We start from the raw sequence: 88,543 nt of genomic DNA, 5'->3' as shown, positions 1-88,543 counted from the left end.
GCCAAGCAGGTTGGACTCTCCCAAGCAGGACTGAGCTGGATTTGCCTCGAACGCAATAGCCCCAGTGAGGAAACCGCTCGCAAGATTGCGCCTATCCTGGGGGTGGATTTAACCAAGATTGCTCGGCTGGTCTATGAAAACAAGCTAGAGAGTTTAGCGCGTCTGAGTGCGCTGAGTTATTCAGTCAAGGTCAAACAAGCTTGGGTGACCCGAAAAGTGCCGATTGAAGATGCGATCGCTGGATTAAATGCGGTTTTTCATGCGTTTCACTATGTGATCAGAAGCATACCTGAAGTAGAGAAGCCAACGGATTTTCAGATTTATAAGCAGGCCTATGAAGTGGTTAAAAGACAGTTTCTGAGAAACAGAATTTTAGCCGAGAAGTCAAACTCCTAAAGCTGTGCGAGCAAGGGACTTTTGTCACAGCCGCTTCTACAGAAACAATCGTCTTCGCGATCGAAGTGTTCTTAAGTAACATCACGATCTTACTTAAGTAGCTTTTATCAGCGAGATGACCGCAGAAAGTTGCTTATTGCCAAGCGGCTTTTATAGCTGCACGCCGAATTAAAGTAAAAGCAGTCAAGTTACTGATGTCTCTTCCCTGAAGTTGGGCGATAGAGAAACGTTTTGTAGGGGCAGTTTACAAGCAGGAAAAGTTCGCAAACGCTCTCACCCACTTTCTCGTAAGAACGTGCAGTACCCCTTTGACACAAAGCCTTTATACAGAAATAGTAGGCTTCCTGAACGCTGAAGCGGTCTACCTGTTTCTTTTTCCTTGCTGAAATATTCCTGAGTTGTTCTTTGAGTTTTTCCCCTAAAGCTCTGTCTAGAGATCCATGCCTCAACAGAATCTGTCCTGCACTATCTAAAGTAGAAAGCAAAACTTACTTAAGTTAAGCTGGGGTTAGAAGCGAATGCCAGATGAAATAGAGTCGAAGGAGTAAGGAGCATCACGGCTTAAAAGAACGTGACCTAGAGCATTAGCCTGGGCTGTCAACGCACCATGTCAGCCACATGAATTGCCGATGATATTAGCAAACTGGCAGCGTCCACGTATTCTCCAGTAATTTTCTACACTAAACCCGCTTGCAGTTTAAGGAGTCGAAAATGGAAATGCAATTTGCAACAAACGAATTGAGCGAGCCAAAAGCAGAAATAGTTACGATTCAGGCCGATAACGATTCTGAAACTTTAGCGATCGAACCTCAAATGTCATCGGCAGCTGAAGCAGGGCGACAGTTTGCTAAAACGGCGGCTGACATTATGGCTAATCTACCGGCTTACACCATCCAGCTTTTTCAGCGATATCGATCGGTGTTTATTGCTTTAGGCTGGCTATTTATCGCTTTGATTGCTCTTAAATTGGTGGGAGCAGTCCTTGGCGCAATCAACGCAATTTTGTTTGGTCAGTCGTTCCTTGAGCTAATCGGTTTAGCTTATTGCGTCTGGTTCATCAATCGCTATTTGCTGACCGGGAGTAAGCGACGTGAACTTTCACAGCAGATCGATCGAATTAAGCAGCAGGTTTTAGGCGAGGCAAATTCCTAGAGGATGGTTGAGAAGTCGTGATTGCAACCTAAATTGCCCTCTAGTCCCTCATTCGGGGAAGAACTGAGCCGATTATCCTGGCTTTTAGAGTTCCCTAAAGTTGAGTCACTCAGGGAGCAATTTAGGACAGTAAACACTTTTCAAACATCGTTTTAAACTGCCCTCAAACTTAAATGTGTTTCCCATACTCAGCCGCTAGGTTAACATCTGGCGGTTTATTGTGCAGACCATTAATTGTGCAGAGAGTGTGCAGATCATTGTATTGCTGGTGAGTGTATTACTGGTAAGCCATAGGAATAGCTCAGTACAGCTAATCACAGCTAATCGCACAACACAAATTAAACCTTAATTAAATCCTGAAATCCTGCCGCGATCGAGTGCGTTCAAACCCCTTGATCGAACAGTAGCATTGCTTTTCAGGGGAGCAACGCGCTTAAAAACAGATCTATCGATCGACAATAAACGGTTCTGCCTTTAGGTCAGCACAATCATTAATTTGAACACGCAATATTAAGTGGAGAATGCAGTTTTACTTAAATTAAGGGGTAGTTAATGCAATCAAACCGAATTCGGCGGGCAGTCGGCACTTTTCCTAATCACGCTGCCGCAGAACGCGCACTGACTGAATTGAGAGACAGCGGCTTTCCGATGGACAAAGTATCTGTCGTTGCCAAGGATACACAGCATCACGATCGCATTGCAGGCGTTGAGACGAGCGATCGGGTGGGTAACAAAGCAGACGATGGAGCGAAAGCAGGCGCAGTCAGTGGCGGTGCATTGGGTGGACTCACGGGACTGCTCGTCGGGCTAGGCGTTCTGGCAATTCCCGGCATTGGACCTGTAATGCTGGCAGGTGCGGGCGCAACGGTATTGGCAACAGCACTGTCGGGAACTGCGATCGGCTCTCTAGCAGGTGGATTGTTGGGCGCACTGGTTGGGCTGGGCATTCCCGAAGAACATGCCAGAGGCTACCACGATCGCGTAACTCGCGGCGAATATTTGGTCATGGTAGAAGGCAACGATACCGACCTCGCTCGCGCCGAAGCCATTCTTTCGCATCGTGGGATTGAGGGCTGGGGGATTTATGATATCCCTGGCGCTGTGGCACAGCCTGTTGAAACGAATGAAGCGTCTGTTGCCGCTGTCCGGCCTGCAACATCGGAAACTATCGATCGCGCGCCGCACCGGGATGTAGCAGACACAGAAGCAATCCGGCTATACGAAGAACGGCTGCGAGTCGATAAAACACGCCGTAAAGCAGGTGAAGTCACGATCAGCAAGCAGGTTGAAACCGAGACGACGAGAGTTACTGTACCGATCGAAAAAGAACGTGTCGTCGTTGAGCGCATTGCTTCTGACGAGATTGGTAAGGCTGTCGCTCCGGGTACGGCAAACTTCCAGGAGGGCGAAGTTTTACGGGTAGAAGTGTACGAAGAAATGCCCGACATTCGCAAAGAAACGATTGTGCGGGAAGAAGTTCATCTGCACAAAGCAGTCGATCACGAAATGGTGAAGGCTGAAGAAACGCTCCGCCGCGAAGAGCTCGATGTGGATGTAAACGGCAATCCGATCATCAAGGGCGATCGCTTCTAATGTCTGAGTTCAAACCTGGAGCGGAAGTGAATCCCTTGCTCTAGTGCGCTTCAGGCTTGAATCTCCCATTCTTTGTCAACCCTTTCAAACTTCAACTTGCAATACCATGAAAAAACTGACTTTAACGCTCTTAGCGAGCTTTCTCATGCTGGGTGCAGTTGCCTGTAGCACAGCCAGAACCACTTCGAGTGCCCCCGATGCTGCTCAGCCTGAAGGCGATCTGACCAAGCAGACTGCGGAAGATAACCAGGGTGATGCAACTTCTGAACTACGCCGCCGACAGCTTAATGCTGACATTCAAGCGCGAGAACAACGCAACAATGTAGATGGCGGTGACGCGGTGAAAGCGGATACTGACCTTGCCAGCCAAGTGCGCTCAAAACTGGAGGCAAATCTGCCTGCGGCTGAAGTGACTGTCGAGGCGAAAGATGGAGTCGTCACCGTGGCGGGAACCGTGGTCGATCAAGAACAGTTCGACAAAATTGAGCCACTGACCAGAGAAATTAAAGGTGTTCAGGCAGTTGTCGTTGATGCAAACTTGAAGTCTGCCGCGGAGCCAGGAGCAGCTGCACCCGATGCAAGCGAGACAATTGATACTCATACCAATACTGATTCAAACTAGCGTTTATCGCGATCGTTGATGAGCATCACTTGATTGATGAAACCCTCTTACTTTCTTGGTAGGAGGGTTTTTTGATTACTAATGAGATGATTACTGATGAGATATTAATTTATCGATCGACATCATCACCCCTATCTGTTAACTAGACCGAATCGGAAATAAGAAGGAGAAGTTGAATAGGAAGAACAGTTCCACATATCGATGAAATCTAATTTATAACTGAAGAGCATAAAACTGAATAATTTCAGAATTAGCGATTCTGCTCTGTGCTAATTTTCTTTTTTTTATAAGCAATGCTAAGTAGTTTTAGGTTCAGAAAACCGATAGAACTCTTCTTGCTAGAAAACATCCTAATTCCAAGCTCAACAAACCTAGCAAAGTACTGCTCACCCAGTAAAGAAAAGCAAACTGCCAGTTTCCTACCGCCACTAGCTTTTCTATATCCAGAATATAAGTTGAGAAAGTGGTATATGACCCCAAAAAACCAACGGCAACAATAAGGCGTACATCCGGCGAAATGATATTTCGTGCGACTGCTATGCTGGTGAAGAAGCCCATAACAAACGCACCGGAAAGATTAATAAAAAGCGTTGCGATCGGAAAATTTATCCCCAACCCTTGATTGATGCCAAGCGAAAGATAGTAGCGACTCAACGCCCCAACAATCGCTCCCAATCCAACTGCAATTGGAATACGCAAGCGACCTTCAGGAGACCGCAAAATCGATCGCCCCGTTTGTTCTCGTCTCCGCAACCAGCCCATTCTAGTGACCTCCCCGATGCAGCGAATGGGCGATCATCATGCCAATTTCCAGACACACTCCCCCCACAATTGAGCTGCCCAGCCAGTAGAACAGAGCTTTCTTACGTTCTTTGTTCTGTAACAGCACAGAAGTATCAAGTGCGTAGGTCGAAAACGTGGTGTAGGAACCCAGAAATCCAGTTATCATTAAAAGCTGTAATTCTGGGGACAAAGTGACTTGATCGATCGCTAGGGTTGCCAAAAACCCCACTAGCAGCGAACCAGAAAGGTTAATAAAGAATGTACCAAATGGAAAGTGCGTTCCCAGACGTTGACTGAATAAAACCGTTAGATAATAGCGGCTTAGCGCACCTGGAACTGCACCCAAACTCACTGCAACAGGTGCACCGAGATTGAAATAATTTTGATTTGCAAGACTAAAATTAGCAGAACTCAATAAATTAAATAATAAAGCGACGGAAAGCTCTCCTGATGAGAGCATCGAGCCAGTGATCATAGGCTACTCCTGATAGCATTACTCCAAACGGAAAGTAGAAGCTATCATCCACTAGATCACCTGAGAATTACAAATCATTAGCGACAAATATAGCTGCTATCTGTTGCTGTCTCCTCATCGAAGGGCAGCTGGCAAGATTTGTGGCTACTGTTCAACGGCTACTGGTCAGCGGCTATTGTTCAACGGCTACTGTTTAGCGGCTACTGCTTCAAGGTGACAGCACGGATTAAAACCAAATAGGATTAAAACCAAGCAATAAAGGGCAGTTGCCCCTGTATCTCTCATCTCAATCATCTGGCAGCAAAGCCTTTTGATGGGTGCCTTAACTCTGTGTCTTAATTCTGTGCCTTAATAGGGTGTTCCGCAAATTTGGCTTAGCTCGGCTTCGGTCGTGCCAAATCGCTGTTGCCGACAGAGAATCACCTGAGCAACTCGTTGGCGATTATAAAATTGGTGAGCAAACCAGCCAATCGGTAGCCATAGAACCGAACCAACCAACACACCAATCGTCAAACTCGATATTAAATCCTTGCGCCGAATCCGGTTCGTCTGGCGATCGGGGGCAACAGGTGCTTCTCTCATTACAGTTAGCCTCATTCATCTGCTTATCTATCAGCAAAGCAAATTTTTTCTCGCCCAACATCTCCCCATCTGCTTATATCCCAAGTTGGACAGGATGACTTGCGCGACGGTTGTTTCAGGCTATTCTGGTCTTGAGAAACGTTGACGGGAAAAAAAGCCATGCAAACTGTGGACGCTAAAAACAGCCCCCTTGCCGGACAGCCAGTTCCTCCCGATAAGGTGATGGATGTTGAGCAATTGCTAAGCCAGTATTACACCGTCCAGCCGGACGCAGGCAATCCGCTTCAGCAGGTCAGCTTCGGAACATCAGGACACCGGGGTACAGCCGCAAACGGCACATTCAACGAAGCCCATATTCTGGCAGTGTCGCAGGCAGTTGTGGAGTATCGGAAGCAGCAGGGCATCGATGGTCCGCTCTATATGGGCATGGATACCCACGCGCTCTCGGCTCCGGCTCAGAAAACTGCGCTCGAAGTGCTGGCAGCTCATGGGGTTGAAGTGCTGATTGCAGCAGGCGAAGGCAATGCTCAGTTTACGCCCACGCCCGTCGTCTCTCACGCCATCCTGAACTATAACAAAGGCAAAAATAGTCAGGGCAAAAACACTGGACTCTCAGACGGCATCATCATTACCCCTTCCCACAACCCGCCCACCGACGGGGGCTTTAAGTACAACCCGCCTACCGGAGGCCCGGCTGAGCCAGAAGCCACAAAATGGATTCAAAATCGGGCAAATGAACTGCTGGCAACCCAGAATCGCGATGTGCAGCGCATGGCATACGAAGCTGCTCTGCAAGCCAGTACGACCCACGCTTTCGACTACATTACGCCCTATGTGACTGACCTGGAAAATATTGTGGATCTGGAAGCGATTCGATCGTCTGGCATTCGCATTGGGGCAGACCCCCTGGGCGGATCAAACATTGCCTACTGGGAGCCGATCGCCGATCGCTATGGCTTAGATATCACGGTCGTTAATCCCAACGTCGATCCCACCTTTCGCTTCATGACGCTCGACTGGGACGGCAAGATCCGCATGGACTGTTCCTCGCCCTATGCAATGGCAAGCCTGGTGAAGCTCAAAGATGACTACGACATCGCCTTTGGCAATGACACCGACTCCGATCGCCACGGCATTGTCACCCGCAGTGTGGGCTTAATGAACCCGAACCATTTCCTCTCTGTTGCTATCTGGTATTTATTCACCCAGCGCAGCAACTGGTCTGCAAATAGTGCGATCGGCAAAACCCTGGTCAGCAGCAGCATGATCGATCGCGTGGCAAAAGAAATTGGGCGGCAGGTCAGCGAAGTGCCTGTTGGCTTTAAGTGGTTTGTGTCTGGCTTGCTCGATGGCTCCTTTGGCTTTGGTGGTGAAGAAAGTGCCGGAGCCTCCTTCTTGCGGAAAGACGGCACAGTGTGGACGACCGACAAAGACGGCATCATTATGGATCTGCTCGCTGCCGAAATTACCGCCAAAACCGGAAGAGATCCCGGACAGCACTATCAAGACCTCACCTCGCGCCTGGGCAACGCCTACTATACCCGCATCGACTCCCCCGCCACCCCAGAGCAAAAAGCCCGCCTCAGCAAACTCTCTCCCAACGACGTCAAAGCAGACACGCTGGCAGGCGAACCGATCGTCGCTAAACTCACCAACGCTCCCGGCAACGGAGCTGCGATCGGCGGTCTCAAAGTCGTTACCGACAATGGCTGGTTTGCTGCCCGCCCCTCTGGAACCGAAAACGTCTACAAGCTCTATGCCGAAAGCTTTAAAAGCCAGGAGCATTTAGGGCAGATTTTGCAGGAAGCCGGAGAAATTGTGGGAGGTTGAAGAGTGGATGGGAGAGGGGTAACGGGGTAAGTGAGTCAGTAGGATTGAGAATGAGAAAGTTTAGGCTCGATCGCCACTAACCAGCAAGTGACTCAAGCCCGACTCATCCACCCAGTCACTTATCCACTCATCCATCCGCTCACCCTTCTACCCAATCTGATGCCCCGCCGCAGTAATAACCTGCTTAATCGTCTCCTCCGAGGCTCCGGTTTCGATCGTCACTATTTTCTGCTCCAGATTCACATCGACTTTGGCATCGGGTTCTGAAGTCAGGATCGTTTCTTTCAGGTCACGAGCAGCATCAGAGCTATCTAGACTGGGAACGCTAAATTGCAAATTCATAAGCTTTATTTAACTGTAAGAGGACTAGTCGTACCTTAAGGAGATCGTGCCCGATCTTCTTCTATTAAAGGAAGGATTTTCCTCCGGCGTCTGCGATCGAGTTAAGCAACTCAGCGGGCGTTTGAAATCCCATTCCTGAGTCATTTTCCTGGAGCATTGAGGGGGCAATGTAGGACATCAGATACTGACCGAACATCCTTCAAATATCCTTGTCAAACATCCTTGAAAGTCTCTCCTCTGAAAGAAGCAGGAATGCGGTTCGCTGCATAGAATACGCTTCATCATTAAATCTAGAAAATTACCGATGAGACAAGTTTTATTGCAACTAAAACAAAAGCGGCAGGCTGCGATCGTTCTTCTCGCAACGGTTTTGATCTGGCTGAGTAGTTTCGCTTTCCTTTCCCCTGCGGCGACTGCGGCTCCTGAGGTTGGTGCCGGACAGCCAGCGGATGAGTCGATCGATCGTGCCTACAGCCAATTCAGCCAGGAAGCAGGTTTACAGGAAGAGATTTTTCAGAAGCGGATGCAGGAGGGCGAGAATCCTGACAAGCTGCCGCAGCCCTATAAGCGGATTGAAAGTTTGGACGACCGAGAAGTGCCAGAAACGAGCCTGGTCGAAACTGCGGTCAGTAAAGCGCGTCAACTGGTGAGCGGATCCAAGGACAAAGCTGAGAAATAACGCTAGTCAGCCCTTCAACGAGTGACCATTGACCGTTTTCCCTACGAAGGGTCGCAGCACAACCAACAGACACAAAAGGCTTCATCCAAAGCTGTATCCATAGTTCACAGAGGCATCACAAGGGAGATGCCTTTTTTATGGTTTAGTTCTGCTTGTTGAGAAAGTCCCTTGCCGGGGACTCTAAGAAAGTTCACAATAGCAACAGCGATCGAGCTGCCCTCTGAGTAGAAACCTGCACGGAAAGCGTTCCTGACTCGTCCCCAATCCTTAGGCGACTTATGCAAAGCTCCCCCTCTCATTCGATCCTCGATATTACTGCACTCGCCGCAATTCGCGAAATCGTGGGTGATGATGAACCCATGCTGTTCGTTCAAATCATCGACTGCTACTTGCAAGAGTCTCCAGCCCTGCTCGCAGTGATGCGAACCGCCCTGGTGCAGGAAAACACAGAAGAATTTACGCGGGCGGCTCATTCCCTCAAGTCGAGCAGCCAGTATTTAGGAGCAGTGGAGCTAGTCGCACTTTGCCGACAATTAGAACAGATTGGGCAATTGAACCGGATTGAAGATAGAGCCGAGGAAATTGCGGTGACTATGGCACAGCTCGAAGCCCAATACCTCCAGGTCGAAGTTGCCCTTCAGCAAGAGCGTGACGCAGCCGAGCTGCTGTGATTCGTCTTGATCAAATCGCGCTGTAAAAGCAGGCAAACCCAGCACACTTGACAGAACATCTGATAGACAGAACACCTGATAGAATCGCCCAGTCAGCTCATCCGGGTGTGGGAGGTCGAGCCATCGCAGGCTTTCTATACTAATAGGTAAGTCAAGCAGAGGTCGTTCTACTTTCCTGTCCTTCAGGAAAGATATTTGTCTTTGCTGCCCCAAAGCAGCTTTTCAATAGGGTGATTTCCATTTGAGATGTAGAGTGCCGATCGCAGAACGTCTGCCCTGCTAGAGTTTCTGAGATGAAATTCTGCCGGACAAGTGCAGTCGATTTGATTCTGCAATTTCAACCGAATACGGCATTCTCTCACGACATCTCGCTGACTCCAGGCTTGAGATCGGTTAAAACAAGCTGGAAACTTAAACAGGGAGCAATGCTCCTTTCGCTCAACTGCATACTTTATGGGATTCATAACAACTGCTCCTCGGCAGTCAAACTGTCGGACTTCGCTGCATGAGCAAACAGCGTCAGAGCAATGTTGTGAGGAGGTACACAAAAATGAGAACGCAAAAACAGTGGTTGGAGTATAAACAACTCGAACAAATTCCTTTAACGATCGCTGAACTTCAGCAGGTATCGCAAGACAACTCCGGTCATACCCATCGACTGAGCGACTGGCTGAGGCAAATTTGGCGACCGATCGCCCGCATGCTGGAATCGACAACAGAACCCCATATCTGGAAAACCTACGACCAGATGGGCAATCCGATTTGGCACGCTCACGATCCGATAACGGGGCAAGAAAGCGAATGGATTTCTGAAGACGATCTGCGGGTCTGGCTGGAAGAGCGATACTATCAGCCTGTACAACAGCCGCTTATCACCTCGCTGGAACAGCGGTAAATCTGAGTCGAGTTACGGCTTGAATTCTAATTTCAGTTCATTTCAGGGTGGGCACTGCCCCCCTTTTTTTTACACTGCTGAATTGATTCTCTAGGCTGAATTGATTCTCTGGAAAAATTACACTTTGCTGAGATAGCGATGGATAAACTGCACACAAACGCTGCCCTCGCCAACGCCCGATGCAACCCGCTTTACCGAGCCATGCCGCACATCTCCCGCCACAAAAATACCGGGCACATTCGTTTCCAGCAGAAACGGATCGCGATCGAGCGTCCAGCCCTTTGGACGGCTCTGGTTTTGCAGCAAATCTGGACCCGCTAGAATAAAGCCGTTTTCATCGCGTTCTACCACCCCTGCCAGCCAATCGGTTGCCGGACGTGCGCCAATAAAGATAAACAGCGATGGTGCTGGAACAGTTTCTTGCGCTCCGGTGCGAGTGTCTTGCAGCACGATTCCCTCTAAATTCTTCTCGCCCTTAACTTCTGCAACCTGGGTGTAGGTGCGAACAGTGATGTTGGGGGTTGATTCGATTTGATCAATCAAATATTGAGACATACTCTTGGTGAGGGAATCGCCGCGCACCAGCATCGTGACCGATCGCGCATATTTCGAGAAGTGCATTGCCGCCTGTCCTGCCGAGTTTGCACCGCCCACGACAAACACATCTTCCCCCTGACAGGAGAGAGCCTCGGTCATTGCTGCCCCGTAATACAAGCCCGCACCCGACAATCGCTCTTCGCCGGGGATGTTGAGCTTGCGGTAAGAAACGCCGCTGGCGATCAAGAGCGCGTGACAGCTTACTTCGCTGCCGTCTGCCAGGGTAAGAATGCGGTAGGAATCTTGAAGCCGAATGCCAGTCACCGTTTGTGGCGTTAAAATCTCTACACCAAACCGCTTTGCCTGGGTTACGGCTCGCCGTGCCAGATCCGCGCCGCTGAGTCCTACCGGGAAACCGAGATAGTTTTCGATTCGCGAACTCGACCCTGCCTGCCCGCCCGGAGCTTCGCGCTCGATCATCACCGTGGTTAGCCCTTCCGATGCCCCATACACCGCCGCCGCCAGTCCCGCCGGACCTCCCCCCACGATCGCCAGATCATAAAAGGGACGTTCTGCCTGGGTTCGCAGCCCAATCCGCGCCGCAATTTCTAAGGTAGAGGGCTGAACCAGGCGCGAACCATCAGTAAACAGCACGAGCGGCAAACGCTGAAGTCCATCGGGTTCGCCATAAGCCAGGAGCTGACAGGCTTCCTGTGCAAGTTCCACATCCAACCACTGATAGGGAATCTGGTTTCGTGCCAGAAAATCCTTCACTTCATGGGATTGCGGCGACCAGCGATTGCCCACCACGCGAATGCCTTCAAATGGCGGACGGAAACCTGCCATCCAGTCATCGAGTAAATCATCCAGCACCGGATACAGCCGCTCCTCGGGCGGGTCCCAGGGCTTCAGCAGGTAGTAGTCAAGCCTGGCACTATTAATGGCGCGAATCGCAGCATCGGTATCAGCGTAGGCGGTCAGCAGTGCCCGCTTTGCTTCTGGAAAGAGCGGAATTGCCTGCTCCAGCAACTCGACCCCGTTCATCTGCGGCATTCGCTGATCGACCAGAAACAGGGCAACCGCTTCATTTCGCAGCTTAATCTGATGCAGCGCGTCGATCGCCACCGCCCCGGAATCTGCCCGCACAATCCGAAATCGATCGCCGTACTGTTTTCGCAAATCTCGTGCGATCGCTTGCAGAACATCTGGATCATCATCTACTGTGAGAATGATTGGTTTCGCCATATCGTTTGCTCCAGAATTATCGGCAACATTCGCTTCGGGCTGCTTTCGGTATTAGTGGTGCATTAATTGTATTGCGACAAAGGCTATGTATTGCGACAAAGGCTATGTATTGCGACAAGGCTGCATTGTGACAAAGTCAATTCTTTGCAGGGTTTCCGGAAAGCAGCAGATTCACACTTTAAAACAATTACTCAAAAACATTCTAAAACAATTACTCAAAATTGGTTAAACCGATCGTTTAGTGCTTTGGTTTGTTGTCTACCTTACAGTTTCCGCTAGAGGTGATTTGAGAAGCTGCAAATGTCCTGCACTGCCCTCTAAATTTCCTAATTCTAAGGGGCTTTGAAACCGAGAGAACAGCGACATTTTTTCCAGAATTGCCATCGTCCAAGTTTTAGTCAACAAGTTTTAGTCAACAAGTTTCAGCTAACAGGTTCTAGCCAACAAGTTTTAGCCAAGTTCTCGATTGAGGCAAAATCATCATGTTATGTGCTGAAGAGTTAGCCAAGCTGGAATTATTTCACCCATTGCCAATCGAGCGGCTGAACTGGATCTGTCACCGCTCGGAATTAGTCGAGCTATCGACAAACCAAATTCTCACCCGTGAGGGAGATGCGCCGATCGGCTTTTTGGTCCTAATGCAAGGACAGATTGGAATGACGCGCAAAAGTGACGGGGTTGAAATGCCGATCGGACATCACGAAGCCCCTGCGTTTTTTGGTGAAATCCCAGTATTAACTGGAGAGGCTTCCCCGGTTACTGTGCGAGGACTAACGGACTGCCGTTTATATCGGCTCTGCAATGATGACTTTTTAGCATTGCTGCACGAATGCCGCGTGTTTGAGCAGCAAATTTTTCAAACCGTTGCCCGTCGATCGCGGGGGCTGGAGTCGTTTATCCGTAATCGAGAAAAGATGGCAGCCCTGGGCACACTGGCAGCCGGACTCGCGCACGAACTCAACAATCCCGCCGCTGCTGTCGTCAGAGCCTTAAAAGATGTCACGCCTGCCCTGATCGAGCTACAGCGAATGAATCTGGTTTACGGACAAACTCAAGTTGAGCCAGAACACACACAGGAATGGCTGGAAACCCGCGACAAGGGCTACGAGGCGATTTTGCACAAGCACACTGACCCGATGGCGCTGAGCGATCGAGAAGAAGAACTGCTCGACTGGCTGGAGGATTACGGCGTTAAGGATGCCTGGAAACTGGCTGAACCGTTAGCACAAGGTGATATTAAAATCAAAACGCTGGAACACTTAATGGAACGCTGGCGTGATGATTCCACCGAAATGAGAGAGATGGGAATTCGCTGGCTAGCATTATCATTTGAGGTGATGTCCATGATTACGAGCGGGCTCCACGGCGCAGAACGGATTGCTGAACTGGTGCGATCGATGAAGTCTTATTCGCATCTTGATCAGGGGGCACAGCAAATCGTGAATGTGCATGATGGCTTAGAAGATACACTGAAGCTATTTAGCTACAAAGTTAAACATGGAATTGAAGTCAAACGCAGCTATGCTCCTGATCTGCCTCAAATCTCCGCGTATGGCAGTGAATTGAATCAGGTCTGGACAAACCTGATTGATAACGCGATCGATGCTATGAATGAAAAAGGAATTCTAGAGTTAACCACGAAAAATCAGGGCGATCGCATTCTGGTACAAATTGCTGATTCTGGTTCAGGAATTCCGCCGGAGATTCGATCGAGAATCTTTGAGCCGTTCTTTACAACCAAAGCGGTGGGAAAAGGATCGGGGTTGGGATTGGAAATGGTGCGCCGAATTGTCGAAAATCGGCATCAGGGATCAGTTACCCTCGAATCGCAGCCCGGAAGAACGCAGTTTACCGTTTGTTTACCAGTTCGCTAACCCAGAGAACCGCAAAAAACATTCGCGAAAAAACGACTGTGGGAAAACCTCTTCTTCCAGCGATTAAAGAAGAGGTAACGGATTGCAATTTGGGATAACTTTGTGATAATTATCTGAATTATTCGATCGCCTTCTGGTAAAACGTTTGCATCTCACCAAACCATTCCTGGCGCGATCGTTCCCAGGTATAAAACATATGTCCGCCCTCATAATGTTTCAGCCTCAAATTAGGGCGAATTTCGGGGTTGAGCTTCATCAAATCTGCGAGATGATTGGAAGCAAAATAAGGCGTAACCAAATCAAAGAGTCCGTGAGTAATATACACCTGCATATAAGGGTTGAGCGTCATTCCAACTCGCAAATCATCGACTGCACCAATAAAGCCCTGCTTGAGTTGCCCGTTCATGTCAAACTTCCAGGCTTTGAAGGTTTCGTAGTTCAGCAGGTTATAAATCAAATCCGTTTCAACGCCGAGCGTATCGCGCAGATGGCTGTTGATTGCACCCGTAAAGAGGCGATCGAGTCCATCCAGCGTGGGGTCAGTGCCTTCAAAGTTTGGGCGATCGGGAAAGGGATCGATCGCCGTAATCGAAGCATCGTATAAGCCCACAATCCGCTGTCGATCGCGCAGCAGTTCTCGCGAAAACACATCGATCCCAATGCGTCCTGCCTGCCGTTCCACAATAGACTGGGGTAAGCCAATCAGCTTTGCCATCTGCTCATAGGCTGCCTGTCGCTCTTCTAACGCCATTGCATCGCCCATCACCAAAAGGGGAATCAGCGTCTTGCGGGCAAATTCTTCGGCTGCGGTCAGGTGTGCCTGCATATTGCCCGGTTGCCCTGCCCACTCAGCGCGATCGTGGTGTGCTGCCGATGCTGCAAACGAAGGCAATACCGTTGTCCAGGAGGTGAGGTTGTAATCGCTGCCGTAGAGCAAACTAAACTCTAGCGCAGGCGAAATTAGAATTGCTCCCGATAGCCCCACCCCAAATTCCTGCTGAAGCATCCGCGCCAGTTTTGCTACCCGAAATCCGCCATAGCTTTCCCCAGCAATGAAAATCGGCGAGAGCCAGCGGTTTTGTCGCGATAGAAATCGTTGAATAAACTCTCCCAGTGCTTTCAGATCACGATCGACCTCCCAAAATTCGGTTTCCTTCGGTTCCTTCGAGGATTCACTGTCTTTGGTAGCTGATTTCTCGTCTGGCTTCGCGTCTGCGTCTGCGTCTGCTTTGTCAGATGAATTTGCCTGAGAGCTGCGGCTGAACCCAGTGCCGATCGGATCAATAAACACCAGATCAGTAAAAGGAAGCCAGCTTTCCTGGTTATCGATCAATCGAACGGGCGGTTTAGGCAGTGCGCCATTTTCGCCAAAATAGATCCGCTTCGGACCGAGTGCGCCCATGTGCAAATAAGCAGATGCCGCTCCGGGTCCCCCATTAAATACAAAAGTGAGTGGTCGCGAGGAAGCAGCTTCTGCTTTCGCCAGATACGCGACGTGAAACATATCGGCGATCGGCTTGTCCTTATCAAACAGCGTTTGCCAGCCCGCAGATGCAGTGTAGGAAATCTGGCGATCAAGCAGAGACAAGGTATGTTCAGTAACGCTAGTTTTGCGGGTCGAATTTGGCGTATCGGACATAAGGCGTAGACAAACGGTAATAGGGAAAGTGATTGAACACACTCTCAAGGATAACCCTATCTATCAGGGGGGCGGTCGCAAACTTTTCATAACAGCGGGAGTTCTAACCATTGATAAAAACCGCTTCTAACTCTATGCAGACTAATTTTCCCTCAGCATCGCGTTAGGGTTAATCCAAGTTCGACCACTGAAGTAATTGTTGGGTTTAAAAGCATGGTTCCTAACTTAATGGAGTCCACAAAAGAGTACTGGCAAAAGCTGGATACCCTGGACGCTGCCTATAAACGAGGTGAGGTCTCGATCGAAGAAGTGGATGTAAAAGTCGCGCAATACATGACAGAACTGGGACAAGAACGACGCTTTTTCTTCCGGTTTGTCCGCGACCGATTCCATCAGCTATGGCAGGAAAAACCGGATTTCCTAGTAGGAATTGGACTTATGTTTGTTCTGACCTGGATGTGGGCTGCAGTCAACTAAAGCAATCTTCAAGACAACAAAAAACCTAGCCCTTGAGCTAGGTCGATCGATTAACCTTAGGAAGCGTTGACTTTAAAGATCGCTTAGAGATGAGGGCTGAGAATTGGAGCAAGCGAGGAGTTAGGCGATCGGTGTACCAATCGCTTCGTCAAACTTAGTTCCGCGATACATTAGGTGTAGAACCTGCTGAATTGCCAGCTTGTGAATCGGCTGATGAAATCTAACTTTCGCACCGCGATATTGTCCGCTCACTGATGCATTCTCAACGGTCATTGAATTGGAATTTAGGCTGTAGCGAACGCCTCGATACTGGAGTTCCATAACTTCTATTCTGGGGGTGAGGGGTGAAACAAAGGAAATTAATTTTTAGCATCAAACCTCAAGCAATGAAGTGGTTTTGAGGAAGATGCTGTCGATTGCTTTCAATACATTTGCTTTCGATATATTTAATGTAACCTGAAGCCTAACTAAAGCAATCACCCGATTGGTTCCTCTGGAAGAGGGATAATTCTTACTTGTGAGACAGACTGCTCCGTATGTCGCTACTTCTTGCGCTGGAAGTGGGGTGACTGGAAGTGTGGTGATAAATGTTGGTAGAACGGCACTGCCCCTCAAATTTCTCAATCCTGGTGGATAACGCTGGTGGATTTTCAATTGCTTGATTCTTGCAGCACTCTTCCACCATTCAAGGGCGAGGCATTCATCCGACATCGAATTTAGTAAGACAAGTAATACAACTGTTTGCTCTCAAAAAGACAAAATTCGATTGCCTCTGAGCGCTAATTTAGAGATGAAGGAGCCCCAAGAACTGGGAAACGGGGGAAATCAATGACTTTAGAACAACCGACTTGCAGCTTACTTGCACTCTAGGTTTCTCATTTTTCCCGAAAAAGGTGAGACAGACGGCTCCGTATCGCATCACTAAAACCGAGTTTCTCTTCTTTTTCTATTTAACCCAGCAAAAGAGGTAGCTCTATATCTAGTGTTGCCTGACCATCTCCCACGGTTTCCTACTCAACCTGTTGATAAGTAGAACCAGCTGAGGAACTTTGCTTTGTCTCAGATCAACTTCTGCTGAAAAAAGACAGCAATCCCTCCGCTCGCCCAGCTTTTGGCGTGAGACAAACGGCTCCCAATCCTAGCACGATCGCCTCTGGATCAAGTCACTTTTTCTCCAGATCTCGTCACCTGTAATATTTAAAGCCTTGATTCCACAAGGGTTGTAGGTCGATGAGACAAGCTTTAAACAGTCTGATCAGACTGATCCGGCCTCCTGTTTGCTTAAGACAAACCTGACACAATAGGCGCGATCGATTTCAATGAGGTGCAGCATCGTCGCGTCTGTTGCCACGGAAGCGTTTCGCTATGTCTTAGAGCAGGGAGATGAGTTTCTTGCTCTATTTCCGCATCGATTTGATTTCATTTACGCGGAGCATCCCGAACCGTCTCAATCCCCTCACTGGCAAACCGAGAGCCGCTATCCTTTATCCGATCGTTTGATTCTTCAGGGAGCTGCGCTGTATGGAGTGCGGTTTAGCTCTCAGACGCGCTATTGCCTGCTGGATATTGACACAGGTAGTGCCTATCATCCCCAGGCTGATTCGTTTGCGATCGGGCGGATGATGGCTGCTCTAGAGCCGCTTGGCTTCACGGCGTACCTTGCCTGTCAGTCGAGCTATCGCGGCGGCATTCACCTGTATTTACCGTTTCAAGATGCTCGCAGCTCCTGGGACTTAGCTGCTTGCGTGGCAGCCTTATTAGAGAACGCAGGATTTAAGCTCAAGCCCGGACAGCTCGAACTCTTTCCCAATCCCAAGCCTTTCAGCACTACGAAAAAGCCGACGCTCTTCAATGCCCACCGCTTGCCAATGCAGGCAGGTTCCTACTTACTGAATCAGAATTTTGAGACCGTTTGGAGCGATCGATCGCGCTTTGTGCAGCAATGGCGGTTTGTTCAGTCGTGCAATTCTGTTGAGACAAAAGTTTTACGCCAGCTTCTTAAGCAAAACAAACACAGACACTATCGAATTTCAGGAAAAGCAGATAAGTTTTTGAACGATCTCGATACTGAAATCGAACAGGGTTGGACCGCACATGGACAAACAAATCGCTTATTAGGACGCATTGCTCTGAGAACGTATGTTTTTCATCATGTTACACAGGGCGGTGAACCCCTTACTGGACAGGCTCTAATCGATCAAATTGTTTCCATTGCTCGATCACTTCCAGGATATCGAGATTGGTGCAGACATCAGCATGAAATCGAACACCGTGCCGCAGAATGGGCGAGCTGCGCCGAGAATAGCCATTACTTTCACTACACTCATCGCAGTACTGCTCAGGCTCCTGAGGCAAAGGCTACACGTGAGCAGCTTCTTTCCTGGAATCAGCAACAGTCAGAATCCGCTAGAGAAAAAATTCGACGGGCGATCGTGGATCTTTTAGAAAGAGACAGCTTGCCTGCAAAAACAACAGCTCGGTTTCAGGCGTTATTGCAATACGGCATTGGTGGAGCTTCGCTTTATCGCCATCGTGACCTGTGGCATCCTGAGCAGGTGGAAAGCTGCCTGGCTGTGGAAAACGATTTAGCTGTGGAAAACCCCCCGCACCCCCCAACTTCACTTTCAGCTAGACCGTCCGATCAATTGGAAACCAGTTCGAACGGTCTGAGCTGTACAAGCTTATTCCCCAGTAATGGTGGTAATGTCTCTTCTGAAGAGGGTTCTAGCGATCGATCGTCTGAGCGAATTCTCCAGGCTTCTCAAATTGCTCGCCGTGAAGAGCAGTATGAATCTAGACTTCAGCAGTATCTTAATTCGGGCGATCCTATCCTGATTGCAGAAGCAAAATCTTGCCAGCACGTTCAGCAAATCAACAGTTGTCCTGTTCACTCAACAGGTTCTCAAGCTGTACATGCCCATGATTTGGCTCAGGTTCTTCCTGACTGCGTTCAACCTTCCTCTGAATCTGAAAATCTCCTGTCTAATTCGATCGCCGTTCATTCACCTTTCGATTTATTTCAGCATTCATTCAGAAACCTAGCTAAAGATTCATTTCAGCATTCATCAGACGATCTATCTGATTTGCTGGTATTTGTCTCTGTAGAGATTAGGCGGCTACGGTGGAAGCACGACCAGATTCGCGATCGGCTTTTGCATCGATATACTAAACCCAGCCGCGCCATGTTAACTAAGGAAGAGTTGCTCGACTGGTTGACTTGGTTAAGCAGCCAGGGCGTCGATCGAACAATGAATCAAACAATGAGTAGTTCTGAAGAACACCAGGTTAAGCAGTGAACCTAAAAACGGCTCAAGAGATGTGTTTAGCGGGATAGGATCGGATTGTACTGTTTCGTTTATAACTTCTCACGCATCCTCATATTCCACGTGTCCTCATACTCACCTATCCCCTAATGGTCTGATGCTGATAAATCTGATGCTGATATAAAGGAGTAGTAAATCCCATGATGAACTGGGAAACATTAGTTGATCTGCTGCTGGGCATTGGTTTGAGCGCGGCAACAGGATTTCGAGTTTTTGTGCCGTTTTTTGTTTTGAGTGTGGCTGCGGTACTGGGACATATTGATCTGCCTACCAACTTCGACTGGATTGAAACTAATCAAGCTCTGATTGTGCTGGCAGCCGCAAGCCTGCTAGAGGTCATCGGCTACTACATTCCCTGGTTAGACCATCTGCTTGATACGATCGCTACGCCTGCCGCCGTGATTGCCGGAACCCTGGTCACTGCGCTGGCAACCTCCGGGCTGAATCCGCTGCTTCAGTGGACGCTAGCCATTATCGCGGGCGGAGGCACAGCAGGCTTAACCAAGGGCATGAACAATATTCTGCGCCTGATTTCCACCTCGATTTCGGTCGGGCTGACCAACCCCATCTTTGCCACGATCGAGCTAGTGCTCGCGATCGGACTGGCGGTTCTGGCGATTACGCTGCCGGTCGCAACCGGAGTGCTGGTAATTGTGCTGGTGCTGACGCTTCTTCGTAGGGCACGGCAGTTTCTTGCAGCGGCTCGATCGAATCTGGCTCAAACCCCAACGCAAACCCCCACTCAGACTCCCACTCAAACCCCGACCTAATCCGCTTTGCAATAGTTCTCTACCGATCGGAGGAATCAATTAACTTACCTCTTGAGCGATATCCAGATCCTGCCTTCTAGTGAAAGAATCAGATAGCGATCTGTTACAAAGTTTGAATGGGGTGTGAGGGAAGAGTTCTGCGGCGAGCGGATTTTCTTTGTCCAGCAAATAGCCATGATGTGGACGCGATAGCGAATAAATGGGCAGGAATCTGAGGATGAATGAAACTCAAAACAAGCGCACCGATGTCGTGAATCTCTGGGATCGGTTCAGTACGAGTTCTCTCGTCCGTTTTCTGTTGCTGTTTGCTTCGGGTTGGGCGTTAGTTCAGCTATTGCAGTATTTTGAATACGTTATTTTTACCTTTACGTTTGCAGCAATTCTTGCGCTTTTGCTCAACTATCCGGTGCGATATCTGGAACGGTTTCTTGGACGCAGTGCCGCACTTGGCGTGGTGATTGTGCTTAGTTTATTGTCGCTCGTCGTGATTGCGGTGAGTGCCGGAATTGCGCTTGCAAGCCAGCTTCAGCAGCTGATTACAACAGTGATTACTGCACTGGGATCTTCTCAAAATCCGCTCACTCGTCTTGAGAACCTGCTGCTAGCTCGTGACATTCCGCTCGATTTGGAACCCCTGGAACAGCAGATTCAAAATTTGTTGGCGTCTGCGCTCAGCTTTGCAGTGAACTCGATTCCTGCGCTGCTCAGCAACTATGTCACCTTTATTATTATTCTGGTCGTTGCGTTTTTCATGCTGATTGATGGCGCAAGGCTCTGGGGGTGGCTACTCAAGACGGTTCCTCATGCCCACCGCAGGCGAGTTGCTCAGGCAATTCAAACCAATTTTCTAGGGTTTATTCGAGGACAGATTATTATTTCTATTCTGCTGACCTGCGCCAGTTTTCTAGTGTTTGAAATCTTCCAGATTCCCTTTGCTCTGGTTCTGGCGGTGATTGTAGGATTGTTTGATCTGATTCCTGGGATCGGAGCAACGCTGGGCGTGAGTATTGCTTGTCTAATTATTCTGGTGCAGAGCGGCTGGCTGACTGCCCTCAAAGTGCTGGTCGTTTCAATTCTGCTGCAACAAGTTCAGGATAATTTAATTTCGCCGCGTGTTATGCAAAGCACAGTGCATCTACATCCAGTCGTAATCTTTTTCGCACTGCTGGTAGGCACTCAGATCGCGGGACTCCTGGGTGTGTTACTAGCCGTGCCGATCGCCGGAGTGATTGTAAGCCTGTTAGAAATTAAAGAAATGCAGGCAAAGTAATCATTGGTTGTAGAGGGGATTTGAGAAGTTCCAGAAATTCCACATTGTCCCCGAAATTCCCTCAGGTTGGGGGCTCTGAAAGCACCCAGAAAAATAGGTTTTGCCCGAACCCCAGAGGCAAAGAGATGGTTCCGGGCAGCAGGTAACTTCCTGTTAGCAGATTAGTTGGGAAATTAGTTCAGGGAATTGTGACCGTTCGTATTTTTGCCGTTTGAGCTTTGCAGCTCCTGACACTTTGCCTCAGCCGCCGCAAACGCTTCCTGATACTCTTTGCCGCCCAGCATCACGTTGCCGTAATATTCGTAGGGCGTTGTGCCGTAGATAGGCAGAGGATCATCTTCGGGATAGTCTTCTTTTGCCTCTTCTACGGCAGCTTTCAAGCTTTCGACCGATAAACGCTGCGCCGTGAAATAGAACAGGGTTTCTGGATTGCCTTGCAGGTGAGGCAGGTTGGGGTCGATCAGGCAATCGTCCAGTTCCAGCCAACCATGCTCGATCGGCTCACTAGATCTCGCTTTGCTCACCAGAAAACCCTGCACGTAAAGCGCGTCTTTGATCGCCAGAGCTGCTTTATAGGCATTCTCAAACGGCTGTTTCGCTTTGCTGCGGATCTCCTGAGCAATTTCTCTCGATCGCGCTTCGTCTAGCAGTTTGTCCATCCCAAAGTTCTCCTGCACTTACACCAGCTCAGACGGCGTTTGCACTACAGGCTGCGGCTGCGGTTGGAATTGGAACAGCGAGTAGACGACGTTGCGGCGAATATTGGTCATCATTTCGAGGAAGAGTTCATAGCCTTCGCTCTTGTATTCGATCAGCGGGTCGCGCTGACCATAGCCTCGCAGACCGATCGCCTCGCGCAGAGCCTCCATTTGCTGAAGGTGTTCGCGCCAGAGGGTATCAATTTGCTGAAGGATAAAGAATCGCTCTGCCTGCCGCATCAGGTTTGGCTCAAGCTGGTTCACCTGGGCTTCTTTGATGTCGTAGGCAATGCGGGCTTGCTCGTGCAGGAAGGTCTTGATTTCGCCCACCGACAGATCGGCAAGCTGGGACGGCTCTAAATCTTCGAGCAGATAGATGAATTCCTTCACCTTGGTCACGACCTTATCGATCTCCCACTCCTCTGAGGGCAATTCAGGGTTGATGTAAGCATCGACGATATCATCCATCGTTTTCTCGATGTACTTGATCACCTGTTCTTTCAGGTCTTGCCCTTCCAGAACGCGCCGCCGCTCGGCGTAGATGGCACGACGCTGATTGTTCATCACTTCGTCGTACTCAAATACCTGCTTACGAATGTCGTAGTAGTAGGTTTCGACTTTCTTTTGCGCCCCTTCGAGCGATCGCGTCAGCATTCCCGATTCGATCGGCATATCTTCTTCGACGCGGAAAGCATTCATCAAGCCTGCAACCCGATCGCCGCCAAAGATTCGCAGCAAGTTGTCTTCCAGGCTGAGGAAAAAGCGAGTCGAGCCAGGGTCGCCCTGTCGTCCCGCCCGTCCACGAAGCTGGTTGTCAATCCGGCGGGATTCGTGTCGCTCTGTCCCGACGACGTGTAGACCACCCAGCTCCACGACTTCTTCGTGTTCGGCTTTGGTAAACGCTTCGTATTCTTTGCGGATCAGGTTATAAACGTCGCGCAGCCGCAGAATCACCGGGTCTTCGGTCGGAGCTTTTTCAGAAGCAACCGCCACAATGTCTTCTGCCTGAAGTTCGGGAAGCGATCGTTCGCCATACTGCTGCACGGCAAAATCAACGGCTTCCTTCAGAGCTTTCTCGACTTCTTTTGAGAGTACCGTGGGATAAATCTGCGGCGATGCCTTCCAGGTTTTTACTTTTTGTCCAGGGGTAGGCGCGGAAAACCCCTTACCGCCCGATCTGGAGTCGCCGTGCATCACGCTGGTGACTGAAAAGCCATCGCCATCTTCTGGCTGCACAATTCGGGGCATAAAGAACTCGCGCAGCTTGAGACGCGCCATGTAGTCTTCGTTTCCACCCAGAATGATGTCTGTGCCGCGTCCTGCCATGTTGGTGGCGATCGTCACGGCTCCTTTGCGTCCGGCTTGGGCGATGATTTCTGACTCGCGCTCTACGTTTTCCGGCTTCGCGTTCAGCAAATTATGGGGCACTTGCAGCTCAGCCAGCAGCCGCGACAGCACTTCGGATTTTTCCACGCTGGTAGTTCCTACGAGAACGGGTCGTCCCTGCTGGTTGAACTCAGCGCAGTCCTGAGCGATCGCCCGCCATTTTGCCGCCTCAGTTTTGTACACCACGTCGGGCTGGTCGCGCCGCTGGGTGATGCGGTTGGTCGGAATAATCGTCACTTCTAGCTTGTAAATCTTCTCAAATTCAGCTTCTTCGGTTTTCGCCGTGCCCGTCATGCCCGCCAGCTTTGGATAAAGCAGGAAGAAGTTCTGATAGGTAATGCTTGCCAGGGTTTGCGTTTCCGGCTGGATTTCGACGTTTTCTTTGGCTTCGATCGCCTGGTGCAGACCATCGCTCCAGCGACGACCGGGCAGCACCCGTCCGGTGAACTCGTCCACAATCACAATTTCGTCATTGCGAACAATGTAGTTCACGTCGCGCATGAACAGCTCTTTTGCCTTGATCGCGTTAAAAATGTAGTGCGCCCAGGGATCCTTCGGGTCGAACAAATCCTCAACGCCCAGCAAATCTTCGCAGGCAACAAAACCCTCGTCAGACAGCAGGACGTTACGCTGCTTCTCATCGACTTCGTAGTGTCCGTTAGGGTCGTCTTCGTTTTCCTTTTTGGTGAGTGCCGCCGCAATCTGAGCCGCTCGGATATACTTTTCGCTCGGACGCTCGACCTGTCCCGAAATAATCAGCGGGGTACGGGCTTCGTCGATCAGCACCGAGTCTACTTCGTCGATCACGCAATAGTTAAATGGACGCTGCACGACTTCCTCGATCGAGGTTGCCATGTTATCCCGCAGATAGTCGAAGCCGAGTTCGCTGTTGGTGCTGTAGGTAATATCGCAGGCGTAGTTTTTGCGGCGTTCGATCGGGGTCATGCTGTTTTGGATCAAACCCACGCTCAGTCCCAGAAAGCGGTGAACCTGTCCCATCCATTCCGCGTCGCGCCGTGCCAGGTAGTCGTTCACTGTGACGACGTGAACCCCTTTTCCGCTTAGAGCGTTGAGGTAGGCGGGCAGCGTCGAAACCAGAGTTTTGCCTTCCCCGGTCTTCATCTCGGCAATTTGCCCATTGTGCAGCACCATGCCACCGATTAACTGCACATCAAAGTGCCGCATTCCCAGGACGCGTCTGGCTGCCTCTCGCACCACGGCAAAGGCTTCGGGCAGCAAATCGTCCAGCGTTTCGCCTTTTTCGAGCCGCTGCTTGAACTCTGCCGTCTTGCCGGTCAACTGCTCGTCGGACAATGCCTGAATTTCTTCTTCAAGCAGATTGACTTCGACAATGTCGTTTTTATACTTCTTTAATTTACGTGCGTTGGGGTCGCCCAGCAGTTTCTTTAACATGGCAAACGAGAGACTCTAATAGGAGGGAGAAATAGGGAAATTTGTATCGGCGCAGGGTGCAGCTATCCGAGGGATCGCTTTTGGAGTTCGGGCTTTTCTAGTCTAGGTAAAGTGTGACGCATTTTCACGGTTCAGCCCAGCAATTTGACTCACTCGATCGCTCAAAATCCCCCAAAGTCTTCACCAGTACGGTTCTAAAGATTGATTGAGTATTGGCAAAGTTACTTTCATCGTACCATCTGGATTCAAACCGGGGGAAAGTCTGGGTTGGGGGATAGCCGAATAGGGATTGGGGAGGGGTAAAGGAAGTGGAGGGATAGGGAGTTGGGCGATACTGTTTTCTCTGAGCGTGTGACTTGTGTGAGTGTATGACTTGTTTGAATGTATGACTTCGGGTTCGATCGAAAGATTTTGTACTGGAAACTTGAAGCGGGTTACTCAGAGCTAAAATTTCCGAGCTTCTGCTGAACCCACGCAAAAATTTGAACCTAGCCTCCACGAAGCCATCCTTCCCCTAGCAAAGCTAAGATTCTGTCAATTTCTGCACCCTCCATCTCCTCATCCTCTCCTACTTACTCCCCTACCCACTCTGGTGCGAGACTCCGATAATTAAACTGAGCAGCAGCAGGATGGCAGGTGGCGCAGGTTCTTACGCTGGGGGGCTGAGGAAACTCGACTTTGGGATGCAGTGCTTTGAAATAGCGCGATTGCTGGATGCGATAGGGAACGATTTCGTTGCGATTGGTCGATCGCGAAAAGGTAGAGAGATATCGCCAGACTATCTCTAGGTCAGGGCTTCGCAGGGGTTCGATCTGTACTCCATAGTGCTGCGAATCTTGAATGAGCGCTTGCCAGGTTTGGGTCGGCATTGCGGCAGGCGGCAGTGCCAGGTGACAGGTAGCGCAGTTTTGCAGATAAAGTTCCTGTCCGACCTGAAACTGCGGGCGAATCACGTCAACTGTGCCAATTGCCTGAGAATCAGGAGCATTGCTTTGGGCGATCGTTTGGGCGATCGAAGGTTTTGCCTGGGCGAGTCCCCAACCTAAGCAAAGACTCCAAACCAGCAGCAGCAGCGTCACCCTGAACCAGCGAAGAGCGGGGCGGCGACGAATCCAGCGGGTAAAGCGCAAAAACGGCATAGATTCAATCAGGCAAACGGGGCAAACAATTCGAGGAGGTATAAAGCGGGGGTGTTTGAGGAAAGAATGACAGGCACAATTGTCAGGATTTCAGAATGGGAAACTTAGAAAAGCGGTAGCCCTTATCACTAATGAAATGAAGCTGGTACCTTCGTTTCCTGCAATTTTCAGCGTCAGCGTCCTCCCGGAGGCGGAGTAAAATTGCGCTGATCCCACCTGCTCAAACCCGAAACTTCAGATTATTCTGATCATCAGTGATGTAACTGGCTGACCTGACTGCTCAGGGTTGCCAAAGTTCCACTAGGGGACTGAAATTGCGTTAAAAGTCATTCGATCGAGTGAAGAATCATTTCTGAGTTTTGCCTTATAAAGCAGAAGACCTGAAGTTATCGTAAGACAGGATAACGCTAAACCTGCAATGCAAACTGCGAGCGAATGCAGCCAACCTAACCATCCAGCACTACTCAAATACCACAACTCAGACGATTTTCGGAGGAAGAGGGAATCCATGCACGATTGCCGTCACGTTCAGTTTAGTATTCACGAAGGCTTTGCAGTGGGAACAGGGTCTCGTCAAATTGATCTTGAAGAACTGCAAGCACTCTTTCAAATTACGGCATTCTGGGCACAGGATCGCAAACTTGAAGACTGGACGATCGCCCTGCAAAATAGTAGACCAATTGTGACTGCTTGGGACGGCGATCGACTGATTGGTTTTGCACGGGCAACTTCGGATGGAATTTATCGCGCCACTATCTGGGATGTGGTTGTTCACCCAGATTATCAGGGATTAGGACTGGGACGGAAACTGGTCGAAACGCTGTTGATGCACCCTCATCTGAATCGCGCTGAGCGGGTGTATCTGATGACCACAAATCAGCAGAAGTTTTACGAGCGCATCGGCTTCGAGGAAAACCAGACCACGACAATGGTGCTGTTTAACCAGCCTGTCTCGCAGCAAGGACTGCCCTTGGTTCAGGAAATGGTGCAGGAAGAGGTGTTGCATCGCGGTTAACCTGGAGTGAAATTGGGCGATCGCTTTGCAGACAGGAAAAAACAGATAAGAAAAAAACAGACAAGAAAAAAGGGAGGTTAACCCTCCCCGTTTGTCTAACCATAAAACTGTCTAGCCATAAAACTGAAATCGCTACAAAAACTCGTTCTTTTCTGAAGATTCGGACGCAAAGAGTTTTCCTCAATGGAGATAAACTCTCGGAACTAATCTGCTGCGGCGACTTGCTCGGCCTGCCGATAACCAAAAAAGTCGATCTTATAGTTCAGAATGCGAACGCCCGTTTGTGCCTCCACCTGGCGCAGCAGCTCTTCGGGTAGCTCGATGTGAACATCCATAATCTGATTGGTATCAATGCAGTTCACATGACTGTGCGGATCGCTAATGTTGCCATAGAGCCGACCATCCGATCGCTCAATGCACTCGATCACGCCCTGCTCTGACAGTGCCTCCAGGTTTTGATAGACCGAGGTATGCCCAATTTCTTTGCCCTGCTGATTCAGCCGATCGTAAATTTCTCGCGCTGAGAGATGCTCTTTTGCCTGCCACAGCAGTTCTAGAATGAAGCGACGCTGCTTGCTCAGACGCATTCCGAGCGATTGACAGTGATCTAGAGCTTCTTCGAGCGATCGAATTGGTTTTTTAACTGATGCTGCTCCTGTCTCCATAACTCCCTTCCCTACAGCTTAATAATGGATTGAATAACCCTGTTTTTATTTCGTACTGAATTTCGTACTGGCAATATTTTGACAATTTTGATGCTAAATCCGATTGAACGATGAGTGGCGATGCAAGGAAAACAGTTGAGCAAGCGGGCAGAAACAGGGTTTTCTAGGCAGCGTCTCGTTCGTGATGCTTAAGTCCACGCTGAAAACATGGCATTGGTCAAGCCTAATCTCAGTCTGCAATACCCTCGGCATTCACTCATATTGTACTCATGGGGTGAGGCTCACGGGTGAATCAGTAGGAGCATCAGCACAGTAAAGCAACTTAAGCACCCAATTCCTAAATCGAACTCACTACAACTTTAACTTAGAAAAGCGCAGAATGTCTACCGCAACGCACAAGTAGAGCCATTTTTCAACCCTTTGAGCGAGGTTAATCAACCTGGATTAAAGCGGTTGATTCTGGAAAATTTATCATTTTTTACAAAGCGGCGAGGGTTGGAAGGAAAAAGGGTTTTACTTGATCTTGGTCAGCCCGGAAGTTCAAGCATGTTTGTTGAAGTACCTGGCGAACGGCGAAGGATTGGAGGTTCCCCTAAACTCCTCTTCAAAAAGGGGACTTTGAGCTGCTAAACCTTATCGACTGCTCCAGAAGTGCTCTTAAACAGGCTTGCTTCCCCTTATTGAAAGCGACTCTCAGGGGAATCTCCAGGATTTAAGACCCTCACCCATCCACCTTTCAGCGACGATTCAGGCAACCACCCTTCAGAAGTAAAGCAACCCAGCGATCGCCCTAGAGCTAAACAGCATTTGCCAGATAGAACTCGGAAAAGCGCAGCGCAACGTTTGTCTTTTGTTCTGTATTAACGTAAGGAGTTATTACAAATCGAGCGTGGCATTATTTTCTTGATTAGTTCAGATTTAGACTAAAGCAGCTCATCTAAACTACGGATAGCTTCTTCTTAGGTAGAATTAAACCCCCTTCTGTTTTCAAAGTCCCTTTTACTGTTTGGGAAAGTGAACAATAATGCAGTTATGAACCAGACAAGGTTTTGAGGTTGAGGCTCCGGGTCGTGTTGCTTGTCTGATGCGACCCATCTCTAAATTCCAAGGATTTTTAGCAAGGATTTTTTAGACAGAGACTTAGACAGAGATTCGATCGCCACAGAAACACCAGAAACGACGCGAAAAGCCGCGTTGCGTATTGGGTAAAAAGACTTACAGACAGGAGAGATTTAGCGTGAAATTAGCGGTTTACGGCAAAGGCGGAATTGGCAAATCGACGACAAGCTGCAATATCTCAGTTGCGCTGGCGCGTCGCGGAAAGAGAGTGCTGCAAATCGGCTGCGACCCAAAACATGACAGTACTTTTACTCTAACTGGGTTCCTGATTCCCACGATCATCGATACGCTCCAGGAAAAGGACTACCACTACGAAGATGTGTGGCCCGAAGATGTGATTTACAAGGGCTATGGCGGCGTAGATTGTGTTGAAGCGGGTGGTCCTCCGGCAGGAGCAGGCTGTGGCGGCTATGTAGTGGGCGAAACGGTGAAGCTGCTGAAGGAACTCAACGCCTTTGACGAATATGACGTGATTTTGTTTGACGTGCTGGGCGACGTGGTTTGCGGTGGTTTTGCGGCTCCGCTGAACTATGCCGACTACTGCATGATCGTTACCGATAACGGTTTCGATGCGCTGTTTGCAGCCAACCGGATTGCAGCTTCGGTGCGAGAAAAAGCCAGAACCCATCCCCTCCGCCTAGCAGGACTGATTGGCAACCGGACTTCCAAGCGGGATCTGATCGATAAGTATGTGGATTCTGTGCCAATGCCCGTGCTGGAAATTCTGCCCCTGATCGAAGATATTCGGGTGTCGCGGGTGAAGGGCAAAACGCTGTTTGAAATGGCGGAATCCGACCCCTCGCTGAACTATGTCTGCGACTATTACCTCAATATTGCCGATCAAATTCTGGCGCGTCCCGAAGGCGTGGTGCCTAAGGATGCCCCCGATCGCGAACTGTTTACCCTGCTGTCTGATTTCTATCTCAATCCCACCAAGCATCAGCCCAAGGCCGAGGAAGAACTGGATCTGATGATGGTTTAGTGTGAGTGCGGAGCAGCAAATCTCGATCGCAACAAAAGCTGAAAATCCCTTGTTTCTTTGGGTGATGCGTCGCCATTTTACGGTATGAGTGGGTTTGCATAATTTTTTGCACTATTTCTGCAAAATTTAGCGATCGTCTTTTGCATCCAGCACGATAAATTCCGTGAATACTGAACATCTCCGCAAATCCCTCAAAACTCTGTGGCTCAGCTACTACCGCACCCATCGAGACTGGCTGGTAAAACTGGGCGTTTGGGTCAACTGTGAAGGTCAGCGTCGTCCTTCTTCAAGCTTTATTCTGGCAACCCTGGCAACGCTCGAACCCGATCTGCTTGAGCTGCTTCCGCTGATTGTGGATCTCAGCAGCAATCCCGATCGCATTGTGATTGCCCTGGGTTTGAACTTCAACCCCGATGAGGCATTGGAAGAACTTGAAGCTGCTTACATCCCCGCCCAGCCGATCCGACTGCTCCCCAGCCAGACCGATGTGGTCAATTTCTCTCCTATCCCTCAGAACGCGATCGATCGCCCTGCTCCTGCCCAGCCAGACGATGCCTGTGAAGGAGTAGGACCAAACCCCAACCTGAGGTATGAGCGAACGAACTAGCAGAACATTAGGGGGATTGGCGGGACAAAAACATTTGCTTTCGTTCGTTTCAACGATGACCCTCGAAGGGGAAGTGCTTTGCATCGCCCCCATAACATCCCTTTAAGGAAACCGAATTTTATGACTCTGGCAAGCGAACCCCAATCCCTCAACTTCGACTGCGAAACGGGCAATTATCACACTTTCTGCCCGATTAGCTGCGTGGCCTGGCTATATCAGAAGATTGAAGACAGCTTCTTTCTCGTGATTGGCACAAAGACCTGCGGCTATTTTCTGCAAAACGCGATGGGCGTGATGATTTTTGCCGAACCTCGCTATGCGATGGCAGAACTAGAAGAAGGCGACATCTCGGCTCAGCTCAACGACTATGAGGAACTAAAGCGGCTCTGTGCCCAGATTAAGCGCGATCGCAATCCCTCTGTAATTGTCTGGATTGGAACCTGCACCACAGAAATCATCAAAATGGATCTGGAAGGGCTGGCTCCTAAACTGGAAGCGGAAATTGGGATTCCGATCGTCGTGGCACGGGCAAACGGTCTGGACTATGCCTTTACTCAGGGCGAAGATACAGTGCTGGCGGCAATGGCTCATCGATGCCCCGATCGTGCTCCGACCGCAGAGGCAGAGAAGAACGATCGCAATGCCATTCAAAAGCTGCTCAACTTTGGACGCAAAAAGGAAGAAGTTGCGGCTGAAGAATCGGAGTATGTGGATCACCCGCCGCTGGTACTGTTTGGTTCTTTGCCCGATCCCGTGGTAACACAGCTCACGCTGGAACTCAAAAGACAAGGAATTAAAGTTTCGGGCTGGCTGCCTGCCAAGCGATTTACCGAACTACCCGTCCTGGCCGAGGGCGATTATGTGGTCGGGGTGAATCCGTTCCTGTCTCGCACGGCAACGACCCTGATGCGCCGACGCAAATGTAAGCTGATTGGCGCGCCTTTCCCGATCGGTCCCGATGGCACTCGCGCCTGGATCGAAAAAATCTGCTCGGTGTTTGGCATTGAGCCGAAGGGACTGGATGAGCGAGAAGCGCAAATTTGGGCAGGACTGGAAGATTACGTGAAGCTGATTCGCGGCAAGTCAGTGTTCTTTATGGGCGATAACCTGCTGGAAATCTCGCTGGCGCGGTTCCTGATTCGCTGCGGCATGACCGTGCCTGAAATCGGCATTCCCTACATGGATAAGCGATACCAGGGTGCGGAACTGGCTCTGCTAGAGAAAACCTGTGCCGAAATGAACGTGCCCCTGCCCCGCATCGTTGAAAAGCCGGACAACTACAACCAGATTCAGCGCATTTATGAGCTTCAGCCCGATCTGGTGATCACGGGGATGGCACATGCGAACCCGCTAGAGGCTCGCGGCATCAATACCAAGTGGTCAGTGGAGTTTACCTTCGCGCAAATTCACGGCTTCAGCAACGCCCGCGACATTCTGGAACTGGTGACCCGCCCGCTCCGCCGCAATAATTCTCTCAAGGATCTGGGCTGGGATAAGCTCGTGAAGGAAACGACGGTTTAGAATCTTCTCCTGTTCTTGATTTCTGTTCCCTGCGCTGATATCGGCGTGGGGATTTTTTTAGCTCCTGATGTACCCCTGATGTACCCCAAACTGCTGTACGAAGCTGAAGACTGTGCAATTGCAGCATGGCATCCTCGATCGCGTCGCAAAACTGATCGATTATTAGGGCTTTTTAAGCATTTGCTTAGTCCCATTAAGAGGCTGCTTTGTTCACATTAGCCCAACTCCCAGAGCGGGTAAAAACAGCAGCCCATCGACCCAAACGTTGTAAATCGATCGCTCCGTTTCTGGGGTTAATGTCCAGACACAAGCCAGCGTCAGCAGCAGCATCGGCAGCACAATTGCAACTGAGGGAATGTTCCAACCGTTAATCCAGCCACCCAGCAATCCAGCGAGTCCAACCGCATTGAATCCAGTTAACAGAATTCGGGTTGAGGGGATACCCACCAAAACAGGTAGAGTGGGTACGCCCTGTTTGCGATCGTCATTCAGGTCACGAATGTCAAACACATGGGCATTGGAACCCGTCACCATCAGCAGAAAGACGGCTGTGAGAACGGCAGCAGGGGTAAATGGCTGATTTGCATAGGCAAGCGGAATGGCAGTCAGTGCGTAAGCGATCGTGGCGCAGACGATCCAGGCTTTTGCACCGGGAATATCTTTGATGCGATGCCAGCGCGTTTGTCGATCGTGCCGATGCGAAAGCTGTCGTGGAAACAAAGGAATGCCATACGCTAGCGCAATGAATCCCACAATGCTGACCTTTTGCACGGCGATCGGAGCTTGAACCAGCAAAACAACTGTCGCCACCCCCGCCCCCAGCATCAGCAGCACAATCGCCGGACTACGATGAAAAGCCGGAAGCTGCTCATTCGAACGGTCCGGCATCATCGCATCGGCAAAGCGATCGAGGTTATAAAACGTTAGCGCGGCACAGAAAATGAGGGCGATCGGGAGAGTGCCGGGAGGCAGGCGCAAAGTCTGCTGAACAAAAAACACTAGAGAAGCAAGCGCGGCAGCTGTCCACAGGCTGGAATCGATCAGAAAATGCAGGCATCTGAGCACCAACGGATAAACCCAGCGCGGTCGAGCAGGCTCAAGCACCGACTCGAACAGAAATAAACGAACTTTTTGCATCAGCCAATCAAGAGCAGAATTATCTTGATGCTAGGGAGCAACAGGCTCAATGCGAATCATCTGTCCGTTAGATTCATCCGTTAAAACATATAGCAAGCCATCTGGACCCTGACGCACATCCCGCACGCGCTGATTGATGGCGATCGTCTGTTGACCCACCACGTTTCCTGAAGCATCGAGATCAATGCGCTGGATTGCCTGTCCCACCAGTCCTCCGGCAAACAAATCGCCCTTCCAGCCAGAGAGTCGATCGCCCGTGTAAAAGGTCAGACCAGAGGGTGCAATGCCAGATTGCCAGACCGTTTTGGGGTCGATTAATCCGGGGCGCGATCGTTCTGAGGAAATTTCGCCGCCTGAATATTCCCGGCTGTAAGTGACCAGGGGCCACCCATAGTTATTGCCTGCCTGCATTTGATTTAGCTCATCGCCGCCCCGTGCCCCGTGTTCCGTTGCCCAAACTTGCCCCGTTGCCGGATTAAGGGTCAGCCCCTGAATATTGCGGTGTCCGTAGCTCCAGATTGCCGGATCAGCATTGGCATTCGATGCAAACGGATTATTAGCAGGAATCGAGCCGTCATCGTTGAGCCGCACAATCTTACCAAGACGGCTTTGCAAATTTTGTGCCTGCCTGCGAATTAGATCGCCGTTAAGCGAAACAGGTGGGTTGCCGCCATCACCGATCGACACCAGCATCGTTCCATCGGGGAGCCATTGAATCCGGGAGCCAAAATGCTGCGTGCTCGACTTTTGCGGAGCCGCTTCAAAAATGGTCTGCACATCGCGCAAGGTTTGACCCTCCAGCACACCACGCGCTACACGGGTTTGATTGGCGGAGGCATTGCCGTGAGAATAAGTCAGGTAAACAAACCGATTTTGGGCAAACTGCGGGTGAAGCGACACCTCCATCAATCCGCCCTGCCCCGATGCAAACACGGGTGGTACTCCGGCGATCGGCGTTGGATCAAGCACATCATTGCGCACAATTCGCAGCCGCCCCGGTCGCTCTGTCACCAGCATTGCCCCATCGGGAAGCCATGCCATACTCCAGGGATGCTCTAGCCCGTCTAGAACAACCGTTTGTCGATAGCGTTGCGCTGCACCAGAAGCAGGAGCCTGAGCGATCGTTTGATTAGATCCTCCAGTCTGATTGTTCTCTTTTGTGGCAGTAGCCGGCTCAGAACTAGTGCCCGTTGCCGGAGAACTCGTGGAAGGAGCCGATGAAATTTGAGGCACAGCACAGCCCGCAACTACAAAGAGTAATATGCCCCTGGCAAAGGCAGTCTTGAACGATCGCTGCACAAGCTGCAAACGATTCTGAATTTTGGGTTGAATCCGGTGAAGCATAGCAACTAACTCCTTTTGAATCGGGCTAGCGTAAATCAAGGTTTGAGTAAACAGGCTAAACCTGCGCTAAACATGCTGTAGACCTGCGCGATCGGTTTGCAATGAAACCTTGCAACGAAACCTTGCAGTAAGAACTTGTAATGAAAACAAATTCGTGTCTAGATACTGGGCTACGACTGAGGTAAACCCTGACACAGCAATCGTTGAACAAGGCAAACTGTAAGCAAGGCAAACTGAAAGAGGTGATCGAATGGCAAGTAGATTAATGGCAAGCGACTATCGAAGTGAAAGAATGCTGCTTCAGCTATAGATAATAGCTTATCTATAATTCCATTATGTTGATCTGTTTCCAGAGCAGCTCGAGAGTTCTAAATTCAAGACAAAATTGAACTCAAGCCCCTATCTCTCTCCCACTCTGCAAGCACGTCTAACAGCCTCCCCTTCATCTCCTCATCCCCCATCTCCTCATCATGTCAACCCCCCACTTCTCCGACTCCCCCACTTGGACTGCCGAAGCCGAAGCGAAGCTAAAAAACATCCCTTTCTTCGTCCGATCGCAGGCAAGACAGCGCATTGAAGCCCTCGCCCGTGAAGCAGAACTAGACACGGTGACACCAGAATTGGTCGAGCAAGCCCGATTAGAATTTGGGCAATAGTAATTTGGGCAATCCTATTTTTCTCGAATTGCTTCTCGATTACCCCGTAGGGGAACTGCTTTGCATCGCCTTATTTCCAGCAATTGCTGAAAACTAGCTGCATTAGTTGTCCTGATTTCCGGTAGACATCGCAGCGAGGACCGCTTGCTGGCTCACCTGGGCATAGAGGGATTTGAGATATTCCTGAACGTGCTGGGCTGAGACGATCGCCTGATTGCCTGGCGTGTCAGATTTCAGGGGCAACGTTCCTAAAATATCCAGAACCGTTTCGCTGCTGGGCGGCGGCGCAATCACGACAAGAGACGGCTCAAGCTGCTGATCGTACTGCCAGAAGCGATCGAGGGAAATTTGATTTGTTGAAGCGGTCTCGATCGGGGGTAGGTCAGATTCGCCTTCGGTCTTCGCGCTTCGCATTTCCCGCAGAGCGGTAATGATCTGCTCCTTAGTGCGTCCCCGAAGCTGAAACAGCACAAACGGATCTTCGCTAAAGCGATCGCCCAGCACATAGTAAAGTGCGCCAATATGCTTGCAGGGATTCGCCGGATCAGGACAGGAACAGCGGCTGTGGATGTCAAACTTTGTGAGCGGAAACAGGCTCAGCCCGTTCGCTGTAAACACTTCTTCGATATTTTGCGGCATCTCGCCCGCCAGCAGCTTGGCTGAGAAAATGGCGCGTTCTGCCATCGACTCGATCACATACTGCCACTGCTCATCGTTAAATGGGTCGAGGGAAAGGCTAACTTTGTAGGGTTCGGGTGCGGTGCCCTGGACGAGTGCAGAGACTTTGGCTCCCTGATACTCAATTTTCAGCACATTGCCTTCCCGCGCATAGTTTCGGGCACGGGCGAGTCGTCGCACCCAGCCAAATGACTCCAGCACATCGATCCAGCGTTGTGCCCACCATTCCCGGCTTGCCTGTGTATCGTAAGTCATGCAATCAGTATAAACAAATAAAAAGAACCGGGGATTAGCCCAGTTCCTAGCACTCATCGTTTTTTAGGCGAATCGTTATGATGAAGAATCAGTTTTTGCAAGTGGATTGAACTCGCTGGTTGAACTAGCTGAGTGATTCTAGATAGTCCCGGACGCGGTTGCGTCGCTTTGGCTGTCTGAGCTTTTGCAGTGCCTTGGCTTCAATCTGGCGAACGCGTTCACGAGAGAGATCGAGTGCCCGTCCAATTTCTGCCAGTGAATAGGGTTGACCGTTGCCCAAGCCAAACCGCATTTGGATCACATCGCGTTCGCGAGTAGTGAGGTCGGTGAGGAGCTGTTGAAGATCTCGGTGGAGTGCCTCGCGCATCAGCAGCTCCTCAGGAGTTACACCGTCGCGATCGTCCAGCAGTTCGCCCAGCTCCGTATCCCGCTCTTTGCCCACCTTGGTTTCCAGCGAAACGGCACGGGGTACGCGCAGCAGCACTTCTCGCACCTGGCTAGGCGACATTTCCAGTTCGGCGGCGATGTCCTCCATTGAGGCAGTTCTGCCTTTTTCCTGGGAAATCTTGCGCTGCGCCTTCTTGATTTTGTTGAGCTTCTCGGTGATGTGAACGGGCAGGCGGATTGTGCGGCTTTGAGTGGCGATCGCGCGGGTAATGCCCTGACGAATCCACCAGTACGCATAGGTGCTGAATCGATAACCCTTGGTGGGGTCAAATTTCTCGACGGCACGTTCCAGACCCAGTGTTCCTTCCTGGATCAGATCCAGCAAATCAAGTCCGCGATTCTGATACTTCTTGGCAACCGAGACAACCAGACGCAAATTCGCCTTGATCATGTGATCTTTGGCGCGGGTTCCTTCATTTTTAACTTGGTCCAGCTCTGCTGGGGTCATTTCCGACAGCTCTGCCCAGCGACGCTTTCCGGTGGACAGCATTATTTTTAGATCAGCAACGGTGGTTTCAGCTTCAACTGCCCACCGTTCCCAGGAAGGACGATGACCAAGGTGCGAGGCAAGCCGATCGTGAATGTCAAGCAGCTTCACGTAGGGCTGGATCTCTGCATCACCTTTTTCGGCAGCTTCATTACGAAGCTCTACCAGGCGCATATAGCGTTGAACGCTTTGGGCTTCTGAAACTTCTTCATCGCGTCCCAGCAACCGCACCCGCCCGATTTCCTGGAGATAGAGCCGCACAAGATCAGTGGTGCGTCGGTTGGCGTTTCGCAAAAGTTGATTTGGATCTGCATCCTCAAAGTCCAGGCTGACTAGCTCTGTTTCTGCCTGTTCCAAAGAGAAGTCAGAGGCATCGTGTTCACCATTCATTTCAAAGTTGACGACACTGGCTGATTCAGCGTAATCAAGATCAGCGCGAAAAGGTCTTGCTGTCATAGTGTTCGTCTCAGTGCTCCGGTGTAAGGGGGCATAGATTGCCTGTCAAGAGTGTTCCCACTTTGGGGGCTAATTAACCACGACTTCTTTAAGCAGCGTGAAGTTTCACGTCTTGCTCGATTGGCTTTGCAAATTGTGACGGATACACCCAATTCGTGATTGATTTAAATCACGGCAGTTCTGAATTATGCAGGGAACTCTCTAACCTACATTCTTTGTATCGGTGATTCCCGAATTGCTGCTTGAAGGAATGAAGTTGCTTTATCAAGTTGAAGTAAAGATTACGGTGCGATCGAGTTTTTTATCAGGCGTTTAGAGAAGTATCAGGGAACTGCAAAACCTACAACGATCGCCGACTTAACGCAGATGTACAAGCTAGCCAGAAACTGGAAGCAGTTCAGGTCACAAGTTCACTTTTCAAATCAAATCGCCTTTCAAGGAGCCTGCTTAGCATTAACTAGCGGCTGCACCACTCGGTCGATCGCATCCTGCATAAAGGCTCGGATGAACTCGTCGCGCTGATTCAGGCGAAACTGTTCCTGCACCACTTCCGTCATGCCGCCGTCGCCCCAGTCTTGATTGCGACGGAAGTATTCGATAAAGCTTTTTCCAGCAATTCGTGTGAGATAGGCTGCCGTCACGCCTTGAATGGCTCGACCGACGAGAAAGGTTCCCACATTGGTTTGCAGCGTAATTGAGAGCAGTTCAAACGCGCCGCGCACTACGCCCAGACTGACCAGGGTTTTTGCTAAGGAAATTGCCAGATCCTTTCCTCGCTCCAGATTAATTTCGCAGCCGTAGATGCGCCCCAGCTCGATCACCATTTGGGCGTTAATTGCCGCCGTTGCTAACAGATCGACTCCCGGTAAAGGAGTGACGGTAACGGCTCCTGCTACAATCCACTGATAGCGATCGACAACTTTTTCTGCCTGCTGTCGTCGCTGGTCGTCGATTTGCTGCCGTGCCGCTTCGCTAAGCTGCTGGGATTGCAGCAGAATGTTGTCCGCCACCAAATTTTCGCCTTCCGATCGCAAAACGGCTGCGATGCGCTGAAGCAAAGGAAAGATATCGGGTTCAGGGGTGAGCCATTCGCCGCTTTCGAGCTGCACGGGCTGAGGGTTGGCGGCGATCGGAATGATATCTTCTGCTGAGATTAAATCTTGAAGCCGCTGCTGAATCTGAGCAATCAGGGCTTCCAGGTCGGCTTCGGGATATAAATCGGTTTTGTTGAAGACGAGGAGCGATCGTTTGCCGATAGTGAGAAGCGATCGAAGCACGGTGTATTCAGACTGGCGCAAATCGTTATCGACCACAAACAGCAGCAAATCGGCTTCGGTCGCTAGCTTTCGCGCCGCCTGTTCTCGTTCTGTTCCTGCGATGCCTGCTTCCAGGATTCCGGGGGTGTCAGTCAGCAAAATCTCTCGTCCCAAGCCGCGAAGCTGGAGTCTTGAGGTGGATTCTACACAGGTGGTTCCCATCGGTGCGCCAACCTGCCCCCCCGCCGTTTGTCCGGTAATGCGATCGATAATCGCGTTGATCAGGGACGTTTTGCCTGCAGAGCCTGTGCCAAAGATCACGACTCGAATTTCCCGACGGCTGAGGCTTTCTTCGATTTCACGGGTGCGGCTGGCAAGAGCCTGACGGGTGACTTCGTCTTCGATCTGGTCAATTTGCTGCTGTACTGCCCGCAGCGTCTCTCTTGCCGCATCGACCTTTTCGACAGGAACAGTCGGCAGCCGCTTGGGTTGCTTTGGCTTCGTGAATCGCAGCGCATAATAGAACAGGACGATCGCCAGTGCTGCAAACAGTCCAATCAAGAGGAACAGCAGCAAATTTGCCAGCAGTGGCGATGTCCACGCAATGCTGTAGTAGAGCTGTGACAAGGAACCGATTAGCCAAATCGTTAGCCCCAACACCAGGATGATGCCAACCAGGACTAACAAAAGACTTGACCGAGACATGAGCGGCTCTAGAAATAAAGGGTTCTTCTTTTGATCTTACCGAACCGATAGAAAGCAGCTTCTTTAGCTCATTTAGAGGAGCTCATTTAGAGGAGTTGCCGTCTGCTGCCGGATGCGATCGAAGAAGCGTTACCATCTAGCCTCTCGGATAGCCACCGCCATTCCGACGACCACCACCACCACCGCCACCGCCCTCTTCACGGGGTTTGGCTTTGTTGACTCGAATTTCGCGACCGAGCCATTCTGCGCCGTCAAGTTCGTCGATCGCCTTTTGCTCTTGAGCATCGTCTTCCATTTCGACGAATGCAAAGCCCCGCTTCCTTCCGGTTTCCCGATCGGTTGGTAAGCTGACTCGACTCACTTTTCCATACTCAGCGAAAACTTCCCGTAGATCCTCTTCAGTTGCCTGAAAAGACAGGTTGCCAACGTAAATAGTCACAATTCTCTCCAAACCATTCGAGACGAGTGGCAGTTCAAGGAAACGCAGGGTAGACGAGAAGATGATTCCCATTAATACTGCAATCCAGTACTGCTTTGCAAGCAATAATAGCGGATCTATTGAGTTAGCGCAGCAAAATAGAAAACATCTTTTTTAAAATTCAAAAGACACTGATATTTTGCAATAGTATCGATGGAAAATTCTTAGGGTTTTTTATCGGGCAATCTGTCCCATGAAGTTTCCCCAAAGCTGGGCTGCATCGCCGCTTGTGCCGTTCGTTGGGGTGTTGTCATCGTTACCAAACCAAACTCCTGTCACCAGTGATTGGCTAGGAATGTAGCCAACAAACCAGAGGTCAACATTGTCATTGGTTGTTCCTGTTTTGCCTGCTTCACCTAAACCGAGAGAGGCAGCTCGTCCGGTGCCCGACTGCACAACCCCTTGCAGCAAGGAAGTCATGGTATTTGCAACTTCAGGTGAGAGAACGGTGACATTTGCCTCTGCGTCTTTGCTGTAGTCGTAAATCACACGGCACGTTCTTGCATCGTTCACATTCTGGCAATCGCTGCTGTCAAAAATGCGGCGGATTAAGTGAGGACGATGGCTTACTCCCTGATTTGCCAGTACGCCAAAGGCACCCGTGAGCTGGAGCAGATTCACTTCGCTTTGTCCCAGAATCAATCCGGGGGTAGCCTGCAGATCAGCCGTGATGCCCATTCGCTTTGCGGTTTGAATGACGCGATCGAGTCCCACGTCTTGCGCCACCCGCAGTGCGACCGGATTCTCGGATTGAGCCACTGCCCCAAACATATCCAGACTGCCGCTGCCCGATCGACAGCCCTCAAACGACTGTCCCTCCCAGGTCAACGGGGCACAGGAAAACGAGGTATAGGGCGAGGTTCCCTGCTCCAGTGCGGCAACATAGGCAAAGATTTTGAATGTCGATCCGGGCTGGCGATATGCCTGGGTTGCCCGATTAAACTGGCTCTGCTGGTAGTCCGCACCACCGACCATTGACAGTACTTCGCCCGACTGGGAATCTAGCGTCACCATTGCCCCTTCCGAGAAACCTACCGAGGTGCCCGTGTCCGTTACGGCAGTTCTCAGTGAGGATTCTGCGACCTGCTGAATTCGCTGATCGAGGGTGCTTTCGACGACAAAATTTCCTTCCTGGGCGAGCTGCTCTCCTAGCAGGCGTTCGAGTTCCGCAAACACCTCACCGTAGAAATAAGGGGCGATCGTGCTTTGCAGCTGCTTAACGGCTGCGGGATTAATTTCGATGCGCGATCGACGGGCACGTTGGGCGTCTTCCTGGCTGACTTTGCCCTGGGCTGCCATGCGGTTGAGAACGCGATCACGAAACTGCACTGCCGTCTCGTAGTCCCGCACCGGATTAAAGCGGTTCGGCGCAGGCAAAATTCCGACCAGCGTTGCGGCTTCTGACAGCGAAAGGTCTTTAGCAGATTTGCCGAAGTAAAACTGTGCCGCGTCCTCAAAGCCGTAGTTCCCGTTCCCCAGATAAACCCGATTCAGATAGGTCAGCATCAGGTCGTCTTTGCTGTAAAACGTCTCTAGCTTCAAGGCAGCAACCGCTTCACGCAGTTTGCGTCCGGCAGAGTCTTCGGTTCCTACATAGTCACGGAAAATGCTGCGGGCAAGCTGCTGGGTGACGGTACTGCCACCTTCCAGGATTTGGCCGTCCCGAACGTTGATGACGGCCGCCCGCAAAATACCGAGCGGATCAACGCCTAAATGCCAGTAGTAGCGAGTATCTTCTGAGGCAATCACCGCTTCCGCCAAATAGGGCGAAAAATCGCTGAGCTGCTTCATCTCGACGTGCGGACGAGTTTCTACGGTGCTGAGCGGCGTTTTTCCGTCTCGCGTATAAACGACGACCGGACCTTGAACTGAGGCAGGCAGCGGACGCACCGAGAACTTTTGCCACTCTAACCCGACCCAGCAAGCCGTGAGCGCAGTCACCCCTGTTGCGCCATATAGCCCGTAGCGAAAGGCTCTGACATACCAAGGTGGGGGATCGTGATACTGAACGCGGACGGCTGCCGCCAGTTCTGGGGGCCCTAGAGTCAAAATATCCCCATGCCGCAGGGGAAACTTGGTGACTCGCCGCTTGCCGCGATAGATTCCGTTGGTCGAATTTTCGTCGCGCAGCACAAAGGGCGCATTCGGCTTGCGCTTATCCCGCGTCAGCGACAGATGAACCTGACTCACAACCGGATTTCGCACCACGATATCGCAGGACTTGGAGCTGCGTCCTAGCAGGTAGCTTTCGCCCAGCAAGGGATAGGTTTCAGCCTGGGTTGCGTCGGCATCCTGCACCAGAAGTTCGGGGACTCTGGCATTAGGCTTAAGCCGAAGCTTGGTAAAATCGACCCGCGCCTGCACCGTTCGCACCGCCTGAGTCAGTGCCCCCAAGAGGGTTTTCGGCGGGTTGGGTGAAGGATTGGGCGGCTGAGGATTTGGGGCTGGGTTGGGTGTCTGGGGAGGAGTCATGCCAGAATTATGCCGCAATCAGGCAACGCGTATCATCAAACATCTTATTGAGATACAAGTTGGGGCATGGGGGTTTCCAGAAAGGTTGGGGCTTTTTGATCGTTTTTTGTGTGGGGAGTTAGGTGGATGAGTAGATGGGTGAATGGGTGAGGGGATTGGGATTCCGCTTGGGGAGTTTTGGAGATAATTACAATGAAGAGAGCGGCGGATTTGTGTTCGTCGTGGCAGTTCACCTCAGAAAAGCGGCAGGCGATCGTCTTATGACTCCTTCTTCCCACCCCCTTTCCCAGTCCCTAGCTTATCCGCAAAGCCCTGCGGTTGACCAAGTGGATGACTATCATGGCGTTGTGGTGGCTGATCCTTATCGTTGGCTGGAAGACCCTAACAGTGAACAAACCCAAGCCTGGGTTGAGGCGCAAAATCAGGTTTCGTTTGGGTTTTTGAAGGAGATTCCGAGCCGCGATCGAATTCAGCAGCGGTTGACGGCACTCTGGGACTACGAGAAGTACGGCATTCCGTTTAAAGAGGAATCGCGCTATTTCTACTTTAAGAATGATGGGCTGCAAAATCAGAGCGTGCTGTACACCTTGCCGAATCTAGATGCAGAGGCGCGGGTTTTGCTTGATCCCAACAAGCTTTCGGAAGATGGAACGGTCGCGCTGTCGGGGCTGGCGATCAGCAAGAATGCGAAACGGATGGCGTATGGCTTGTCCACCGCAGGGTCGGACTGGCAGGAGTGGAAGGTGCGCGATGTCGAGACGGGCGAGGATCTGCCGGATCATTTGAAGTGGATCAAGTTTTCGGGGGCAAGCTGGACGCCAGATCATCAGGGCTTCTTTTACTCTCGCTACAATGAGCCGAACGAAGCGACCAAGCTGGAGGACGTGAACTATTTCCAGAAGCTTTACTATCACCGACTCGGTACATCGCAGTCTGAGGATGTGTTGATCTATGAGCGTCCCGACCAGAAGGAGTGGGGCTTTGGTGGTGGCGTGACCGAGGACGGACGGTATTTGATTATTTCGGTGTGGCTGGGCACAGATTCGCGCAATCTGGTGTTTTACAAAGACTTGAGCCAGGAAAATGCTCCGGTGGTCGAGCTGATTAATACCTTTGAAGCCAGCTACAGCGTGATTGATAATGAGGGCACGACTTTCTGGATACAGACCGATCTGGACGCGCCGCGCGGTCGGGTGATTGCGATCGACCTGACCAGTCCCGACAAATCAAACTGGAAGGAAATTATCCCGCAGGCAGCGGAAACGCTGGAAGGTGTGGGGATACTGAACAACCAGTTTGTAGCGTCTTATCTGAAAGATGCCCGGACGCAGGTAAAGATTTTTGACCTGGACGGTCGCTTTGTGCGCGAGGTGGAACTGCCTGGACTGGGTTCAGCCGGGGGATTTGGGGGAGAGCGACACGATACGGAAACCTTCTACAGCTTTACGAGTTTCACCACGCCGCCCACAATTTATCGCTATGACATGATCACCGGGGAAAGTACGCTGTTCCGTCAGCCGCAGGTCGATTTCAACCCGGATGATTACGAGACGCGCCAGGTGTTTTACACCAGCAGAGACGGGACGCAGATCCCAATGTTTATTACCCACAAGAAGGGACTGGCGCTGGATAGCAACAATCCGACCTACCTTTATGCCTACGGCGGGTTTAATATTTCGCTCACGCCTTCTTTTTCACCTGCCAATCTGGTCTGGATGGAGTTGGGCGGCGTGTATGCAATGGCAAACCTGCGGGGCGGCGGCGAATATGGCGAAGACTGGCATCAGGCGGGCATGAAGCTGAACAAGCAAAATGTGTTTGATGATTTCATCGCGGCGGCAGAGTGGCTGATCGAGAACAAATACACCCAGCCCCAGAAACTGGCGATCGGCGGTGGTAGCAATGGCGGTTTGCTGGTGGGAGCCTGCATGACTCAGCGACCGGATTTGTTTGGGGCGGCTCTACCTGCGGTGGGCGTGATGGATATGCTGCGGTTCCACAAGTTCACGATCGGCTGGGCATGGTGTGCTGAGTACGGTTCGCCGGAGAATCCTGAGGAGTTTCAGACCCTCTACGCCTATTCGCCGCTGCACAATCTCAAACTGGGAACGGCTTATCCGGCAACAATGATTACTACGGCAGACCATGACGATCGCGTGGTTCCGGCACACAGCTTCAAATTTGCGGCAGCTTTGCAGGCAGCCCATCAGGGCGAGAACCCGGTGCTGATTCGGATCGAAACGAAGGCAGGACACGGAGCCGGAAAGCCAACTGCCAAAATTATTGAGGAAGTTGCCGATCGCTGGGCGTTTTTGCTGCGGACGTTGAGAGTGGAGGAGAAAACGCAGTCATAGAAGGGATTTTGGGCGTGGGAAGATCCTGCATTGCTCCCTAAATCCCCCAATTTTGGGGGACTTTGACAGTTAGCATTATTAGCTCGGTTCCATCAGGGTTGGCTGCGATGTGGACACATCTCTAAGGGGAAAATCTTTCTTATTCGCCCTCTAACCTTTACCACTGCTTAAAAGCCTTCCCTCAGTTCAAAGTCCCCCAGAATTGGGGGATTTAGGGGGCTGCAACTCATCGAACACTGCTTAGAGAACTTGAATCTACATCAGAGCTGATTCGGGAGAACTTTAAATCTGATGTGGGAAAAACAGCTCTCGTCTTGAGTAGGAACATTTCGTCTAACACATCGTCTTTTGCCGTCACACTGCGAATCAAATTCACTGCAATAAATCGAATTCATCTGGATCGAAACAAAAAGAAATCGATCGCAATGAACCACCGATCGCAGAATAAACTCCTAAAATAGGTCGATAGAATGACTGAAAACATCTAAATTTCTATCGCTGGTTCTATTGCGAATGACCACTGCAACTGCCCCGAATTCTTCACAGGAATCATTACGTCGGCTAAGTCGCTTCGACTGGAAACTTTGGAATCGCTTTGTGGCGATCGCCCAGCCTTACTGGTATCCCACTAGGCCAGGAAGCGGCAAAGTTTTCTTTGGGCTACTGGTACTACTGATCGTGTTTTTGTTTGCGTTTTTATTTGTGCTGATTAGCGGCGTGACAATGCTTTGTCAGCAGCTTTTTCCGCAGTTTATGGAACAGACGGCAGGCGGATTCGTCGGCCTTGTGCGAGCGGTTTGGACTTCGCCTGGGGTCGCGATCGTCCTCACTGCACTGCTGATTCCGGCGATCGGGTTTTTCCTAGCAAGACGTAATGTATTACCCCGCTGGAGGCAGTGGCTTTTGCTGTCGTCACTACTGCTGTTGTCGCTGGCGGTAAGCGGCTTAAACGTGACGATTAGCTATGTTAGCAACTTCTTTATGACTGCGTTGGCAGACAAAGACCAGCCTACTTTCTGGCTGTTTTTGTTTGTGTATGCGGGTGTATTTGTCGTCGGTACGCCGATCGTGGTGATTTACAGTTATTTGCAGGACGTGCTGGGGCTTTACTGGCGAGAATGGATGACCGGAAAGTTTCTCAACGAATACTTCAGCAATCGCGCCTACTACGAAATTAATAACGACGAAAATATTGATAACCCTGACCAACGAATTTCTGAAGATATTCGCGGCTTTACGAATACAAGCCTGTATTATTTGCTGCTGATTTTGGGTGCGGTTCTTGATCTCATTTCCTTTACCGGAATTCTCTGGTCAATCTCCAGAACTCTGTCGGTGTTTTTGATTGGCTATGCCATTTTTGGGACGATCGTCGTTGCCATTTTTGGTAAACGGCTGATTACGCTCAACTTCCTGCAATTAAAACGCGAAGCAGATTTTCGCTATGGGTTGATTCACGTTCGGGACAACGCTGAATCAATTGCCTTTTATCGGGGAGAAAATCAGGAAATTGGGCAATTAGGACAGCGATTTAATCGGGTTCTGCAAAACTTCAACTTCCTGATTCGCTGGCAGCGAAACCTTTCTTTCTTCACTAAAGGGTATGAGTATGCGATCGTGATTTTGCCCTCGTTGATTATGGCCCCGCTGTTTTTTGCTGGACAGATTCAGTTTGGTGATATTACTCAGGCAAACTTTGCCTTTAGCCAGGTACTTGCTGCTTTTGCAGTCTTTGTGCTTTATGGGCAGGTTGAGCGAATCAGTGCCTTCGCTGCCGGAATCAACCGTTTGGAAACCTTTACCGAAGCCCTGCAAGAACAGGACAAGATTTATCCCGAAGGACAAACCAAGATCGATCTGGTTGAAGAACCGCAAATTTCTCTCAATCGCGTGACGCTGCAAACGCCCAAAGGTCAACGGACACTAACCAGTGATTTGTCGATGACGCTGCAACCCGGACAGGGCTTGGTGATTGTCGGTCAGAGCGGGGTGGGCAAAAGCTCGATGCTGCGGGCGATCGCCGGATTGTGGAACACGGGAACCGGGCGCATCGGTCGTCCGAATCTGAAGGAAATGCTGTTTTTGCCGCAGCGCCCCTACATGGTGCTGGGAACCTTGCGCGATCAGTTGCTTTATCCCAATCTGGAAAACAACGCAGTCAACGACGAAGATGTGTATCGTGTGCTGAAGCAAGTTAACTTAGCAGACTTGCCGGAGCGCGTCGGTGGCTTTGATGTAATTCTCGACTGGTCGGATGTGCTGTCTTTGGGCGAACAGCAGCGGCTTGCCTTTGCCCGTTTGCTGCTGACCAAACCGCGCTACGCCATTCTAGACGAAGCTACCAGTGCGCTCGATCTGGCGAATGAACAGCGGCTCTACCAAACGCTCCGTGATACCCAAACCACCTTCATCAGCGTCGGACACCGCACCAGCTTGCTGAAGTATCACGACTACGTACTGAAGCTGGAGCCGGATACAAGCTGGCAGTTGGTTCCGACAGAGGAGTACAAGGTAGATTTGGAGGCGTTTGCTTAGAAACTGAAATTTAATAGTTTGGTTTTTGTGGGGTGAGCATCTTCCTCCGCTTGGGAAATTCTGCTTGGGAAATAGAGATGTTGCACTGAACGGACGGGGACATCCACCTCACAAGAATGCTTAAGAAATCGATCGACGCATGAATTTCCCTCATGGCGCGACGCGGAAGAAGACGATCGGGTGCGATCGACGGGCTGCTTGGTCTAAGGATTGAGCAGCGTTTCTGTTAGAGTTTGGGCTTCAGGGTCAAAGGTGTAGTGTACTTTGGGTGTATGGTACTTTGACTAATCGATCGCCTGTTTCGGTGGTTTCTCCGATCTGACAATCCGCGCAGTATCCTGTTTTGGGCTTTGCGCTGAGGAAGGACAGTGGCGATCGAGGGTTTGCGTTTATTTTGCCTTTGCTTCCAGCGTCTCCAAGCGGCTCTTGAGTTCCTGATTATCTTTCTTGAGCTGATCCAGTTCCTCCTGGAGTTTCTGGACTGCCTGATCTTGCTTCACGGCTTTTTGGACGCGCTCGATCGCCTCTTCTGCCAGACGGCGGACTCTGCCATCAGGGGTTTGGTCTGCCAGTGCGCTGAGGATGCCGATTGCCTTTACGGTTTCCATTTGTCCTAATGCAATGCTGGTGGAAACCTGCGTCAGGAAGAACGATTCGCGGGAAAGTTCGTCCAGACGATTGAGAATGCGCTCCAGGTTGACGTTATTTTGTCCAGTGGAGATTGCGCCGAGTGCCCGGATTGCCGCCAGACGGAGTGCCTGGGGTATGCCTGCTGCGGTGTATTCCAGAATCAGATCGAGGGCAGCTTCTGAAGTTTTGAGTTTGCTCAGTCCAAGGATTACGCCGCTGCGTACCGTTTCGTTCCAGCCTGCCCGCTCCTGTAAAACCGATCGATAGAGCTTCAGCACCTTTTCTTCTTTCGATTTACCCTCCAGTTTTCCGGCGGCGACAGTTCCCAAAGCAGACAATGCAGCCGCCTCGACGTAATAGCTGGGATCGCCTGCTTCTGCCAGTTTCTTCAGTGCTCGGTAGCTGCCGATCGTCTTCATTTGCGCCAGCGCGTTTACCACCGATCGCCGGACTCTTGCTTCTGGGTCTTCCAGTCCTTTGACCAGTTCCTCAAATGCCTGATCGAGCTTGACCGATGCAAGCTGATCGGCGGCTTCCGCCCGGACTCCCCAGAAAGAATCAGACTGCATCGCTTGAGCCAGCGCTTTTACCGCTTCCAGACCGCCTTTTTTCGCCAGAGCCTCTGCCGCATAGATGCGAGAAACCGGATCGGGATCGTGCTGCAACTGCGCCTTGAGTTCGGCGATCGGATATTCCAGCGTCACCGTTTTCAGCAGATGGTTGCCTAGATCGAAGCTGACAAACTGCGGCTTTTCTGCCAGGGGAAAATAGAAGGTTTGCTCGCGCTCATGAATGCGAACCGTAAAGGGTTTGATGGATGCCGATTTCTCAGGGCTGGATTCATCGATGTAGCCAAAGCCGATCGTCACGCGCAGGTCAAACAAGCCGCTGTCGAGTCCGTTGCCTTCCTGTGCCTGGGTTTGCGTGACGGTGAGCTTAGCAAGATTGCTGTCGCCGTCCCACCCATAGGCGATCTTGTAATCAGGATGTCCGCCCCGGAAGACGTATTGATCAAAGAGGGGCTGCAAGTTGCGTCCGGTGGCTTGGTCGATCGCCCGCAGCAGATCGATCGTTTCCACGGTGCGATGAGCGTTGTCATTCACAAACGTATGAATCGCCCGGAAGAATAGTTCGTCGCCCAGCTCTGCCCGAATCATGTGATAGACGCAGGCTCCTTTTTCGTAGAGATGCCGATCGTAGAGTTCGATCGCTTCCCGGTAAATATGGGTGACGATCGGACGGCGATAGCGGGTGGCATCTTCGCTGAAATAGCTGCGGGCGGTTTCCAGACGGTAATAGGCGGCTTCGTCTGCGCCGTATTCGTGAGTCGTCCACAGCACCTCGGAGTAGGTTGCCATGCCTTCTTTGATCCAGGCGTGCGACCAGTGCTTGATCACGACTAAATCGCCAAACCACTGATGCGCCAGTTCGTGTGCCACCAGCGATTCAGAACTGCGGTTATCGAGGGCAGCCCGTTCATCCAGAAGGCAGCGATCGGTCAGGAGTGTCGTGGAGGTATTTTCCATGCCGCCGAAGATGAAGTCTTCCACGCAGACCTGAGCATATTTGGGAAACGGATAGTCATAGCCAAAGGTCTCGCTAAAGAACTGAATCATCTGCGGCGTTTTGCCCATCGTGCGACGGGCATCGGCTTCGCGTCCCTTTTCCACATAGTAGGTAACGGGCTTGCCGTTCCACTCGTCCTGAAGTTCGGCAAAGTCGCCAACTGCCAGCGTCATCAGATAGCTGGGATGCACCTGCTTTTGATACCAGTGATAAATTTTGTCGTCGCCAGCGGTCTGCGTGTCGATCAGTTCGCCGTTAGACAGGGCAAGATACTGGCGCGGCACTCGCACCCGAATTTCAGAAGTTGCCAACTGTCCCGGATAGTCGAAGCAGGGAAACCAGAAGCGCGAGTCTTCATCTTCGCCCTGTGTCCAGACCTCGACGGATTTCTGGGGATAGTCGGTGGTTGGTGCAATAAAGTACAGTCCGCGCTGGGGCTTCTCAACCCGATAGGCAATCACCAGCATAATCGGTTGACCCGCTTCGGTGGGTTGCTTGAGCCGAACCTGAAGCCGTTCACCGTCATAGTCAAACGGCTGCTCTACGTCCTCGACCTGCACCGAATCAATCTGCAAATTGACTGCATCTAGCGTGAGCCGATCGACCCCGTCGCGCACCGGACAAATCCGAATGCTGCACGTTCCGCTGTAGCTTTGTTCTGGGATATTCAGCACCAGATCCAGCGCAATATGCTCGACCTGACCGGGACGATCGGGGTTGTAGTGAGGCTTCGCACCCGGCAGAACAAACGATTTGCGTCCGTTATTGGTATCAAAGGCGACCGATTCAATTGCAGAGTGAGACATTATTGCAGATTAATCAGAGAAGATTGGTACATTCACCTGATTGATCCTATAACTGTTCGATTCGATCGCGGATCGAATTATGAAAATTTTTAGAGTGCAAAAGCAAATATTCATCAGGCATATCTTAGTGAACGATCGTCACAAGGAGTCAAATTCATCTCTGGAAACTGGGTTTGCAAACTACAGCGAATTCGGCTCAAATCCGTTTGTCGAAGACTTGCCCCTTGCAAATTCGCACCCGATAAATTCGCATCCTGCAAAACGGCACGATCGAGCTTTGCTGCCCAAAGAGAAGCATTCGTGAGGTTCACACTGCTCAAATTTGCACCGTATAGCTTCGCGCCGTTCAGGTTTGCCCGGTTCAAATTGGCATGGTGCAGCGTTGCCTCCATCAGGTCGCACTGGTTCAGATTGGCAGATTCTAGATTTGCGTGATCCAGTGCTGCGCCGTTTAGCGATGCTGCATGAAGATTTGCCCCGCTCAGGTTTGCCCAACGCAGACACACATCGTCGAGATTTGCCACCGTTAAATTTGCACCGCTTAAATTCGTGCCGTTCAGCTTGGAATTGCTCAGGTCTACGCCATCTAAATCAACTCCGTGCAAATCAACCCCGTTAAGATATGCCTGGCTCAGTCGCACGTTGTCGAGCTTGGCATTGGTGAGAATTGCGCCGCTCAGCCTTGCCCCGCTCAAGTTTGCCCACTGCAAATTGGCCTCGGTCAGATTTGCCGATCGCAAATTAATCCCACTCAAGTTTGCGCCACAAAAGTTAACCCCGCTCAGGTTTGCCTGCCGCAGATTCACACCCTTCAAAATTGCGCCGCTAAATCGGGCTCGGGTGAGATTTGCTTTCGCTAGATTTGCGCCACTCAAGTTTGCCTTAGTGAAATCTGCGCCGACTAAATTTGCACTGGTTAAGCGGGCATACTGCACCGTTGCGCCATACAAATACGCTCCACTCAGATTGACCTGAGTCAGATTCGCGCGATCGAACTGGGTCGAAGACAGGACTGCCTGGGTCAGGTTTGCTCCGCTCAGATCCATTCCGCCTAGATTCGCCCCGGCTAAATTAATGCCCGCAAAGTTACGCTCTCCGGCAGCGTATTGGGCAGCAAATTCTAAAACATCCATCAATGAAAATCGTCCTACCTTGCGTCGTCCTCTTTCTGGGGTATCACGCGGCGATCGGTTTCTGGGGGAGTTGGATAAGAGTCTTAGGGAATCGCAGCTTGTTGTTACATAGGGGGAACGAGTAGGGCGATGGGGAGATGGGGCGATGGGGGTGGGGGATTAGGATGGGAGTAGTGCAATGGTGAGGTTGGTTATGACGCCACAAGAGATTGGGGATGAGCTGACGAATTTGTTTGGGGAGGGGGTGCAGCAGACTTCGGTTGAGACGTGGCAGGTGGAAACGAATGAGATGCGGCTGCTGGTGCTGTTGTCTGAGGATCAGTCTTGGCTGCGGTTGCTGGTGACGATCGCCCCGGCTCAAGAAGCAGCTCCTTTTTTGCCTCAGTTGATGGAAGCGAATTTTGATGAAACGCAGGAAACCCGCTATGCCCTGTTTCAAGAGTTGCTGTGGGGTGTGTTTCAGCATAGCTGCGAGGGATTGACCCGCTCTGATTTTCGATCGGCGGTGTCTCGGCTAATTGCGCTCCAGCAGCAGGGACTTTCTGAAAGTTTTAGTCGATTGGCAGAGGCGCAGATTCGGCAGATTATTCGGGCGGCAAAACAGCAGGGACAGTCCCTCGAAGCCACGATGCAAACCCTCGATCACCTTTACGAAGAAGGAGTCATGGGCGATATTGATTTGGGCGGTGCAGCGCGGAGCCAGGTTTTAGGCGCATGGCGATATCAGCTAGAGCGGCTTTGGCATGATGAAAATTAATTGGGCTGAAATTTGAACCCTGCACCGGAGCCAGTTTAGTGCGGTATGCCGATCCAGGCAGAGCTAGATAATTGATCCTCGACGGATACTGTAGAGGATTGCTGCATCGTGCAGCCAAAATGCTTGCGAAAGAGTACCTGAGTCAGGACGGAAGCTGCAAGGTTATTCTGCCGCTTGCCCTGTGAAAACTGATTGCGATCGTCTTCATGGCTGAACTCTAAAAAAGAGAAACGATGAATAAAACGGTTAAAAAGAATTTGACAGTCTATCGCGTATTTTTCAGTATCGAGAATATGGCACTGCCAAACGTGATCAATATTCTGAGTAGGCACTAAGGCGAGATTTGGATAGTGATCAACCAAATATAGAAAAGCAAAATATTGGGCGATCGTCTTCCTCATCTCTTTCTCCGTCCAATTCGCACTTATTGGGGAATGATTGAGTTGATAAACTAGCGAGCTGATTTCGAGCGATCGAACACGCTGAACAAATGTCTGAAAAGATTCAGACCAAGCCTGATGAGCAGAAACCATAAGATGAGGGACGTTCCGGGGGCTGGGAAGAATCGGTCTTAACGTGGGAATTAGGGAGGCGCTTCGCGTCGCAAGCAAGGCTGCTCAAACACCCTTTAGAAGAATTAAGCAGGAGACAAATCCGATCGCCTCATGGAGTAAGGCACTGTTGATAGGGATAGGCATTGCAGGAGTTATGATGATCGCTCAGCTCAGGAGTGGCAGAAGGCAGAACAGTGGGCTGTGTGACTTGAGGAGAAACGGAAGGTTCTAACCTAAGTGCAGCTTTGCTGTTGCCGATGAGCGTGCTGCCAAGCAGGATAAGAACGGTGAGGCTGAACAGCTTGGTCGAAAGGGAACCTAACATGGTGATGCCTCCAGGACAAGTGGACCATGTATTCAACATAGAAACCCTTGGGTTGGAAATCTCCTAACGGCCATTAGGAATGAGTTATCAGTCCTGTTAGGTGACATTGGGCGATCGAAGCTTCTACACTACAAATCAATCAAGTTGAACGTTGCCCATTACGCGAACGTGAGCTGAATCTTTTCGTTTGATTCGCTTGGTTTTGATGCAATTCGTTTTTATTTATGACAATGCACCCCTGAACGCTCCTGAAATCCCGATGAATGCTGCAAAAATAAATTCACTTCCCTGTGTTTCGACCATGCCCGACGACATCTATGCAGAAGCAGCGCAACAGTGGGATTTACCTCGGCTCTATGCGGATCTGACTGTTGTAAAACGGGCTTGTAACGGCAAGCAAAACAGCGCACTCACCGAGCTAGAGAAAGACTGCCTGCGCGGATTGCTCTGTGGTCATAGCCCGACTGAAATTGCGCTGCGCCTGAATCGAGATGTCACCGGGTTACGAGTCAGCCTGTCCCGGGATGGACTTTATGACTATTTGGAAGTGCTGACCGAGCAGCGTCCTAAAAACTGGCAGCAAATCGCGTTTATTTTGGAGCGATCGGGCTATCGCTTGAACGCAGTGACTCTGTCTGCTGTACCGACTAAATCTGCGCCGCGGCAAGATCTAGCTGCCTATATCGATGTTTCGCGCTTTTACGGGCGATCGGCTGAACAGGCAACGCTGCACGCCTGGCTGACCGATTTCACAGTGCGAGTTGCGGCGATCGTTGGCATGGGCGGCATTGGCAAAACCAGTCTGGTTGCAAAATTAATTCAAGATAGTTTCAGCGATGCCTCGCTCGAAAAAGCTGGCGTTGAAGGGGTTCTGTGGCGATCGCTGCGGGATGCACCCCCGATCGGCGAGCTGGTTCAGGACATCCGGCAGTTTGTCACCGACTCAACCGAACTGACGATCACTAGCACGATCGATCAGCAAATCTCCCATCTACTTTCTGAGCTACGACAGCGACGGTTTCTAATTGTGCTGGATGACTGGGAAACGCTGTTGCAGGAAGGCGAACTGTCAGGCTACTGTGCCATTCAATATCGGGGCTATAGCCGCTTATTGCAACGATTTGCAGCAGAGCAGCATCAAAGTTGTCTGGTTGTCCTCAGCCGCGAACAGCCGATCGAGCTTGCTGCATTTGCCGGAGAACCCGTCGTTCAAAGCCTCAAACTGCGCGGCTTGCAACCTGCCGATGCCAAAACTCTACTCAACACACGCGGCTTCGCTGGACAGGAAGCAGGCTTATCGGAACTGGTCAGCATTTATCGTGGTAACCCTGCAGCCCTGAAACTGATCGGCGCGTTGATTCAAGACATTTGTGATGGGCAAGTGTCCCAATTTCTGGCGCAGACTTCGCTCGTTCTAGGCGACGTATTATCTAACCTGCTCGAACAGCAGCTCTCCAAATTGTCTGATGCCGAAAGAAACGTGATGTTCTGGCTTGCCATCGTTGGAAAACCCACCGCGATCGCCGACCTCAAACTCTTAATGAGCACCGAAGAACGATCGCACCTGCTCACCGCCCTCGGCTCCCTCTGGCGACGCTCCCTGATCGAAAAAAACACCGACACAAAACGACTCCTGCCGGAGAGTAATTGTCCTGCAACCGTTCCCCTTCACTCCTCTACCCCTTTACCCACCCTCTTCTCTCTCGAACCCGTTGTAATGAAATGCGTGCTGCATCAGTTGGTCGATGCGCTGTGGCAGGACGTTGAAACAGTCATCGAAGCCCGCTCGATTTCTCACTTAGGCATTCTCAAAACCCATCTGCTGCTAAAAGATGAAGAAACCTTTTCCATCACCCTGTATCACGTTCGCCGCATTCTCTATCGAGTTCGCGATCGGCTGGTGAGTACCTTCGCGGGGGATGTGGAACAGTTATCCGACCAGCTACAACAGATTTTAGGATGGCTCAAAGACCAACCGCCTGAAGCGATCGGCTATGCGGAAATTAACCTGACCAAGCTGTTGGAATTGATCAACCCATCGCAAGCGTCATGAGCGCCCTGATCGTGCTAGCTCCCGGAACCCTGCTGCATCACCGCTACGAGATTATCCGACCTCTGGGTGGCGGTGGCTTTAGTCAAGTGTTTGAAATCCGGGACGGGGATGCGACGAAGGTGCTGAAAGTTCTTGACCTCAAAGAGTTTTCGCGTTCACAGCAGCAAAAAGCGATCGAGCTATTTCGACGGGAAGCCACTTTTCTGAGCCAGTTTCACCATCGCGGTGTGCCCCAGGTTGAACCAGATGGCTACTTTGTCTGGCAGCGCGATCGGCTTGCCCCCCTGCACTGTCTGGTGATGGAAAAAGTTCCGGGCATCAATTTGCAGGAATGGCTCCAGCAGGGAAAACGGCTTTCAGCGCGAGAAGCGATCGACTGGCTGCATCAGTTAGTCGAGATCTTGATTCCTCTGCATCAGCAGCAGTTTTTCCATCGCGACATTAAACCATCAAACATTATGCTGCGTCCGGATGGTCAGCTGATGCTGATCGATTTTGGCACTGTGCGCGAGGTATCTGTCACCTACTTAGTGAAGCAGGAACAGCAGGAAACCGGAACCGCCATTATTTCCGCTGGATATACGCCCCCAGAACAGGCAGAAGGGCAGGCAGTTCCCCAGTCCGATTTCTTCGCGCTCGGACGAACCCTGGTCACGTTACTGACACGCAAACCGCCGATCGATCTCCCCGTTGATCCCCAGACCGGACAACTCCAGTGGCGCACTCTCACCGATGCCCTGCCGCCCCAATTTGCAGATTTGCTCGATCGTCTCATGGCTCCCTTTCCGGGGCAGCGTCCGCAGTCAGGCGAAATCATCCTGCAAACCATTCGACAAATCGAACGAAAACTCAACTGGGAACGACGGCTGCCTGTGCTGCGCCAGGTCGATCGCCTGCGTGCAAAGCTCGATCGTCGCCTGTTGCAACTCACTCCGCTCAAAACTGCGCTGCTGGTGGCGGTTCTGTCTGGTGGTTTCACCCTCTGGCAAAATCGACTCACAGTTTCGATTCAGTTCAATGATTGGGGACTTGATGCCCAAACTGCAAATGCCCCTGAGCTTGCCTGGTTGTCTTATCAGTTTGCGCTGTTATTCAATCGACAAAATGCTGCAACATTGTTTAACTTGGGCGATCTGTATGAAACGCAAAACAAGCTTGCTCAAGCGAGAGCTGCTTATGCCCAATCCATGATTGAAGACCTTGATACAGAACAGCGACCAGATGCTTACAACAATTTAGCAAGACTATATATTTTGAATCAGGAATATCATCGTGCCATTCTACTATTGAATGAAGGTCGGCACATTGCAAAAAGACCGATCGATCACTATGCGCTTCTAAAAAATTTGGGCTGGGCACAGCTTAAGCTTAAGCAATATGACGTTGCCCAAGAAGCGTTGAAAAATGCAGTTAAGATTGACGATAAACGAGGGACAGCCTATTGCTTAATGGGGCAAGTTTATGAAGAAATTAAAGATATACCAAACACGGTGAATGCCTATCGCAAATGTCTTCAATATGGCGATCGAAAAAATTCCGACGAACAACAATGGATGACGCACGCTCAACAGTTTTTAGAGTGAGTTAAACAGCCATGAACGATCGTTTTATTCAGGGTGCTGGAATTGCAGGCTTGCTGTTAGTGATTCCAACGGCAACGAGTCCAGGAATCTCTGCGGTGCGGGAACTCAACCCCGTCTCACCTCCGATCGAATCGACTGCAGAATATCTCATCGCCCAGTGTCGCACTGCTCGCACTGCCAATCCGCGCGGTCCCGAAGATGCCTTGATTCCCTACATCATTGAGCCTCGCAATTCGGCGGTTTTAAGCGATCGTCCCAATCTACGCTGGAATAAAGTGTTGGGCGTAACCCAGTACACGGTAACGCTGAAAAACGGAGACACAATCCTATGGACAAAACAGGTCGAGACGGATGCGATCGCCTATCCATCGGATGCTCCTGCCCTGCAACCCGGAATCAACTACACGCTAGAGGTGAAAACCAACACCGATCGCTCCTCCACCGAAGAAGACATCCAGACCACCTTCTACCGCCTGTCTGACCCTGAAGCCGATCGCATCCGCCAGGCAGAATCCCTGTTTAATAACACCTCCGAATCCACAACGCTGCTTAAAACCGATCTCTACATCGGCTCCGAACTCTACGCGGCGGCGATCGACACCCTCGAATCTCTAATCGAGCAAGGCAGCCAAAACCCGATCGTCTATCGCAAACTGGCAGACCTCTACGCTCAAGCAAACGTTAATTTGCGAGCCGAATCCTACTATCAGCAAGCAATTCCCCTCGCCTCTGGAAATCTGCCGGAGCAAGCCCGACTTCAGGCATCGCTTGGCGAAGTTTATATCCGGCTGGAATTGAGACCGCAGGCGATCGAATGGCTAACACAGGCAAAAGAAAGCTACCAAACGTTAGGAAACCAGGCAAAGGTTGAAGAATTACAGCAAAAACTCACCGATCTTTCAACTCAAGCCGGATAATGAGCGCAGACGAAGGTAAATCTATGACGATCGCTCACTAAAAAATATTGGAGACGGGTCGATTTTAGCGATCGAGTTTCCAAATGTATTGGTGAATGGGCGATCGATGTTGGGGTAGTTTCCAATTGTTGCTGTTCTAGACCAAGGAAAATCCATGAATTACGAAAATGTAAATGACATTGTCAATCAACTTTATGCAGAGACTGAAAAACTCTACAAGAAATTGAAGCAAAAAGCTTACAGTAAACCTCTTGATGCTGAAGTAGCACTAGATGAGTTGAAAAAGTTTTCCGATGAAGTAGGCAAGGCAACTAGAGACTTTTTTTTCAATTTGTGCAACTCTAAAAACCCAGAAACAGAAGAAACTTCTTTCAAAAAGCTGCAAGAAGTTTTAACATGGGTTAAAGACACAATAAATAGACTAGTAAAATTTAAGGTTTTGGGAGTTCAAGAGCAAGGAATTATTCCTGAATTTCCGCCAAAGAAGTAGATTATTAATAGTTGCCCTAAATAAAACTAAGTGGGTAAATAGAGTAAGACGTAGAGCGGATGTTAACTACTAATACGCAGAGCATTCGCTCTACAAATTTTTAATAATTAAACTTTTTCACCATACAATAATATTAATTTTTCGCAGGGAAAACATGGAGTGTTTTGATAATGTTTTTTCAACGTTCAAGATTCTACCTTTTTGCTTGTGTAGGAATACTATTATGTTGCAATCACACTAAGGCTAATTCACTTCAACCTCTTCAACAAGAGGAAGCTCAATCGATAGAACATTTTTTAGAAATAAAACCCTTTTTATTCCAGAATCAACAAAACAAAGCCAAGCAGATTTTTGAAAAGGGCAGAATCTACTATATTCAAGGATATTACGACCTCGCACTGAATGCTTTCATTCAATCATTAAACATTTATCGAGAACTCGAAGATAATGTTGGTCAACAATACTGTCTTTACAACATTGCTGCTGTTTATCAGCAAGAGGGTAATTACGAGCAAGCTATAGAGACATACGAGCAAACCTTAACAATTTCGCGGAGTATTAATAGCTCCGAGGGAGAATGGCGTATCTTGTCAAATTTAGGAACCATTTATGCTGATCAGGGACAATTTACTCAAGCAGTTTCAGCTCAACAACAGGCACTAGATATTGTTCGATCACTGGGAGATTTACTCGGAGAGCAACAGGTTCTTAGTAATCTAGCCTGGGTTTATACAGATTTAGGTCAATTTGAGCAAGCGTTAACGGCGTTTCGAGAAGTTTTAGGAATTATTCAGCAGCTTCCTACTGTTACTCAAGGGGATAAACACAATCAACAATCAAGTGCAAGTATAGTTCTGTACAATATTGGTTTTATATACGAAAGACTAAATCAGTATTCAAAAGCAATTGAAAGCTACCAGCAAGCTCTTTTACTAAGGCGAGAAGCTCAGCAACCTTCTCATGAGGCAGAAGTTCTTAGTAATTTGGGGTTTGTCTACTATACAGTAGGACGAAGAGAAGAGGCTTTATTCACTTTAGAACAGGCACTTAAGCTTTCGGAAGAAATAGGCGATCGCGATAACACAATTGATACTCTCAACCGTTTAGGTACAGTTTATTCAAGCTCAAATGAGTTTGAAAAAGCGCAAGCGTTCTATCAGCAAGCATTATCTATTGCAATAGAAACTGGGTCACTTCCAGGGCAACGAAGCGTTTTAAGCAATCTTGGCGATCTCCTCGCGCAGCAAAACCAACCCCAACTCGCCATTCTTTTCTACAAACGATCGATCAACGTCACCGAAGCCATTCGGCGAGATATTACCGGATTGCCGATCGAGCAACAGCAGTCTTACACCGATACCGTTGCGGATACTTATCGGAGATTAGCGGATTTGTTATTGCAGCAAAATCGCATTTTAGAAGCGCAGCAGGTTTTAGATTTGCTGAAAGTGCAGGAAATTCAGGACTATTTGCGGCGAGGAGTGAGGGGCAGCGAGCAGACGGCTGAGGGCGTGGATATTCTTCCGGCAGAGCGGCAGATTTCAGAGCAGTATGATGAGCTGATTCAAGGGGCGATCGAATTAGGCAAAGAGCTTGATGAACTAGACGACATTCCATCCGAGCAGCGAACTCCTGAGCAGCAGCAGCGCGTCGAAGAACTCCGTGGTCGGCAACGTCAAATTACCCTGGCGTTTCAAGATTTTCTAGAGCAGCCTGAGATTGTAGCGGCGATCGAACAGCTCGAAGTCCAGATCGATCAGGAAATTGATCTCAGAGCAATCAGGGCAATTCGCAATGACATTCAGCAGGATGCGGTTTTGCTTTATCCGCTGGTGCTGGACGATCGCCTTGAACTGGTGGTGCTGTCTCGCCATACTGCGCCCATGCGTTATTCGGTTCCGGTTGGGCGAGTGGAGCTAAATCGGGCGATTTCTGCCCTGCTCAGTGACTTAACAGATCAAAACTCCGATCCGAAACCTAACGCACAGCGGCTCTATAACTGGCTGATTAAGCCGATCGAGGAAGTTCTCGCACAGGGCAATATCAAAACCATTATCTATGCTCCCGATGGGCAGTTGCGCTATATTCCGCTTGGCACGCTTTATGACGGAGATCAGTGGATCACCGAGCGATTTCAGGTGAACTATGTCACGGCGGTAAGTTTGTTTAATCTTGATTCCCAACCGCGAACCCAGCCCCGTGTCTTAGCAGGCGCGTTTTCCGAAGGACGCTACAACATCCCGCGCGGCGGCACCGTTTTACCCTTTGGCGGGCTACCCTTTGCCAAACCGGAAGTGGAGACGATCGCCCGTTTGTATCCCAACACGCGCCAGTTAATCGATCGGGAATTCACCCGCGCTGCCACTGAGCCAATCTTAAATGATTACAACATCGTTCATCTTGCTACTCACGCGATGTTCACGACTGGATCACCAGAAGATTCATTTATTTTGTTTGGGGACGGCAGCACGATCACGATGCGCGATGTCAGCAGCCTGGATCTGGACAATGTTGATCTCGTCGTGCTGAGTAGCTGTCAGACTGCTGTGAGCTCGATGCAGCTTCAAGACGGCAAAGAGATTTTGGGATTTGGCTATCAAATTCAGGCAACCGGAGCCAGAGCCGCGATCGCCTCTTTGTGGGCAGTGGATGACGGCGGGACGGAGGCACTGATGAGCCGATTTTATACCGCACTACGATCGGGCAATCTCTCTAAAACTGCCGCACTTCAGCAGGCACAAATTGCCCTGATTCAGGGAGCAACTAGAACTCGTCTCGAACATCTCGTGGACAGCGAAAATCAGCCTGTAACGCTAGAGCATCCCTACTACTGGGCATCGTTTATTCTCATCGGCAATGGCTTGTAAAACCAGTTTCTAACGCTTGTTAGAAGTCAGACGAAGCTCAGTTTTTTATGCTGAATACAGACATTATCGATCGTGGGATGGATCACGCTTTGCAGGTAGGCTTTGACGCTATGCTTTAAGTGAAGTATTGATTCATCCTGCCTTCCTTTAGTCTTTCGCTAACCTTCATCCTTATCGTTAAGAAGTTTCTCAGTTTTCGGAGTTGGGTTTCTGGAAGCGGTATCCCTATGCGATCGTGCCTGATTCTCGATTCATGCCCAGATCATCTAAACCCTCCCCTTCCTATGCAGTCCAGACTCAAATGGTTTCCTTTTGTGCTTCTACTGCTCCTGAGCGGCAATACTGCCTGTTCTGCGATTTCTAACTCTTCCCAGGCACAGCCCCAGCCTGCTCCAAGCGTTCAGCCGATTACTTCTGTGGTGGCGATCGGGCGATTAGCTCCTCAGGGCGAAGTGATGAAGCTGTCGGTGACGAATGCAGCAGATAGTCGTGTGAATCAAATTTTGGTAGAAGAAGGCGACTGGGTAAAAGCCGGACAGGTAATTGCGATTCTTCAAGGAGCCGATCGCAAACAGCGTGACCTGGAAGAAGCCGAAAAGAACGTGGAATACTATCGGGCAAGACTGGCGCAAACCCAGGCAGGAGAAGCCAAAAATGCCGATGTCGCTGCACAACAAGCTACGATTGCCCGCTTAGAAGCACAGCTCAAAAACGAAGTCGTCGGTCAGGAGGCTGCCATCGCCAGTGCAGAAGCGGTTTTGCGGCAGGCACAGACTACTTACGATCGCAACGTTTATTTGCAGCAGGAAGGCGCACTTAAAGCGTCTGATCTGGATCAGGCAAGACAGGAACTAGAAACAGCGCAGGCAACCCTGAGACAGCGACAGGCAGAACGCCAAATGACGATCGAAACCCTGACGCAGCAAATCCGGCAAGAGCGAGAAAATCTGGCAAAGTTGAGCGAAGTTCGCCCTGTTGATCTGCGGGTGGCACAAGCCGATCTGGAAAAAGCGATGATTGCGGTGGAACAGCGTCGCGCTGAGTTAGAGGATACCCAGGTGAAAGCCCCGATCGCAGGTCAGGTACTCCGAATTAATACCCGTGTGGGTGAACAGGTGAATACGCAGCAGGGCATTGTGGAACTGGGACGAACTGACCAGATGTATGCGATTGCCGAAGTGTATGAGACGGATATGGCAAAAGTTAAGCCCGGACAAAAGGTGACGATCGCGAGTGAATATGGCGGATTTGAGGGCAAGCTTCAGGGCGTGGTCGAGCAGGTCGGGCTACAGGTCGGTAAACGCAAACTTTCTGAAGATAGCAATGACCCAACCAGCGATCAGGATACGCGAGTGGTAGAAGTAAAAGTTCGGATTAATGCAAGCGATAACGCAAAAGTTGCGGCTTTGACGAATATGCAGGTGCGACTTGAGATTCAAATTAATTAATTCGGAATCAATTAATTTCAAGTCAATAAATTCCAAATCAATAAATTCCGAATCAATAAATTCCGAATCAATTAATTTCAGGCCAATCAATTTTAAGTCAGGCAATAATCGATTGATGCTACGGGGAATCACTGGTTGCTGACTCAGGAGATAATTTGGAGATCGTTTAATGAAAGCACTGCGTCAATTTTGGCAAATCCATAAACCCCTTGGCTGGGCACAGCTTTCTCACCAGAAAGTACGTTTAGCTGTCGCGCTGACGGGCGTTGCGTTTTCCAATATTTTGATTTTTACCCAGCTTGGGTTACGGGCAATGTTGTTTGATGGAATCACGCTGCTGCCGGAGGCACTGAAAGGCGAACTGTATTTGCTGTCTGCGCGAGTTCCGTCGATCGACTTTGGGTTTGGCGGTTTGCCCAAGTCTTACCTGTATCAGGCAGACACTGTTCCCGGTGTAGAGTCGGTGCGTCCGCTTTACATCGGCAGAGTGCGCTGGACAAATCCGGAAACGCTGCGGCAACCTAAATCTCCCGATGCTCAGCCTGTGCCGATCGACATTTTTGCCGCCAATTTTATCAAAGTGCTGGCGTTTAACCCGGTGCAGCCTGTTCTGAATCTGCCCGAAGTCGATCAGCAGGTCGATCGCCTCACCACCCCCGGAACCGTATTGTTCGATCGCCTGGGACAACCCACGCTCGGAAACGTGCCCCAACTATTTGCCGAAGCAGGCAGCGTCAACACCACGATCAATAATCGGCGAGTGCAGGTTGTGGGGCTATTTAGCCTGGGCAGCAACTTCAACGACAAAGGCTATGTGTTGATGAGCGACTGGAACTACGAGCAAATCAGCCGCCAGGGCAGCAATTCTATCAACGTGGGCGTGGTGATTCTGGAACCCGGCGCAGATATTGGTGCGGTGCAGGCTCAGCTCCAGGCACGATTGCCGCCTGAAGTGCGAGTTGCTACCAAAGCCGAGCTAATTGCTTTAGAGCAGGAGTTTGCCGCTTCTTTTCCTCAAGGCAAAGTGCTGAGCTTTGGCGCGATCATGGGCTTTGTAGTGGGTATGGTGATTGTGTATCAAATTCTCTATACCGACATCAGCAACCATCTACCCGAATACGCCACGCTCAAGGCAATGGGCTATAGCGATCGTTCCCTCTGGATAATTGTGCTGCAAGAAGCGTTGATTTTGGCAGTGCTGGGCTTTATTCCCGGATGCCTGGCTTCCTACGGCGTGTATGGGCTGCTGGCTCAGGCAACGCGAATTCCAGTTGTGATGCGGTGGGATGTTGCTGTGCAGGTGTTTGTCTTAACGGTGGTGATGTGTAGCGTGGCGGGCACGATGGCAATGAATAAGCTGCGATCGGCTGATCCGGTGGATGTGTTTTAGGGAATTCATTTTTGAGAATATCTATGAATTCGATCGTCGCCATTCGCAATCTCAATCATTCTTTTGGTAAAGGCTCGCTGCAAAAAACCGTTCTCTCTGATATCACTCTGGATTTAAATGCGGGAGAGGTAGTGATTCTTGAGGGTCCGTCAGGTGGGGGAAAAACGACGCTGTTGACCCTAATCGGAGCACTGCGATCGGCTCAGTCGGGCAGCCTCAAAATTTTGGGACAGGAACTTTTGGGCGCGAAAAAGCAGCAGCTCATGCAGGTTCGCAATCAGATTGGTTTTATCTTTCAGGCGCATAATTTGCTCGATTGTCTTACTGCCTGGGAAAACGTCAGTATGTCGCTGAAGCTGCATCCCAAAATTCCCAAGTCGGAGTATCGGCGGCGATCGGTTGAAACCCTTTCGGCAGTTGGGCTGGGCGAATTTGTCGATGTTTACCCAAAGCAGCTCTCTGGGGGACAGCAGCAGCGCGTCGCCATTGCCCGTGCCTTGGTCAGTCATCCCAAACTGGTGCTTGCGGACGAACCGACTGCCGCTCTGGACAGCCAGACAGGGCGCGATGTGGTGAACGTGATGCAAAGTCTTGCGAAAGAAGAAGGCTGCACGGTTTTGCTCGTCACCCACGACAACCGAATTTTAGATGTCGCCGATCGCATTTTGCATATGGAAGATGGTTGCTGTCGTTAGCAAACAGAACGATTTGCAGTACTTGTTCCTGGCACAAATTTCTTGCACAAATTTCTTGCACAAATTCCTCGACAAAAAGAGTGAGTCATTTGCACGCTGGTCGTTCCTCCCCTATCTTGGGTAAAATCAAAGACTTACGACCTTTGCATAACATCTATGGGCAACACTTTCGGACATCTGTTTCGCGTCACCACCTTTGGCGAATCTCATGGCGGTGGAGTCGGTGTCGTGATCGACGGTTGCCCGCCGCAGCTTGAGATTTCGATCGAAGAAGTTCAGTTTGAACTCGATCGCCGCCGTCCGGGGCAAAGCAAAATCACTACGCCGCGCAAAGAAGCTGACCAGTGCGAAATTCTCTCCGGTGTATTTGAAGGCAAAACCCTGGGAACGCCGATCGCCATTCTGGTTCGCAACAAGGACACTCGCCCGCAGGACTACGATGAAATGTCCAAGGCATATCGTCCTTCCCATGCAGATGCAACCTACGATGCCAAATACGGCATTCGCAACTGGCAGGGCGGCGGCAGATCCTCAGCACGAGAAACGATCGGACGAGTCGCAGCGGGAGCGATCGCCAAAAAGATTTTGCGGCAGGTGGCAGGTGTTGAAATTGTCGGCTATGTGAAGCGAATTAAGGATCTAGAAGGCGTGGTCGATCCGGCAACGGTGACGCTAGAGCAGGTAGAGAGCAATATTGTCCGCTGTCCCGATAGCGACTGCGCCGATCGCATGATTGAAATGATCGAGCAAATTGGGCGATCGGGCGATTCGGTCGGGGGTGTAGTTGAATGCGTTGCCCGGCAGGTTCCCAAAGGTCTAGGCATACCCGTGTTTGACAAACTCGAAGCCGATTTAGCAAAAGCGGTGATGTCGCTGCCTGCCACCAAAGGATTTGAGATCGGCTCAGGCTTTGCCGGAACGCTGCTGGTCGGAAGCGAACACAACGACGAATTCTACCTCGACGACGCAGGTGACATTCGCACCACAACCAATCGATCGGGCGGCGTCCAGGGCGGCATTTCTAACGGGGAAAACATTCTGATCCGGGTGGCATTTAAGCCGACAGCCACAATTCGTAAAGAGCAGCGCACCGTTACGAAAGAAGGCGAGGAAACGATTTTGGCAGGCAAAGGACGACATGACCCCTGTGTGCTGCCTCGGGCAGTGCCGATGGTCGAAGCGATGGTGGCACTCGTGCTGTGTGATCATCTGCTGCGAGACGCTGGACAGTGCCATGTGCTCGACCCTTCCCGGTAAGCGAAACACTCAAACAAAAAATTAGCCCTCCTCTACGGGGGGCTTTTTATGAAGGCTTTTTACTTTTTACAATGAGCTGATTGTCCAGGAAAGGGCGAGCGAAAAGAATTTAGAGATTGCGCGCATCACGCTTTTTGAGCGAATCGAGCATTTGCCTTCTAACTGCACTTGCCCAACGATCGAAGTCAAACTCAGTCTCGCGATTGGTAGCGGTCGTCAAACTTGTTAGAGAAAGATGTAACGGATTGGGTTGAGCGTTACGCGGCGTTTTTCGATTCATTACTGTCACATTGAAATCCCACTTCACTAATTTGCCCATAGGCAGGGGGAACAATTCTATATCCCTAGGCACATTTTTCTACAAGCGTTGCAAATATCGCATCGTGTTGATGCCGATTCTACATAAAGCACTTTTCCTGAGGAAGCATTTAGAAAGGCAAATGAAGACAGGCATAAACGCTCGCCTGAAACGCTAAGGTGCTACTGGCTTGGGCGCGTTTGATTTGGGGGCGGGAGCGGGGCTTGTGCGGGGTGACTCAATGCCAGGAAGCGGTTGAGCCGGAATTGGAGCCGGGTTCAATGGGTCAACCTGACCCGGAATCTGGTAGGGAGCCTGAGGATTAATCGATCCACCCGGAAGGGTAAAGGAATTTGGTAGCGGAGCCGGGTTTTGTCCGTTATCCGGCAGGGTTGCCAGTGCGACGCGATCGCCCCCGACATCTCTCAGCAAATCGAGCACTTGCACCACATCGTTATAGCTAGCGGCTTTAGAGGCATATAGCACCATCAGCCCATCGGGATTCTGCTGCTTAAAGTTTTGCAGGGCAGCGGCAAGCGATTCGCGGGAAATCGGCTGTTTTTCCAGGTAGGTTTGACCGATCGGGTCAACGCTAACCACGAGCAACTGTCGCAGTTGTGGCGCACCTGTGCCAGCACGGGGCAGATCGACACTAATTGCAGTCTGCCGAGTTAACGTGACTGCTGCCAGGATGAAGAAAGTGAGAATACAAAAGATAACGTCAATTAGCGGGACAATTTCAATGCGAACATCAGTCTCGGTCGATTCGAGGTGAGTTTTAATCGGCATGACAACTCGGTAAGAAATGTGAGGAACAGCGTAAAATTCAACCGCAACGCTATGGGTTTTCTCCCGCAGTGGACTGAGGGACGATCGATTCAGAACTCAGGCTGGAAGCATTCAGCGCGTTTCGTCTTACCAAGGGAAGGCGTTCTTTGCGGTAAAGCAGTTCTAGCTCGTTACCTGACTGTCGGAAAATTTTTGCCTGACCGAACACAAAACTCTGGAACAAACGGTAGAAAGCTAGTGCAGTGATTGCCACAATCAAGCCTGCTGCCGTACTAATCAGGGCTTCTGAGATTCCCAGCCCCACGCCTTCTGCTGCACCTGTACCCAGGTCTCCAATGCGAATCGAGCTCAGCGAACTAATCAAACCCAGCACTGTTCCCAATAGACCCAGCAGAGGGGCGAGCGCGATTGTTGTTTCTAGCACCTTGTCTCCGCGCCGCATCGCGTTAAGTTCTTCGTCTGCTGAGGCTTGCAGGGCGAGTTCAAACACTTCGGGATCGGGGTCTTGCAGTTCCAGCGCGGAATAGAGAAAACGACCGATCGGCTGACTGCTGGATTTGCGAGCAATCTCGGTTGCTGCATCCCAGTCCCGTCGTGCTGCCTCCAACACCCGCCCGGAAATTTCCCGCTCGTGGGTCAGAATTTTTGACCAGAACCACGCCCGCTCAATAATGGTGCTGAGGGTCAGGAAAGAGAGAAATAGCAGGGGCCACATGGCGACTCCGCCCCTGGCAAATAGGTCAGAAATACTCACTGCTTCGTTTTACCTCCAGTTATGCCGCATGCCAGACGGAGAAGATAGGCAAGATCCGCCCGGAATTCCTTCTTTAGCTGTTCGAGCGAAACCCCGAACGATCAGGATGACCTATCATCAACAGTCCAATATAGTCCATATAGACTGCCATTCTGGCAAAAGGATTCATGGGACTTCAGGAAGCAAAATCGTGCGAAGCAGTGATTTCAGCAATTAACCTTTTGTGCGCTTCACATGGTCGAGGATTTGCTGCTTGCGCTCATTTGAGTTACGCGGCGTGGATTGAATGAAGTTGCCGCTGCTGCGTGCCAGATGTTCCATAATGCGTTTTTTGCGATCGTTCATAGCCATATCCAAGTCCTCCAGAATTAAGCAATTTCAACGGTTAGGCAGTCGTTACTTCTTCAGTATAGAGAGATGCTTTGAGTGAGGAGGGTTTAATCCAATACCGCTTCTTCCCTGACGGCAGCCCAGTTCTCCTCGTTTGCGGCGCAATTCGCTATGGTGGGAATTATGAAGAGATTTGAACGTTCCTTCCAGGCATTACGCCAATCGCTGGCAATTTTTCGATATAGCTATCGGGCACTAGAACTCGTTTGGACAACCGATCGCCGTTTGACTGTGATTGTGGCAGTTTTGACGCTGATTGCGGGTCTGTTGCCCGGAGCCATTGCTTATATCGGAAAGCTAATTGTCGATGGCGTGGTGCAGGCGGCTCAATTTGGGGGAATTGGACGAGAAACAGCTCTGTTTTATCTGGGGCTGGAGGCGCTGTGCGTTATCGTGCTTTCCGGTAGTCAGCAGGGGATTGCACTGTGTCAGTCTTTGCTGCGAGTGCTGCTGGGGCAAAAGGTGAATGTGCTGATTTTAGAAAAGGCACTCACGCTCGATCTGCGGCACTTTGAAGACTCCGAGTTCTACGACAAAATGAGCCGTGCCCGCCGGGAAGCTTCAACTCGTCCGCTGAGCTTGGTGGCGCGTACCTTTGGGCTGGTGAAAGATGTGCTGTCGCTGTTGACCTTTGGCGGCTTGCTGCTGCAATTCTCGGTCTGGTCGGTGATTTTGCTGATGGTGGCGGCAGTTCCGGCATTTGTGGCTGAAACTCGCTTTGCAGGCGCAGCTTTTCGGCTCTTCCGCTGGCGTGCCCCCGAAACGCGGGAGCAAACTTACCTGGAAACGCTGATCGCCCGCGAAGATTTTGCAATGGAGGTAAAGCTGTTTCAGTTGGGCGACCTGCTGCTGAGACGCTACCGTGCCGTGTTCGATCGCCTTTATCGCGAAGACCGGGATCTGACGATTCGCCGCAGCGGGTGGGGTTATGGGCTGAGTCTGGTGAGCACGATCGCTTTTTACCTCACTTATGTCTGGATTGTGCTGGCAACGATTAATGGACGGATTACGATCGGCGATCTGACGCTGTATCTCGTCGTGTTTCGGCAGGGACAGTCTACGTTTTCCTCGGTGCTGTCCGCGATCGGCGGAGCCTATGAGGATTGTCTGTACCTATCGAACCTGTACGAATTTCTCGAAGAAGATGTGCCGCCGCAAACCGGAACCGTGACCGAGGGTAGCCTTCCCGGAGATGGGATTCGGTTTGAGCAGGTTTCGTTTCGCTATCCCGACAGTTCCCGCTGGGCCGTGCGCGATATTTCCTTTCATCTGCAACCCGGAGAAAAGCTGGCGATCGTTGGACAAAACGGCTCTGGCAAAACTACGCTGATCAAGCTGCTGACGCGCCTTTATACTCCTGACTCCGGGCGAATTTTGCTGGATGGCATCGACCTGCGCGAGTGGGATCTGGAAGTGCTACAACGGCGAATCGGCGTGATTTTTCAAAACTTTGTGCGCTATCAGTTCACGGTGGGTGAAAACGTGGGCGCAGGCGATGTGACGCAGTTTGAGAATCAGCAGCGATGGGAAATTTCTGCCGAGAAGGGCACGGCGCGATCGTTTATCGACCATCTCCCCCAGGGATTTTATACGCGGCTGGGTCGCTGGTTCAAAGGCGGACAGGAGCTATCGGGTGGACAGTGGCAGAAAATTGCTCTCTCGCGGGCATTTATGCGATCGGGCGCAGATTTGCTGGTGCTGGATGAACCGACCTCCGCCATGGATGCCGAGGCTGAAGCAGAAATCTTCGATCGCTTTCGAGAAATGACCGAAAACCAGATGGCAATCTTGATCTCTCACCGCTTTTCGACCGTTCGCATGGCAGATCAGATCCTGGTGATGGAGCAGGGTGAAATTCTAGAGCATGGGACTCATGAAGAACTGCTGGCTCAGGGCAGACGCTATGCCAGGCTGTTTTCTTTGCAGGCGGCAGGATATCGGTAGGCACTGCTCGCTGAAGGCAACGCTAGACAATGCAAGTTGTGACAATGCGGGTGGTGTCGCAGAAACTGGTCAAGGGTAAGGTAGGTAAGCTCGGACACGCCCGATTTCTCTGCGATGTCTACTGCTTCTCTGTTTCAGGGGCAGCGCTCTTTGGAATTGCTGCTTAAGGGAATGCAAACGATACAGATTGTTTGTCCTTAAAAACTTTTTGCGACACAACCAATAAGGTTTATCGTCTAATCGTAGTTATACAGATGGGCGGGTAAGTTCCACGGTAATTGAGCCGCTAAAGTTGGGAATGGGGGGTGTCGGCTTCGTCAGGCGAACCTGCACCTGCTGAATTGAAGTAGAAGTCAGGATGGACTGGGCGATCGTTTCCGCTAGCTTTTCGATCAGCGCAAACTTGCAGGTTTGGATAATCTGCTGCACGATTTCAACGGCTTGAGCATAGTTGTAAGTATCGGAGAGACGATCGCTCTCCCCCGCTTCGGACAAATCCAGCCAGAGCACCAGATCGACGGAGAACCACTGTCCTAAAATTTGTTCTTCTGCCAGCGCACCTGTGTATCCGTAGGCGCGAATGTTATTAACGTACAGTCGATCCATGGGGGCTGACCGAGTGGGTAAGGAGTGGAGGGGTGAGGAGGTGAGGGGACTTGTGGTATTGCTCCTTCTAGCAATGTAGATCCTAGCAAGGTGGATCCTAGCAGGGAAAATCTCGATGGATAAAGGGTTTTGCGTCTGTGCCGCTGTAGGTGGCCACGATTTGACCCTGTCCGACAAGCTGATATTTGTAAGTCACCAGTCCTTCCAGTCCGACGGGGCCACGTGGGGGGAGTTTCTGGGTGCTGATGCCGACCTCTGCGCCAAAGCCATAGCGGAAGCCATCTGCAAAACGGGTCGAGCAGTTATGAAATACGCCTGCCGCATCAACCTGTGCCATAAATTCTGCCGCGGCTGCCTGATCTTCAGTGACGATCGCCTCGGTATGGCGAGAGCCGTAGGTATTGATGTGGGCGACGGCATCCTGAAGGGAATCGACGACTTTAATGGAAAGAATCAAATCGCTATACTCGGTTGACCAGTCTGCATCGGTGGCAAGTTCAGCGGAAATGATTTGACGAGTGCGATCGTCTCCGCGAAGCTCCACGCCTTTTTCACGCAGGGCAGTCGCAGCTAGGGGCAAAAACTCTGGCGCGATCGATGGGTGAACCAAGAGGGTTTCGATCGTGTTGCAGGCGGAAGGATACTGGGTTTTAGAGTCCAGTGCGATCGAAACTGCCTGCTGGAGATTGGCAGCGCGATCGATATAAAGATGACAGATGCCGTCTGCATGTCCCAGCACCGGAATGCGGGTATTTTCCTGCACAAAGCGGACAAACGCATTTGAGCCTCTGGGAATGATCAGATCCACACAGGATTCAAGTCGGAGCAGTGCCAGCGTTTCTTCGCGAGTCGTCAGTAGCCGCACAACAGCAGGATTGATATTGGCCTGGGTTAGCCCCGTTTGGATCGCCTTGACCAGTGCTTCACAGGAGCGAACCGCCTCTTTCCCGCCCTTGAGAATCACGCCGTTGCCCGACTTCACCGCCAGCGATGCAATCTGAATGACCGCATCGGGACGCGCCTCAAAAATGACTCCAACGACACCGAGAGGACAGGCAATTCGCCGCAGAATCAGCTCGGTATCCAGTTCACGATGAATCTGGACTGCCCCGATCGGATCAGGCAAACGCCCTACATCGCGCACTCCTGCGATCGCCGCCTTTAGTTTTGGCGCATCCAGCTTGAGCCGTCCATAGAGGGCATTGGCTAACCCTTCCGCCAGAGCCGCTTCACAGTCTGCCTGATTTGCCGCCAGAATTTCTGGGGTTGCCGCTTCGAGTGCCTGGGCGATCAATTCAATGGCGTGATCGCGATTTGCTAAAGAAAGCACAGCCAGTTGGCGGGCAGCGTCGCGAGTTTGCTGGGCAAGTGTGGTCAGATCTGGGGTAAAGGTCGAAGTCATAGCGGGGCGGCAGGTGAAAGGAGCAGGTAGCCAATCCTATCATTTTGACTGATTTTGCTCTACATCGCGGCTCGGCGCGGGATTGAAGCCGATTCATTAATAAATGGATGATTGCTTGAGGGCTATCGCTTAAGGGCAAGGGTTAGACCATCGGCGATCGGCAAGAGACTCAGTGTAATGCGATCGTCTTGATGAAGCTGTTCATTAAAGCGGCGGATCAGGTTAGTGCGGTTGTCCTGCTCCTGTGGGTCGGCGACTCGTCCAGACCAGAGAACATTGTCGATCGCAATCAATCCCCCCGGACGAATGAGCTGAAGGGCGCGATCGTAGTAGGCAGGATAGCTACTCTTATCAGCATCGATAAAAGCGAAATCAAAGGTGTTTGCCTGACCTTCTTGCAGAAGGCGATCGAGAGTTTCTAGGGCGGGGGCAAGGTGGAGGTCAATTTTATGGCTGACTCCAGCCGCTTTCCAGTAGCGACGGGCGATCGAGGTGTATTCTTCGCTGACATCACAGGCGATCAGTTTGCCGTCGTCGGGAAGTGCTAGTGCCACAGAGAGCGAACTATATCCGGTGAACACGCCGATTTCTAACGCCTTCTTCGCGCCCATCAGCTGCACTAAAAACGCCATAAACTGCCCCTGCTCCGGCGAGATTTGCATTTGACTCATCGGATGGCTTGCAGTTTCCTGACGTAGCTTTTGCAGCAGTTCGGGTTCGCGAAGAGAGTGGTTGAGCAGGTAGTGGTAGAGGCGATCGGTCAGGGAAAGATATTTGGCAGGCATAGGGGATGGGAAAGTGAGGGGTGACGGGGTGAGATACGAGGTGAGGAATAAATTCGGTTGACGGTTTGCCTATTTTGCTATATTCTAAAATGCGCCGCGAGCAGTAATTTTGTACTAAAACGAAAGACGTTTCCAGGGTTCAGCCTGCGGTAGGCAGTTATACCGGGCTTAAACGCCGAATGGAATGACAGCGAAATAAACGACAAACCAAATAAATGACAAACGAAATGAATGACAAATCTACTGAGGTATTTCTGAGCTGGACGAATTCAAGATAGTCTTTCAAGAAAATTTATTTTCGCAATTTTGTTGCTTAGGAAATTCTTTGAGGAACTCTATCAGGAACGATCGTCCTGAATGAGAAGCTGTTCTGGTCGAAGTCTCCCTTCTGGTAGATATCGGTCTTCCCTACGAATTGGAAGCTGAGTAAATAAAGGCTTTGTTTGCAATTCTTGAGAGAGATACCTCAATTTTGCAGTTTGTCGCTATAATTACCATCAACAAATTCTGAAAGAAGTTTACAAAACTTAAACTAATCGTTACAAACACTTATATTTTCAAGGCAATCAGCAATGGCACAGGTGTCTAACGCACAGGCAAAACTAATCGATTTTTTGAAAGATGAGCTGGCAGTTCCGACTCAGGCAATTGCCTTTGCGCTGCGGCAACCTCATCAGGGGGTTAATCTGCTGCCGATGATTCTCTGGCAGTATGGGCTGATCACGACCGAACAGCTCGATCGCATTTTTGAATGGATGGAAACAGCTTGAGAACGCGGAACGACGCAGCCTGGACGGAGGCAGTGTGGATTTCCGCCCCTTTATAAATAAGACAAAGTATTTAGAATTGTGAATAAGATGCTTCTCAGAGTGAGATGATTTCCCCCGCTGGGGGCAGGATGCTCATTCTGAGACAGGGCTATTCTTTTGAGGATGTGTTTTTGCGATTGGCAGTACGCTGCACCGGATCGATCGCCAGAAAAATTCTCATTTAGCCCACTAAACCTATAAGAAAGGAAACGCTGTACAAATGGCGATAAAAAATCAACCTCAGCCCTCCCGTTTCCGCCAGATAAGCAATATTTTGCTGCTTGTCTCAGGGCTGTTCCTGCTGGCAAACATCTTTTTGCCGAATCTATTCGGTTCGCAGGTTCCCCGCGTGCCCTATAGCCTGTTTATTCATCAGGTGCAGGATCAGGAGGTGACACGGGTTTCTGTCGGGCAAAACGAAATTCGCTATCAGCTCAAAGCGGATAATGACACCGCTGGGCAAGTTCTGGAAACCACACCGATTTTCGACCTGGAATTGCCCAAGCTGCTGGAAGACAACGGCGTTGAGTTTGCGGCTGCACCTCCGCCCAAAAATAACTGGATTGGCAGTGTCCTAAGCTGGGTGGTTCCACCGCTGATCTTTGTGGCAATCTGGCAGTTCTTCATCAGTCGCGGCAGTGGTGGACAGCAGGGTGTGTTGTCGATCGGTAAGAGCCGTGCCAAGGTTTATGTCGAAGGCGAAGCGGATAAAGTCACTTTTGCAGATGTTGCAGGGGTGGAAGAGTCTAAAACTGAGCTGGTTGAAATTGTTGATTTTCTGAAAAGTCCGCAGCGATTCACCCAGCTCGGCGCACGGATTCCGAAAGGGGTGCTGCTGGTTGGTCCTCCCGGAACCGGGAAAACGCTGTTAGCAAAGGCGGTTGCCGGAGAAGCAGGAGTTCCATTCTTCAGCATTTCGGGTTCGGAGTTTGTGGAACTGTTTGTAGGCGTTGGGTCTTCTCGCGTGCGCGACCTGTTTGAACAGGCGAAAAAGCAGGCTCCCTGCATTATCTTTATTGATGAGCTGGATGCGATCGGTAAATCTCGTGCCAGCAACGGCTTTTACGGCGGCAACGACGAGCGCGAGCAAACCCTGAACCAGTTGCTCACTGAAATGGATGGCTTTGCCGCAGGCGACCGGACCGTGATCGTACTGGCAGCCACCAACCGTCCTGAAACCCTCGATCCGGCGCTGTTGCGCCCTGGTCGCTTCGATCGTCAGGTCTTGGTCGATCGCCCCGACTTACAGGGAAGATTGGCAATTCTCAACATTCACTCTAAGGATGTGAAGCTGGGTCCCGATGTGGATCTGAAGGTGATTGCTACCCGCACTCCCGGATTCGCCGGAGCAGATTTGGCAAACCTGGTCAATGAAGCTGCACTGCTGGCAGCCCGAAATAACCGTCAGGCAGTGGCTCAAGAAGATTTTGCTGAAGCGATCGAGCGCGTTGTGGCAGGTCTGGAGAAAAAGAGTCGCGTCCTTAACGAGAAAGAGAAAAAGATCGTTGCCTACCACGAAGTTGGACATGCCATGGTAGGGTCAGTGATGCCCGGATCGGGTCGAGTCGAGAAGATTTCGATCGTGCCTCGTGGCATGGCAGCTCTGGGCTATACGCTTCAACTCCCGACCGAAGACCGTTTTCTGATGAGCGAAGCTGAGCTTCAGGGCGAAATTACTACGCTGTTGGGCGGGCGATCGGCAGAAGAAGTGGTGTTTGGCAGCATCACGACCGGAGCCTCCAATGACCTGCAACGGGCAACCGATCTGGCAGAGCGTATGGTGACAACCTACGGTATGAGCAAAGTTCTGGGTCCACTCGCGTATCAGCAAGGACAGCAGAATACCTTCCTTGGTGGTGATACGAATCCGCGTCGGATGGTCAGTGCCCAAACCGCAGAGGCGATCGATCAAGAAGTGAAAGGCATTGTCGATCGTGCCCACGAAACGGCTCTCACCCTTTTGAGAACTAATCGAGATTTGCTGGAAACGATCGCGATCAAGCTGATTGAAACCGAAGTGATCGAAGGGGAATCGTTGACGCAACTGCTGAGTCAGGTGAAGTCGATCGACGCCGAAGTGATCGAAGTCGCTCAAGCAGATCAGATGGCAGCAGCCCACTAGTTCTTGATGGCTTCGCTAAGCCTTCGGAATTAACCGAATGAATTGAATGAATTAAAGGGGCGATGAGTGGTACACAAACCATTTCTTGCCCCTTATTTTTGTGTATTTATTTTGCGTATTTATTTTTATGCGTTTAGTTTCGTCACTGGATCGGGTGACACAAAATTTGCTGAAGGCGATCGAGCAGTTTAGAAATGGGGATGCCATCCGGCAAGACTTCGGTTGCGATTCCTTCTTTAGACAACTGCAAAACAAACGATTGCCAGAACGCGACGAACTGCTGTTGCTCGGCGAAGAGGCTTGCTGCGTCAGGGACGGGTTGTTCTCCTCCTAGGGAAATGGGTTGCGGGTTCCAAACCAGAATCGGAGGCTTTCCTGGCATTTGGGCGAGTTCGTTCGCCATCTCAGGCAGTTGTGCTGGAGTATGACCGGGATAAACGCAAAACAAAAGTAGATTGACGCTGTGATGCTGAAGCTGATGCAGGACATCCGCCCAGGATTGAGCGACGGTACTCTGTAGTCCTGCCATTTGAAGATACTGAGCGATCGCCTGGGGGGTATGGGGCAATTTTGGCACGTTCACCTCAGCTCTGCCGATTGCCTCTGTTGACTCCTGCTGCGGCTTGAGAGAACCAGAAGCGATGCTCCCTTCGGGGAACTGCAAAGCAAGCGTCTCCGCAAGGGAACTGCTCTGGGCTACAGCAGGATTGGCTGCAAGTTGGCTATAGTCAACAATAAGCACATGGGGCGTCCAGTTCATTCCTGCCGCCATCTGGATCACTTGCAGCAAATCCTGGAGCGGGCAGTGAAGCTGTTCCTCTGGGCTGTCCCACGCCCCAGATAGACAGGGGAACACTCGCAGTGCCGGAATGTGATTGGCTGCTTCTGTTGCTTTTACCGTTAGTGTGACCAAGGGCAAGTTTGCCAGACAGGAAGACTGGCTCAACTGATGCAATGTGCTTGCCGGATCAGCAATATTCTGGTCTAAGAGCAGGACATCGGGCTTCCAGACTCGTGCCAGTAAATCTGCCTGATCCAGATCCTCAACTTCTAGCACCCGGCACTGCTGCTGATGAAGCTGGTTGGCGAGATGGGTGGGCTGTTGCCCCTGCGCTGGATTCAGGTAGAGAATCGTCAGGTTGGACTGCGATCGTTCTATCGCAATGGGTGTTCTTTTGATCAGCCGATCGAGGCAAGCCTGCAAAGCTGTAACCTGCACAGGCAAACTCAAAAAGCCATCGGCTCCATTCTGATACGCCAAATCTTTTTCCACCCGCATTGTGGTGACGACGACGGGAATGTGCTGCGTTTCGGGGTCGGTTTTGAGAAGTGTCAGCACGTCCCACCCAGACAGCAGCGGCAAAATTGGATTCAGGAAGATGATGCCCGGCTGGAGCCGCCGGATTTTTTCCAGGGCTTCTGTTCCCGATCGGGCAATGGCTGCCCGGTAGCCCAAGCCCATCAACTGGTGCGTCAACCCCTCAACTGCGAGCGTGTCTGCCTCAATCACGATCGCTATCCGATTACGATGCCCCGCCTGGTTTAATGCGGGCGATCGAAAATGCGACATGACCTGCGGCGGACTGGGCGGCAACAGCAGCGTGAACTCACTGCCGCGACCTTCCTGAGAAGTAAAGGTGACATCGCCACCATGCAGCCTGGCAAGTCGCTGCGTCAGGACTAAGCCCAGCCCCGTTCCCTCAAATCGACGCGTCATCGGGCTTTCAAGCTGCTGAAACTTCTGGAAAATGAGATGCTGCTTCTCCGCTGGAATTCCAATTCCGGTGTCCCAGATCGTAAACGCGATCCAGCCTTCCCAGGTTTCAACCCGCAGCCCCAGTTCCCCCTCCAGCGGGGTAAATTTAATCGCGTTTGTGAGCAGATTGGTGAGCATTTGCCGTAGCCGCAGCTCGTCCGCAATCAAATTGTGCAAATCAGGCTGGATGTTCAGTGTAAAGCGCACCGGGGGATGGTGAGGCAAGGCAGAGTCGGTGTGTTGCTCAACCATTTGGAGCTGACAGGCTTGCTCGTAGGCACGACGGCACACTTCTTCGATCGCCACGGGTTCTGGCAGCAAGTCAAGCTGTCCGGTTTCAATCCGAGTCAAGTCGAGAATGTTGTTGACGATTTGAATCAAATGCCGACCGCTCTGGTGGATTAACTGGGTGTAGCGTGCCTGGCGATCGTTCAACGCGCCGAGTGCCTGCTCCTTAAGCAGACTGGATAAGCCCAAAACTGCCGTCAGCGGTGTTTTCAATTCGTGGCTAATGCAGGCGAGAAATTCATCCTTCAGGCGGTTTAACTGCACCAGGTCTGCATTTTTGGCGGCGAGTTCCTTGGCCACCTGCTGCTGTTCGGTGATGTCCTGTGCCAGCACCAGCCAAAGGGATTCAGTTTGGTGCAGGCAATACCAATTCGGGTCAGGATTAAAACTCAAGGTTGCCAGTTTAAACTGGGGCAGCCAATCTGCCTGAGATTCCAATTCCCAGTGAGAAACAGCGTCATTTACCCTGCTGGAAAACGGCGACGTAGCCGAAGGCTGGCTTGTGGTTCCCATCGACACTTTCATAAACTGCCAGATCCGCTCCTGACCGTTTTTCATCGGGCACAGGCAAACGCAAGCATCGGGCGTTGTGCCAATCCGGCAAAGACCTGTAGCGTCGGCTTCTGGAGAAATTTGGCTAGCGGTTGCGTTCCAGTTTTCCCAGTCGCGGTTGCTTTGTCGTTCCACAGCAGGAGCGTCAAGGCGTGGAGGAACGCTGGCAGGCATTTTCTCAGCGGTGGCAGATCCGGTCTCAACTGAAAGCACCGCGTGCCGCTCAGCAGATTCTAGAGCCAGGGCTGCCTCGCACTGCACCTGATGGGGGTCACGCAGTTCGCCGATTTGCTGTCGCCATGCCAAATTTTGCGCGATCACCTGGCCGGCAGCGGTTTGCAGCATCAGGGGAATGGGCAAGCGTTCTAACAGTTCGACCAGCGGATCGGGGGCAGCAGACGGTTGTAGGGGAACGGACTTTTGGGCTGCCGGTTTTCCATCTGTGGGTTTTCCAGCTAAGGAATGACGCGACGCTGTACCCGAGGCTTGCCACTGTTCTTCGACCGTCTTCACCTCTTTTGCAGAGGCACGCTTTTTTGATGCCTGTTGGGTTTTGCCGGCTTTTGACTCACGCTTTGGCTCGCGAACCGTTTCAACGCTGAGCGGAGGGGTCTGGTGCGAGAGAAATTGCAGAAGACTGAGGCGATCGACTAAGCCGACAAAGTGGTGATTCGCGTCCAGCATGCCCCAATGCTGCTGATGAATCTGACCCAGATGGGGCTGGAGCTGATTGACTTGCTGATCAGCTGGCAGTAGGGTTAAATCTTCCAAAAGCATCTGTCCCTGTTGCAGGGCAGTTTGACAAAGCTGATAAATGCTCTGCTGAGCTTCTGTCGGTGCAGGTGTCGGTGCGGGCGAGTTTGTCTCCTGCTGCTGATCGGCTGATCGAATTCCCGATCGAATTCCCGCTTTAGAGAACTGGGGAGACACCCCGGGGGGCAAATAGGGCAAAAGCCGCAAAAGCCGCAGCACGCCGATCGGATAGCTCTGCTGGTCCAGCACCACAATTTGTTCACAGCCACGCTGACGAAAAATCTCCCACGCCTGGGCAACAGAATTCGTCACGGCGATCGCTGGAACAGAAACTAAAAACTTCTTGAGACGAACAGTAGCCATGAATTCATGCCGGGAAAGGTTCAAGAGACAAGCTGTGGCGCATGGGACAGCTCAAGGAACAGGCTTGCGGAAATAAAAGGCAGAACAGCGGAAATAAAAGGCAGAACAAAAGCAAAGCGTGGAAGCGGTTTTGAAAGGCGATCGTAGAAGTCGTCACACGACAGCGTATGCCAAGATCGAGCGAAACAGTAGGAATAAAAGCGCGACAGGTAACAGGGGTGATCAAAACTTAATCAGCCGAAGAAAAGCTCAGATTGACTGCATTTCAACGAATGAAGCGAACAGTGAGAGCAAAACCAATCCGATCGGGTAATCGAGTCAGGGTAGACGAGGGAAGGGTGGATCAGGAACTCGATCGCAACCTCCTAATCTGCTGGAAGGACATCTGGAGAGCGTACCTCAATTATGACGGCAGAAGGACTGAACCAACGGCTTTTTCAACTACAATGAATGTTAAGTATTCTAAGCATGACTGATATTTTTGCTTGGATTGCTTGTTTGAGCTTGTTTGAACTGATTGACTGACAAACAATAAACGACTCTGGCTTTCCCTCTGGTTTCTTCTGTTGTTCAGGTTGTTGTCCAGACTGCGATCCAGGTCGTATGGCTCAGGTATTTGTCTTCCACGGGTCGCCTAGCCTTGCGTTCACTTCTCTCGATCGGGATTCTTGCTGCCACAGCCGTTGTTCAGAAGCTGTCTGAAGCCTTAAAGCAGTCTGCTTCTGGTGACCAAGGGATAGTTGACTATGCCTTGAATGCTTTCACCGATACAGCAGATCTATTCAATTTTGTTCAGTCCAATCATGTAGACTGCCTGCTGCTTCAGGCGAACCCAACGCTGCAAGTCTTGCTCGACCAGCTCAATCGAGAAGCTATTTTTCTACCCACAGTCATCATTCAGCCTGAACCTGAGCGACCCTTGAGCGATTGCCAGTTTACTTATCACGCCGCAGTGCGACAGCTCAGTGTCCAGCAACTCGGACAGCTTGGGCTAGCAATCGACCAGGCAATCAGCAAATTTATTCAGCTTTCTCCGGGTAGCGCTGAGTCAGGTATGCCAGTGACCGCGACTGCGATCGAGGCTCTCGCAACCCACAAATCCCTGATGGAACAGCAGCTTCGTCTCGCCGAAAAACTTAAAGAGCGACTGGGTTACCTGGGAGTTTACTACAAGCGCAATCCCCAAAACTTTCTGCGTCACATGGCGCTAGAGCAGCGGGATGACCTGCTTCGGCAGCTCAAGGCAGAATATCGGGAAATTATCCTAATTTACTTTCTGAATGAGCCGTCGCTCAACGAGCAAATCGACAACTTTGTGAATGTCGCCTTCTTCGCTGATGTCCCTGTTTCGCAGATCGTTGAGATCCACATGGATTTAATGGACGAGTTTTCCAAGCATCTTAAGATCGAGGGGCGCAGCGACGAAGTTTTGCTGGATTATCGGCTCACGCTCATTGACACGATCGCCCATCTCTGTGAAATGTATCGCCGCTCAATTCCGAGAGAATCCTAGCCAAGAGACAGTTCTTGAAGGGTTCCTGCAAACTTGAGCAGGGCTAGAGACGAAGGCAAACTGCCCACAAAAGCCTGCATTGCTGAATCAAAACAGGCTGAGTATGATGGTATCTTTGTGGTGAATTCATTCGCAATACGCCTTGATTGCTTGGTTAAAGCATTCAGCTAAGGCAACCACCCCTCTCTATGCTCCATGAGTCCCCTTAAAAAAACTTACATTCTGAAGCTTTATGTTGCAGGCAATACACCCAACTCGGTACGAGCGTTAAGAACGCTGAACAATATCCTGGAAAAAGAGTTTCAGGGGGTGTACGCACTTAAAGTAATCGATGTTCTTAAAAATCCTCAGCTTGCTGAAGAAGATAAGATTCTAGCCACTCCTACCCTGGCAAAAATTCTGCCGCCTCCGGTGCGGAAAATTATTGGCGACCTCTCCGATCGAGAGCGAGTTTTGATTGGGCTAGACTTGCTCTACGATGAGCTTCAGGAGGAAGAAACCGAAATTGAATCGATCGAGGAACCGGAATAAGGCGATGGGGTAATTAGTAATGACTGAATTTTTCTGACAGGCCTGATATTACAAAGGAGTTGTGATGAAACTGTTTTAATCTCGACTGCTGAGAATCCCACCTTTTAAGCAACTTAAAGCAATCAGTCACCAAGCAATCAGTAATTAAAAGCAATAAATAACCACGCAACCAGTAACACCGTAGCAGTCAAGTCACGCTGCGTAAGCATAAGTTCTAGCAGGAAATCATGCTGCCTGACCAAGGGCACAGCGCAGTAAATTTTCAAACGCGATGGAGAACATTACCAAACCCTTTTCCATTTATTTGCTATATTTTCAAACTTGTCTCTTTTAACAAATTGATTTTAGGTGAAGGCTACGTTAACCCATGACCCAGATTAATCAGGATGGACAGCTTAGCAGTCAAAATGGTCAAACCCTGTTAGGGGTTCAGAAAATCCGTACCATGATTGAAGGCTTTGATGATATTAGTCATGGGGGGTTGCCTGCGGGCAGAACAACGCTTGTGAGCGGCACATCGGGAACAGGGAAAACGCTATTTGCAGTCCAGTTTCTCTACAGCGGCATTATTTATTTTGACCAGCCCGGAATTTTTGTCACCTTTGAAGAGTCGCCTGCTGACATTATCAAAAACGCTTTTAGCTTTGGTTGGGATCTGCAAAAGCTGATCGATGAAGGCAAGCTGTTTATTCTCGATGCGTCCCCCGATCCCGAAGGGCAGGACGTGATTGGCAATTTTGATCTTTCCGCATTAATCGAGCGAATTCAATACGCGATCCGCAAATATAATGCAAGGCGGGTGTCGATCGACTCAGTCACCTCAGTGTTCCAACAGTATGACGCAGCATCCGTGGTTCGTCGGGAAATCTTTCGTTTGGTTGCCCGCCTGAAGCAGGTTGGCGCAACGACGATCATGACGACTGAACGGGTAGAGGAATACGGACCTGTTGCTCGTTTTGGCGTGGAAGAGTTTGTGTCAGACAATGTGGCGATCGTGCGAAATGTGCTGGAAGGTGAACGACGCAGACGAACGATCGAAATTTTAAAGCTGCGCGGCACAACCCACATGAAAGGGGAATATCCTTTCACGATTACCGATGACGGCATTAATATTTTCCCGCTGGGGGCAATGCGCCTGACGCAGCGATCGTCGAATGTGCGCGTCTCGTCTGGAGTCAGAACACTGGACGAAATGTGCGGTGGCGGCTTTTTCAAAGATTCAATCATTCTGGCAACCGGGGCAACGGGAACCGGAAAAACGCTGCTGGTCAGCAAATTCCTTCAGAACGCCTGCCGGATTGGTGAACGTGCCCTGCTGTTTGCCTACGAAGAATCTCGTGCTCAGCTTTCTCGCAACGCCTACTCGTGGGGCATTGACTTTGAGGATCTGGAGCAGCGCGGCTTACTCAAAATTATCTGCGCCTATCCTGAATCTGCTGGACTCGAAGATCATTTGCAGATCATCAAATCGGAGATCGCCGAGTTTAAGCCTTCTCGCATTGCGATCGATTCCCTTTCTGCGCTAGCGCGGGGAGTAAGCAACAATGCCTTCCGTCAATTTGTGATTGGTGTAACGGGATTTGCTAAGCAAGAGGAAATCACCGGATTCTTCACCAACACCTCTGATCAGTTTATGGGAGCGCACTCAATTACCGATTCCCATATTTCTACCATTACCGACACGATCATTCTGCTGCAATACGTCGAGATTCGCGGCGAAATGGCGCGGGCAATCAACGTCTTTAAGATGCGCGGCTCCTGGCACGATAAAGGCATCCGTGAATATGTGATTAGCGATCGAGGTCCAGAAATCAAGGATTCCTTCCGCAACTTCGAGCGGATTATTAGCGGCTCGCCCAGCCGAGTGAGTATAGATGAGAAAAACGAGCTGTCGCGCATCGTCCGCAGCTTCCAGGAAAAATCGGACGAAGGCACACCGGAACGCTAAGGCAGCGAAACGCTTTTACTTTATCTTGTAATTTATTAATTTATAGAGATATAGAGACTCTGGATTACCGGGGCTTCCTATTCATCAGACTGAAATATCAGGTTGAAATAGTCGCAAGGGCAGTTTTTAAACCGCCCTACAGGATCAACAGGAGCGATGACTTGATCGGAGATTCCCTCGAAATCTAATAATCCGTCTCTTCCTCGTATTCCACAACTCGTCTCCGTTCAGGAAGATTCACCGGAGGAGCAGGCTGTGGGTTTTCGTCATCTGCCCAAGCATCCTTTGTCAGATCCTCATCGGGAGTCGCGTACTCCATCTGGCGATATTCTGGGCGATCGACAGGAATCTCTTGATACTCGACTTCGGCATACTGCTGCTGCTTGCCGCCCCAGTTATCTTCCTCTTCGAGATACACAGGCTCGGGTTGGCGTAGCTCTTTTAGCTGGCGGCGGGGTTGCGCTTCGCTCCAGTTGTCTTCGTCCCAGGTTTCTTCAGCGACAGGCGTTCTGACTTGCAGTGGCTCAACAGGCGTACGAATCCCAGAAGGAAGCTGATTGACGGCAGCCGTGGGCGTCACGTAAGCATCGTCTTCGTCTCTCGCCCAGGCAGGTCTGGCAATACCAATCCGCTCCAGCAGACCCACTGTGAGCTGACTGAGTTTCTCTTCTGCTCCCTCAAACACAATCAGACGATCGGGTCCACTGCTAACCACCTCATCCATTGATAGCTCGTAGGTGCTAACCAACTGATCGGGGATCTGGGGTAGCCCAAAGGTAGCAATTACGATCGACTCAACGCGACCATCGCGCTTGTCAAACTTAAAGCCGCGCACCTTGCCCAGCATCTCTCCTGTCTCGGTGATGACTTCGCTATTAATCAGCTTGCTGTATGCCTCGGTGTTGAAATCGTCTTCGATCACATCGTCATCTTCCACCAGCAGCACATCCCCAATCTGGCTGATACTGCTTAGCAACACCGTCTGCTGCACCGAGGACACCACCCCAGACAGCAGACTTTCACGAATCCCGATCGCCACCACTTCCCGGCTATCGACATCAACCCAAAGCTGGCTGACCACCCCCAGCCGTTTCCCGCCATCGCGAGTAATCAACTGTGTTCCAATCAGGTCAGACCGTTGGCAATACTGTTGTTCAAAATTCATTTGCGCGTCCCAATCCCGAAACCGCGTTTGGTATTCGTTCAGTTTGAATAAATCTAATAAAGATACCGTTAGATATCAATATTAATCAAGATTAGAATCAATCTCCAAAATCTGTGGACTAGCCCCAAACAAGTTATTCCACTATAGCGGACGCTGGTTACTTTTGTTGACCTAGCTCGAAGCGGGTTGAGCCTGTAGGTCGATGCCTAAAACCTGCGTGTAGGCACCCCTTGCCTGAGTCACGCCGATCGTCCGCTGAGCCGACTCAATCATCGGTCGTCGCAGGCTGACCACGATAAATTGTGCCTGCTGCGCCTGATGCTTAATCATTTTTGATAATCGTTCGACGTTTGCTCCATCCAGGAACATATCAACTTCATCAAAGGCGTAAAAAGGCGAAGGGCGATAGCGTTGCAGCGCAAAAATAAAGCTCAGGGCTGTGAGCGATTTCTCGCCTCCCGACATTGAAGCTAAGCGCTGCACAGGCTTACCCTTCGGATGCGCGACCAGATTTAGCCCGCTCGCAAAGGGATCCTGCGGATTGTCGAGCTGCAAATAGCCGTCCCCGTCGGACAGTTCCGCAAAGATGACCTGAAAGTTTTGATTTACCACATCAAATGCCTCTTTAAAGGCTCGCTGCCGCAGGGTTGTAAAGTTCTCGATCCGCAGCAGCAGTTCGGTACGCTCTTCATCCAGCGTTGCCAGCTTTTGACTCAGCTCTTCCAGCCGCGCCTGGGTGCGATCGTATTCTTCCAGCGCCAGCATATTGACAGGTTCCATTGCCTGAAGCCGCTTTTGCATCGAGCGCAGTTCATGTTGCAGGGCAGTCAGGTCCGCAATCGTTTCAGGGATCTCCGGCAAAGGATCGGGCAATTCGGCACGCTGGGCTTCAATCTGTTCCTGAAGCGCGACGAGTTCCTGACGACGGTTTTGCTGGGTTTCGTGCAGTTTTTGCCCCTGCCACTCAAGCTGCTGCTGCTGGTTTTGCTGTTCCCGAAGCTGTCGCTCTGCGCGATCGCGCTCTTGCTTTTCGGCGGAAAGGGTTTGGTCTAGGGTTGATAAGGCAGTTTGCACCTCTGTAATTTGATCGCGCAGCGAGAACTGCTGGCTACTGAGAGTCGATCGCTGATTGAGCTGAGAAGCTTGTTGTGTCCGGCATTCCTGCAGTCGCTGTCGAAGCTGATTGGTCTTTTCTTGAATTCGCTGTCGCTGGGTCTCTAGCTCCTGGAGTCGCTGCATTGCTGCCTGGAGAGCCAGCTGACGATCGCTCAACGCTGCCTCTTTCGATCGAATGGTTGCCTGCATCTGCTGCCATTCGCTGTGGGTTTGGGATTGCTCTAGCTCTGCCAGGACTTGTCGCTGCTGATTCAGCTCAGTTTCCTGCTGAGGAATGTTCTGCTCCAGATGGTGCAGTCGCTCCTGGGCGGTCGTTAGCTCCTGGGTGAAGTGAGAGATTTGCGTCCGCAACTGTCCTTCCTGCGCGACGGCATGGGCGAGCTGATGCTGGAGTTGCTCTGCCTGAAGCTGGGTTTCGCGATGCTGCTGACGGGCTTCCTGCAATGCCTGAGCCTGCTGTCGCACATGGCGATTTTCTTGGTCGATCGCCTGCTGACACCGATCGAGAATCCGGTCAATTTCACGCAGCCGATCGCGTAGTGCCAACACTTCCACCGATTCCGCAGGTTCCACTGTGCCAAAGTGAAGTGAGCCACGCTGAGACTGAAGGCTTCCCCCGGTCATCGCGCCGCTCGGCTCCAGCAGTTCTCCGTCCAGCGTCACGATGCGGTACTGTCCCAGGTGACGACGGGCAGCTTCCAGGGTTTGAAAGACAACAGTGCTGCCAAACACGTAGGCAAACACATCTCGGTAGCGATCGTCGCATTCAATCAAATTGCTGGCGTAGTCAATAAACCCATTGGGGCGTTTCCAGGCTGAGATCGGATCGAACTGAGGTGGCTTAATTTTGTTAAGCGGCAGAAACGTGGCTCGTCCGCCTCGCTTTTGTTTCAGCAGCGCAATTCCAGCCGCTGCCACTCCATCATCTTCGACGACCAATTGGGCTAATCGTCCGCCTGCCGCAATCTCCAACGCAAGCTGATACTGCGGATCAACCCGTCCAAGCTGTGCGACTACGCCGCAAATTCCCGGCAACCCAGCCTCCAGGAGCATTTGCGTGGTGCCCGTTCCCTGGGTTTCGCGAACTGCCTGAATCTGCGCTTCTAGCTTGTCGAGCTGTCGCTGCTTGTCTCGCTGTTCTTTCAGGAGCCGAGCCTGGGTTTCCTGCTGGGTTTGCAGTTCTCGTTCTGCCCTAGCATGGTACAGATCAAAGGTGTCTACCTGCTGTTTAAAGTAGGCCAGCTGATTTTCTGCTTCAATTCGTTCGGCTTGCTTTGCCGCAATTTCTTCGGCGATCGTTCCCAGTGTCGCTGTCTGTTCTGCAATTTTCTGGCGAAGCTGGGTGACTCGTTCTTGGAGACGGGCTTGCTCGGTGCGTTGGGGCTCGAGGGTTTGCAGAATTGCTTCAATGCCGTGTCGGAGAGCGGTCTGCTCCTGAACCCAAGCTTCTGACGCGGACGCGATCGCACTTGCTGCTTCCCGACTGGCTTCAAGGGACTGCTGCGCCTGATGATAGTCCGACTGCAAAGAGACGAGCGCTTGCGTTTCAAGCCTGTTCTTCTCTTGCGTCACCTGCTCCAGCGCACCAATCTGCTCCTGAATCTCCCGCTGCGTCCGCTCCAGATTTGCAGCAATTTCCTTACTAGAGTCCAGCAGATTTTGTTCTTGCCGCTGTAGCTGTCTTAGCTCTGCCTCACGAGTTGCCAAGGTTGCCTGGAGTGCCAGAAGCTCGTCTTCTCCGAGTGCTTTAACCCGCGTATTCAACCGATCGAGTTCATGAACGGCAACCTGAATTTGCTGTACGAACTCTGCAATCTGTGTTTGGAGTTCTGCTTGGGTACGATCGCCTGCGGTAATTTGTGCCTGAAGATGGCCTGCCTGCCGTACTTGAGCCTGCCAGACTAACACAGCCTCCCATTGGGACTTGAGTTGCAAGTCAGCTTTGAGCCGCTGATATTTCTCAGCCTTGATGCGATCCTGGGAGAGCCGATCGCGCTGCGCCATTAGCTCTCGTTCTACAATTCGAAATTTCTCTTCGCGTTCCTTGACTGCATCCAGCTTGTCTTTTGCCTGAACGATTTTGCGATCGAAGGCAGCAACCCCCGCCAGCTCATCAATAATTTCCCGCCGTTCCCGCGGATTCATCGAGATAATGCTGGTAACGTCTCCCTGTAGAACAACGTTGTAGCCTTCGGGATAAATTCTGAACTTGTGAAGCTGTTCGTGTAGTTCAGTTAGGGTGCAGGGCAGCCCGTTAATTGCATAGCTAGAGGTATAGGTTCCTTGCTGAGTAACACGCAGCTTACGGGTAACGCTCCATTCCCGAAGATGACCATTGGAAACGTAATGCTCTGACGTTTTACCGTTGGTGGAGTGACCTGTAGAGTGACCGTTTTGGAAGGGATGAGTTGCTACAATTTCCTCTTCGGAGGAATCAGGCTGGGTGAAAGGATTTTCAACATCGCTACTAGAGGGTTCATCTGCACCGTTGTCCTCTCGATCGTCGCTTTCCCATTCTGTCTCATCCAGGGCAAACGTGACCGTTACACTTGCCTCAACCATCGACCTACCGCGTCCCATCTGGCTCTGGTTCACCAGATCGGGCAGTCGCTCTGCCCGCATTCCCTTAGAGCTAGATAAACCGAGCGCAAACAGCAGGGCATCTAGAATATTTGATTTCCCAGAGCCATTTGGACCCGAAATCACGGTAAACCCCGGCAGCAGGGGAACTCCTGTTGTGCCGCCAAAGGACTTGAAGTGGGATAACTCAACGCGCTTGATATACACGTCGTAAAGTCAGAAGGTTAAGTACGGATATACTAATCGCTCTGGGCGAAATTCGCAACAGAACAATGCAAACTAAGAGGGAATCATAGCGGCAAATTCAGAATCTGCACCGAAAAAATAAAAGAATTCTGGATAAGTTATAGGATTTAGGCGATCGTCACTGAAAGTCTTTCCTCAAATGTAAAAATCAAATGCAAAAAGACACCCTCCTTGAGGAGAGTGCCTTGATTGCTAAGCAGCGAGAGCTTAACCGTGGATAGCGGGAGCGGTGACTGCAACAGGAGCAGCCTCACCCGCAGCCAGGTCAAGCGGGAAGTTGTGAGCATTACGCTCGTGCATCACTTCCATGCCCAGGTTCGCCCGGTTCAACACATCCGCCCAGGTGTTCACCACCCGTCCCTGCGAATCCAGAATGCTCTGGTTGAAGTTGAAGCCGTTCAG

69 protein-coding genes and 1 pseudogene are annotated in these 88,543 nt (G+C 50.9%); 37 read left to right on the top strand and 33 right to left on the bottom strand.

The genetic code is table 11. From position 1 onward, the window contains the following. From NDA02_RS20320 to NDA02_RS20305, 4 genes are all read left to right on the top strand, one after another. Window positions 1–396, top strand: a 396-nt coding sequence (locus NDA02_RS20320) for a helix-turn-helix transcriptional regulator (RefSeq protein WP_348255724.1), incomplete at its 5' end; no start/stop codon positions are given. A gap of 711 nt (window positions 397–1,107) precedes the next feature. Beyond that, the gene (locus NDA02_RS20315; protein WP_348248087.1) at window positions 1,108–1,548 is read left to right on the top strand and encodes a CAAD domain-containing protein; all 441 of its coding nucleotides are present in this window, start codon (window positions 1,108–1,110) and stop codon (window positions 1,546–1,548) included. Between the two features lie 552 nt (window positions 1,549–2,100). After that, a complete protein-coding gene (locus NDA02_RS20310; RefSeq protein WP_348255723.1) occupies window positions 2,101–3,141 on the top strand; it encodes a YsnF/AvaK domain-containing protein in 1,041 nt (346 codons plus the stop codon). A gap of 106 nt (window positions 3,142–3,247) precedes the next feature. Next, a complete protein-coding gene (locus NDA02_RS20305) occupies window positions 3,248–3,763 on the top strand; it encodes a BON domain-containing protein (protein WP_348248085.1) in 516 nt (171 codons plus the stop codon). 312 nt (window positions 3,764–4,075) lie between these two features. On the opposite strand, the gene crcB (NDA02_RS20300) is transcribed toward NDA02_RS20305, so the two are convergent. From crcB (NDA02_RS20300) to NDA02_RS20290, 3 genes are all read right to left on the bottom strand, one after another. Next, on the bottom strand, window positions 4,076–4,525 hold the full coding sequence (gene crcB / locus NDA02_RS20300) for a fluoride efflux transporter CrcB (RefSeq protein ID WP_348255721.1): 450 nt from the start codon (window positions 4,523–4,525) through the stop codon (window positions 4,076–4,078). Between the two features lies 1 nt (window position 4,526). Further along, window positions 4,527–5,021 carry a fluoride efflux transporter CrcB gene (crcB, locus tag NDA02_RS20295; protein WP_348255720.1) on the bottom strand — a complete coding sequence of 165 codons (495 nt, stop codon included), beginning with the start codon at window positions 5,019–5,021 and terminating at the stop codon, window positions 4,527–4,529. A gap of 348 nt (window positions 5,022–5,369) precedes the next feature. Then, window positions 5,370–5,603: a hypothetical protein gene (locus NDA02_RS20290; protein ID WP_190789726.1), complete on the bottom strand. Its 234-nt coding sequence runs from the start codon at window positions 5,601–5,603 to the stop codon at window positions 5,370–5,372. Window positions 5,604–5,762: 159 nt separating this feature from the next. Here NDA02_RS20290 and pgm point away from each other — a divergent pair, with 159 nt between their 5' ends. Beyond that, on the top strand, window positions 5,763–7,433 hold the full coding sequence (gene pgm / locus NDA02_RS20285) for a phosphoglucomutase (alpha-D-glucose-1,6-bisphosphate-dependent) (RefSeq protein ID WP_348255719.1): 1,671 nt from the start codon (window positions 5,763–5,765) through the stop codon (window positions 7,431–7,433). Window positions 7,434–7,580: 147 nt separating this feature from the next. Here the strand turns inward: pgm and NDA02_RS20280 are convergent, their stop codons facing one another. Together NDA02_RS20280 and NDA02_RS20275 are read right to left on the bottom strand one after the other, a co-directional pair. Then, window positions 7,581–7,775 carry a heavy metal transport/detoxification protein gene (locus NDA02_RS20280; protein WP_348255717.1) on the bottom strand — a complete coding sequence of 65 codons (195 nt, stop codon included), beginning with the start codon at window positions 7,773–7,775 and terminating at the stop codon, window positions 7,581–7,583. A gap of 64 nt (window positions 7,776–7,839) precedes the next feature. Next, a complete protein-coding gene (locus NDA02_RS20275; RefSeq protein ID WP_348255715.1) occupies window positions 7,840–7,971 on the bottom strand; it encodes a hypothetical protein in 132 nt (43 codons plus the stop codon). 108 nt (window positions 7,972–8,079) lie between these two features. Between NDA02_RS20275 and NDA02_RS20270 the strand changes: the two genes are divergently transcribed. The 3 genes from NDA02_RS20270 (at window position 8,080) to NDA02_RS20260 (ending at window position 10,020) form a co-directional block, all read left to right on the top strand. After that, a complete protein-coding gene (locus NDA02_RS20270) occupies window positions 8,080–8,454 on the top strand; it encodes a hypothetical protein (protein ID WP_348255714.1) in 375 nt (124 codons plus the stop codon). A 278-nt stretch (window positions 8,455–8,732) separates the two neighbouring features. Beyond that, a complete protein-coding gene (locus NDA02_RS20265; protein WP_348248079.1) occupies window positions 8,733–9,125 on the top strand; it encodes an Hpt domain-containing protein in 393 nt (130 codons plus the stop codon). 550 nt (window positions 9,126–9,675) lie between these two features. After that, entirely contained in the window at window positions 9,676–10,020 is a 345-nt protein-coding gene (locus tag NDA02_RS20260) for a hypothetical protein (protein WP_348255712.1), read from the top strand. 117 nt (window positions 10,021–10,137) lie between these two features. On the opposite strand, the gene NDA02_RS20255 is transcribed toward NDA02_RS20260, so the two are convergent. Continuing rightward, the gene (locus NDA02_RS20255) at window positions 10,138–11,802 is read right to left on the bottom strand and encodes a response regulator (protein WP_190791946.1); all 1,665 of its coding nucleotides are present in this window, start codon (window positions 11,800–11,802) and stop codon (window positions 10,138–10,140) included. Window positions 11,803–12,284: 482 nt separating this feature from the next. Between NDA02_RS20255 and NDA02_RS20250 the strand changes: the two genes are divergently transcribed. Beyond that, window positions 12,285–13,676, top strand: coding sequence for an ATP-binding protein (locus tag NDA02_RS20250; RefSeq protein WP_190791947.1), 1,392 nt, complete (start codon window positions 12,285–12,287; stop codon window positions 13,674–13,676). A gap of 118 nt (window positions 13,677–13,794) precedes the next feature. Here NDA02_RS20250 and NDA02_RS20245 read toward each other — a convergent pair whose 3' ends face one another. Continuing rightward, window positions 13,795–15,315, bottom strand: a complete 1,521-nt coding sequence (locus tag NDA02_RS20245; protein ID WP_348255710.1) for a peptidase S10 — start codon at window positions 15,313–15,315, stop codon at window positions 13,795–13,797. A gap of 213 nt (window positions 15,316–15,528) precedes the next feature. On the opposite strand from NDA02_RS20245, the gene NDA02_RS20240 reads away from it, so the two are divergent. Then, entirely contained in the window at window positions 15,529–15,792 is a 264-nt protein-coding gene (locus NDA02_RS20240; protein WP_190792444.1) for a hypothetical protein, read from the top strand. Between the two features lie 120 nt (window positions 15,793–15,912). Here the strand turns inward: NDA02_RS20240 and NDA02_RS20235 are convergent, their stop codons facing one another. Then, window positions 15,913–16,113: a DUF4278 domain-containing protein gene (locus tag NDA02_RS20235; RefSeq protein ID WP_190792445.1), complete on the bottom strand. Its 201-nt coding sequence runs from the start codon at window positions 16,111–16,113 to the stop codon at window positions 15,913–15,915. A gap of 998 nt (window positions 16,114–17,111) precedes the next feature. Here NDA02_RS20235 and NDA02_RS20230 point away from each other — a divergent pair. The 3 genes from NDA02_RS20230 (at window position 17,112) to NDA02_RS20220 (ending at window position 21,155) form a co-directional block, all read left to right on the top strand. Further along, on the top strand, window positions 17,112–19,088 hold the full coding sequence (locus NDA02_RS20230; protein WP_190792446.1) for a hypothetical protein: 1,977 nt from the start codon (window positions 17,112–17,114) through the stop codon (window positions 19,086–19,088). A 167-nt stretch (window positions 19,089–19,255) separates the two neighbouring features. Then, window positions 19,256–19,885, top strand: coding sequence for a DUF4126 domain-containing protein (locus NDA02_RS20225; protein WP_190792447.1), 630 nt, complete (start codon window positions 19,256–19,258; stop codon window positions 19,883–19,885). 217 nt (window positions 19,886–20,102) lie between these two features. Beyond that, window positions 20,103–21,155 (top strand): AI-2E family transporter, encoded by a 1,053-nt coding sequence (locus NDA02_RS20220; protein ID WP_348248074.1) that lies wholly within the window; start codon window positions 20,103–20,105, stop codon window positions 21,153–21,155. A gap of 173 nt (window positions 21,156–21,328) precedes the next feature. Here NDA02_RS20220 and NDA02_RS20215 read toward each other — a convergent pair whose 3' ends face one another. The 3 genes from NDA02_RS20215 to NDA02_RS20205 all read right to left on the bottom strand — a co-directional run bounded on the left by NDA02_RS20215 (window position 21,329) and on the right by NDA02_RS20205 (window position 25,791). Then, complete coding sequence (locus NDA02_RS20215) at window positions 21,329–21,814, bottom strand: hypothetical protein (RefSeq protein ID WP_190794258.1); 486 nt, start codon at window positions 21,812–21,814, stop codon at window positions 21,329–21,331. Window positions 21,815–21,832: 18 nt separating this feature from the next. Next, entirely contained in the window at window positions 21,833–24,652 is a 2,820-nt protein-coding gene (gene secA / locus NDA02_RS20210) for a preprotein translocase subunit SecA (RefSeq protein ID WP_190794257.1), read from the bottom strand. A 572-nt stretch (window positions 24,653–25,224) separates the two neighbouring features. Continuing rightward, window positions 25,225–25,791, bottom strand: coding sequence for a cytochrome C (locus NDA02_RS20205; protein WP_190794256.1), 567 nt, complete (start codon window positions 25,789–25,791; stop codon window positions 25,225–25,227). A gap of 508 nt (window positions 25,792–26,299) precedes the next feature. On the opposite strand from NDA02_RS20205, the gene NDA02_RS20200 reads away from it, so the two are divergent. Further along, entirely contained in the window at window positions 26,300–26,806 is a 507-nt protein-coding gene (locus tag NDA02_RS20200; RefSeq protein WP_348248071.1) for a GNAT family N-acetyltransferase, read from the top strand. A 203-nt stretch (window positions 26,807–27,009) separates the two neighbouring features. On the opposite strand, the gene NDA02_RS20195 is transcribed toward NDA02_RS20200, so the two are convergent. Further along, window positions 27,010–27,471, bottom strand: coding sequence for a Fur family transcriptional regulator (locus NDA02_RS20195; protein WP_190794254.1), 462 nt, complete (start codon window positions 27,469–27,471; stop codon window positions 27,010–27,012). A gap of 1,237 nt (window positions 27,472–28,708) precedes the next feature. Here NDA02_RS20195 and bchL point away from each other — a divergent pair. The 3 genes from bchL (at window position 28,709) to NDA02_RS20180 (ending at window position 31,700) form a co-directional block, all read left to right on the top strand. Beyond that, a complete protein-coding gene (bchL, locus tag NDA02_RS20190) occupies window positions 28,709–29,572 on the top strand; it encodes a ferredoxin:protochlorophyllide reductase (ATP-dependent) iron-sulfur ATP-binding protein (RefSeq protein ID WP_190794253.1) in 864 nt (287 codons plus the stop codon). A gap of 163 nt (window positions 29,573–29,735) precedes the next feature. Beyond that, entirely contained in the window at window positions 29,736–30,179 is a 444-nt protein-coding gene (locus tag NDA02_RS20185) for a DUF5331 domain-containing protein (RefSeq protein ID WP_190794252.1), read from the top strand. A 120-nt stretch (window positions 30,180–30,299) separates the two neighbouring features. Beyond that, window positions 30,300–31,700, top strand: coding sequence for a ferredoxin:protochlorophyllide reductase (ATP-dependent) subunit N (locus NDA02_RS20180; protein ID WP_190794251.1), 1,401 nt, complete (start codon window positions 30,300–30,302; stop codon window positions 31,698–31,700). A 210-nt stretch (window positions 31,701–31,910) separates the two neighbouring features. On the opposite strand, the gene NDA02_RS20175 is transcribed toward NDA02_RS20180, so the two are convergent. Both NDA02_RS20175 and NDA02_RS20170 read right to left on the bottom strand, forming a co-directional pair. Beyond that, a complete protein-coding gene (locus NDA02_RS20175; RefSeq protein ID WP_190794250.1) occupies window positions 31,911–32,837 on the bottom strand; it encodes a UbiA family prenyltransferase in 927 nt (308 codons plus the stop codon). Between the two features lie 30 nt (window positions 32,838–32,867). Further along, a complete protein-coding gene (locus tag NDA02_RS20170) occupies window positions 32,868–34,181 on the bottom strand; it encodes a PQQ-dependent sugar dehydrogenase (RefSeq protein ID WP_190794249.1) in 1,314 nt (437 codons plus the stop codon). Window positions 34,182–34,651: 470 nt separating this feature from the next. On the opposite strand from NDA02_RS20170, the gene NDA02_RS20165 reads away from it, so the two are divergent. Next, window positions 34,652–34,837 carry a PCP reductase family protein gene (locus NDA02_RS20165; protein ID WP_190794248.1) on the top strand — a complete coding sequence of 62 codons (186 nt, stop codon included), beginning with the start codon at window positions 34,652–34,654 and terminating at the stop codon, window positions 34,835–34,837. 102 nt (window positions 34,838–34,939) lie between these two features. Here the strand turns inward: NDA02_RS20165 and NDA02_RS20160 are convergent, their stop codons facing one another. From NDA02_RS20160 to NDA02_RS20140, 5 genes are all read right to left on the bottom strand, one after another. Then, complete coding sequence (locus NDA02_RS20160) at window positions 34,940–35,770, bottom strand: SWIM zinc finger family protein (RefSeq protein WP_190794247.1); 831 nt, start codon at window positions 35,768–35,770, stop codon at window positions 34,940–34,942. 124 nt (window positions 35,771–35,894) lie between these two features. Then, a complete protein-coding gene (gene sigC / locus NDA02_RS20155; RefSeq protein ID WP_190794246.1) occupies window positions 35,895–37,160 on the bottom strand; it encodes an RNA polymerase sigma factor SigC in 1,266 nt (421 codons plus the stop codon). 434 nt (window positions 37,161–37,594) lie between these two features. After that, entirely contained in the window at window positions 37,595–39,121 is a 1,527-nt protein-coding gene (locus tag NDA02_RS20150; protein ID WP_190794245.1) for a GTP-binding protein, read from the bottom strand. A gap of 136 nt (window positions 39,122–39,257) precedes the next feature. Further along, window positions 39,258–39,560, bottom strand: a complete 303-nt coding sequence (locus NDA02_RS20145) for an RNA-binding protein (protein WP_190794244.1) — start codon at window positions 39,558–39,560, stop codon at window positions 39,258–39,260. Between the two features lie 213 nt (window positions 39,561–39,773). Continuing rightward, a complete protein-coding gene (locus NDA02_RS20140) occupies window positions 39,774–42,071 on the bottom strand; it encodes a PBP1A family penicillin-binding protein (protein WP_348255708.1) in 2,298 nt (765 codons plus the stop codon). 260 nt (window positions 42,072–42,331) lie between these two features. On the opposite strand from NDA02_RS20140, the gene NDA02_RS20135 reads away from it, so the two are divergent. Both NDA02_RS20135 and NDA02_RS20130 read left to right on the top strand, forming a co-directional pair. Next, window positions 42,332–44,425 carry a prolyl oligopeptidase family serine peptidase gene (locus NDA02_RS20135; protein ID WP_190794259.1) on the top strand — a complete coding sequence of 698 codons (2,094 nt, stop codon included), beginning with the start codon at window positions 42,332–42,334 and terminating at the stop codon, window positions 44,423–44,425. A 513-nt stretch (window positions 44,426–44,938) separates the two neighbouring features. Then, on the top strand, window positions 44,939–46,960 hold the full coding sequence (locus tag NDA02_RS20130; RefSeq protein WP_348255707.1) for an ABC transporter ATP-binding protein/permease: 2,022 nt from the start codon (window positions 44,939–44,941) through the stop codon (window positions 46,958–46,960). Between the two features lie 389 nt (window positions 46,961–47,349). Here NDA02_RS20130 and NDA02_RS20125 read toward each other — a convergent pair whose 3' ends face one another. Next, on the bottom strand, window positions 47,350–49,962 hold the full coding sequence (locus tag NDA02_RS20125) for a M1 family metallopeptidase (RefSeq protein ID WP_190794241.1): 2,613 nt from the start codon (window positions 49,960–49,962) through the stop codon (window positions 47,350–47,352). A 113-nt stretch (window positions 49,963–50,075) separates the two neighbouring features. Next, window positions 50,076–51,095: a pentapeptide repeat-containing protein gene (locus tag NDA02_RS20120; protein ID WP_348255706.1), complete on the bottom strand. Its 1,020-nt coding sequence runs from the start codon at window positions 51,093–51,095 to the stop codon at window positions 50,076–50,078. 193 nt (window positions 51,096–51,288) lie between these two features. Here NDA02_RS20120 and NDA02_RS20115 point away from each other — a divergent pair, with 193 nt between their 5' ends. After that, complete coding sequence (locus NDA02_RS20115; protein WP_348255705.1) at window positions 51,289–51,852, top strand: hypothetical protein; 564 nt, start codon at window positions 51,289–51,291, stop codon at window positions 51,850–51,852. A gap of 35 nt (window positions 51,853–51,887) precedes the next feature. On the opposite strand, the gene NDA02_RS20110 is transcribed toward NDA02_RS20115, so the two are convergent. Together NDA02_RS20110 and NDA02_RS20105 are read right to left on the bottom strand one after the other, a co-directional pair. Then, window positions 51,888–52,253 carry a hypothetical protein gene (locus tag NDA02_RS20110; RefSeq protein ID WP_348255704.1) on the bottom strand — a complete coding sequence of 122 codons (366 nt, stop codon included), beginning with the start codon at window positions 52,251–52,253 and terminating at the stop codon, window positions 51,888–51,890. Between the two features lie 262 nt (window positions 52,254–52,515). Continuing rightward, window positions 52,516–52,731 (bottom strand): hypothetical protein, encoded by a 216-nt coding sequence (locus NDA02_RS20105; protein ID WP_190792282.1) that lies wholly within the window; start codon window positions 52,729–52,731, stop codon window positions 52,516–52,518. 301 nt (window positions 52,732–53,032) lie between these two features. On the opposite strand from NDA02_RS20105, the gene NDA02_RS20100 reads away from it, so the two are divergent. The 9 genes from NDA02_RS20100 to aroC all read left to right on the top strand — a co-directional run bounded on the left by NDA02_RS20100 (window position 53,033) and on the right by aroC (window position 65,431). Continuing rightward, complete coding sequence (locus tag NDA02_RS20100) at window positions 53,033–54,784, top strand: NB-ARC domain-containing protein (protein WP_190792281.1); 1,752 nt, start codon at window positions 53,033–53,035, stop codon at window positions 54,782–54,784. Next, window positions 54,781–56,367 carry a serine/threonine-protein kinase gene (locus NDA02_RS20095; protein WP_190792280.1) on the top strand — a complete coding sequence of 529 codons (1,587 nt, stop codon included), beginning with the start codon at window positions 54,781–54,783 and terminating at the stop codon, window positions 56,365–56,367. The genes NDA02_RS20100 and NDA02_RS20095 overlap by 4 nt, the downstream gene beginning before the upstream one ends. Before the next feature lie 11 nt (window positions 56,368–56,378). After that, entirely contained in the window at window positions 56,379–57,284 is a 906-nt protein-coding gene (locus tag NDA02_RS20090; protein WP_348255702.1) for a tetratricopeptide repeat protein, read from the top strand. 154 nt (window positions 57,285–57,438) lie between these two features. Beyond that, the gene (locus NDA02_RS20085; RefSeq protein WP_348255701.1) at window positions 57,439–57,774 is read left to right on the top strand and encodes a hypothetical protein; all 336 of its coding nucleotides are present in this window, start codon (window positions 57,439–57,441) and stop codon (window positions 57,772–57,774) included. A gap of 170 nt (window positions 57,775–57,944) precedes the next feature. Beyond that, window positions 57,945–60,641, top strand: a complete 2,697-nt coding sequence (locus NDA02_RS20080) for a CHAT domain-containing protein (protein WP_348255699.1) — start codon at window positions 57,945–57,947, stop codon at window positions 60,639–60,641. A gap of 284 nt (window positions 60,642–60,925) precedes the next feature. Continuing rightward, window positions 60,926–62,089, top strand: coding sequence for an HlyD family efflux transporter periplasmic adaptor subunit (locus NDA02_RS20075; RefSeq protein ID WP_190794529.1), 1,164 nt, complete (start codon window positions 60,926–60,928; stop codon window positions 62,087–62,089). A gap of 169 nt (window positions 62,090–62,258) precedes the next feature. Beyond that, window positions 62,259–63,479 carry an ABC transporter permease DevC gene (gene devC, locus NDA02_RS20070; protein ID WP_190794530.1) on the top strand — a complete coding sequence of 407 codons (1,221 nt, stop codon included), beginning with the start codon at window positions 62,259–62,261 and terminating at the stop codon, window positions 63,477–63,479. 23 nt (window positions 63,480–63,502) lie between these two features. Continuing rightward, on the top strand, window positions 63,503–64,174 hold the full coding sequence (locus tag NDA02_RS20065; protein ID WP_190794531.1) for a DevA family ABC transporter ATP-binding protein: 672 nt from the start codon (window positions 63,503–63,505) through the stop codon (window positions 64,172–64,174). A gap of 156 nt (window positions 64,175–64,330) precedes the next feature. Then, window positions 64,331–65,431: a chorismate synthase gene (gene aroC / locus NDA02_RS20060; protein ID WP_190794532.1), complete on the top strand. Its 1,101-nt coding sequence runs from the start codon at window positions 64,331–64,333 to the stop codon at window positions 65,429–65,431. Window positions 65,432–65,903: 472 nt separating this feature from the next. On the opposite strand, the gene NDA02_RS20055 is transcribed toward aroC, so the two are convergent. From NDA02_RS20055 to NDA02_RS20045, 3 genes are all read right to left on the bottom strand, one after another. Next, window positions 65,904–66,518 (bottom strand): biopolymer transporter ExbD, encoded by a 615-nt coding sequence (locus NDA02_RS20055; RefSeq protein ID WP_190794533.1) that lies wholly within the window; start codon window positions 66,516–66,518, stop codon window positions 65,904–65,906. A 49-nt stretch (window positions 66,519–66,567) separates the two neighbouring features. Continuing rightward, a complete protein-coding gene (locus NDA02_RS20050; protein ID WP_190794534.1) occupies window positions 66,568–67,272 on the bottom strand; it encodes a MotA/TolQ/ExbB proton channel family protein in 705 nt (234 codons plus the stop codon). Between the two features lie 213 nt (window positions 67,273–67,485). Continuing rightward, window positions 67,486–67,623: a hypothetical protein gene (locus NDA02_RS20045; protein ID WP_190794535.1), complete on the bottom strand. Its 138-nt coding sequence runs from the start codon at window positions 67,621–67,623 to the stop codon at window positions 67,486–67,488. 162 nt (window positions 67,624–67,785) lie between these two features. Between NDA02_RS20045 and NDA02_RS20040 the strand changes: the two genes are divergently transcribed. After that, on the top strand, window positions 67,786–69,606 hold the full coding sequence (locus NDA02_RS20040) for an ABC transporter ATP-binding protein (RefSeq protein WP_190794536.1): 1,821 nt from the start codon (window positions 67,786–67,788) through the stop codon (window positions 69,604–69,606). Window positions 69,607–69,635: 29 nt separating this feature from the next. Then, complete coding sequence (locus NDA02_RS20035) at window positions 69,636–69,773, top strand: hypothetical protein (protein WP_348255696.1); 138 nt, start codon at window positions 69,636–69,638, stop codon at window positions 69,771–69,773. A 79-nt stretch (window positions 69,774–69,852) separates the two neighbouring features. On the opposite strand, the gene folB is transcribed toward NDA02_RS20035, so the two are convergent. The 3 genes from folB to NDA02_RS20020 form a co-directional block, all read right to left on the bottom strand. Beyond that, window positions 69,853–70,212 carry a dihydroneopterin aldolase gene (folB, locus tag NDA02_RS20030; protein ID WP_190794537.1) on the bottom strand — a complete coding sequence of 120 codons (360 nt, stop codon included), beginning with the start codon at window positions 70,210–70,212 and terminating at the stop codon, window positions 69,853–69,855. A 97-nt stretch (window positions 70,213–70,309) separates the two neighbouring features. Next, window positions 70,310–71,614 carry a glutamate-5-semialdehyde dehydrogenase gene (locus NDA02_RS20025; RefSeq protein WP_190794538.1) on the bottom strand — a complete coding sequence of 435 codons (1,305 nt, stop codon included), beginning with the start codon at window positions 71,612–71,614 and terminating at the stop codon, window positions 70,310–70,312. A 122-nt stretch (window positions 71,615–71,736) separates the two neighbouring features. Further along, window positions 71,737–72,399, bottom strand: coding sequence for a class I SAM-dependent methyltransferase (locus NDA02_RS20020; protein WP_190794539.1), 663 nt, complete (start codon window positions 72,397–72,399; stop codon window positions 71,737–71,739). A gap of 572 nt (window positions 72,400–72,971) precedes the next feature. Between NDA02_RS20020 and NDA02_RS20015 the strand changes: the two genes are divergently transcribed. Together NDA02_RS20015 and ftsH4 are read left to right on the top strand one after the other, a co-directional pair. Then, window positions 72,972–73,169, top strand: a complete 198-nt coding sequence (locus NDA02_RS20015) for a DUF2949 domain-containing protein (protein WP_190789746.1) — start codon at window positions 72,972–72,974, stop codon at window positions 73,167–73,169. Between the two features lie 259 nt (window positions 73,170–73,428). Next, complete coding sequence (gene ftsH4 / locus NDA02_RS20010) at window positions 73,429–75,330, top strand: ATP-dependent zinc metalloprotease FtsH4 (protein WP_190789745.1); 1,902 nt, start codon at window positions 73,429–73,431, stop codon at window positions 75,328–75,330. Window positions 75,331–75,472: 142 nt separating this feature from the next. Here ftsH4 and NDA02_RS20005 read toward each other — a convergent pair whose 3' ends face one another. Then, window positions 75,473–79,042, bottom strand: coding sequence for a hybrid sensor histidine kinase/response regulator (locus NDA02_RS20005; protein WP_190789744.1), 3,570 nt, complete (start codon window positions 79,040–79,042; stop codon window positions 75,473–75,475). Window positions 79,043–79,682: 640 nt separating this feature from the next. Here NDA02_RS20005 and NDA02_RS20000 point away from each other — a divergent pair. From NDA02_RS20000 to kaiC, 3 genes are all read left to right on the top strand, one after another. Further along, window positions 79,683–80,555 carry a circadian clock protein KaiA gene (locus NDA02_RS20000; RefSeq protein ID WP_190789743.1) on the top strand — a complete coding sequence of 291 codons (873 nt, stop codon included), beginning with the start codon at window positions 79,683–79,685 and terminating at the stop codon, window positions 80,553–80,555. A gap of 195 nt (window positions 80,556–80,750) precedes the next feature. Beyond that, on the top strand, window positions 80,751–81,086 hold the full coding sequence (gene kaiB / locus NDA02_RS19995) for a circadian clock protein KaiB (RefSeq protein WP_190789742.1): 336 nt from the start codon (window positions 80,751–80,753) through the stop codon (window positions 81,084–81,086). A gap of 367 nt (window positions 81,087–81,453) precedes the next feature. Beyond that, window positions 81,454–83,034 carry a circadian clock protein KaiC gene (kaiC, locus tag NDA02_RS19990; protein ID WP_348248053.1) on the top strand — a complete coding sequence of 527 codons (1,581 nt, stop codon included), beginning with the start codon at window positions 81,454–81,456 and terminating at the stop codon, window positions 83,032–83,034. Window positions 83,035–83,218: 184 nt separating this feature from the next. On the opposite strand, the gene NDA02_RS19985 is transcribed toward kaiC, so the two are convergent. The 3 genes and pseudogenes from NDA02_RS19985 to NDA02_RS19975 form a co-directional block, all read right to left on the bottom strand. Then, a complete protein-coding gene (locus tag NDA02_RS19985) occupies window positions 83,219–84,199 on the bottom strand; it encodes a PRC-barrel domain-containing protein (protein ID WP_190790749.1) in 981 nt (326 codons plus the stop codon). Between the two features lie 171 nt (window positions 84,200–84,370). Continuing rightward, on the bottom strand, window positions 84,371–88,102 hold the full coding sequence (gene smc, locus NDA02_RS19980) for a chromosome segregation protein SMC (RefSeq protein WP_190790750.1): 3,732 nt from the start codon (window positions 88,100–88,102) through the stop codon (window positions 84,371–84,373). A 246-nt stretch (window positions 88,103–88,348) separates the two neighbouring features. Then, window positions 88,349–88,543 (bottom strand): annotated as a pseudogene (locus tag NDA02_RS19975) (photosystem II q(b) protein); the annotation flags it as partial.

Origin of the sequence: Leptolyngbya sp. ST-U4, from assembly GCF_039962215.1 — a bacterium.
GTDB lineage: Bacteria > Cyanobacteriota > Cyanobacteriia > Elainellales > Elainellaceae > Leptolyngbya_A.
The sequence above is the reverse complement of the archived record's forward strand: the minus strand, read 5'-3'. Positions and strand labels throughout refer to the sequence as shown.

Bases quoted from the DNA above. Each gene is read 5' to 3' on its own strand.
- NDA02_RS20220 (WP_348248074.1), top strand. From the start codon at position 20,103: ATGAATGAAACTCAAAACAAGCGCACCGATGTCGTGAATCTCTGGGAT.
- NDA02_RS20200 (WP_348248071.1), top strand. From the start codon at position 26,300: ATGCACGATTGCCGTCACGTTCAGTTTAGTATTCACGAAGGCTTTGCA.
- NDA02_RS20110 (WP_348255704.1), bottom strand. From the start codon at position 52,253: ATGAGGAAGACGATCGCCCAATATTTTGCTTTTCTATATTTGGTTGAT.
- NDA02_RS20215 (WP_190794258.1), bottom strand. From the start codon at position 21,814: ATGGACAAACTGCTAGACGAAGCGCGATCGAGAGAAATTGCTCAGGAG.
- NDA02_RS20240 (WP_190792444.1), top strand. From the start codon at position 15,529: ATGGTTCCTAACTTAATGGAGTCCACAAAAGAGTACTGGCAAAAGCTG.
- secA (WP_190794257.1), bottom strand. From the start codon at position 24,652: ATGTTAAAGAAACTGCTGGGCGACCCCAACGCACGTAAATTAAAGAAG.
- NDA02_RS20260 (WP_348255712.1), top strand. From the start codon at position 9,676: ATGAGAACGCAAAAACAGTGGTTGGAGTATAAACAACTCGAACAAATT.
- NDA02_RS20175 (WP_190794250.1), bottom strand. From the start codon at position 32,837: ATGCAAAAAGTTCGTTTATTTCTGTTCGAGTCGGTGCTTGAGCCTGCT.
- NDA02_RS20160 (WP_190794247.1), bottom strand. From the start codon at position 35,770: ATGACTTACGATACACAGGCAAGCCGGGAATGGTGGGCACAACGCTGG.
- NDA02_RS20255 (WP_190791946.1), bottom strand. From the start codon at position 11,802: ATGGCGAAACCAATCATTCTCACAGTAGATGATGATCCAGATGTTCTG.
- NDA02_RS20170 (WP_190794249.1), bottom strand. From the start codon at position 34,181: ATGCTTCACCGGATTCAACCCAAAATTCAGAATCGTTTGCAGCTTGTG.
- NDA02_RS20245 (WP_348255710.1), bottom strand. From the start codon at position 15,315: ATGTCCGATACGCCAAATTCGACCCGCAAAACTAGCGTTACTGAACAT.
- NDA02_RS20315 (WP_348248087.1), top strand. From the start codon at position 1,108: ATGGAAATGCAATTTGCAACAAACGAATTGAGCGAGCCAAAAGCAGAA.
- kaiC (WP_348248053.1), top strand. From the start codon at position 81,454: ATGACCCAGATTAATCAGGATGGACAGCTTAGCAGTCAAAATGGTCAA.
- NDA02_RS20020 (WP_190794539.1), bottom strand. From the start codon at position 72,399: ATGCCTGCCAAATATCTTTCCCTGACCGATCGCCTCTACCACTACCTG.
- NDA02_RS20230 (WP_190792446.1), top strand. From the start codon at position 17,112: ATGAGGTGCAGCATCGTCGCGTCTGTTGCCACGGAAGCGTTTCGCTAT.
- NDA02_RS20235 (WP_190792445.1), bottom strand. From the start codon at position 16,113: ATGGAACTCCAGTATCGAGGCGTTCGCTACAGCCTAAATTCCAATTCA.
- NDA02_RS20005 (WP_190789744.1), bottom strand. From the start codon at position 79,042: ATGGCTACTGTTCGTCTCAAGAAGTTTTTAGTTTCTGTTCCAGCGATC.
- crcB (WP_348255720.1), bottom strand. From the start codon at position 5,021: ATGATCACTGGCTCGATGCTCTCATCAGGAGAGCTTTCCGTCGCTTTA.
- NDA02_RS20045 (WP_190794535.1), bottom strand. From the start codon at position 67,623: ATGGCTATGAACGATCGCAAAAAACGCATTATGGAACATCTGGCACGC.
- NDA02_RS20105 (WP_190792282.1), bottom strand. From the start codon at position 52,731: ATGTTAGGTTCCCTTTCGACCAAGCTGTTCAGCCTCACCGTTCTTATC.
- NDA02_RS20095 (WP_190792280.1), top strand. From the start codon at position 54,781: ATGAGCGCCCTGATCGTGCTAGCTCCCGGAACCCTGCTGCATCACCGC.
- NDA02_RS20135 (WP_190794259.1), top strand. From the start codon at position 42,332: ATGACTCCTTCTTCCCACCCCCTTTCCCAGTCCCTAGCTTATCCGCAA.
- NDA02_RS20265 (WP_348248079.1), top strand. From the start codon at position 8,733: ATGCAAAGCTCCCCCTCTCATTCGATCCTCGATATTACTGCACTCGCC.
- NDA02_RS20015 (WP_190789746.1), top strand. From the start codon at position 72,972: ATGGCACAGGTGTCTAACGCACAGGCAAAACTAATCGATTTTTTGAAA.
- NDA02_RS20225 (WP_190792447.1), top strand. From the start codon at position 19,256: ATGATGAACTGGGAAACATTAGTTGATCTGCTGCTGGGCATTGGTTTG.
- NDA02_RS20310 (WP_348255723.1), top strand. From the start codon at position 2,101: ATGCAATCAAACCGAATTCGGCGGGCAGTCGGCACTTTTCCTAATCAC.
- NDA02_RS20195 (WP_190794254.1), bottom strand. From the start codon at position 27,471: ATGGAGACAGGAGCAGCATCAGTTAAAAAACCAATTCGATCGCTCGAA.
- NDA02_RS20125 (WP_190794241.1), bottom strand. From the start codon at position 49,962: ATGTCTCACTCTGCAATTGAATCGGTCGCCTTTGATACCAATAACGGA.
- NDA02_RS20280 (WP_348255717.1), bottom strand. From the start codon at position 7,775: ATGAATTTGCAATTTAGCGTTCCCAGTCTAGATAGCTCTGATGCTGCT.
- NDA02_RS20205 (WP_190794256.1), bottom strand. From the start codon at position 25,791: ATGCCGTTTTTGCGCTTTACCCGCTGGATTCGTCGCCGCCCCGCTCTT.
- NDA02_RS20140 (WP_348255708.1), bottom strand. From the start codon at position 42,071: ATGACTCCTCCCCAGACACCCAACCCAGCCCCAAATCCTCAGCCGCCC.
- NDA02_RS20100 (WP_190792281.1), top strand. From the start codon at position 53,033: ATGCCCGACGACATCTATGCAGAAGCAGCGCAACAGTGGGATTTACCT.
- NDA02_RS20085 (WP_348255701.1), top strand. From the start codon at position 57,439: ATGAATTACGAAAATGTAAATGACATTGTCAATCAACTTTATGCAGAG.
- aroC (WP_190794532.1), top strand. From the start codon at position 64,331: ATGGGCAACACTTTCGGACATCTGTTTCGCGTCACCACCTTTGGCGAA.
- NDA02_RS20025 (WP_190794538.1), bottom strand. From the start codon at position 71,614: ATGACTTCGACCTTTACCCCAGATCTGACCACACTTGCCCAGCAAACT.
- NDA02_RS20305 (WP_348248085.1), top strand. From the start codon at position 3,248: ATGAAAAAACTGACTTTAACGCTCTTAGCGAGCTTTCTCATGCTGGGT.
- NDA02_RS20130 (WP_348255707.1), top strand. From the start codon at position 44,939: ATGACCACTGCAACTGCCCCGAATTCTTCACAGGAATCATTACGTCGG.
- NDA02_RS20040 (WP_190794536.1), top strand. From the start codon at position 67,786: ATGAAGAGATTTGAACGTTCCTTCCAGGCATTACGCCAATCGCTGGCA.
- NDA02_RS20270 (WP_348255714.1), top strand. From the start codon at position 8,080: ATGAGACAAGTTTTATTGCAACTAAAACAAAAGCGGCAGGCTGCGATC.
- NDA02_RS20165 (WP_190794248.1), top strand. From the start codon at position 34,652: ATGTCAACCCCCCACTTCTCCGACTCCCCCACTTGGACTGCCGAAGCC.
- NDA02_RS20290 (WP_190789726.1), bottom strand. From the start codon at position 5,603: ATGAGAGAAGCACCTGTTGCCCCCGATCGCCAGACGAACCGGATTCGG.
- NDA02_RS20075 (WP_190794529.1), top strand. From the start codon at position 60,926: ATGCAGTCCAGACTCAAATGGTTTCCTTTTGTGCTTCTACTGCTCCTG.
- devC (WP_190794530.1), top strand. From the start codon at position 62,259: ATGAAAGCACTGCGTCAATTTTGGCAAATCCATAAACCCCTTGGCTGG.
- NDA02_RS20120 (WP_348255706.1), bottom strand. From the start codon at position 51,095: ATGGATGTTTTAGAATTTGCTGCCCAATACGCTGCCGGAGAGCGTAAC.
- NDA02_RS20150 (WP_190794245.1), bottom strand. From the start codon at position 39,121: ATGTCTCGGTCAAGTCTTTTGTTAGTCCTGGTTGGCATCATCCTGGTG.
- NDA02_RS20080 (WP_348255699.1), top strand. From the start codon at position 57,945: ATGTTTTTTCAACGTTCAAGATTCTACCTTTTTGCTTGTGTAGGAATA.
- NDA02_RS20115 (WP_348255705.1), top strand. From the start codon at position 51,289: ATGACGCCACAAGAGATTGGGGATGAGCTGACGAATTTGTTTGGGGAG.
- sigC (WP_190794246.1), bottom strand. From the start codon at position 37,160: ATGACAGCAAGACCTTTTCGCGCTGATCTTGATTACGCTGAATCAGCC.
- NDA02_RS20090 (WP_348255702.1), top strand. From the start codon at position 56,379: ATGAACGATCGTTTTATTCAGGGTGCTGGAATTGCAGGCTTGCTGTTA.
- folB (WP_190794537.1), bottom strand. From the start codon at position 70,212: ATGGATCGACTGTACGTTAATAACATTCGCGCCTACGGATACACAGGT.
- kaiB (WP_190789742.1), top strand. From the start codon at position 80,751: ATGAGTCCCCTTAAAAAAACTTACATTCTGAAGCTTTATGTTGCAGGC.
- crcB (WP_348255721.1), bottom strand. From the start codon at position 4,525: ATGGGCTGGTTGCGGAGACGAGAACAAACGGGGCGATCGATTTTGCGG.
- NDA02_RS20055 (WP_190794533.1), bottom strand. From the start codon at position 66,518: ATGCCGATTAAAACTCACCTCGAATCGACCGAGACTGATGTTCGCATT.
- NDA02_RS20250 (WP_190791947.1), top strand. From the start codon at position 12,285: ATGTTATGTGCTGAAGAGTTAGCCAAGCTGGAATTATTTCACCCATTG.
- ftsH4 (WP_190789745.1), top strand. From the start codon at position 73,429: ATGGCGATAAAAAATCAACCTCAGCCCTCCCGTTTCCGCCAGATAAGC.
- NDA02_RS20035 (WP_348255696.1), top strand. From the start codon at position 69,636: ATGCAAGTTGTGACAATGCGGGTGGTGTCGCAGAAACTGGTCAAGGGT.
- NDA02_RS20180 (WP_190794251.1), top strand. From the start codon at position 30,300: ATGACTCTGGCAAGCGAACCCCAATCCCTCAACTTCGACTGCGAAACG.
- NDA02_RS20065 (WP_190794531.1), top strand. From the start codon at position 63,503: ATGAATTCGATCGTCGCCATTCGCAATCTCAATCATTCTTTTGGTAAA.
- NDA02_RS20275 (WP_348255715.1), bottom strand. From the start codon at position 7,971: ATGTTCGGTCAGTATCTGATGTCCTACATTGCCCCCTCAATGCTCCAG.
- NDA02_RS19985 (WP_190790749.1), bottom strand. From the start codon at position 84,199: ATGAATTTTGAACAACAGTATTGCCAACGGTCTGACCTGATTGGAACA.
- pgm (WP_348255719.1), top strand. From the start codon at position 5,763: ATGCAAACTGTGGACGCTAAAAACAGCCCCCTTGCCGGACAGCCAGTT.